This window comes from Salinivibrio sp. VYel1, assembly GCF_009377945.1.
Taxonomy (GTDB): domain Bacteria; phylum Pseudomonadota; class Gammaproteobacteria; order Enterobacterales; family Vibrionaceae; genus Salinivibrio; species Salinivibrio siamensis.
The window spans coordinates 57,672-173,014 of sequence record NZ_RSAM01000004.1 but is presented as its reverse complement, the minus strand read 5'-3'; the positions used below and the strand labels follow the sequence as shown (position 1 = coordinate 173,014).

The window sequence follows — 115,343 nt, the reverse complement described above, 5'->3', positions numbered from 1 at the left end:
ACCAAGATTTTCAAGTGATTGACGTGGTCGCACGGCGAGGAAGCTTTTCCGCGGCGGCCGACGAGTTGCACAAAGTGCCGAGTGCGGTGAGCTACACGGTGCGCCAGATTGAAGACAAACTGGCGGTTACCCTGTTTGAGCGGCTTCATCGTCAGGTTCGGTTGACGGCGGCGGGGGAGTTTTTTGTCTCTCAATCGCGTGAGATGATTAAGAACATGGAAACTATTCGCCAGCAAACACAACGTGTGGCCAATGGTTGGACACAAAGTGTCGCCTTAGCGCTGGATAACGTCGTGCGCGAAGATAGCGTCAATACGCTGGTGCGGGATTTCTACGATGCGTTTCCTGATGTCGAGTTGTTGCTAACCATGGAAGTATTTAACGGCGTATGGGATGCGTTGGCGGATGATAGAGCCGATATTGCGATTGGTGCCACGGCTGCCGTGCCAGTGAGCGGCGCGTTTCGCTATCGGGAAATGGGCACCCTGCGTTGGCGGTTTGTGGTGAGCCCCTCGCATCCACTCGTCCAGTGTGCCCAGCCACTGGCTAATGATCAGCTCGCGCCGTATTCGGCTATCTGTTTGGAAGACACTTCGCGCCGTTTACCGCGCCGTACCACTTGGCTATTGGATAATCAGCGCCGCCTCACGGTACCGAATTGGCACAGTGCCATGCAATGTTTTAAGGCAGGGTTAGGCATTGGTGTGATGCCTTCACACATGGCAGAAGATGCGATTGCGAGAGGAGAGCTGGTGGAGCTTGCGCTTGAAGAGCCGCTATTAAGCAGTCCGTGCTGCATTGCATGGCGCTCGGATAAAGAATCACCACCGGTGCGCTGGCTGCTCGATTACTTAGGCGATAAAGAGCAGCTGCAGCACCAGTGGCTATAAGCTAGGAGGAGGGCGTATCGAGCGTACGCAACGTTTGGTACCCCGCCCAGACTCGTGTTGCTGCCGTAATTAAACAGGCTGCGCCAAAGATGCCGGCAATCCACGCCATGTATGTTGGGAAAAGGCACATTAACACAAAACTCGCGATGGTCTCCGTTCCTTCGGTGATCCCGCCGATGTAATACATCGACTTATTGGCGTAAACCGGGTTATCAATCTGGTGTTTGCCGGCCATAATTGCAAACGCTAAAAAACTTGCGCCAGTCCCCATAAAGCAAAACAGCAAAAAACTGGCGGCGATGGCGTTATTGGCCGGATCGGCTAGCGCAAAGCCAAAAGGAATGGCCGCGTAGAAGATAAAATCGAGGGTAATATCTAAAAAGCCCCCCGCGTCCGTGAGCCCTTGCTCGCGGGCGAGCGCACCATCAAGGCCATCAAAAAGTCGGTTGATGATAATAAACACAAGCGCCAGCCAATACATTTGTAGCGCGAGAGCGGGCACGGCCAGCAAGCCAATCAAAAAGCCTGAGAGCGTGACGGTATCGGGTTTTACCCTCCATTTTGTGAGCTGCACCGCTGCCTGCTTCAATGGCCAGCGGATTATCGCGATGGCGTAACGATCAAGCATTCTGCATCTCCTCGTGCGGTGCGGGGTCAGTCGGGCGAGCCGGCCAATTTAAACAGCGGCTCTGATCCGCAATATCCTCGGCATCATGCGTCACAATCAACGCAGGAATGTTGCGCTGCGCGATTTGCTCAAACACAAAGGCCCGAAAATCCCGTCGCAGCGGCTTATCCAGCTTACTAAAGGGTTCATCAAGCAAGATGGTATCGGGCGCGGCGAGTAATGCACGCAACACACTGATTCGCGCACGCTGTCCGCCCGAAAGCTGGCTGGGGGCATAATCCGCAAACTCCGCTAAATTGACAGACCCTAATGTTGCGATGGCCTGATCACGTTTTTGCGCTTTGCTCATCGATGAAGGCAGGGCAAAGGCTAAGTTTTGCCAGACGTTGAGATGCGGAAAGAGCAAATCATCTTGAAACAGAATCCCAATACGGCGCTGTTCCGGCGGTAAGTGATCAAAGGGCTTACCATTTAACGTCAGCTGACCGCTGTAATGCATGGGCGGTTGGATGTGCCCCGCCAATACACTCAGCAAACTCGATTTTCCGCAGCCACTGGGCCCCATCACGGTGAGTATTTCTCCCGGAGCGACCGAAAATGACAGCTCACGCACCAAACATTGATCAGGCGCGTTTATGGTGAGTTGGTTGACACACAGTGTCATGGTGTTGAGCTCCTGAATAAGTTGGTGTTGATTTAGGTAAAAGGCGACGTTCAGCGATGCGGCTCAGCACAGTGGCTAAGGCGAAAACGACAAGTGGAAGCATCGCTTGCATCAGCCCATACAGGCCACTGATACGGCGATCAAGGCCGCTCGATAAGCTAACCGCCTCTGTGGTCAGGGTATTAATGCGTCCCGCGCCCAGCAATTGTGTGGGGAGGTATTGCGCTAAGCTAACGCTTGCCCCGACCGCCCACGCCAAGATAATGGCGGGCAAAAGGAGTGGCACTTTCACCCGCCACCATGCAAGCGTGGCGCTAAGACCGAGGCTTCTGGCGGTTTGCATAAGACGCATATCAAATTGCTGCCACGGTCCATCGAGTGCGAGGTACACATAAGGAAACGCGAAAAAAATGTGAGCCCAAAGGGTTGCCGGCACGTGCCACTGGCCGGGAAGGCTATACACCGCCACCTGAATACCGAACAAGATAGAGAGTTGAGGAACCAATAACGGAATGGCGATGATCGCTCTCGGCACTGAGCGTTGCTGATTGACTGACCGTTCCAGACATCCGATGGCAAATAGCAAGGCGACACTGGCGCTGACCACCGCCAGAACAATACTGTTCCCCGCCAATGACCACACATAGCTAAGCTCTTGCTCCCAAAACCGTAAGCTATATCGGCTGGGTAGCCAATCGGGAAATGACCAGCGCAGCGCGAATGACCACATCAGCAACACAGGCATAATTGCAAGGGGAGTGATAAACACCGGCCACCAGAGTGATTTGCCGGGTAACCATGCGTGGCGGCGCCCCGTGTATTGCCAGCGATTGAGACATTGGCAACCAAGCCACGCCAAAAAGCGAAATAGCAATAAAGCCAAGCCACACAGAGCAAACAACAGCAAGGCACCGGCTGAGGCTCTAGGCAATAGCGCTAAATCAGGGTCATTAAACCACTGCCATACCAATACCGCATAGGTGGGCGGCGTATTCGGCCCAAGGATCATCGCCACATCAACCACTGAAAGGCTATAGGCGATGACGGCAAAAATCGGGAAACGCATTTTGGCCAGCCAAAGCGGAAGAATGACTTTTAACCAAGTTGCGGTGCGGTTATACCCGAGGCTGGTTGATACCATCGTCAGTCTAGACACATCAATTTGACGCAGCACCGATAGACTCATCAATAGTAAAAACGGGGTTTCTTTTAGCGTCAGCGCCAAGGTGAGCCCAATAACATAAGGGTCTTGTACCAGCGCCCAAGTCACGGGTTGATCGCCGAGAAGGGGACTTAACAGGCGAAACAGCCAACCCGACGGGGATAGCAGCAAAACCAGACCAATCGCAAACGCGACGTGTGGTAATGCCAATAGCGCAGGCAAGCGTGCACTGATCTTTTGCCAAATAGGCGTGTGCCAAGTAGCCTGTAAAATCATAAAGCTAAGTGCCACCGCGAGCAGGCTACTGCCTAACCCCGAGATGAGCGTTAGCTGAATAGATTGTGATAGCCCCGGCCATGCCATGACAGCTTGCCAGCCGCTAAAGTTAGCCTCCGTCAGCCCTAGTGTGGGTAAGAATGCAAAGGCGGTCGCGAATAAGCCGCCCACCCCTGGCAACAAGGGTAGGCAGCACACCGTTAGGGTAATGGCAAACAGCAAACGTGCCATATCAACCTCTTTCTATTGGCCGTAGCGTTTCAGCCAAGCGCGCTCAAGCGCGGTTTGCCAGCTTGGGTGTGGCTCGGGTTGGGTGTTAAAGCGGCTGACTTCGGCGGTGTCAGGCAGCTTCACCACGGGTGGATCGCCCCATACTTGGGTATCGGCTTTGCGCAGCTGTGCCTTTTCGCTCATTAAGAAGTTGATGGCGACCATGGCGCCGGCTTTGGCATTAGCGTTGTATGGAATCGCCATAAAGTGAATGTTAGACAGGGCGCCTTGGTCAAAGGCAAACGCACGCGCTGATGGGGCAAGTTTTCCAGAGGCCACCGCCGCTTTTGCTGCATTGGGGTTAAACGCTATCGCGACGAGAAGCTCACCATCGTCCAACAATTGGATAGTTTCAGCACTACCCGATGGGAACTGCGCGCCTTCGCGCCAAGCGACTTGATGCAGTTGGTCGAGATAGCGCCACAATGGTGCGGTCACGGCGTCAAAATCCACCTCATCAACCGGCAAGTAAAGCGCCTCGCGGCTGTCCGTGAGCTCGAGTAACGCCGCTTTCAGAAAACTGGTGCCGTGGAACTCAGGGGGTTTGGGATAGCTGATACGGCCAGGGAATGCTTTAGCTAGATCTAGCAGCTCGGCAAATGATCGAGGCGGATTAGCCAAGGTTTTCTGATCATGGATAAACACCAGCTGTCCCACCCCCCAGGGTGCTTCGAGGCCGTCTGTAGGCTCAGTGAAGTCTTCTTCAACCGGTAAGCTTTTATCGACAATTTCCCAATTGGGAAGCGTGCTGACAAAAGGGCCGTACAGCAAATCATTTTCCTTCATCGATTTGAAGTTTTCGCCGTTAATCCAAACCATATCGACACTGCCGCCGCTATCCTTACCGGCGGTCTTTTCGGCAAGCAGGCGATTGACGGTTTCAGCGATATCCGCCACTTTGACATGTTTAAGTGTGACACCGTAATCGCGTTGTAACTCGCGGCTTGCCCAGCGCAGGTAAGCATTGATCTCTTGATTGCCGCCCCATGCGTTAAAGTAAACAGTTTGACCTTTGGCTTGTTGCTCAATTCTTTCCCAACTGTTGTTTTCCGCGCTTGCAGAGGCAGTAAAACTGGCAGTACTCGCAATTGCCAATGTTAACGCCGCTATCCAGTGTTTCATTGTCATCTTCCTTTTCAATTAGTGACGCATCCAACGATGATATTTTTCGACCCAGTTAAGCAGCTTCTCGGGTGCATGGGCTTGTTTCCACATCCCAGCGGTATACTTCACCGCTTCACTCATGGTCGGATACGGATGGACGGTGCCCAAAATTTTATTTAGTCCTAACCCATGCCGCATGGCGAGAGTAAATTCTGCGAGCAAGTCGCCCGCATGCTCGCCAACAATAGTCACACCCAGAATGGTATCTTTTCCTTTCGGTGTCAGCACCTTAATAAAACCGTGATCATTGCCATCAGCAATCGCGCGATCCAGATCATCAATGCCGTAATAGGTCACTTCCACTTCTTGCTGATTGGCTTTGGCTTCTTTTTCATTGATACCTACGCGCGCGACTTCTGGCGAGGTGTAAGTCGCCGCCGGCATCACTGAATAATCGGCTCGGAAGCGTTTGAATTGACCGAATAGTGCATTCACGGCGGCATACCACGCTTGGTGGGCACTGGCGTGGGTGAGCTGAAACGGCCCCGCTACGTCACCCACCGCATAAATATTGGGATAGGCGGTTTGCAGATACTCGTTGACTTGAATTGTGCCACGATCGGTTACGGGAATATCGAGCTTTTCGAGACCAAAGCCTTTGGTGTTGGCACTGCGCCCTAACGCGACCAGCACCGCATCAAATGCGACGGTTTTCTCACCGTCAGGGCCATCGAGTAAGGCGATTTGCTCATTATCACTGTGTTCAAATGCTTTGACTTTGTGCTGTGTTAAAACCGTGACACCGTCATGCTCTAACGCCTGCTCAACCAGTTTGGCGGCATCTTTATCCTCACGGCTGAGAAGTTGGTCAGCCATTTCTGCGAGCGTCACTTGGCTGCCTAAGCACGAAAAACTTTGCGCCAATTCCGCGCCAATGGGACCACCGCCTAAAACCAACAACCGTGATGGCAGCTCAGTCAGAGACCAAATCGTATCTGAGGTGTAATGCGTGACCTCTGCCAAACCAGGAATGGGGGGTAGCATGGGGCGTGCGCCTGTGGCAATCACGATGTTGCGAGTGGTCAGTCGCTCGCCGTTCACCTCAACTTCCCATGGCGAAACGATGTGCGCTTCGCCTTGCACACACTCCACGCCGAGTTTGGTGTAACGCTCGACCGAATCGTGAGGCTCAATGTGGGTAATCACTTGTTTAACCCGTGCCATCACGGCCGAAAAATCAACAGCTGGCGTTTGGGTATGAATGCCAAACGTTTTGGCCTTGCCAATTTCTCGCATGGTTTTTGCCGCGCGTATTAGCGCTTTTGAGGGAACACATCCGGTGTTTAGGCAGTCACCTCCCATCGAACCTTTTTCAACCAGTGTGACTTTTGCTTTTACCACTGCAGCGATATAACTCGATACCAAGCCGCCTGCACCGGCACCGATCACCACCATATTGCGGTCAAACTGTTGAGGTTTGTTCCAACCTTGATAGCGTTTACGACGCGTGATCCAAGCCATGACCCACTTTGCCAGTAGTGGGAAGACACCCAGTAATGCGAGTGAACCAAGCACTGAAGGTGACACTACATCGCCGAGTGCATCGATTTGGGCCAGTTGGGTCCCTGCATTCACGTATACGGCGGTACCCGGCAACATACCGAGCTGACTGACCCAATAGAAGTTGCGGGTTTTGAATGGGGTTAGCCCCATCACGAGGTTAATCAGAAAAAACGGGAAAATAGGGATCAGGCGGAGGGTCAACAAATAGAAGCTGCCGTCTTTCTCAATGCCACGATTAATGGTATCGAGCTTATTGCCAAATTTGGCTTGGACCCAGTCGCGTAACATAAAGCGACTCACCAAGAAGGCGAGGGTGGCGCCAATCGAGCTAGCAAATGAGACCAACACCAATGCCCACCAAAAGCCAAAGAGTGCCGCGCCCAATAGACTGGCTACCGCCGCTCCCGGCAACGACAGGGCGGTCATCACCACATAGCCGGCGAAAAACACCAAGCTCGCGGTGGTCGCGTTTTCGATAATGTAATCGTTCAATGCCGCTTGTTGCGCCTTGGCGTTTTCAAGTGTCAGCCACTGGCTGAGATCAAAACTAAACCAGAGGGTAATAAGTGCAGCAATCGCAAAGCCAAGTAAGATCTTTTTTATTGGCATACGGTATCTCGTCAGGTAGCAAATAGGGTCCAGTTATAACATTAGGTGCTGTAGATTAATTAACTGGCTGATTTTTCTGTTGCATTAAGAAACTGTGCTCTTAATCGTACCTAGAATCAGACCTGATCGATCGCAGGAGACTTTCACATGGAGTGTAAAAAAAGTGTGGTTGACGCTTTTTTGAGCGAAAAGAGAGAAGCGACACCGCCCTAAGGCGGTGTTGGACGCGAACATTGCTCACAGAAAAAGTAGAGTCAGAGTAGAGAGTGTTATTGTGAGGTGTTATTTCTCTAGATGTTGTAATAACTCTTGGCGGCGTTGGGGTGGGACAACTGACCAGTGTTTGCCAGTAATCGCGCCCTCTAGTGACCATAATAGCTCCAAGCTTAGGTCTTTATCATGCGCAGAGACGAGTGCTTTGTAGGCGTTGACTGCTCCCTGTTGATGAAGGGATTCAGGCGAGTCGATCCCTGCCTTTTTCAGCATTCTTTCGGTGGCGAGTCGAAGGTTTGGGAGATCTTTCAAGCGCGACGGACTGGTTTCGGTTTTTAGCGAACGATCGCGAATGGCAACATCGAGTGCACTTTTAGCTTCACTGATGAGTTTTTGTTGATTGTCCCACCAAGCATCAGGAATGGCAAAGTACTTGGTGACCACCGGGAAACCACGTTTCTTGTATACATAGGGAGCGAGGCCCTGTTGTTTGAGTAAAGCTTCGTTTTCTTTGCCGGCGCGTAGGTGAAGGGTGTTATTGACGACAAGGGCGAACATGGTGTCTTCACAAAATAAGCCAAATCCGCCGAACATGGATCGGGATTTGATATTGCCAAAATCGGCAAATAAACGCATCGCGTCTTTTAAAGCTGGTTTATCCATTAATAACAATCTCGATGAATGCAAATGCCTAAAAAATAGTACCGTAGTGTAACAAGGCAAACAGGCAGAATTATCAGCGAGTTATCAAAATCTCAACGATGATACATCGTAAGTTTTGACGCTATCTTCAGCTTTATAACAATGATGCTGGCAACCCCGCTACCGTAACTAACTGATTGAATTTTATCAGCGTCCATAGGCCGGTGGCTTTGCGTCCCATGCTTTCGCCATGGTTTGCCTTGTTCAAACAGGGATAAGCATATAATAATTAGACAGTGATGTCGCCCTCACCAACCACACAAAGTGTGATTTTGGTTCAAAAAGTTTGTAATTGACAAGTTAGAGTAAAGGTTCTTTTTGGCTCAAGAGAGGGGAAGAAGCCACCATGCCCAATGACATGGCAGCTTAAAAAGTTATTATAAAACACTAATTTATCGTTTTTACAGATTCCCGACTAATGAGCTCGAGATCCATTTCAAATACTTGCTGTTGCGTATCATTATCGTTAATGCGTGCAAGCAAGAGTTTAACAGCGGTTTTACCGAGTCGCCGCTTAGGTTGGTGGACGGTCGTCAGTGGTGGTGAGTAATACTCGGTCAGATCAATATTGTCATAACCAATCACAGAAATATCTTCAGGTACTTGCAACCCCGCTTGGTTAAAGGTGCTAATTGCGGCGAGCGCCATAATATCGTTGAAGCAAAACACGCCCGTGGGACGATGAGTCATATCAATGAACTGTTGCGCAGCGATTTTGGCCTGATCTGCCTCGAAATCAGCCTCTACGATCCAGTCAGGGTTCGCTGTTATATTGGCTTCATCCAGTGCACGGTAAAATCCTGCTAGTCGTTGTTTACAGGTATTTTTATCCATTTGACCGGAAATACAGCCTATTTGGGTATGGCCATTGTCAATAAAGTGTTTGGTTGCCAGGTATCCGCCTAACTCGGCATTGTCTTCGATGCGATCGGTGTTGATATGATGACTCCCCCAATCCATTACCACCATCGGGAGATCGCGTTTCTTCTCTAACAGCAGCATGAGATCTTCATTGAGATCCGAGCACACCACAATCAAACCATCGACACGTTTTTCTGACAACATGCGTAAATAGTCACGCTGTTTTTCTAGGTTACCCTCGGTATTACATAAGATCAGGGTATAACCTTGCTCATAGCAATAATCTTCTACACCGTGAACCAGTTCAGCGAAAAAAGGGTTGGTTGATTTGGTCACCAACATACCAAGCGTGCGCGTCGTGTTACACTTTAAACTACGCGCGACCGCACTTGGCGCATAATTAAGGTCTTCAACGGCTTGCCAAACCTTCTCGGTTGTTTTCTCTGCGACAAAGCGGGTCTTATTGATAACGTGTGAAACCGTGGTGGTTGAAACGCCTGCGAGACGCGCGACATCTTTAATCGTTGCCATCTTAATTCTTCTATATTGTGAAGCCTTGGGATCGTTACTCGCGACCTTACAGAAAAACGCCGCTGTAACGCAGCGGCGTTGTCTTTCACAATCCCGGCTCATCAGAGGGTTGCGAAGGTAACGAATCCGATTTCATCCATTCTCATAGTTAATCGGTTGCGGTCTCAGTTTACTTAGGTTGCTGCTCAGTCGCAATTGGTCTGATGAGCAAGCCATCACCAACAGGTGGTTTTGTGACCCAGCTATGCTCTTGCAGCGTGATCTCATTTTCTTCACAGTCGGCAAAATTGTCATTACGTCACTATCAGTGGGCAAGCATGCGTTGGGTGTGTCATTACTGTCAGTGGGTGTTGATAAATCTCAGTCATCTGGTGGTGCGTAAAGCATTGCCAAGGCGTTCCCGAGAGAACCATTTCGCCTTGTTTCATAAAATAAAGATAATCAGCGTAGCGACTGGCAAGGTTAAGGTCGTGCAGTACGATGATCACTGTCATTCCTTGATCAACCAGTGCTCTGCACCGCATTAGCGTTTGGTGCTGGTGACTAATATCAAGAGCAGACGTCGGCTCATCAAGCATCATCATGGCGCGAGTCGGTTCCGTGTGCGCCAATTGCATGGAAATACGCGCCATATGGACTCGCTGCTTTTCACCGCCTGACAGTGTGGGGTAGGGACGATGTGCAAGATGAGATACATGCCATTGATGTAGCTGCTCTTCGGCTAACGCTCGGATTTGTTTGCGGTTTGCTTTTAATGGTGTGCCGCCCATTTCGACGACGTCTTTAACCGTAAACGCAAAGGTTAACCCGCTGGTTTGCGGCAAAAAGGCAACCTGTCTCGCGAATGTATCACGAGGCCATGTCGCTCTTGACGCTGACCAAAACAATACGTCGCCTTGTTGGTGTTGCTCACTCATCAGCTGTTTGAGCAAGGTACTTTTACCCGCTCCGTTCGGACCGAGTAAGACATGTAACTGTCCACTTTGAAACGCGACATTGATGTCGCGAAGCAGTGGGCGTTGACCAAGGGTGTAATGAAGGTGTTGAACATGAAGCGCCGTACGAGACATTAGTGCACCATCGTTTGTCGTTGCTGAATAAGAAGCCAGATAAAAAAAGGTGCGCCCATCAAAGCGGTAATAATGCCTACGGGCAACTCCGCAGGTGCGACAATCACTCGAGCAATAATATCGGCAAGCGTGAGTAAAAGTGCCCCCAATACTGCAGATAAAGGGATGAGCATACGGTGGTCGGGCCCAACGATCAGGCGGCCAATATGCGGTACTACTAAGCCAATAAACCCAATCAATCCCGCAGCACTAACGGATACGCCCATCCCGGCAGCGGTTGCAATGATCAGCAAACGTTTTAGGCGGTGAATATCTATCCCTAAATACGCGGCTTCGTTTTCACCGAGCAATAAAGCATTCACCTGATGAGCACGACAACAAGCAAACACCGTGAGAGCGACAGCCGCCACCCCAGTTAAAACGATTTGCCCCCAACTGGCACCGGTCAGTGATCCCATAGACCACAATGCGATATCGCGTAGGGTTTGATTGTCTGCCACATAGTTGATCATTCCCAGCGCCGCGCCTGATAGCGCACTGATAGCAATACCGGCCAATAGCATGACGGTAACGGACGTGCCCATCGCGGTGGTGCCGATTCGGTATACAAATAACGTTGCGAAAAGTGCACCAAAAAAAGCAAATAGAGGCACTGATAAGTGAAACGCCATGTTTATACTGCCAAATGACAACAACAACAGCCCCAGTGCACCGCCTAGAGACGCCCCCCCTGAGACACCAATAATCCCAGGATCCGCGAGAGGATTACGAAATAGTCCTTGCATTAATGCACCGGAAACGGCGAGTAAAGCGCCCACAAATAAGCAAAGCAGCGTTCGGGGCAGTCTGACTTGCTGCACGATGGCTAATACATGAGGCTCAAGCTGGTCTTGCCAAGGCGTTAGACTTTGTAGACTGACGAGCCAACCTAACTGCCATTGACCGACTGCAATCGAGGTCACCGATACGGCAAGCAACAAAATGATCAGCGCGGGAAAGAGTCGCTGATAAGGATGCTGTATCTGTAATGGCATCACTGGCTAAGCTCTATTAACTGTGATTGCACACGAAGCGCCTCATCTAAGCTTTTCAGGCTCAAACCGCCAACCAACACACTGCCATCGATCGCGAGGATCTTGTTTTGCTGAAAAGCTTGGGTGTTTTCTAGCAAGGGGACGGCATTGGCAAGTCCTGTCAAGCCACCCAATTGGTCCAAAGAACGTTGCATCACCAAAATAAAATCGGGATTAAAACCGAGCAGCGCCTCGGGTGAGAGGGGTTTATAGCTGGTAACCGTATTGGCAGCCGGATTCGTCGCGCCGATAAGCTCAATGAGCGTATTGGGTGTCGTGCTCGCGCCGGCAATACTCGCGGGACGACCTTGGTGAACAAGTAAGAAAACCCCTTGCTGTGTCGACGCTGGGGCGCGACGTTTCAGTTGCGTGAGTTTTCCATCGACCGCACGAAGCAGAGGCGCCGCTTTACTTTGCTTGTCTGTGAGGTTGGCAACTTGGGTTATGCGCTGTTTCAGTGCCGCCACCGTCGGTGCACTGGGTAGCGCAACCACCTTAACCCCGGCATTGTTGAGCTTTGTTAATACAGGTTTGGGGCCCATTTCCTCAGAGCCTAACAAAAGCGTGGGTGACAAGGAGAGTACCCCCTCCACTGATAGCTGACGGTGATAACCGATATTGGGGACATCTTTATTATTAAGCTGGCTCGTGGCGTCAATCCCCACAATTTGTGTTTCTGCCCCCAGATCAATCAGTAGGTCAGTAACACTTGCCCCCGCACTCACTATGCGTGGCGATGCGTGAATTGAAAATGAAACGAGTGTCATCATGAGGGCAATCAGTCGAACAGCAGCGGTTGCCATGCTTTATCCTTATTTTTCAGTGTCAGTAGTGTCGAGTGGTTTATATGTTGGTTAGGTCGCCACACCGTGCGACATGAACTCAGACAATATATTACCCAATACAAACAAGATCAATTATCGTTTGCATTCCTGTTCTCGATCAATAGAATCACTTTCAAATGATGATAAGTCGCATTTGCAGTAAGGCATAGAGAACCGTTATGAAAACCAGAAAGGATATTTGGACAGTAAAGCATAGCCACCGTGTCGCCTTGGCAGTCGGGGCCGTGCTGAGTACGATGACTGTTGCGCCTCAGGCCGTCGCTGAGAGCGCGAGTGCCGCCAGCCAGTCTAAAGAGGCTAGCTCTGTAGAGACGCTCTCTGTCTACGGAAGCCGTATGGACACGCAAAAAGCGAATGCTGGCGTGGCGGTGAGTACAGTGTCATTGGAAGAGATAGAGAAACGCCAGGGAAGTAATGTCACGGATTTGATTCGTCATTTACCCAATGTCTCCGTACTCGGAGGAGGGCGTGATGCCGCTCAGTCTGTTAGCATTCGAGGCCTTAGCAGTGACAACGGCCGCGTCATCCAGCTTGTTGATGGTGCCCGTCAGAATTTCTCGGTCGGCCATCGTTCCAGCCTATTCATCGATCCTGAATTGCTCAGTTCAGTCGAAGTGGTCCGTGGCCCTTCCAGTACGCTGTGGGGGTCTGGTGCATTAGGCGGTGTATTCGCACAAAACACCAAATCAGCCAGTGACTTTCTCTCTGGCACAGAAACCTTGGGTGGCTATGTCAAACAAGGCTTCCACAGCAACGACAACGCCTCACGTACAAGCGGTGCGGTGTTTGGTCGCACGGAGACGGTTGATTGGCTAGTACAAAGCTACTATCACGATAGCGACGATAGCCAATTAGGCAATGGCAAGACCTTGTCGTATTCTGCGGATCGAGAAAAAGGCGGGTTTGCTAAACTGGTGTTTACGCCTTCTTTGGATCACCAGTGGTCATTCATCGCGCGTCAAGGTAAACGTGACGCCATGGTTCCCTCTAATCCGACGACAACCTCGTCGCCCCTCGTATATCGCCAAGTCGACGACCAAAGCCTGTCGCTCACGTACAACTATAACCCTAGCCAGTCATGGGTGGATTTAGACACTCGCTTGTATTGGAACGACACCGAGGTCAATGAGCATCGGGTTGATAAAGGTGAGTTTGATAATAATCAGATGCAAACGCTGGGTTTGTCTTTATCGAACCGCTCGACGCTTGAAGCACTCACATTAACCACCGGGCTGGATGCTTATCAAGACAACTTTGAGACAGTACGAGACGCGAGTGGCTCGATGTTTGGTCGCCCAGATGACCAAGACGCCGAAGCACAAAGTGTCGGCTTGTTTTCCCAAGTTGATGTGCCGCTGGGACAAGCATGGCAATGGCAAGCGGGTGTCCGTTTTGATGCTTATGATGCGAAAGATAAGCGACCCGAATCGACCATTGGTAACCATGATAATACGGCGTGGTCGCCTTCAACTGCATTGACTTGGAATGCGACTGAACAGTTAGCACTGACTGCCAGCTATCGCGAAGCATTTCGAGCCCCGAGTTTAGAAGAAATGTATGCCAGTGGTACTCACTACCCCGGAAATCAATTTGTGCCGAATCCCGACTTGAGACCGGAAGAAAGTGCTAACAAAGAGCTAAACATCACCTATACTTTTGCGCCAAGTACGTATGTAGATCAAGGTTATATTGATGCTCGAGTCTTTCGCAATGACGTCGATAATTTTATAAATCAATCGGTTAAAAGGACTAAGGGTACTACGGTGAAGGAGAACCTTCCCGAAGCTAAACTCGAAGGCATCGAGATTAGCTTGCATCACCAACTTGGTGGTTTTACCAATAATCTGAGCTACAGCCAAACCGAAGGCAAGAATAAGCATGATGGCAGCTATCTAGATAATATTCCCGCTCATAAATGGGTTGCGGAAACCGACTACGCGCTGGCGACGTTACCAGTGAGTGTTGGTGGTCGCGTCTCTCATTATGCCGATCAAGACGACACGAATAATGCCAACACCTACGACGGCTATACCCTGTGGGATCTGTATGCAAGTTATAGCCCGAATGGCGCCTGGGATGGGGTGAAGTTTGATCTCGCGATCGATAATTTAACCGATGAACAATACACCCAAGCGTGGGCGCAAACCGCGTCACCCGGGCGTGATATTAAGTTTAATGTTCGGTACCAGTTTTAACCCAAAGATAAAGGGCAGGTGAACGCCTGCCCACTCAGAGACGACACACCACAATAAGAATAGGCTGGAGTGATCAATGACAACCACTTTGAACGAGCAGGTAAACGCACTATTGGCAGATAATGCCTCTATATTGCCTGCTGATATAGCGAAAACCCTAGGCGTGAGTGAAGGCGAGGCAGTACGTGCCATGCCGGCTGAGTATCAAACGTGGGTGGACGGGCAGCATGCTGAAACCGTGCTCATGAAAGTGGCCGAATGGGGTGGCCCAGTCACAGCGATTGTGCATTCCGGTGGCTCAATTTTTGAAGTAAAAGCCCCGTTTCCCAAAGGAAAGATCGCTTATGGCTACTACAACTTAATGGGAAAGCCGGGTGAAATGCATGGCCACCTAAAATTAGAGCGCATGAGCGGCATTGCCTTCGTCAGCAAGCCTTTTCGCGGTAAAACAACCCACTATATCGGCTTTTTCACCGAACAGGGGGATTCAATCTTTAAGATTTACGTGGGAAGAGACGACAAACGTCAGCTTCTTGAACACCAGGTTGAAGCCTTTAATCAACTAAAAACGCAGTTAGCGACCTCAACACCAACAGACCCGGAGCAATAATCATGGATCAAGCGACAAAACAACAACGCCTACAAAACCGCCTTGGCCCAGAAATCGAAGCCTTTCGTGCTAACTGTCGGACTTTGCAGCTAGCAACCGTCGATGCCCAGGGAAAACCCAACGTGAGTTATGCGCCATTTGCACAGTTGGAAGACGGTTTTTATATTTTAATCAGTGAAATTGCTCGTCATGCTCGGAACCTACAACAAAACCCCCAGGTTTCGCTGATGATGATCGAAGACGAAAGCGGGGCAAAACAGATTTATGCGCGCCAGCGCCTTAGTTTTGATGCCAATGCTGAATTAGTGATGCGTGATACCACTGAGTGGCAAACGGGGATTTCGGCGCTGACCCACCGCTTTGGCGATATTATCGACAGCTTAAGCGGGTTAGCTGACTTCCATTTATTCCGTCTAAAGCCGGAAAATGGTCTGTATGTCAAAGGGTTTGGTCAGGCCTTTCAGGTTGGCAGTGATGATTTTGTCGATATGGTACACCTTGACCAAGGTCATCGAAAACTTGGCGACAGCCAAGATGTTCAATCGACCGATGAGATAGCGGTTAACGACTAACCGAGTTTGCTTTCCTCAAACGGCGATGTGTGAAGCATCGCCACTCTTGTGTCGCTTCAGTCCGGGTTTACTTAGTAACAACCCAGTGATGATTATGATAAAGTTGTCGGCATCATAGAGCGTATAACCTGATTAGCATGAATTATCTCCCGTTGTCTGAATATAAAAGAAAGTGGATCTTCACCCACCAGTCTTTGCCTATTCCCGAACAGGATCTCGCTGATATTAAACCCATGGCTGAGGCACGCGCGGCGCAGTTATGGCAAGAATTTATCAGTAAAGACAGCCCAACACCGGATCATTTTGGCAAGCAAGATTGGCCGACGCATCAAAGCGTTTGGACCCAGCGACTGGTTTGGCAACAAGCCTGGGACGACGATGATGATCTTCCCGTAGAGTTTCTCGCTAACTTTCCTTGGGAAGACAATATTACGGTCTATTTTTGCTACGACAAACATAATATTGTCGAAACCCAATGGGGCGTGTTTAAACGGTATTGGAAAAACTTTCTATTCTACGATGATAAGCCTATTTTGCTTGGGCGTCGTCGTAAGGAAGTCGCTATGTTTGAGCAATCAGGCGAAGTGGTGATTGGCAAACGTGACTGACCTCAAGTTATCAGCGGTAGTGCCGTTACCAATGGTAGCCATGCGCTAATGTGACAGCCGGGCGTGGTGACGGTGCGATGCGTCTTGATAAGTGACCAGCCATAGAGAGACGCGTTGTATTCGGTGCACAGTGTAGGAAGAAGTGATGATTAAGATAATGGCCGCAGTGTGCTTGTCGATGTTATTGGTCGGATGCTCACTGCCAAAAATGTCGGACTTATGGCGCAATTACAGCACCATTGGTCTCAATGAAGCACTGCGTGGCGCGCAACAAGATCTTGTCCATTGCCGCTATGACAAAACACTTGATACGGCTCAGCGCTACACCGTGATTGGTACGGCGCGAGAGAAGACACGTGCGTTTGAGCTAATGGGCATTGTCTACAGCGAACAAGAGAACAGTGCAGAGTTTGATCACACGCTGCAGCGGTTTTTGTTTTCAGAACCGGGGCGAACGATGACGGCATCTCAGGTACAGATGCAGTGGCGTCAAGCCCAAATTGATATCGAACATCAACGCGAGGCAGTACTGAGCCAAACACATTGCTTGCAATCAACGACGTCACCAAAAGCAGGGCCGCTGAAGTAGCCCGTTTACTGCGCAGGTCATCATTTTTTAGCGCAATAGGGCAGCCACCACCGTAACGGGGCTGCCTTTTTATTGCTCGAACCGCACCGACTTAGGCTTTGAGAATACTGTCAGCCAGTGTCATCAGGCGTGGGTAGGCAAACTCACTTTCTTTGGCGATTTCACCCTGCTCCGCCAACACTTCTTGCAAAATATCCGTGGTGGTGAGCGGATTGGCCAACACGACACGGAAAACCGTGGTGGTGCGTCGTTGCCATTGTTCTGGGGTGAGGCGCGTGCGTGAGACAAAGGTTCTGCCTGACTCGCGCTGGCGCTTTTGAATGAACTTGGTTAGGTCGTTAAGCAAATCATGCATCAACTCAATTTGCTCCTCACTTGCCACAGCCAGCGCGGTTTGTACTTTTGCGGGCACAAAGCGATAGGTGAGTAGGCACAACTCGGGTTCCGATATCAGCTCAAAATCTGGATCTGTGGTTATCATGTCGGCAAACGTCGCCGCTTTATCAATACTTTGATCGATCAATAACTCATAACCGCGGCGAGAAATGATGTTCATACAAGCAAACACCAACATTGCCATACCACTGCGAGAGCCTTCGAGTGTGTGACTCCCCAGATCTTTTGCTCCTTTACGCAGGATGTACTCCGCATGATGTTCGATCGACGCCACGAGTGACGGATCTTTAAATAACACCATACCAGCCCCCATGGGGACATAAAGCTGTTTGTGCGCATCAATCGTGACAGAATCGGCACGTTCAATCCCAGCCAGTTTGTGGCGCTGATTATTTGACATCAAGGTCGCGCCGCCCCACGCGGCATCAACGTGGAAGTGAATGCCCTCACGTTCCGCAATATCAGCCAGTGCATTGAGAGGATCAATGCTGCCTGTCTCTGTGGTGCCCGCCACCCCCACGATAGCTATCGGTTTAATATTGTCCCGGTTAAGTGTGGCAATGGTCTCTTCGAGTGCATCAATGCAAATACGATTTTGGCTATCTGCAGGAACCGAGATCAGTTGGTCGCGGCCAATGCCGAGTACATCAGCCGCCTTACCCAATGAATAGTGGCCTCGTTCTGACACCAAGATAGCGAGGTCGCGATAGCCATAGTGACGCATCGCGCCAAACAAGCCAGCCTTGTTGATGCCAGGAAACTCTCCGTCAGGTTTGAGCACGTTATTTCGCGCGACCCACAATGCGGTGATATTCGCCACCGTCCCACCTGAGCAGAAGGCCCCTAATGAATGGTTCGCGCTGTGCATCCAACTTTGATAGAAGGCGTCGTCTTGCTGATAAATCAGGTTGTGCAACATGCCAAGCACTTGCCGCTCAAGCGGTGTAAATGCCTTAGATGTTTCAATTTTGACCGTATTTTGGTTGAGGCCAATCATGATTTTAGAGAGCGGCATCAAAAAATAAGGCAGTGCAGAGGTCATGTGGCCGATAAATCGCGGTGAAGCGGTATGTACCGATTGAGCGACGAGCTTATCGAGCAGAAACTGCGTGTGATCAGAGACAAAAGTGGGGTTTTCAGGGATGGCCGGATCGCTAAAATCGCGCTCAATATCAGCGAGCGACCGTTCGGTGGCCGTAATATGGTTTTGTAAAAACCGGTTTAGATTCTGAGAGATCGCTTGCTCAATTTGGCTGAGCGTTGAATCTGGGGCTTCGGGGACAGTAAAAATCCGGTGCAAGGTTTCCGGTGTGGCGTCCGCGGCTTTATTGTGTGTTGCCATGACGTTCTTCTTATATCTGCTTGGCTGTCCAAATAGTGACTCTCTCAAGCGCATTGAGACTAGGGTCACGATCACTGACTGAAATTAGGCCTCAACATAGCAAAAAAAAGCCAGAGCATCAGGCTTTTTTTACTGAAGGATGACAGCTGAAACAGCGCACGCGATAGAGAGTCGATAAAAGAGCCAGCGATTGCTGGCTCTTACATGAGAGCGTGTTTACTGACACTGACGTTGGTTAATACTGTTCATTTGGTCATTATACTGATTGAGCGCCTTGTCAATCTCTTTTGGATGGCTTAGCAGATCAGCCAGTGCACTGCGAAGGGTATAGTTTCCGTCCATGGCTTCGCCTTGGCGAAAGTTAAACACTTTTTCAGCCAGCGTCGAGGGTGGCAATGAGCTTTGCGCGAGCGTCTTTACGTCTTCTTGGCTTAGTTTTAGCCAAGACTCCACCGGCGCTTCCAAATTGAGCTTGGCACTGTCATTTTCTAGATAATAATCAAAAGCTTGTGCATTGAGATTGAAGTGGTTTTTTCGGCCTTTCAAGAACCACGCGGCGACCTCATCAAGCGATGCGTCTTTTTTCACCGTCATATCGACCAGCGCTTGGTACCAATTGATCGATGCATCCACATAATCATGATATTTGGCCGAATAACAGTCTGCATTTTTGATAGGGGCAGCGTTTGACATTATTGGCAATAGTGCCGCGACCAGTGCAAGGGCATAGCGTTTCATAACATTATCCTAATCGTTATCGTGTTTGCGCTTTATGATTATACGCACTAACCGTGTGCGGGGCGCAAACAATGAGGTTTGGGCATCTTTGTGAATGATAAAACGCGGATATTGTAGAACGAGCCAGCGACAAAGTTAAATAACACATTGATATAAAAAGCCCTGTAGCAGAAAAGCTGTGACGCCACACTCAGTTAGCGCGTTGACATAGCTTGTGGGTTCGACAGTACCGACAGCCAGTGGTGGGTAAATTCGGCAAAACCAAACCCTCCCGGCGCATCCGTGATCCAAGTTGGTACGGTGGCCAATGTTGGAAGGTGAGAGGAGATATTCGCGACGCCGACGCTCAGAGGAAAGTAGGCAAACATTTCACTGTCGTTCGGTGAATCGCCAATAAATGCTGCGCGTTGCTGAGTTTGCTTTCCTGTGACACTGTAACGATCTAACCATTCTTGCGCCGCGTGTTTTTTACTGTGGTTACCTAACCAGGCGTTAATATGAATCGAACTGGCCGTTGCATTGACGCCCTGCCCATGAAGCTCGTCGAGTAATGCATTAATCTCGTCTGCGGATGCGCGTGGCGTATGCTGGCCAATATCAATCGCCACTTCACAGAGACGATAGGACTGATCGGCAGCAAGTGCGCGAGCTGGATAGCGCTGAAGTAAGCGGTTTACCCAGTCAAGTAGCGCAGCTTGCTGTTGATGGGCGGCGTGATTGATTTTCGTGAAGCGCTGACCGTTTTCTTGCCATAGGATCACGCCACCGTTTTCGCTTATCACCGTATCGACAGGCCAGGCGTTAATCATATGATCGCCCCAGCCAGCGCACGCGCCAGTAACAGGGACAACGTGAATGCCAGCTTCACGGAGATCGGCCATTGCCTTCAGTGTTTGCCAAGGGAGCTCACCTTTCCATGTCAAGGTGTCATCTACGTCGGTAAACAGCCATTGCACGTTACGCCAGCGTATGGCGTGGTCATGCATTGACGATATGGGCAAACACTGATTCGGCATAGGTATTGCGATCCTCACTAATTAAATAGCTGCCACATGGCGATGATTAACCTGACGCAGAGTGAGCGCCAGCCGTTTTCCCTGCTCATGGTCAAACACGTGGAGGTTCTCAGGGGCAATCGCCAAGGGTAGGTTATCTCCTTCTACGACCTTACTGTGCCCCTCTAAACGCAGTGTGATGAAGCTGTCAGTATCGCTTATATGGCCATAGACCAGCAAATCAGCTCCCAAAGACTCGGTTAAGGTAACTGACAGTGTGAAACAGGCCTGATCGGCCGGTACCACTTTTAAGTGCTCGGGACGTAATCCGACGGACACGGATTGTGTGTCAATGCCCTGACACTCAGCCAATAGGTGTTGACCTATCGAGAGGACGTCATTGTCGATACGACCTTCAACGATATTCATCGCTGGTGAGCCGATAAAAGTGGCCACAAACAAGCTAGCCGGGGCATCGTAGACGTCTAAAGGCGTACCAATTTGTTCAACGTTACCACCATTTAATACCACGAGGCGATCCGCCAGGGTCATTGCTTCAACTTGATCGTGGGTGACATACACAGCAGTGGTATTCAGCTTTCTCTGCAAACTTTTGATTTCCAGGCGCATTTGTACACGCAGTTTGGCATCAAGGTTGGATAACGGCTCATCGAAGAGAAACACCTTGGGACGACGCACAATGGCTCGCCCCATGGCTACGCGTTGTCGTTGTCCGCCGGATAATTGATTGGGCCGTCTGTCGAGTAGGTGCTCTAGCTCGAGCATGGTCGCGACCTCGGTGACAAGCTGTTGAATGGTCGCTTTTGGTGTCCCGCGATTTTTAAGGCCATAGGCCATGTTGTCGAATACACTCATGTGTGGGTAAAGCGCATAGTTTTGAAATACCATGGCAATATCGCGCTCGCCAGGCTCAAGATCATTCACTTTTTTATCGTCAATGACTAATTGTCCGCTGGAAATCGCCTCTAGGCCGGCAATCATGCGCAGTAAGGTTGATTTGCCACAACCACTGGGGCCCACCAATACAATCATTTCGCCATCTTTCACTGATAAGTCGACGCCGTGAATGGCTTTGAACCCATTAGGGTAGGTCTTTGCCATCTGTTCTAGGGTTACCGTTGCCATTTACTTCTCCGTTTCCACTAAGCCTTTTACAAAGAGTTTTTGCATGCCGAGCACCACGATCACCGGGGGTAGCATCGCCATTAGAGTTGTTGCCATTACGCGGTTCCATTGCACCTCACCATCACCAACAGAGAGCATGCGCTGAATACTCATCACAATGGTGTAGTACTCATCATCGGTGGTGATCAAAATCGGCCAAAGGTACTGGTTCCAACCATATATAAAGGTGATCACAAACAGTGCGGCGATATTGGTGCGCGAAAGAGGCAGCAGAATGTCTTTGAAAAACTTGAACGGGCCCGCGCCATCAATTCGCGCGGCTTCAAGCATTTCTCCTGGGACCGTCATAAAAAACTGACGGAATAGAAAGGTCGCCGTAGCGCTGGCGATGAGTGGAATGGTCAATCCCGACATCGAGTTGAGCATGTTCAAGTCGGCAATGACCTGGAATGTTGGCATGATGCGCACCTCCACCGGTAGCATTAGGGTCATGAAAATCACCCAAAATGCCAACATTCGACCGGGAAAGCGAAAATACACCACGGCATAGGCTGAAAGAATGGAAATCGCGAGCTTGCCAATGGCGATGCCCATTGCCATTAAAAATGAATTCCACAGCATGCCGGCCACGGAAATGTTTAACTCGCGTGATGTGCCTTCGGTTAATACCTCCTCGAACACAGATAATCCTTTGTCACCAAACCATAACGGCGTGACACCACTTACAAAGGCGCTGCTGTCATGGGTGGCGGCGGTCAACGCAAGCCACACAGGGAGCGCCACCGAGGCGACGCCTAAAATCAACACCAAATGCGAGAACACAGTAAGCCAAGGGCGACGTTCAACCATTAGTAAGCCACCTTCTTTTCAACATATTTAAACTGAATCACGGTTAATGCGCCCACGAGGATCATCAACACGACGGATTGCGCGGCGGACGATCCCATATTGAGGCCGACAAAACCGTCTGCATACACTTTATAAACCAGCGTTGTGGTGGACTGACCGGGCCCACCTTGCGTCATGGCATGAATCACCCCAAAGGTTTCGAAAAAGGCGTAGACCAAGTTCACAACCAACAGGAAAAAAGAGGTCGGAGAGAGCAGTGGAAAAATGATGGTCAAAAAGCGTTTTACTGGGCCTGCTCCGTCAATAGCTGCCGCTTCAACCAATGAACGTGGGATAGATTGCAGCCCGGCGAGGAAGAACAGAAAGTTGTAGCTAATCTGCTTCCATGTAGCGGCAATGATCACCATGGTCATGGCATCGCCAGAATGGATAAACGGATTCCAGTCTAAACCAATGGCTTTTAGCGCGTGGGCCAATACACCGACAGTGGGATTGAACATGAATAACCACAACACCCCTGCGACAGCGGGAGCGACCGCGTAGGGCCACACCAAGAGTGTTTTATAGCCTGTCGCCCCTTTAATGACACGGTCAGCCATCACCGCGAGCACAAGCGCCGATAGAAGCGCGATGCCTGCAACAGAAAAACTAAAGAATAAGGTGGTCAAAAAAGAGCGATAATAGCTGGTGTCTCCCAATAACTCGGTGAAGTTTTCGCCACCGACAAACTCGGTACTAAGACCGAAAGGGTCTTCCAACAAGGTGGATTGCCATACAGCCTGCGCCGCTGGCCAGATAAAAAAGATAAAGGTGATCAACAATTGAGGCGCGAGCAATAAAATGGGAAACGCACAATGATTAAATGTGGGTTTATTGGACATAGGCTTTCTCAAAAAGTGGAGCGGCAGTCTATACCGCTCCGTCATACAACATGGTTTTTACTGAATGGAACTAAACCGCTTATTGATTGGCTTTAGCAAACTTTGAAAGCAAGCCATTGGCGCGCTCAACTGCTTCATCCAGCGCTTCTTGAGCCGATTGATCGCCGGACCATACGGTCTCAAGCTCTTCGTTAATCACATCACGGATTTGAACGAAATTACCTAAGCGGATCCCTTTAGAGGCAGGCGTTGGCTCGACCTCGGTCATTTGTTTAATCGCGACGTCTGTGCCTGGGTTTTGAGCATAAAAGCCTTGCTTCTTGCTTAGCTCATAGGCTTCGTGGGTAATGGGCAAGTAACCGGTGAACTGGTGCCAGTCCGCTTGGATTTCAGGTTGAGACAAGAAGGAGAAGAACTGGGCGACGCCCTTATACTCTTCTGACTCGTGGCCTTGTAGAACCCAAAGCGTGGCCCCGCCGATGATGGTATTTCTTGGCTGCTCAACGGCTTTATCCCAGTAAGGCAGCTTGGCAACGCCAAACTCGAAATCTTTTACGCTTTCGCGCACACCGGCGTAAGACGCTGAAGAGTTCATGTACATGGCACATTCACCACTGTAAAACAGCGGCGCACTGTCAGAGCGGCGGCCTCCATATTCAAAAATGCCAGCCTGTTGCCAATCCGCCATTTTGGCAATGTGATCCACAAATGGAGACTGGTTAATTAGCATCTTGTTATCGACACTGCCAAAGCCATTGTCATTGGTGGCAATGGGCGCATTGTGGCGAGCACCGAGGTTTTCAATTTGTACCCAAGACTGCCAGCCAGTCGTGAAGCCGCACTGAGCGCCATTGGCAAGCAGTTTCTCAGACACTTGCTCAACTTCTTCCCAGGTTTTGGGAGGGTTAACGCCAGCTTTAGCAAACAGATCTTTGTTGTAATACAGCACGGGCGTTGAGCTATTAAATGGCATCGACAGCATATTCCCGTCTTCGTCTGAATAATAACCCGTCACAGAAGAGAGGTAGTCAGATTGGTCAAACGGGACATTCGCGTTTTCCATTAGCTCATAAACCGGGTATACCGCCCCTTTTGCTGACATCATTGTCGCGGTGCCTACTTCAAACACCTGGACGATATGAGGTTGCTTGTTGGCGCGGAATGCCGACACAGCGCCTGTCATGGTTTCGGTGTAGTTACCCTTGTAGACGGGTTTGACGGAATAGTCATCCTGACTGGCATTAAACTTCTCAGCAATTTCATTCACTTTTTCGCCAAGGTTTCCGCCCATTGCGTGCCACCATTCAATTTCGGTTGTCGCGTTGGCAGAAAAAGTGGCCAGCAACAGGGCCGAAGAAAGCGCGGTTAAGCGTTGGGTTTTCATGCGTCACTCCTTTTGAGGATGGGGTAATGTTCATTCGGCAACTTAATGAACAAAAATGAACATAATATGAACCCAAACGAAAAGGGAGATGACAATTGTATGACTTTTGACCGCGGTCGCATGGTATGTGAGGAAATTGTTAATTAGAGCGTGTTTTGATGATGAAAATCCTGCAAGCGCAAAGATTTACTCGTAAACACTCTGTCATATTTACACGAGACAATGCGGCTCGCGCTGTCCTACAATACCTAAATAACTGATTGAGATGAGACTGTTCAAATGAAAATCGCGCCACAGCAATTATGTGGGCATCGAGGTGTCGCTGCTCATGCTCCTGAGAACACGTTAACGTCTATTGCAAAGGTGCGAGAGATGGGGTTAAGTTGGGTCGAGGTCGATGTGCAACTGACCCAAGACGGTGTTCCCGTGGTGTTTCATGACCATAGCTTACAACGGTGCACCAATGGTGTAGGGGCGTTAAAAGACACCGCCTTGGCCGATTTACAGCAGCTCGATGCAGGCGGGCACTTTTCGCCAATGTTTGGCTATGAAAGGGTACCCACGCTCATGGCCGTTTTAGCCCAAGCGCACCGCGATGCGCTTTATATCAACCTTGAGATCAAAACTTACCCGGATAGCGATATACCTGCCTTGTGCCGCGCGATATTTGCTTGCTTGTCGGCAAGCCCTATCAGCACCGAGAAGGTATTAGTCTCATCTTTTTCTCTTGAGGCACTCGCGATTGTTCGTGATGAAATGCCTGAGTCAGCGCGGGCGATTTTATGGGAAACGATCCCTGATAATTGGCGTGAGTTCCGGGACTTAGCCACGTTTAGCATTCACTGCAACTATCGCCACCTCACCCAAGAGAAAGCCAAAGCCGTTAAAGATTCAGGTTTAGCGCTTAAGTGTTATACCCCTAATAAGCCTGTTGAGGTCGAAGCCTTGTGGGGTTGGGGCGTAGACATGATGATCACCGACGACCCAAGTAAATACTTAGCACACCCGTACTGACACGGAGTCAACCGAATCGTTAGGTGAGCGGTCGATAATGTCATACAACAAGGAGCTTATGTGTCACAAGAGGCAGAGTTAAATTGGCGCCAGCGCGAAATATTAGCGCAATTAGCAAAAACAGAGCACTTAGAAACGGATGATTTGGCCACACAGTTTTCGGTCACGACGCAGACTATTCGTCGTGATATTAATCAGCTCTGTGCGCTTGGCTTAGCTCGGCGTCACCATGGCGGCATTAATATGCCCTCTGCGCATGTCAATAGCGATTACCAACGTCGTTTGCAAAGGCACAGTGGCGTTAAAACGGCGATTGCACGCGCGGTGGCCGAGCACATTCCTGAGGGGGCGACCGTGATGCTCGGGATAGGGACCACGGTTTCTGCGATTGCTGAGCAGCTATTAACAAGACGCGACCTTCGCGTAATCACCAATAACGTTCAGATCGCGCATATTCTGGGGGCTAATCCCGACCTCGATATTTGGCTGGCAGGGGGGAAGCTGCGCGCCAATGACCAAGATATGGTTGGACACTCGGTGCTTCAGTTCCTGTCGCGTTTCCAACCGGATATCGCCATTATCGGCTGTGCGGCGGTCAATGAAGAGGGATGGGTGTGTGAGTTTTCCCCCGATGAAGCGGATATCAGTGACACCATGCTTAGTGCAGCGAGTGCACGGTGGTTGGTGGCAGATGGGTCAAAGTGGCAGCGCAGTGCGCCGGTGAAAGTGACAACGTTAAGTCAGTTTGATTATGTGTTCACCAACGATGTATTGAGCAACTACTCGACGCTGCCGGCAGATATTGCTTTTGTTCCTTGTGACTCGCGCGATCTCGGCCCCACGCAAGCGCCAACTGCCAACTGAGAAGGGTTGGCTAAGTTTGTGTGATGAAAAAGCCTGCATGACGACCGTCAAGCTTGCGCGGATAATATAGCGCGATACAGTGCCTCGGTGGCTTCACGCGGCGTTTGCTCAGGGTTGTAGAAGAACTCATTAATCACGTCGAACACCGCGCTTTGTACATAACGTGTGGTGGAAAGGCCGTGTGACATGCTGGGGCTTAAGGTGCCATTCTCTTGCGCGTAAGTAAACGCATCACGTGATTGTTGTGCGCACCGGTCTCCCTTGGGAAGGGGCACATCAAATCGGATAGGTAACGAGCCTTTGTAACGGTTAAAGTCACGCTGGAACTGTGGTGTGAGGAGGTAAGAGGCCATGTCTGTTTGGCTTTGTCGCTCACTTTGGCTATTGGGCTTGAAAAATACAAAGCTGTCGACATTGTAACTAAAGGCTTTTTTCGTCCCAGGGAAGGCGACACAGGTAAAGGCTTTGCCTTCTTGCTGGTTGGCGGCAAAAAACTCCCCTTTGGCCCAATCACCCATCACTTGCATCCCCGCCTGGTTATCAATGAGTAGACGAGTGGTATCGCTCCAGTTGCGTCCTTGACCCGAGTCATCCACATATTGGCGCATCTTCGCCAGCAGGGTAAAGGCTTTGACCACATCGTCACTAAGGAGTGCTTGGCGATCAAAGTCTAAAAAGGCACGTTGGTAATCTTGTGGCCCCAGTACTGATAGCGCCAGGCTGTCGAAAAGCGTCGCGACTTGCCATGGCTCTCCTCCCAACGCGAGTGGGATATAGCCTGCTTGCTGCAGTTTATCGGCGGCAGCAAAAAAGCTATCAAAGTCGGTAGGGATGTCGGCATTGACTGCTTTAAAGGCGCGTAAGTTGACCCACAGCCAATTTACGCGGTGAATATTGATGGGCGCTGCCACATAGTTACCTTGGTACTGCATGACATCACGTAGTGGGGCAGGGATTTTATCTTCCCAGTTTTCCGCTTCAGCAATCTCATTGAGGTTGCGTAAAAAGCCTAAACGGGCCCATTCGGTGATCTCCGGCCCTTTGATTTGTGCCGCAAGGGGCGGGTTACCACTGATGGCACGGATCCTCAAAGTGTTCATCGCGCTTATCCCTGCGCGGCCACCGACCGCGAAGTCTTGCCATTGATGGCCTTGTTGCTCAATGCCTTCTCGTAAGACAGAGGCGGCTTTGGCTTCACCTGCCGATGTCCACCAGTGTAAAACTTCAACATCACTCGCGGACACTGCAAGACTATAGGTGGCAAGCATGCCACCGATGATACATTGAGAGAGGTATCTATTTAAGCGTGTTAAACGTGCCATTACTCTTCTACCCGAGGAAAACTGATATCAACTTGTAGGCCGCCTTCACTGCGGTTACTGAGCACCATATCCCCGCCATGTGCGTGGATGATATCGCGCGCAATCCCTAAACCGAGCCCCGAACCATCGTTATCATCATGTAAGCGTACATAAGGGTCAAACACCGAGTCGAGATCTTGCTCAGGAATACCTGGCCCCTCGTCAATCAGGGTAATATCTAACGTGTGTTTTGCGTCCATTACATAAATCGTCACTTTATCGCCGTATTTCACACCATTATCAATTAAATTGGATAAGCAGCGTTTGAAGGCGAGTGGCTTACACGTAAACGGAGGTACTGCGTCGCTTTCAATACTGACTCGAATACGGTTTTGGTTGTGTGGTTCGACAATCATCGCCAAGAAATCAATGACATCAATAGCCGCCATGTTCTCATGAATATCGGTGTCTCTGACCGTTTGTACGGCACCTTTAACCATGATTTCAAGATCATCTAAATCTTTATTGAGCTTCGCGGCTTGCAGGTCGTCATCAATTAATTCGGCTCGTAAACGTAAGCGGGTGATAGGCGTTTTTAAATCATGCGACATGGAGCGGAATAAGGTTTCGCGCTCACGTAGGTGACGTTGTAGGCGACGCTGCATACGGTTAAACGCCCTTGTCACAATGGCGATTTCTGCCGCGCCTTCCTCCTTCAGGGGAGGTTGCTCAATGTCGGTGCTAAACAAGTTCGCTGCTTTGGCCAGACGTTTTAAGGGGCGTGCTTGCTGGCGAATCAAGGTGTAAGTAAAGAACAGTAATAGCGCAGTGATCACCACGATAAAGACCACTTGATCGGCGGTAATCAAGGTATCATCGAGCGTGACATAGGGCGCGGGTAACAATGCAGCGATATAGATCCACTCATCTTTTTTCAGCTCCATTTGTACCACCAAAATGGGGGGATTTAATGGCTCTAAACTTAACGTGTGATGTGCCCAAGATTTGGGCAAGTCTTGCAATAAAATGTCGTTGTTGAGCACGCGTAAGGTTTCAGGGCGCGAAAAGTCAACATCAATGGTATTCAATGACGGGAGCTGCTCGTGGAGAATGCCCGATACGGTAAGGGTCGCGACCTTTTTCGCCTGTGTCTCTTCAATAGGCGTGATTTGGATTTTTTCTTTGTTAAAGGAGACAAAAAACCGTGTCCCGCCCATGTTACGTAATTGATTAAGCGCCACATGCCGATAAGCAACGGGCAACGATTGAAAGAAGGTGGTGGTTGAGGCAAACATGTTAGCTAAACTCGCCGACGCCGCCTCTAGCCCCGCAAGCTGGGTACGTTTTGATTGGGTATACCAAATTGAGGTGGCAATGCCCTGCGCCAATACCACGGATAACAAGGTCAGCAGCAAGGTGCGTGATAGCAAAGAGCGAGGGATCAGCTTTTCTAGCCATTCATGATTCATATTGGATCTCAGCGACAAACATATAACCCGCACCACGCACAGTTTTAATCAAGTTCGCTTTGCCTGTGTCACGTAAGCGCTGGCGTAAGCGGCTGACTTGTACATCGATGCCACGTTCTTGTGCCTGTGCATCGCGGCCGCGCGTCGCTTGGCTAATCGCATTACGATCGAGCAACTGGTGTGGGTGATCGATAAACAGCATCAGCAGGGCATAATCAGACGCCGACAACTCTATCTCCATGCCAGTAACAACCTGGTGCAATTGCTGGGTGGCAGGCTCTAGACGCCACTGGCCAAACCGAATCGCTTTAGGTCGGGACAGCGTGGTCTCCTGCAATTGCTGGGTGCGACGTAATAATGCACGAATACGGGCGATCAATTGGCGTGGACTAAAGGGCTTGGCGATATAATCATCGGCGCCTAGCTCTAGCCCAACAATTTGATCCGTTTCGTCTGATACAGCGGTGAGCATGATGATAGGCACACTCGAATCTTTACGAATGCTTTTGCATAGCGTAAAGCCATCATCCCCTGGGAGCATCACGTCGAGTAAAATTAAATCCGGGTATTGGACAGCCAGCTTAGTTTGCATCTCATGACCGTTTTGCGCGGTCATCACTTCGTAACCGGCTTTGGTGAGATAAGCTTGGAGAAGCTCACGGATTTCGACATCGTCGTCGACCACTAAGATGCGTTTGGCTGAAGCCATATCGCCATTGTCCTCGTTGCTAAAGTCAGTTCCTCCATTATCGGTGCTTTATCGTTGAGATGCTACAAACAAAGCCGCACTTTGTGTAATTAATCAGCGACTTGTTGATAACCGTTTTGGTGATGATGTCAGAGCAGACAGCCAGGAGGGGAAAAGGTATAAAAAGGCAGATAGTTCATTGCTTGACGACGCGAGATCGTGAAAAAGACAAAGCCCTCCATATAAGAGGGCTTTGGTTGACATCACAGTGTTATGAACCGTGACGAGCTATTCGCTATTGCTGTGCATCGCTTTGCGAATACACAAGGCCGCGCCACCCCAAGTGACGGCAAAGCCGATAAGCATCATGATGATTGCGCCTGTTGTCATGCATCTGTCTCCATATCGCGAGCAGGGGTCGTGGTGCTATTAACGATAATACCAACCACCAGCATGGCAGCGACCAAGCCCCAACCCAGGGTCAGTAATTCGAATTGTGCGTAACCGCCGTAGCCTTCGTTGAAGGTGTCAATCAGGTTTTTCACCAAGATAACCGCCAGCATAATGGGGCTGATAAAGCGGATACAAATTTCCATCCACTGACCCACGCTGAATTCAGAGACACGGTTAACATACTGACGGATGTCTGACAGTTTAACTAGCCAGCCGACCAGCAACAGCTCAAGCAAACAGCTTGTGAGCAGTGCAACGTTGTTAACAAAGTAATCAACCAAGTCAAGCAGCAATAGACCGCCGTTGGTAGCGAACGCCATTGATACGACAAAGCCCACACCACATACGGCTGTCGCCGCTTTTTGGCGAGTCACATTGAGCTTATCCATAATTGACGACGTCACGGCTTCAATGATGGAAATGTGCGAACTCAAGCCAGCAACAACCAATGCAAGGAAGAACAATGGACCAAGAATATAAGGGATAGGGAGCAAATTAATTGCGGCAGGTAGCGTGACGAACGCTAGGCCAACGCCCCCGCTGACGACATCGGTGATCCCTTTGCTTTGTTCCGCCGCCATATAGCCAAGAATCGAGAAGATCAGCACGCCGGCAACAATTGAGAAGCCACAGTTGATCAATACCGTCATCAAAGCATTGTTGTTGACGTCGGACTTTTCTGGCAAGTAGCTAGAATAAGCAAGCATGATGGCGAAGCCCACCGACAGCGTGAAGAAGATCTGCCCATAAGCGGCGGACCACACACTGGCATCGGCCAATTTGCTAAAGTCAGGCGAGAACAGATAGTTCAAACCATCCAGTGCCCCTGGCAACATCACCACACGGCCAATGAGTAACAACACCATGATAAACAGCAAAGGCATCATGATTTTGCTGGCTTTTTCGATGCCGCCTTTCACGCCACGGAAAACCGCTGCATAGGTGATAGCCCAAGCAATGATCATTGGAATCGCGATGTGCCACTGCCAATCACCCAAGCTGGTGGGAGAGTTTTCCCCCAATTTTAGGTAATCGGAGAAGAAGAAGGCGTTGGTGTCTGTGCCCCAATCTTGGCCAAACGAAAAGCCAAAGTATGAAATGGCCCAGCCAATAACGGCGACGTAATAAATCCCGATGGTTGCCGCGATTAAAACTTGAAACCATCCCAGCCATTCAAATTTGGTATTGAGTTTAGAAAACACCACGGGCGATGAGCCGCGCAGTTTTTTCCCTAGCCCAAATTCCATAATCATAAATGGAATACCCGCGGTGAGCATGGCGAAAAGGTATGGAATAAAAAAGGCACCGCCACCGTTCTCATAGGCCATATAAGGGAAGCGCCAAATATTCCCTAGGCCGACTGCTGACCCCACGGCAGCCAGGATAAACCCAGCGCGTGAGCCCCATTGTTCTCTTTTCATATCTACTTACTCCTTTGCGAATCGCCTTTCTTTACGCCCATCCAAATATGCAGTGTTGTGAGGCTGCGTTTTTTGGCCGATATGAAAGAAATAGCACATTCCCGCAATATTGATTTTTAACTTCCTGTTGCCCGAATGTTGAATTTTTTATCTAAAGCGGGCAGTCATTGCACATTAAGCACAGCGTGAGGCTAAATCAATAGCCATAAAACCAACAAGTTAGCAAAAAAATGGGGGTTAACCTGCTATTGGTAGAGTGAGGTAGATATAAATCATGTTTTGTTAACTCTTTGTAGTGATAAAAACTATCATAATTATCAATAAGTGGTGATTAATGGTTATTTTTGTTCGCTCGTCAATTGATGAAAAAAACAACGCCAAGATGTGTTGAGCGCGTGCCACAGCGCCAGAAAACATGATCTCATTAGCAGAATTTTAGACAACAAAGACGCACACTAAATGTGGTTTATACTTGTTATAGCAGCGTTATCACCTAGGAGGACATCATGAATACGACACTCACTTATGCACTGGTCACGACAGCCTGCGCACTCGGCCTTATTTTTACGTTTGCCGTCGTGGCGGTAATGGCATAGACAACACTTGGTTCGGTGGCTTCCGGTTTGATGACGATGCCACGGCACGGTAGCGCTAGCACAGTGTCACACGACGCGTTAAACTGTGAGACTTAGCTAATTAAAAATAGTCAATAAAACATAAGCATAACGATAAATGTGATGGTAAGGGGCGAACGTGGTAGAAACCAATCAAGCCGTGCAGCCCACGGTGTTGACCGACAACGCGCTGACCGCTGGCGCACAGAGCGGGACTCACGCGCGGCCGCAGCGCATAGCCCTTGTGCTTCAAGGGGGCGGACAACGAGGTATTTTTACAGCAGGTGTGCTGGATGCGTTTTTAACCCACCGATTTGACCCCTTTGAGCTTTATTTTGGTACATCGGCGGGGGCGCTCAATATGAGTGCCTATGTCTGCCAACAGTACCAATATGGTTACCGCTTTATTACCCAACTCACCACGCAGGAGCGCTTCTTCCATTTAATGAAGTATGTTCGCCGGCAGCATTACATGGACTTGGATTGGGCGTTAGACACGGCGTTACCCGGTAAAGAAACGGCTCTGGATATGGAAGCGGCGCGGCACCATCTGCAAAACCGTTATGCTTATGCATGCGCGACTGACACAGATACGCTGCAACCAGCCTTCTTCTCACTGACAGAAGACACCTGGCCAGATGCCCTGAAAGCGACCTGTGCGATTCCGCTACTTTATCCGCATCCGGTGAACATCGGTGAGCACCGTTATGTGGACGGTGGGGTAACAGCGGCGATCCCGGCAAAAGAAGCGTTTGCGCGCGGGGCGGATATTATCGTCGTGGTTCGCACTGAGCCAGTGGTTGACCAAGATAAACGTGATGATGAAAACCGGCGCTTTCTTGAAACACTACGCGAACGCTTTGAGGCGAAGAGGCCGCAATTTAAGCTCTCCGACTATCTATCAAACTTTGAGTCCAAATATCGACTCGCGCGCTTTGAAACCTTCCAGAAAGAGCTCAGTAAGCAAATCGGTGAGCTGTCAGATCGCTATAAGTCCAGCCGCGAGCAATTGGTTAATCGTGTGCGCGACAGCATGAAAGAGAAAGCGATGCAAAATGGTGGTCGTTGGCTGTTTGGTGGCGACACGATTTATCGGCTCCAGTCTTTATCCGGCAAGCCGCTAAACACCGAAATGCTCAAGATGCTGACCACGCATTACCAAAGCTACCAAAGTGAACTGCAGTTTTTGGCGTCACCGCCTGCGCGTGCTCAGATAGTGCAAATTGCGCCGAGCGCTCCGTTGCAAAGTAGTGCCTTACTGAGTAAGCCGGCGGCATTAGAAGCCGACTATCAGCTGGGGGCCTCGCTGGGAAACCAATTCTTGCGTGAATACGGTGACTCGCTGGTCTCTTTGTCGACAGTGGATAACCCCGGCTTTGAGTCAACGTCGTTACAAATGCCGCATCAAGGGTAGCGCTGATGACAGAGTTTGAAAAAATGCAACGCGGCCTGCCTTATTGTCCTGCGGATGAAGAGCTGACTTTGTTTCGATATGCCGCGCGCCGACTTTGCCAACAGTTTAACCGGCTCGATCCTGAAGATGCGGCCAGTTTAGCGGTGGTAACCACCAAGCTATTCGCCCGTATTGGCGATAACGTTGAAATCGACGCGCCTTTCTTTTGTCATTATGGGATGAATATTCATCTTGGCAACAATGTTAGCGTCGGTCCAAATTGCACCATTTTAGACGGGGCGCATGTCAGTATTGGCGATAACGTGAGTATTGGCCCCAACGTTGGGATCTATACCACGCGTCATCGCGTATTACCGCTAGACATTGCCCGCGGTGAATGTGAGTCCTCTCAGGATGTCATCATAGGTAATAACGTTATCATCGAGGGAAATACCGTGATAAAAGGAGGCACGGCAATCGGTGAAGGGGTAGTGATTGAAGCCGGATCAGTGGTTGATACGGATATCGAACCTTTTTCTATTGTGGCTGGCAATCCGGCTGCGGTGGTACGGCGTTTGCAGTGATGAGGATAGAGACAAGGTGACAGATACCTCCCAATACGATTTTTTCGCATCCTCCCTATAAATGTTATAATATAACATTTTTGAATTGGCATACTGATGTGGGTGTAGTAATGTTATCGCCCTCAATCGGGTATCAGCAGTAAGAGATAGACGCAGAATGGTTAAAGTTAGGGCCCGAGTGCCGTTGAAAGTCGGGGTGGGAAGCCAGATCCCAGCAGAGATCCTTTCCTTCCATGGTTTAGAATCTGAGCAAGAGCACGTCGCGCTAATTTTCCAACAAGCCGATAAGAAAGCTGATCCGCCTTTAGTTCGTATGCATTCCGAGTGTTTAACCGGTGATGTCTTCCATTCCTCTCGATGCGATTGTGGTGAGCAACTTGAAGAAACCATCCAAAAGATGGGTGAAGATGGCGGTATTATTCTTTATTTGCGCCAAGAAGGGCGCGGGATAGGGCTGTATAACAAGCTGGATGCCTACAAGCTACAAAGCGAAGGGATGACGACGTATGAAGCGAACAACCATTTGGGATTTGCGGATGATTTGCGTGATTTTGCCGAAGCGGCGCAGATGCTAAAAGCGTTAGACGCTCACTGTATTCGCTTGATCACCAATAACCCCAAAAAGATTGAAGAGCTGCAAGCGGCAGGGATTACTCTCAAAGAAGTGATTGGCACCAAAGCCCACCTTAAAGACGGTAATCGTAACTATCTTAAGGCAAAGATTGAGCACGGCAAACATCGTCTCAATATTGAGCAAGATTAAACATTCGTCGATAAAAATGGGCTAAATTGCTCGCAGGGCAGTGACAATCACTGCCCATATTCGCTACATTATTGCCATTATATCAGTCATTGCTCAAGGACGAGTCATGCGTGTGCAAACATGGCATTATCTCTTTCCCCCATTGCCCCCTGTGGCGATGCTCATTGCGGTTGCGATTGGTTTATTACTGAGCCATTTCTTTCCTTTTTCGCTGGTGCTGGGTGCGCCGATTTGGGCTGCCTTGCCTCTGGGGTTAGCTGTGGGGTTATTAGCCGCAGCTAAATGGGCGTTCCATCGCCATCACACCACACTTGATCCGCTGCAAATGCCTTCAGCGTTGGTGACCACTGGGATCTATCGTTATACCCGCAACCCCATGTACCTGGCGTTGGTACTGATCATCGCTGCGGCTGGGCTGTATTTTAATGCGCTATGGTGCTGGGGGATGATTCCCGCTTTTATGGCCTACCTATCCGCCACATTTATTCCTGCTGAAGAAGCCCGTTTATCACGCCAATGGCCTGATGATTTTGACGCTTATGCAGCTCGTGTCCGACGCTGGCTTTAGGATTAGTTAAACTAATCTTTAATATAATAAAGAATCGGGATCGTTATTATCGACTCTGATTGCGACATGCTCTCTTAAAGCCTATCATTCGCCTGTCTATCATTAGGTGGCAGAGTGGGTTAGGCCTTTATCCTTAATCTCGCCACCTATTCCTTACTTATTTTCGCATAATTATTTTTAGGAGTGCTGGTATGTCCTCGGCAATGCCTATGGGCAAGCTATTGCTATTGATCGTTCTATTAGCGGCGGTTGGGCAAATGACCCAAACCATGTATGTACCATCCATCGGTGCAATGGCGGACGACTTCGCCGTATCGCCCGCTTGGTTGCAAGCGGTGATGGCTTGTTATCTTATTCCCTATGGGTTATCGCAGTTTGTTTATGGCCCTGTCTCCGATCGCATCGGCCGCAAGCCGGTTATCTTGTTTGGGTTAGCATTGTTTTTAGTCGGGACGGCTATCACCTTATTGGCGACCTCCTTTGCGATATTTTTACTGGGCAGTATGGTTCAAGGCGCGGGCATTGGCTGCGGCGGCGCCATGGCGCGCACCTTAACCCGAGATTGTTTTTCCGGGGCCAAACTGCACCGCGCCAATAGCCTAGTTAGTATGGGACTGATCTTTTCTCCCTTAGTGGCTCCGCTTCTAGGAGGAGGGTTAACCGAGGCCCTACATTGGCGTGCCAGCTACTTCTTTTTATTGTTACTCGGTGTCTTGGTTTATACAGTCATGGCTTGGCGGTTTAGCGAGACTTTGCCTGCCGATTTACGCCAACCTGGTCATTTTGGTGCGCGCTATCGTCATGTTATGCGATCACATCAATTTAAAGGGTATTTGCTGTGCCTAATTACCGTTTTTTCCGGTGTATCTTTATTCGAGGCGGCGGCAGGTGTGATCATGTCAGATGCGTTAGCGTTGTCTCCGAGTGTGATCAGTTTGCTGTTTGTTGTCCCTCTGCCGGCATACTTAGTCGGGTCAGGGTTGTCGAGCCGGCTTTCCGAAAGTATGGGGTATTATCCCACCCTGACATTGGGCAGTGTCTTAGCGTTGTTGGGGGCAGGCATCATAGGATTACCCGGTATGCTCGGTGATGTTTCACTCTATGCGTTAGTGGGTGGCGGCTGTGTCTATTTTGCTGGTGCAGGTATTCTCTTTCCGGCAGCCAGTACAGGAGCGATTAGTCCTTTTCCTTACCATGCTGGCACGGCGGGGGCAATTCTTGGCGGCGCGCAAAATCTATTGGCAGGGCTGGTAACACTCGTCGCCAGTAGTTTCGGTGTGGCTAGCCAATTATCATTAGGGGTAATCATGCTGACATTGGCGACGCTGGCAAGCTTGGGACTGGTCATCAGTTATCGCGCTCACGCCCATGATGACGCGGACTCAGTGACCGTACTGTAATCATTCAACCGGTATTATCCTATGAAGTCAGCGCCAGTTCGCATCCACAACGGCAGCACCTATCGCTGCCGTTATTCTGTGGGGCAGGGCTAGTGGATCTGTGTTGGGCTGCGCTTCCACAATAAATGACAGAATTTATTATCCGGATCTCGGCTGATGAGCATACGAACAAAGACTTCATCTAGCACCTCAGCGCCAGCTATACCCATTTGCACCTCGGCACACTGAGATAAGTCAACATCCGCTCCCACATGCTCTGGCCAATCATTGTTTACTTCAACCACCACAGCGCCCCCTTCTTCTTCAAAGCGTGACTCATAGAGCATTAAATCGTCGAACTCCAAGCTGTCTGGGGCCGTTTCGGCAAAAATCTCGAACGCGATCTCTAGCACGGTCTCCAAGCTGAGTTGATTCTCTTGCGTCATGGTAAGCTCTCGTTGTCTGTATGTATGCGCATTATACCATGCTGTAAGGGGTATCTCAGCCGCGCCGTATCGGTTGACCTGCACAAAGAGGTATCTAAAGCGTATCCGTGTTTGTCCTCTCAACCGACGGCTCTCATGGTCAAATAGACAACCTCTGGCTAAAATAAAAGCAGACCCACAGTTAGAGCGTTGATTTGTTTATGCAGATGACCAACAATAGCGCGCGTACTCAAACCTGTGTGAAAGTCGTGACTCAGTTGCAATCCAGAAACGCTTATTTACCGGAGCCCGACCGGCGTGCCCCGTTTCAATCTGAATTTATCCCCGTGATGATTAAAGCGGTGAAGCAACTACGTGGCTTGCTCGGCAAGCGGCTTCACAGCGTCTACGTGAGTGGAGATATTGTTTGGCGGCGAGCCGTGGTGAAAGACAGCGTGCTATCGCTGACGGTGGTGTGCCAACACGCCCTGACGCTTGATCAATCGAACGCATTAAACACCTTGCTATGGCGATTAAAAACCAGTCATAGCAAGGTGATCAGTGATTGCCATATCGATATCGTGACCGTGTCACATGTTAGAGATCTCTCACAAGTCTTTCACTGGGGATTCTTTTTTAAACACAGAGCCATTTGCCTCTATGGCCAAGACTTATCGGTCAGTTTTGGTTTGTTTGAAGCCAGCTGGGAAGTGGCGAAAGCGATGAATCCAGATATCTCTGACAAACTCGCGCGTGCCAAACAAAAAATCACCGCCGCCACCACATGGAACACTCAGCTAAATACCGCACAAGCGATTGCAGACACCCTGATACGCGGTGCATTTGGTTTGGTACTTCATAAAGAAGCGCAGTGGAGTGAATCACTCAACGAGTGTGCGGATGCTTTTATTAAACACTACCCGGATAAAAAAATGGCGATTGAGCGGCTTTTTATCCTGCTAGAGCGCAAACCGGTAAAAAAACGTGCTGTCATGACCCTCCTCAATGACTTTGGCGATTGGTTGATCAAAGAATATGCGCGCATTGACTTTAAAATTGGTTAACTAGCGTTTGGCAACGATGCTGGCGTTGGACGCTTGAACATTAAGCGTATTCTGTGAGCTAACCCGCCTCATTCCCTACAAGTGAGTAACAGAATCTGATCTTGGTCAATAAAACGGTGTAACAAACTTTTCACAAAAGATGGTTTGTTGAACTATAAAACCACCAGTAGGCATGTGTAATCTGCTTTTAGGGTGTATTTATTCAGTATTTATGACTAAATAGTTATTTACATCCTGTGTATGATTCGATAATCTGCATGCCAGTTAGTCACAGTGAGTGAATAATTAATCAGCAAAGGCGTTGATGCTCGCGGTGAGATAAATAAAAATTCAGGATTCAGACGTATGCAAAAAACTGACACTCTCTCTACGAAGTCACCTTCGATGAGAAATATTCTGATGTTCGCAATCCCATCATTATTGGGGTTGTTCCTTTTTATGACGCCAGTCAGTTTCGGTGACAGCGTCACCATCCCGATTGCGGTAATGGCGAGCAGTGTCTTGGACTTACTAGGTAACAGTGCAACAGCGGTCGTCACTGCCTTAGTGGTGTTGAGTGCCGTCGTTTCAGTGTTGGTTACGCTGACCAAGCCTGCCGTTATCATGCGAAATGGCTTTCTTAATGGTTTGTTTAATGTCTCTCCGGTGTGGCTTGTCACCCGTGTTTTCGGTGCCGCCTTCATCGTAATGGCGTTTTATGGTTTTGGCTCGCCAGTCATCATGGGTGAAACAACGGGGGCCTTTGTGCTCAATGAGCTATTGCCTACCTTGTTATCCGTGTTTATTTTCGCTGGTCTATTACTGCCGCTACTGACAAGTTTCGGCTTGCTCGAGCTGCTTGGTGCTATTTTCACCAAGGTAATGCGTCCGTTATTCGGTCTGCCGGGGCGCTCTGCGGTCGACTGTGCCGCCTCTTGGTTGGGCGATGGCAGCGTCGGTATCTTGATGACCAGTAAACAATATGAGCAAGGTTTTTATACCCAGCGTGAAGCGGCAGTGGTTGGCACGACGTTCTCTGCGGTTTCAATCAGCTTTAGTTTGGTGGTGATAGCGCAAGTCGACTTGATGCACATGTTTGCTTGGTTCTATCTCACCGTCTGTTTAGCTGGGATTGCGGCGGCGATCATCGTTCCTCGTCTTCCTCCTCTGAGCTGGAAAAAAGATGCGCTTATCGATAACTCTGAGCGTGAAACCAATGATGAAGTCCTACCGGCTGGCCACAATACGCTGAGCTATGGACTGCACTGTGCTCTGACACGTGCCGAGAAAATTCGCTCGGTAAGCAGTGTGCTAAAAGAAGGCGTACAAAACGCCGTCGATATGGTGTTAGGTGTGTTGCCAGTTGTGATGGCAATTGGTACGGCGGCGTTGATGGTCGCTGAGTACACCGATGTGTTTAGCATCCTAGGGGCGCCATTTGTGCCATTGCTTGAACTATTGCATATCCCTGATGCGGTGAAAGCCTCTGAGACCATGGTGATTGGTTTTGCAGACATGTTTATTCCTGCCATTTTAGCCGCAGAAATCGACAGTGAAATGACCCGTTTTGTGATTGCTACGGTATCGGTGACCCAGCTGATTTATATCTCGGAAGTGGGTGCCTTACTACTGGGAAGCAAAATCCCAGTCAAGCTGTGGGAGCTGTTCGTGATCTTTATTTTACGTACGCTAGTCACTCTGCCTGTTATCGCAGGGATTGCTCACCTGATTTTCTAATTAGGCGCTACGCATAAGCCGCTATGCGCGTACTCCTTACATCATCAACGCCTCACTTTTTGTGGGGCGTTTTTTTGTTAACGCGTCCTCGTTGTTGTGATGCAAGCCCTCGGTTGTATCAACCACCTATGGGCAGAAAGGGACATATATTGGTATGCTGAACGCAGCGGCTAATGGGAGGCGGGATGAAAATAGTCACTCTTCATGGGTTATACATGCACGGTGTTTTTTTGATTCCGCTGTGCGAGCGCTTAGAAAAACATGGGCACCAGGTGCTGAATGTTTCGTATAATACGCTCAACCCGGACCTAGAGGGTATCACCGCCAAAATCGATGCGTTTGTTGGCGACCAGCCAGCGATCTTGATTGGCCATTCGATGGGCGGACTCATTATTCGCCGTTACTTGGAACAGAGTACAAAGCGGTGTGATAGACCGCCTCTCGATGTTCGCGCGGTGATCACTTTGGGCACGCCGCATCAAGGCGCTAAGTTGGCACGTATCTTTGGCGATCTGGGGTGGGGCGGCTGGTTGTTTCAACGTAGCGAAGACATGCTTATCCCTGACAAGGTCAAACCCTGGCAAAACCTTCCGCCGTTACATAGCCTTGCCGGCGATTGCCCCTGGGGACCCGCGGCGCTGTTGTTAAAAAACCAAGTCTGCGATGGCACCGTGCTGGTCGAAGAAACCAAAATCGAGGGCATGACCAGTCACGATCTGTACTCTGTGACCCACATTGCATTATTGTTTTCAAGGCGGGTCAGTGAGCGTGTGATTCAGTTAGTCGCTCAGTATACGTCGGCGGCTGTGCCAGCCGCCGAGGGCTAAAGTGATGGTTTGATAAGGTCACTTTAGTTCGGATGATTCCTGTGTTCCCACCCAAGTATTAACAAACGTCCCATCGGGGTCATATTGCGCGGCTTGTTTGTCGAGGTTAAACCGGCGGCTGCCGCGCGGATCGGCACCAACGCCTGCTAAGTATTGCCAATTGCCATAATTAGCCGCTACATCAAAATCAATCAGTTGCTGCTCAAAGTATGCTGCGCCATAGCGCCAATCAACACCTAACTCATGGACTAGGCAGCTGGCCACCAATTGACGACTGCGATTCGAGAGCCATCCCGTTTGCTTAAGTTGGCGCATCGCCGCATTGACGATAGGAAAAGGCGTGGTGCCTTCACGCCACGCCATAAAGGCTTCGGCATAAAAGGTCGTGAGTGGCCGTTTGTTGGCAATGCCTTTAAAGGCAAAAAAACGGGTACCGTAGTGGTACAGCATCCATTGGAAATATTCGCGCCACAACAGCTCAAAGTATAGCCAATAGGTGGACTCGTTCTTCTCGACATTGCGCTCATAGCGATCGAGCTCTGCGGCGACCCAGCGCACGGACAAACTGCCGTTAGCGAGCCAAGCCGATAAGCGTGACGAGAAATCCCAACCATCAAGGCCGTTGCGCGTTTCTTTATAGCGCTGAATACGATGGGTATCCCATAAGTAATGATTCAGTTGCGCACGTCCGGCGATTTCACCGCCTTGATAAGGGGCTATTCGGCGATCAGATAGGGGCGCTGGGTCGGACTTAATCGCTGTGATGGGGGCTGGCAATGACTCAGGTACTGGCAACGGCAAGCGTGGTTTGATCCCGGGTTTTTCCACCGCTTTACGGAATTGTGTAAAGGTCGTCGGGATCTCAGGTAAGTCAAACGGCAGCTGATGCTGGGTAAACAAGGTGTGAGCATCCGAGACAACCACCCGCTGCGGAAAGCGCTCAACCAGCGTATCAACCTGGTGACGCTCGCGTGTCCCTGGGTGGTCGGTGACGCCAATAAGGTCAAACTCATGATCCATACACAGATTTGCCACCACCTCTAGCGGCTTGCCGGTGCGAATAATCAATTTTTGCCCCATCGCATCCAGGGCGCGATGCAGTTCGGTTAGGCTTTGCCACAAAAACGCTTCCCGTGGGGCACCGAGGTGCTTACTTTGAAAGTGATCCGCACGATACCAGCTGGGGTCAATCACAAACACGCAGGTCAGCTGATCGCAGCTCGAGGCTAAATTGGCGAGTGCAGGGTTATCATGTATTCGAAGGTCGTGGCGAAACCACATTAATCCGCGTTGCATACCTATCTCCTTTTTCCCTCCAATACGCTCACAGGCTGCGGGCGGATTGCTTGATTGGATCAACTGGGTGACTATTCGCCAACCACGAGCATGAATGCGGGCTCTCACACCCGCCTAAGTGCGCGCTGGGGGTGTGAATGAGTGTTATGGACGAAGACTAGATCTGTCGCTGGCGTTGCGCCCACATTCCAATAAAAACAAAGGTGGCGACCAAGCCGGCAAAAAGCCAATGATCTGGCCATCCGCGCATTTGTCGCGCCAGCCACGGAGAGACGGTAATGATAAAAGCGCCGTAACCAAAGGCATTGATCGCCACAAATACCAGAGTGCGAACGATAAAATGATGACCGGTCAATAAACGGCGTAGCGTCCGATTAATATCATTGCCAAATACCACCAACAGTGACGCCACAATGGCCACTGCAATATCACTGAGCCATGGCGTTAACCACGCACCCGCCTGAGAAAACCAAGAGATTAAAATATTCATAACGATTTACACTGTGTAGAATGCGGCTAGAGTACTGATTTCTGCTGGCGACTTCCAGCGCGGACTTAGCCCGCGGGAGCGCACGATGTAAGGAGAAGGCATGAAAATCGCATCGATCGGGTTAGGGGACATTGCGCAAAAAGCCTACTTGCCATTGATGGTCAATTGGCCAGGGCTCGAATGGGTATTGTGCAGCCGTGATGACGCTAAGCTGGCGACGCTCGCCACGCAATACCGAGTGAGTGAGACCGCGAGTGATATCCAACAATGCTTAGCATTAGGGGTGGATGGAGTGATGATTCACAGCGCCACCGACTCGCATGCGGCCTTGATTCGTACCTGCTTGCAAGCAGGTGTGCCGGTGTTTGTCGATAAACCTGTCGCCCCATCAGGCGCGGAGGTTGAAGCCTTATTCAACTTGGCAGAACAACAGCAAACCCCCTTGTTTGCAGGCTTTAACCGGCGTTATTTGCCTTTGCTCAACACTCATCTCAATGGCCAGCGCCCCGAAGACGAGCTGGGCACACCCCTTTTATCGCTGCGTTGGGAAAAACACCGTCATGCGCTGCCCGATGCACCGCGTCGTTTTATTTTTGATGATTTCATTCATCCACTCGACAGTATAAACGTTCATGGTGACATCAATATTGATGATTTGGACGTGTTTGCTCAATTTAGCGAAGGCTTGCTAGGCCGCTTAGACGTGCGTTGGCTCCGCGACAATAGCTTGTTTGAGGCCAGCATGAACCGCCAGTATGGGGTCACCAAAGAAACCATTGCTGCGGCTTATCGTAACGAGTGCTATTTCTTTGATGGCTTTACCCGCGGTGCGCGCATGCAAGACAACGTCAGCACACAGCTTACCTTGCCAGATTGGACGGGTATGCAAGCGAGCAAAGGTTTTGCGGCTATGCTCAGCCATTGGTTTGAGGTGGTTAGCGAAGGGCGGGTTGGTGCTGCTCTCACCGCTCGTAATGTGGCGAGCCACTGGGCCGCGGAAGATCTGGTCGCCTATTGTGAAGCGCTGCGCGATAGCCCCTAGTCCCACGCGCAGCACACGGTGACTGTTTACGCTTCGACCGGATTACCCGTGTGTGAGTGGGTTAAATAAGGCAATAACAACTGGCGGACACTAAAACTCACGTTTAACTTGGCCGCCAGCAAATACAACCCTGCTATTTTACGATGTAAAAACAGTGCATCCGCCGGTGGTGTGTGCCAATAGCCTTGTTCCATACTCAGCGCCATCCCACGGTTACGTAAACGCGTTGCCAAATCGGCGTCGCCAAAGTTAAATGGCGCATCCGTCGCAATCGGTTCACAAGCCGTGTTCACAAGCTCCAGCACACTGGCTTTTTGCTCTGGCAAGATGTGCTCGGCAAAAAAGCCAATTTGGGTTAGTGCCACCTCAATCCCTGCGTTGTCTTTTTCAATCGCCGCTAAAAATAGCTTGCGATAGCCATCGGTAAACGTCGGGGCATACTGACGGGTGGCGCCAAAATCGAGCAACACGACGCGTCCGGTATCGGGCTGATACAAATAGTTGGCAAAGTTAGGATCGGTTTGGACCTCGCCAAACACAAAGACTTCCTCAAACAGCAACTGGAATAAACGACTGATCACGCGGTGGCGAATCGTCTCTGAAGCCTTGTTGAGTTGCTCAATCGGCTCTCCTGCCATATAGCTCATGGTAAGAATGCGATCTGAGGTAAGCGCTGAGTGAACCCTTGGCACCACCAAACCGTTGGCATTTTTCAAATGGTCGCCAAACCGAGTCAATGCTTGTGCCTCTTTGCCGTAATCGGCTTCATCATGCAGTTGTTGCTTGGCTTCATCGAGTAAGGCTTGGTAATTCGCTTCTTTGGGGATCAGGCCACTTAAGCGCAGTAGGGTGATCACATTATCCACATCGCTATCAATGCTGTCTTTGATGCGCGGGTATTGCACCTTTACCGCTACTTTTTCACCGGCATCGGTATAGGCCTCGTGCACTTGGCCTATCGACGCTGACGCGATGGGCGAAAAACGAAAATGGGTGAACTCAGCCTGCCAATTGTCGCCCAGCTCTTCATTGAGCACTGCTTTGAGCTGCGCCGGTGGCATGGGAGTGGCATTATTACGCAAACGGGCGAGAAGCTCGCTGAGCTCTGGCGGAATCAAATCCCCCGCATCCATTGACAACAATTGACCGACCTTCATCGCCGCTCCACGTAAGTCCGCCAGTTTGTCCGCCACGTGGGCAATATTGGCCGGCGACATCACCAAATCCTTACGACTCGGCCGATTGCCCTGGGCAAACTGTTTGGTACCTTCCCACGCCACATTCGACGCCACACGCCCCGCCAACGAAGCCAGTGCGCCAAAGCGAGAAAACTTACCATGCGGCACTTTACGATTTTTCATAGCCACCTCCTGAATACCAACTAAGAATACGCGACGAACAGCGGAATGGTTTGGTGGGACGAGTTGCTCGCGCTCACAAAGACGCGAGTTAACGAGCCAAATCCACACCACGATATGGCAAAGACCTTTCCATTTACATGACATTCCAACCCGGGTCACAGCCTCGGGGGTTAAATCGCGTTTAGATCAAATAAAACAGCGGTTTATATTTTTGGTTGTCTAGTTAAGTAGTAGTATTTGCTTACAAAATTAGTCTGCAGGGTAATTGCCAATGAAGCTGATGTTTAAAACGAAAATACTGCTACTTGCCATCGTGCCACTGATCGCCTCAATGCTGATTATGAGTGCGGTCACGGCCTATAACGAACAGGCGTTAATAGAAGAAAACATTGCCACGTTTCGGGAGAAGTTGGTCAACGAGCGTAAAAAACAACTCAAAGAAGTGACTCAGGTAGCGGAGAACATCGTTAAGCGTTTTAACCCAGGCACCAATGAGGCTCGCTTGGCTGAGGTGAAAACGGCGCTTACTGATGTGCAGTTTGGCGAGACGGGTTACTTTTTTATTTACAACAAACAGGGGATCAATGTGTTTCACCCTGTTAAACCAGCCCTTGAAGGAAAAAACCTGATTGATTTTACCGATCCGAAAGGCAATAAGGTGATTCAAGGGTTACTCGAGGCGGCACAACGTGGCGATGGCTACTTTAATTTTATGTTTGATAAGCCGGGTACCGATGCGCTGATTGATAAAATCGGCTATGCGGTAATGGTGAATAATGGTCAATGGCTATTAGGCACTGGCGCCTACACCGATGACATTGAGCAAGAGGTTGCTGCCTATCGCACCGACGCAGAGCAAACCCTGGATGCACAAATTTTTCGTTTAACCCTGTTGGGGATAAGCACAGTGATTATCACGGTGTTGCTGGTGAGCTGGTTTGCGCAGCGTATTGGTGAGCCGGTGAAAAACATGCTTGATAAGCTTAATGATATTGCTAGCGGTGAGGGCGATCTCACTCAGCGTTTGCACGTACATGGCTATGATGAAATCGCCCAACTCGGTCATGCCTTTAATCGCTTTGTAGAGAAGCTGCAGCACACCATTCAGCGCGTCGCGCAAGTCACGGCGCAAGTAAACAGCACCGCCTGTGATATGGCTCAGCAAACATCCGCAGTGGCTGAAAAACTACAAACCCATGATAACGAGACCGAGCAAGTGGTCACCGCGGTGACAGAGATGAGCTCTGCTGCGCAAGAAGTGGCACAAAACACGACACAGGTGGCTGATGCCGCCACCTCTGCCACCCAAGATGCGCAAAATGCTCAGGCGCAAGTGCGTGAATCAGAGGCATCGGTTGAGAAGTTGGTAGCGAAAATGAGCGAGTCGAGCGGGCAGGTGGATCAACTTAAAGCTCAGTCGGATAAAATTACCTCGGTACTGTCCGTGATTGGTGAAATTGCGGAGCAAACCAATCTATTGGCGCTGAACGCGGCGATTGAAGCCGCTCGCGCGGGTGAGCAGGGGAGAGGCTTTGCGGTGGTGGCCGATGAAGTGCGCACCTTGGCCAGTCGCACTCAAACCAGTACCCATGAGATCCGTGACATGCTTGATGGTCTACACGTGCATGTGGATAGTGCCGTGAAAACCATTGCCGACAGCGATCAAGAGTGCCAAAGCATGGCAACGATTTCAGCGCAAATTGGCGAGCGAATCACCTCGGTGAGTGCGGCGTTTTCGCAAGTGAACGATATGACCTCGCAAATTGCCAGTGCGGCGTCAGAGCAAACCACGGTCACGGAAGATATTCATCGTAATCTGGTATCGATTCGCGACATTGTCGCTAGCTTGTTGACCTCAAGTGAGGCATCGTCACACGCGGCGGAAGAGCTGAGCTCGCTTGGTCAAGATCTTGATACCTTGGTCGGGCAATTTAAAGTCGCCTAAGCCAATAGCATGATCACTATTCTCGGCACACGGGATAAAAAGTCATAAAGGACGCTTACCGCAAGCGTCCTTTCGCTTTACAATAGCTATTTTAGCGGTATTATGCTCACGCAAACGTTTGCCTAGAACATATTGTGCGCTATTGAGAGGGTTTCATGCTGCCTGATGTCGAGATTTGTCGTAACACCACACTCGCCCCCATATCTACTATTGCCAAGCAAGTTGGCCTCCTTGACTCAGAGTTTAAAACGCAAGGTAGCTATAAAGCCAAAATCTCTCTCGATTGCTTAAAGCGTCTTGCGCCCAACCCAACCGGAAAGTTAGTACTGGTCACCGCCATTACTCCCACGCCCTTGGGTGAAGGCAAAACCGTCACCACCATTGGTCTGGCGCAAGGCTTGGCCAAGCTGAATCATTCTGTAACGGCGTGTATTCGTCAGCCTTCGATGGGGCCCGTATTTGGTGTGAAAGGTGGCGCAGCTGGCGGTGGTTATTCGCAAGTGGCTCCAATGGAGGAGCTCAACCTCCACCTGACGGGAGATATTCATGCGGTGACCGCGGCGCACAACTTGGCTGCTGCGGCTATTGATGCGCGAATCTATCACGAGCAACGCCTAGGCTATGACGATTTTGAGGCGCGTAGTGGCTTAAAAGCGTTAAAAATCGACCCAAGTCGCGTTGTATGGAAGCGGGTGATGGATCACAACGATCGCGCCTTGCGTATGGTAACTGTGGGTAAAAACGAGCCTGGCAAAACCATCAACGGCTACGAGCGTGAGGGCGGATTTGATATCTCGGCCGCCTCCGAACTAATGGCGATTTTGGCGTTGGCGAGCGATCTTCGCGATTTGCGTCAGCGCATCGGCCGCATAGTGTTGGCTTATAGCCATACTGGTGAGCCGATCACCACCGAGGATTTACAAGTAGCTGGCGCGATGGCGGTGAGTATGAAAGAAGCGATTGAACCCACTTTGATGCAAACCCTAGAAGGCGTGCCGACACTGATTCACGCCGGTCCATTTGCCAATATTGCCCATGGCAATTCGTCGATTATCGCCGATAACATTGCCCTTAAGCTGGGTGACTATACCGTCACCGAAGGCGGCTTTGGCTCGGACATGGGGTTTGAAAAAGCCTGCAACATCAAAGCGCAAGCATCGGGTAAAGCACCAGACTGTGCGGTGATTGTGGCGACATTGCGCGGCTTAAAAGCCAACTCGGGTCACTATAATTTACAGTCCGGTCAGCCTATGCCCGACGCGCTCTTTGCGGATGACAATGAGGCATTAGTAGCTGGGTTTGAAAACCTCAAATGGCATATCAATAACGTGACCCAATATGGTGTGCCGGCGGTGGTGGCAATTAATCGCTTTCCACAAGACAGTGATGCCGAGCTTGCGACACTCAAGGCGATGATTGAAGCGCTGCCCAACAAAGTAAGAGTAGCGATCAGTGAAGGCTTTGCCCAAGGTGGTGAGGGTACGCGTGAACTGGCGGAACAAGTGGTCGCGCAATGTGAAGCTGGCGCATCATTCTCGCCCTTGTATCATGCCCAGCAAAGCTTGGAAGAAAAGTTGATGGCGGTTGCGGAAGTTGGTTATGGCGCGGGAAGCGTGACGTTAAGTGAGACCGCGAAACAGCAACTGCAACAATTTAAAGCGCAAGGGTATGACGGCTTGGCAGTCTGTTTGGCGAAAACACCGCTGTCTATTTCAACCGATGGCGCAATAAAAGGCGCTCCCAAAGGCTTTGATGTACCGATCCGCGAGTTGAAATTATGCGCGGGTGCCGGATTTGTCTATGCCTTATGCGGCAACGTGATGACTATGCCCGGCCTACCGGAACAACCGGCGTTTATGAACCTCGACCTCGATGGTGAGGGCAGTATTGTTGGATTGAGTTGATGACTTAGTGCCCGACTAAAGTGCTAGGATTAGATGACTTTGCTCGTTTAAAGGCGAATTCAATGGATGATCAACAAATTACAGATAAAGCTATAAAGCAAGCGAAAGCAATGAAATAAATGATTGCCAGAAAGCTTGTTGATCATTTGCCCGAGGAGGAGGAAGCGGCTTCTGTATTTATGGCAGTGTCGCCAGGCGCAGGTAAAACGGAAACGGCTAGAGCGATGGTTCGTGCTTTTAAGAATGAGCACGACCTGACATTAGTGCACATAGAGAACGACGAGTTAAGAAAGGCATTTGAAGATTATCAAGGTTATAACTCGCCCTTGTTTCAGCGCCCAGCTACAATCTTGGTAGAAGCTATTCATGATCGCGCTTTGAAGCGAAGAGTCAGCTTTATTCTTGATTCAACGCTTTCCAGTTTCGATAAAGCGAAAGATAACATCGAGCGATCTTTGAAAAAAGGCCGCTTTGTTATGATTGTTTTTGTATATCAAGAGCCAGTGCAAGCTTGGCGTTTAGTGAAAGCGAGAGAAAGTGTTGAAGGTCGTCGTGTCCCCAGTGAAGTCTTCATTAATCAGTTCCTAGAATCGCAACGTGTGGTGAGTGAATTAAAGAAACTGTTTAGGGATCAGATTGATATCACTTTTATTGAGAAAAACGTCGATGGTGTCAACAAGAGACCACACTTTAACGTCGGTGACATTGACGCACTATTGCGCAAAAAGTACAATCGAAAGTCGCTTGAACGTATCGTCGGTATCACGAAAGGAGGGAGCCATGCAGAATAAGCGTAATAAGGTAAAATCTACCGCTTTCTCAGACTTCGTGCGTCACTCGTCGTCGAGAGAAAAGCGAAAGTTTTTCGATAAAATAGTGAGAGAAACGATTAAAGAGCAGCAAGACATGCTCACAAAGGCAGAGCAAATAGCTAAGTGTCAGTAATCGTTTATATTTCTCGTGAGAGCCGCTGTTGTCAGCGGCTTTTTTATTTTTGCTAGATGCGGCCACGCTTGTGATTATCTTCACGGTCGTGTGATGTGGTATCCTCTCTGGCTTCAATTCTCCCACCGACTGTGAGCCTGACTTGAAAAAAATCGCGGTTTTTGTCGACGTTCAAAATATCTACTACACCACACGGCAAGCCTACGGGCGTCAGTTTAACTATCGCCAGTTGTGGCAAACCCTCAATGATATGGGTGAGGTGGTAACTGCGTATGCCTATGCCATTCGCCGCGATGACGATCAGCAAATCAAATTTCAAGATGCCCTGCGTCACATTGGCTTTACCGTCAAGCTCAAACCCTATATTCAACGCGCTGATGGCAGCACCAAAGGGGATTGGGATGTGGGGATTGCCATTGATGTGATGGAATCCGCGCCCGAGGTTGATAACGTGGTGCTGTTATCAGGAGACGGAGATTTTGATTTGTTGATGAACAAAATCCGCGCGCGCTATCACACCGAAGCGGTGGTGCTTGGCGTGCCATCCTTAACGGCTAATTCTTTGGTGAACAGCGTCGATCGCTTTATCGCGATTGAAGACGATATGTTGTTGTAGGCACGGCGTTTAGTTTGCAGTTCTGGGACAGTTTCTGATTTTATTTTGATGTTGAAGTGAGTAAACGATGTACAAATTAATCGCCCTAGATATGGACGGCACCTTGTTAAACAGCGAGAAAGCAATATCTGCTGAGAATAAGCAAGCCATTGCCCGCGCGCGTGAGAAAGGCGCGACTGTGGTATTGGCGTCTGGTCGGCCGCTTGAGGGCATGCAGCCTAAGCTAGACGAACTGGGAATCGGGTCGGATAAAGACTTTGTGCTGTATTACAACGGTTCAATGGTAAAAAACCTAGGTACTGATGAAGTTATCTTGCAAAAAGGGCTTGACGGCAAAGCCGCCAAAGCGCTGGCTCAGCATGCCGAGGCACTGGGTGCTTATGTGCATGCATTTAGTACTGAGCACGGTTTGATTACACCAGCACAGAATCCGTATACCGAGATTGAGGGCAAGATCAACGGGCTGGATATTACCGTGATGGATTTCGAGACCCTAAGCGATGATCATCCGATTATCAAAGTGTTGATGGTGGCAGAGCCAAGCAAATTAAACGAAGTGATCAGTGCGTTACCATCCGCGCTACGCGAGGAATTTACGGTCGTGCAAAGTGCGCCTTTCTTCCTCGAGTTTTTAAACCCTGCTAGTAATAAAGGGGCGGGGGTAGCTGCCATTTCAGCGCATCTAGGCATTCAACCTGATGAAGTGATTTGCATGGGCGATGCTGAAAACGATCACGCAATGTTGGAATACGCAGGCCTTGGCATTGCGATGGCGAATGCGATGGAAGCAACCAAGCAAACCGCAGATTACATTACCGAGAGCAATGATGAGCACGGTGTGGCCAAAGCGATTGAAAAGTTTGTGTTTGCGGCCGATAGCGCCGTAGCCTAAAACGAACAAGCATGAACAAATGGGGTGGGTGTTTGTGCCTGCCTCGTTTTATTTCATGATACTGATGGCATCGTTTACTGACGTGGCGTGAGCCTATCTTGCTTTAAAGAACAGATAGCGGTCTTTGCGCAAAACAAAAAAGCCTGCTTTTAAGCAGGCTCTCTGGAAATGGTGCGTCCGGGCAGACTCGAACTGCCGACCCCCGCCATGTCAAGGCGGTACTCTAACCAACTGAGCTACGGACGCAAATTTCAAAATGTGGTGCGTCTGAGTGGACTCGAACCACCGACTTCCACCATGTCAAGGTGACACTCTAACCAACTGAGTTACAGACGCATAATTTAGTGTTTCAAGCAAAATGGTGCGTCCGAGTGGACTCGAACCACCGACCCCCGCCATGTCAAGGCGATACTCTAACCAGCTGAGCTACGGACGCACAGTGCTTGAAAGCGGGGTGAATAGTAGCGAGTTCATCTTTGTCACGCAAGCGCTTAAGCGCATATTTTTGCGCAGAAACGACTGTTTGGCGATTTGATCGTCAATATGGCGGTATTTTCAGTATTCATCTTGCTTATATCGCTAAGCGATTGCACTGACTTACTGATTTTTGGTGCTTTATTGCCCAAGCTTAACCTCACAGCGCTGGAACAATTGCTGCCAGACATCAGCATGATGCTTAATCGCCGCTTTATACGCCTGATACGCTTCTCCCTCCCAGTAGGCTTTTTTGTAATCGTTAAATGTATCAGGGGTGTTTAAGCTCCCGAGGCGCGAAAGCGCGGGGGCGAGATCACGATAAAGTCCGTCTACCCGAGCAAGGTATGGCTGCACATCACCCACATAAAACTTATAAAACACGGTCTGTAGGCGTTTTAAACGTGTGGTATCGAAATTACCGCCGCAACGCACTGTCTGTTGATGATTAGCGATCAGTTCACTGGTTTGGTTAAGCCACGCGGTGTGATAGCTCAAGCTCACAAACAAATCGCCTAAGATGGGTTGTTTCTCGATACTTTCTTGCCAAGTCGTAACAGGCTCTGTGGGCGCTTGGGTTGAGGGTATCAATTGGCTAAACTGCTCAATAGTGTTAACCGCATTACTGTGTGCCGGCAGTTCGATGGGAAGTGTAAAGGCGGGTAAGCTGAGTTGTTTGCGCCAGGCGTCACTATCAATCAACGTATTCCAGATCACTTTCTCCCGTTGCTGGCGTTTAAGTGTTAGTGCCTTTTTCAGCTCAGCTTGAATGCTCGGATCCTTCACTTGCGGCAGACACTGCGCCGCGGTATCGATGAATTTGAGCTCGTAGTCAAGTTGGCGAAAGCGATCCGCGACTTTACCCAAGGATGAGTTACGTTCTGCAATAAGGTTGAATAAGCCACACTGGCGAAGCTCATAGGCATCGAGTACCCCCATTCGCAGTTCATCAAGCGGCTGAACCAAATCGCGTTTACGTGGCAATGCTGGCAATTCGGGGGAAGTGAAATCGGGGGTGGGTGCATCCAATACATTGCCAAGTCGCTGGTAGTAGTCGGCCATCATATCCTTGGCCGGATCATCTGATTGGCAACCTGTTAGTGCTGCTAACGATATCACGAGTATTGCAGTTTGTATTCGGCGCATGATGTCGTTTTTATCCTTTGGCTTTCTAGACTCACTTCCTGATGTTACGCGAGCGATCTGACCCGCGATCGCTCTGCGTAATATTAGTTTATCCGTATTGCTGGGGCTATGTAAGACACTTACCGCTCTGCCATAGCCAGTTGGAACTCAGGAGATTGCTGGCGCATCCAGCGCAAGCGTAGGCCCAACAATACCGCGGCACTGGATAGACCGATAATAATGCCAACCCAAAAACCGTGCGCGCCCATGGCCGGTACCAGCCAGTCTGTCATGCCAAGCACATAGCCGAGCGGCAAGCCCAGCCCCCAGTAGGCGATCAGGGTGCGTTGGAAAATGGCGCGCATGTCTTTGTAGCCACGCAGAGCACCGGCAGCAACCACTTGAATCGCATCGGTGATCTGATAGACAGCTGCTAATAACATCAATGATGATGCCAGCGTGGCGACATCGGGATTATCAGAATACAGGGCGATAATTGGGTCGCGTAGCCACACGGTGAGTAAGGCGGTTACCACGGCGGTGCTGACACCCAGCCAAATACCGATTTTGGCGGAATTAGCCGCCCCTTCGGTGGTGCGTTTGCCCAATAGGTGGCCGACACGAATGCTGACCGCTACGCCAAGGCTCATCGGCAACATAAAGATCATGGTGGAGAAGTTGATCGCCACTTGGTGCGCGGCCACGGTGATTGGCCCAAGTGGGGCGATTAAAATAGCAATGGCCGCAAACAGCGTTACCTCGAAGAACAGCGAGGCCGCCACGGGGAAGCCGAGTTTAAATAAGCGGATTTGCTCTTTGATAATCGGCGTGTAAAGGGTGGCGAATAGGTGTAGACCACTGAGCTTTTTGCTGATCATCACATACGCGGCCATCAGCGCTGCCATCAGCCAGTACACTAGCGCGGTGGCAACGCCACATCCGACGCCGCCAAGTTCCGGCGCCCCTAGCTTACCGTAGACAAACATCCAGTTAAGCGGCACATTGGCCGCTAGGCCGATAAAGCCAATCACCATCGCTGGGACGGTCAACGACATCCCCTCGCACAGGTTGCGAATCGCCTGAAAAAGCAAGAAGGCTGGCACTGCCCAAATCACCGCATGCAAGTAACCAATGGTTTTAAGTGTGAGCGCCGCTTCGACATCCATCAAGTCAATAATAAAGCCGGCTTTATACAAGATGAGCCCAATCGGCACGCTTAATAGCAGTGCCATGTATACTCCTTGTTGAAATTGAAAGGGGATCTGATTTTCTTTGCCAGCCCCGTTGAGCTGGGCAATCACCGGGACCATCGCCATTAACAAGCCGATGCCAAATAAAATGGCGGGCATCCATATGCTTGAGGCAACCGCCACGGCAGCCATATCTGTGGCACTGTAGCCACCTGCCATTACGGTATCGACAAACCCCATTGAGGTTTGAGCTATTTGGGCAATAAAAACAGGCACACTGAGCCGAATAATGGCTCTTGCTTCATCATGGTATTGCTGCACGTCGGCCTCAATAATTTGTGATTGAACGGAAGGGGAATGGAATCGCGCGCAATTATACGTGCTAGGGGAAGAGAAAGGAAAGCGAAAGCACTATCAATTTCGCACCCACGGCGATGCAAAGTCTTTAGGACAGGCGCGTTGCGGCGGCATCGCGCTTAACGGTTAGAAAATTTGCTCATCATCCGCATCAATAAACAAATGAATGGTTCGATGAGATTCATCAATCTGCATATCGTAATGAATGGCATTGCAACAGTTTGGGCAGTCTTCATAAAACTCCTGGTTGCCACCACTTAAATCCAATGTGATATCAAAGCGATGACCACAGTGCGGGCAATTTACGATCCGATCAGTAATATCATCCATGGTTACACACCTCTTTTTGATTCTCTGTACTCAAAATCAGTATAGATGAGGATGCTAAGGGGATAAACGTAGGGGATAATATGATCGATAAACTGGGCTATGCGTCGCGACAAATGGCATATCACCTTGATGCCGGTGAATGCCATTTATATTGCTATCATGATGTCGACGGCTAGAGCGATTCGAGATTATCTGCGCTAAATGCACGAAGGCTCGCAAGCTTTTGGTCGGCTATCACAAAGCGAGGATCTTCCCACTCATGGGCTGCAGGCACGACGATGGTTTTCATCGAGGCCGCTTTGGCAGCAAGTAGGCCAGTAAATGAATCTTCAAAAGCTACACAGTGATCGGGCTCCACACCCAAGGCATTGGCGGCGTTAAGATAGACCTCCGGGTGAGGTTTGCCGTGTTTAAGTGCACCGGCTGACTCCACGATGGCAAATTGATCACTGAGTCCTAATGCATCCAAAGTAGGATGGATAAGCGTGAGCGGCGATGACGATGCTAAGCCCACTCTTAGTCCTGCTTGATGGCAAATTGCTAGCGCGTCTTTCACGCCTGGCATCATCGGCTTTTCGTCTTTCACTAACTCAACCACACGGTCGACGATTCGCGCCTGCACATCCGCATTGGAGGGACCTTGCCAGGGCTGAGTGCGTGCGTAGTATTTGACTATCTCGTCAATTCGAACGCCTGTGGTGTCACGCGTATCTTGTAAACTGATGGAAACACCGAGCTCGCTTAATACGTCAATTTGTGCACGTTGCCAAAACGGCTCTGAGTCAACCAACAGGCCGTCCATATCAAATATTGCGGCAGCTAACATCGCCAACCTCATTCTCAGTTTGTGTGCACCGCATCCTACACCGTGAGTGTGAGTTTTGTCAGCAATTGTTCTGCTTGTGTGAGGTATGGCCCGCCGAATAAGTTGACATGGTTGAGCACGTGATAAAGGTTGTAAATATCTTTTCGATTTTGATAACCCTCATCTAACGGCCACTCGGCTTGATAGCCGTTGTAAAAGCTTGATGGAAAACCGCCAAAGAGCTCTGTCATCGCAATATCTGCCTCACGGTCGCCCCAATAACAGGCAGGGTCAAACACCACCGGACCATTGACCGACAGGCCCATATTGCCAGACCAAAGATCCCCGTGCAGTAACGAAGGTTTGGGCGTGTGGCCGACAAGTTGGGCTTTAACATTCTCGATAATGGTATCGATGTCGCCAAAATGCAGCGAGCGCTCAGCCGCCAATTGCAATTGCCAACCAATGCGTTGTTCGGCAAAAAAACGACACCATTTGCGGTGCCAACAGTTTCTCTGCTCCGTGGTGCCGATGAAATTATCGTCATCGAAGCCGTACTCTGCTTGCTCTCCCCAGCGATGATGACGCGCTAAGTGTTGCCCCAACAAATAAGCCTGCATGTCATCTATCGGTTTGATGGGCAGGTAGTTGAGCACCAAGACAGCACTGTCTTTCACGGGGCCAATAAAATACACCCGAGGAACATGAATATGGCCACTCATCGCGAGTTGACGCAACCCTTCCGCCTCGGCTTCAAAGGCGGGGAGTAGTGCACGCTCGTTTACCTTGACGAAAAAGCGCTGATCACCGCCATCGCTAATGCAATAGGCTTCATGGATATCGCCACCACTGATAGCGTGTTTTTCGGTGATCTCGAAATCAATCCCGAGTTGTTCGGATAGGTGTACAGACAGGGCATGCCACATAAGCGACTCCGTTACATCGAGGTAAAGAGGGAAGTAACAGCAACTGGTTATATATTAGCCTATTATGTCGCCCAATATCTGTGGATATGACGACAGTTTAGATAAAAAACGGCTCATAAAGAGCCGTTTAACTGTCAAGTTTGGAACGCGTTACCGATGTTAGGAGACAGATGTCAAACTTGGCAAGATACCGTTTGGCATTAAGCGGTTATAGGTCCCGGTTTTGAGCAGTGCGTTGGCCTTTTCAATATCAGGGGCAAAGTAGCGGTCTTTATCATAAAACGGCACCACGCCACGCAATTCTGCTTTGGCTTGCTCCAGTCGTTCCGAGGTTTTATCGGGCGCGCGAAAGTCAATGCCTTGACTGGCCGATAGCAGTTCGACGGCTAAGATGCCGCGTGTATTGCTGCTCATATCATGCAAGCGACGAGCGGCAAAGGTCGCCATGGAGACATGATCCTCTTGGTTTGCTGAGGTGGGTAGGCTGTCAATTGACGCTGGGTGAGCCAGGGTTTTGTTTTCACTTGCCAACGCGGCAGCAGTGACCTGTGCGATCATAAACCCAGAGTTAACGCCACCGTTGTTAACCAAAAACGCCGGGAGTTTGCTGAGGTTGCTATCGATGAGCAGTGCCATGCGGCGTTCCGATAAGCTGCCAATTTCTGCAATCGCCAATGCCAGGTTATCCGCGGCCATGGCAACGGGCTCGGCGTGGAAATTCCCCCCAGATATGATGTCGCCATCGTCTGGAAACACCAGTGGGTTATCGGATACCGCATTAGCTTCCGTAATGAGCACGTCGGCGGCTTGGCGAATTTGCTGCAAGCAAGCGCCCATCACCTGTGGTTGGCAGCGCAGCGAGTAAGGGTCTTGCACTTTTTCACAGTTTTGGTGGCTATCGCCAATTTCACTGGATTCATTCAACAGATGGCGATAGGCGGCAGCGGCATCCATTTGGGTTTGGTGGCCGCGTACGGCGTGAATGCGTGGATCGAAGGGGCGTCGGCTGCCGAGGGCTGCTTCCACTGATAATGCACCACAAACCGTGGCGGCGGCGTACAGATCTTCGGCCTCGAACAGACCTTCGAGGGCAAAGGCCGTAGACGCCTGCGTACCATTAAGTAGCGCCAGCCCTTCTTTTGGCCCCAGCGTGATAGGAGACAGCCCAGCGATTTTTAACGCGGCTTCACCGGAGATCACTTCGCCTTTATAACGCGCTTGGCCTTCCCCCAGTAATACCGTGCTCATATGCGCCAGTGGGGCAAGGTCGCCTGAAGCGCCCACGGAGCCTTTTTTGGGAATACAGGGATACACCTCGCGGTTGACCAACTCTGCCAGCGCTTTGACAACCTCAAAGCGGATCCCTGAATAGCCGCGCGCCAAGCTCGCAATTTTGAGCACCATCATCAAGCGCACGGTGGCATCGTCCATAAATTCACCAATGCCCGCCGCGTGAGACAGTACAATCGAGCGCTGGAGCGTTTCGAGATCGTCAAGCTCAATGCGGGTATTGGCTAATAAGCCAAAGCCAGTATTGATTCCATACACCACCCGTCCTTGTTCAAGGATATCGGTGACGGTGTCGGTGCTGGTTTTCATGGTGGCTTCAATGCCGTCAGCAAACGCCAGTTGAACGGGCTCTCGGCTAACTTGTCGCAGTTGATCCAGGGTGAGCTCACCAGGTTGTAGCGTTAATGTGTACATCTTGCTCTCCTTAGCGCAGCGGTTGGTTAGGTAAGTCCAACAGCGGCAGATCGAGTTGTTCTTCTTTGGCACAATCAATGGCAATGTCATAGCCGGCATCGGCGTGGCGCATGACGCCGGTCGCGGGATCGTTACGCAGCACGCGTGCCACACGTTGGTGTGCATCGTCGGTACCGTCACACACTATGACAACGCCAGAGTGTTGTGAAAAGCCCATACCAACACCGCCACCGTGGTGCAAAGATACCCAGGTGGCCCCTGATGCTGTGTTTAGCATCGCGTTGAGCAATGGCCAATCTGACACCGCATCTGAGCCATCAAGCATGCCTTCGGTTTCACGGTTCGGGCTCGCCACTGAGCCTGAGTCTAAGTGGTCACGGCCAATCACAACGGGCGCTTTGAGTTCGCCATTTTTCACCATTTCGTTAAAGGCAAGGGCCAAGCGGGCACGGTCTTTGACACCCACCCAACAAATACGTGCCGGTAAGCCTTGGAATTGAATGCGCTCTTTGGCCATATCAAGCCAGTTGTGCAGGTGTGGGTCGTCCGGGATCAGCTCTTTGACTTTTTGGTCGGTTTTATAGATATCTTCCGGATCGCCCGACAGGGCCGCCCAGCGGAACGGACCAATTCCTTGGCAGAATAACGGACGAATGTAGGCAGGGACAAATCCTGGGAAATCAAAGGCATTGTTAACCCCCATTTCGAGTGCCATTTGGCGAATGTTATTGCCGTAATCCAAGGTCGCCGCGCCGCGCGTTTGCAAATCAAGCATCGCTTTTACTTGTACGGCCATTGACGCTTTCGCCGCTTTCACGACCTCTGCTTCGCTTTCTTTGCGCTGAGCAGCGGCTTGTTCCATGGTCCAGCCCTGCGGTAGGTAACCGTTAAGGGGATCGTGGGCTGAGGTTTGGTCGGTGACCACATCAGGGGTGATATTGCGCTTCACCAGCTCTGGGAAAATATCAGCCGCATTGGCCAGTAACCCAATGGAAACGGGCTTACCAGCTTGATTGGCTTGCTCAATCATCTCCAGGGCTTCGTCAAGCGAGGTGGCTTTACGATCGACATAGCCGGTGCGCAAGCGATAATCGATGCGGCTTTCATCACACTCAACCGCAATCATTGAAAAGCCAGCCATGGTGGCTGCTAGCGGCTGTGCGCCACCCATGCCACCCAGACCACCGGTCAAGATCCAACGTCCCTTGGCTTCACCATCGAAATGCTTCTTAGCGACGGCAACAAAGGTTTCGTAAGTGCCTTGAACAATGCCCTGTGAGCCGATATAAATCCAGCTCCCCGCGGTCATTTGGCCATACATCATTAACCCTTGCTTATCGAGCTCATTGAAATGTTCCCAGTTTGCCCAATGCGGCACCAAGTTTGAGTTGGCAATAAGCACACGGGGCGCATCTTTGTGGGTCGGGAATACCCCGACAGGCTTACCGGATTGCACCAACAAGGTTTGGTCGTCATCAAGACGTTTAAGCACCTCGACAATTTTATCGAAACATTGCCAATTACGGGCGGCCCGACCAATACCTCCGTAAACAACTAAGCCATTAGGGTGTTCGGCCACGTCTGGATGTAGGTTATTCATTAGCATGCGAAGGGGGGCTTCGGTTAGCCAGCTTTTAGTATTTAGCTCTGGCCCGGTTGGGGCTTTAACCGTGCGTGAATCAAAACGTGGATCCGTCATGGTTACTCTCCTTGTTGGTGAATATGGTGCGATGCCGCGTGTAGCATGGTCCAAGCCATGCGAGCCGCTAATCGACTGGTTTGCTGGTCGCGATCGTAGTGAGGATTAACTTCAGTGATGTCGCACACGGGAACACGAACGCGCTGCCGGTCGGCTTCACTAAAAATGGATTGAATCAGTGGTTCAATAACTTGCACTGGGACGCCGATTGTTGCTGGTGCGCTCACACCTGGCGCGGCACTGGCGGGAAAAACATCCATATCGAGCGTGAGGTATAAGTAATCACATCCTTGGATGAATTCGCTTAATTTCGCTTTGAGTGCCGGTAGCGCAGCCACCTGCATGTCGGTATCTTCTTCTACCCAGCATCCAAGTTGTGCGGCTTTATCAAAGAGTGCCTGGGTGTTGCTGGTTCGGCTTACGCCTAGGCAGGCATAGTGAAATGGCCAGCCTTTTTGCTGACAAAGCTGGGCGATCTGCGCAAAGGGTGTCCCTGAGCTACCGGCTTCGCTGATCCCTTGTGGTGTGCGCAAGTCAAAGTGCGCATCAAAATTAATGATACCGATTGTTGGTGCGTGTGTTGGTGACGTGTGGCGAGAAACATAACTGGATAAGCCTTGAAAGCTTGCCCACGCCGTTTCGTGCCCGCCCCCCAGCACCAAAACATTATGCTGTAATAGTGTTTGGTGAATGTGTTGACTTAGCCCTTGCTGTGCAAGGATGAGGTCGGTGTCATCACAGACAATGTTGCCGCCATCATAGAGGGCAGGGGCGTTGTGCCAAGCTAAATTCGCCAATGCCTGCCGGATTGTATCCGGTGCCAGAGCTGCCCCCTGACGACCTTTGTTACGAGCGACACCTTCATCACAAGCAAAGCCGTAGATCACCACGCCGCCTTGTTCACACGACGGCGTGTACGAGGTAACCGTTTGGTGCAAGCGCAGTCCGCGCTCGCCGTCCTCTGGGTCAACGCGCCCTTGCCACACACTCATGTCTGCAGGTAGATGTTTCATCCTCGTACCCCTTGATTGTCGTACCATGTTCCGCCAACGATGCGCCCGGCAAGTGGCGCGGTGCCCACCATGTAGCTAAGCTCAGCCGGTGAGTCGCAGTGCCAAACAGCACAGTCCGCGTCAAAGCCAGGTGCTATTTGGCCTTTTTGGCTCAACCCCATCGCTTGCGCGGCATGGCGGGTTACGCCGTAAAGGTTCTCTTTGGGCGTCAAGCTAAAAAAGGTGGAGGCCATATTCATCATCAGGGTTAAAGACGCAAACGGTGATGTGCCCGGATTAAAATCGGTGGCGATCGCCATTGGCACATGATGATCACGAAGTGCTTGAATAGGTGGTTTCTGGGTTTCTCTCAAAAAGTAAAACGCGCCAGGAAGCAAGGTCGCAACCGTGCTGAACGCGGCCAAAAGCTGAGCATCAGCTTCTGACAAGTATTCAATATGATCAACGGACAAGGCGCCTGCCTTTGCGGCTGCCACACTGCCGCCAAGGTCACTGAGCTGCTCGGTGTGGGCTTTAATGTTTAAGCCATAGGCATTGGCCGCGGCATACACCTTTTCTGCTTGGTCGACGCTAAAGGCTATTTTTTCACAAAAGACGTCTACGGCGTCAGCCAGTTGCTGTTCTGCCGCGGCGGGGATCACCGAGTGACAAACATAATCAATATAATGGTCGGCATCGTGTTGATACTCAGGCGGTAATGCATGCGCCGCTAACAAAGTCGTTGAGATATTGATAGGCAAGTGCTGTTCAATGGCTCTTGCTACACGCAACATTTTGAGCTCGTCTTCGAGGGTAAGCCCATAGCCTGATTTGATTTCGATTGTTGTGACACCGTCACGCATTAACGCCTCTGCCCGAGGGAGAGCAAGCGCCAGTAATGTCTCTTCGCTGGCCGCACGGGTGGCATTCACGGTCGATAAAATCCCCCCACCTTGTTTTGCAATGGTTTGATAGGGCACACCGTTGAGGCGCTGCTCGAATTCATCGGCGCGGTTACCTGCAAACACGAGGTGGGTATGACTGTCGATCAGTCCCGGGGTGACGAGACACCCTTTTAACGACTGCGTAGGCCAATCGAGCTGCTTGGCTTGCTGTCCTACCGCAACAATTTTGCCGTTCTCGACGGCGATCGCTGTATTGGGTTGGCACTGGTAGCCAGTACTGTCACGAATATCGCTCGCCATACTGACCACATTTGCGTCGGTAAATACCTTCTTCATGGCGAATCCCTTGCTGCTTCATAAATGTCTATACAAATGTATAGACAAATAAGGGCGCGAGCACAAGAGGGATTGTAAAGGTTTTGTGATCGGCTCGATCGTTTTGGCGAGATTAGAGAGATTAATGGCGCGGAAAGCGAACCGTTAGTCGTAAGCGCCGTTTTCAAAATCCGCGATCAGTTCATCGTAGCGTCCGGATTGATGCAATTGTTGTAAATCTTGATTTAGCGCTGAGAGGTATTCATCCAACAAGCATCGCCTAACGAGACGCTAGGCTATCTGTCTGTACGTGATGTTAGCTTATAACGTGAACCAGGATGGTAGAGTAATGCGGCGCTGACCAGCGTTTGCTGACTCCAGGTGCGGCGGTGGAGTAAAAGGCAGGGCTCATCAGACTTCATCGCCAATGCCTCTTTGACTGCTGCTGATGGATTAATCGCTTCGACACTATGCTCAATGGTGTTAACTGGGCATACTGAAGACAAGTACTCATTGGGGGTGGTCTGGTTGAAGTCTTGTTCCAGATAGGCAGGCGCAAGCGCCGGGTTCACCCAGCGCTGCTCGAGCTGGAGCGGTATCTCATCACCGTAGTGGACAATTTCGCTGTAGTAGACGTCGGTGCCTAACATCACACCCAAGCGCATTGCCACATCAACGGGCGCAGAGAGGCGTTTCAATGCATGGATGACGCTGTGATAGTGCTGACCGCGTGCAGTGACTTCATCGGCAATATTGCGAATGTCCATCAACGGTGATTCCGCTTTGGGTTCAGTGACAAACGTGCCTAGCCGCGGCGTGCGTTCGAGTAGCCCATCAGTCACCAAGTCACGAACCGCCTTATTGACCGTCATCCGGCTAACGTTGAATAGATCACACAGCTCGTATTCAGTGGGGATACGCGTACCAACCGGCCAAACCCGTGTCTCAATTTTTTCTTCAATGTAGGCTTTGATTTGTTGATAACGAGGCGCGTTGGCCATACGGTTTCCTTGTCAAAATTGTGTATACAAATCAGGATTGATGAAGTCTCGCGTAAAATCAAGTGAATGATAGAAAACTTGATTGTTTATCACGCTGATTCTCGCGCAGAAATTATTGTTGGGATGACTTGCATCACAAATGCGGGATCTTCATAATCGTCATTCTACTCGCACTGTGCGGTTACTTACTAATCGCCAAAATACACTTCATGTGCCACTTGGTGTGTGGCACCACTGAGAAGGATTGTTATCAATGCCTCTAATTACTCTCCCTGACGGCAGTCAGCGTGCTTTTGACCATCCGGTTTCTACTTACGATGTCGCCAACGATATTGGTCCAGGCCTTGCTAAAGCTTGCATTGCCGGCCGTGTAAATGGTGAACGTGTTGACGCGTGTGATCTTATCGAGCAAGACGCCCAACTGGAAATCATCACTGCGAAAGACGAAGACGGGTTAGAAATCATTCGCCACTCATGTGCGCATCTTTTAGGTCATGCGATTAAGCAGCTTTTCCCTGACACTAAGATGGCGATTGGCCCAACCATCGACAACGGTTTCTATTACGACATAGACATGGATCGCTCGCTCACTCAGGATGACCTGGACGCCATTGAAAAGCGTATGAAAGAGTTGGCGAAAACTAAATATCAAGTCGTGAAGAAAAACGTGAGCTGGCAAGAGGCGCGCGACACGTTTGAAGCGCGTGGTGAGTCATACAAGATAGAAATCTTGGATGAGAATGTATCACGTGACGACCGTCCGGGCTTGTACCACCACGAAGAATACATTGATATGTGTCGTGGCCCACACGTGCCAAACATGAGCTTTTGTCAGAACTTCAAAGTCCTGAATGTGGCTGGCGCCTACTGGCGTGGGAATAGCGACAACAAAATGCTACAGCGTATCTACGGCACAGCATTTGCGGATAAAAAACAACTTAAAGCACACCTGGTGCGCTTGGAAGAGGCTGCCAAACGTGACCATCGCAAACTGGGTAAGCAACTTGACCTGTATCATATGCAGCAAGAAGCGCCGGGTATGGTCTTCTGGCATCACAACGGCTGGACGATTTTCCGTGAACTTGAGCAGTTTATCCGCGACAAGCTGACTGAGTATGATTATCAGGAGGTCAAAGGGCCGCTTATCATGGACCGCGTGCTTTGGGAGCGCTCGGGCCACTGGGATAAGTATGCGGACTACATGTTCACCACTAACTCAGAGAACCGTGAATACGCACTCAAGCCAATGAACTGCCCCGGTCATGTCCAGATCTTTAACCAAGGCCTTAAGTCGTATCGTGACCTGCCGTTACGTATGGCTGAGTTCGGCAGTTGTCACCGTAACGAACCATCAGGCGCATTGCATGGTCTGATGCGTGTTCGTGGCTTTACCCAAGATGACGCGCACATTTTCTGTACCCCAGAACAGGTGCAGCAAGAAGTCAGTGCGTGTATCGAGATGGTCTATGAGACCTATCAGACCTTTGGCTTTAACAACATTGAAGTCAAGCTGTCGACACGCCCTGAAACACGTGTTGGCTCCGATGAAATGTGGGACAAAGCCGAGCAAGCCTTAAATGAAGCGTTAACGGCAATGGACATTCCGTTTGAAATTCAAGAAGGTGAGGGCGCATTCTACGGACCTAAGATTGAATTTACCTTGCATGATTGTCTCGATCGTGCATGGCAATGTGGTACAGTGCAGCTTGACTTTGCGTTGCCCGAGCGCCTAAGCGCGACCTATGTAGGGGAAGATAATGAGCGGCACACACCGGTCATGATCCACCGTGCTATCTTGGGCTCACTAGAACGTTTCATCGGTATTCTTATCGAAGAATACGCGGGACACTTCCCCGCGTGGTTATCACCACAACAAGCCGTTGTGATGAATATCACGGATAAACAAGCAGATTACGCGCAAGAGATTGCGAAAAAACTGCAAAAAGCTGGATTTAGAGCCTCTGCGGACTTGAGAAACGAGAAGATTGGCTTTAAAATCCGCGAACACACTTTGAAGCGTGTTCCGTATATGTTGGTTTGTGGTGACCAGGAAATGGAAGCTGGCGAAGTCGCAATACGGACCCGTAAAGGTAAAGATTTGGGTAAAATGAAGATTGATGACTTCTTAGCGCAGTTGCAGCAAGAAGTGCAAGATCGAACACTCAATATTGTGGAGGAATAAGGTATTAAAGGCGCAAGAAAAGCCCCGGCAAAGAAAAACGCTCATCGTCTAAACAACGAAATTCGTGGTGTTAAGGAAGTACGTCTGACTGACGCCGACGGTGAACAAGTGGGTATTGTCCCATTTGATGAAGCACTCGCCAAAGCAGAAGAGGCGACTCTTGACTTGGTAGAGATCAGTCCGAACGCTGAGCCGCCGGTTTGTCGTATCATGGATTACGGCAAATTCCTTTACGAGAAGAGTAAAGCTGCGAAAGAGCAGAAGAAAAAACAAAAGACTATTCAGGTTAAGGAAGTCAAATTCCGTCCTGGCACAGATGTAGGCGACTACCAGGTAAAACTACGCAACCTGGTTCGCTTCATTGAAGAGGGCAATAAGGTCAAGGTCACTATCCGATTCCGCGGTCGCGAAATGGCGCACCAAAGCATCGGTGTTGACGTGCTGAACCGCTTGAAAGAAGACACTGCTGAAATTGCTTCAGTAGAAAGCTTCCCTTCACGCATCGAAGGCCGTCAGATGATCATGGTTCTGGCCCCAAAGAAGAAGTAATTCTGGCTTCCAAGTAACATGCGGCTGCGCCCGTTGGGTGCAGCCGCTTTGTTCGCCAAATTGCTATGTTATTAATACAATGCGGAGTTATTCATCATGTCTAAGATGAAATCCAACAAAGGTGCTGCTAAGCGTTTCAAAAAAACAGCTGGTGGCTTCAAGTACAAGCGTGCAACCAAGCGTCATATCCTGACTAAACGTACTACTAAGAACAAGCGTCAGCTTCGTCCAAATGCGGTTCTTCCTGCGTGCGAAAACGCGCAAGTAGCTCGCATGCTGCCATACGCATAAGTTTTTAGTTTTATTATTTAGTTTAGGAGAGAGACAATGGCTCGCGTAAAACGTGGTGTACAAGCTCGTGCACGTCACAAGAGTGTAATGAAGCAAGCGAAAGGTTACTATGGTGCGCGTTCACGCGTATACCGCGTAGCTTTTCAGGCGGTAACGAAAGCTGGTCAATATGCTTACCGTGACCGTCGCAACAAGAAACGCCAATTCCGTCAACTGTGGATCGCACGTATCAACGCTGCGGCTCGCCAAAACGGTATGTCATACAGCCGTCTGATTAACGGTCTTAAAAAGGCATCTATCGAAATCGATCGTAAGATCCTTGCCGATATCGCGGTATATGACAAAGCAGCATTCTCTGTGCTGGTAGAAAAAGCGAAAGCTTCACTGTAATTTTTACAGTAAAGAATTGCTGAGAAGGGAGAGCTTCGGCTCTCCTTTTTTATTATTTATCCCTGCCTAAGTAATTTAACTCTGAGCATACAAAAGTGTGCACTGCTAATGCCTACCCATTACTCGTATCATGATATAGTGTCTGAAAATACCATTAGGGGCATAACGATGAACCAATACGTCTTCTTTTGTCAGCCTAACCACTGTGACCAGTTTACTTACTTGGTCAAGGAAGCCCCCAGTTACCTTGTTGAAAAAGACACATTGTTAGAGCAGGGAATGATCATTGAAGGGGATGTGATTGTTGCTGATTGTGCGGAGACCGCGATTGAAAAATTTCGCCACATTAATCTCAATGCGATTGAAGATTACATTCAGCACGATCCTACCGTTGGCTTTACGACTTTTATTATGGAAATGTATCATTCGCTGCGTCGTCGTCTTGGAGTTAAATGATGATTGTCGATATCTATCAAGTTGATGCCTTTAGCGCGTCATTGTTTCAGGGAAATCCGGCAGGGGTGTGTATCTCGGCGTCCATGTTGGATGAAGCAACCATGTTGGCCATTGCCGAGGAAATGGCGGTCTCTGAAACCGCATTTCTTGCCTTAGATACCATGTCCTTACGCTGGTTTACACCGAAAGTTGAAGTCGCACTCTGCGGTCATGGCACACTCGCTACAGCTCATATTTTAGCTGAGCGTGGTGACGTCAAAATAGGTGACAATGTCACGTTTTATACGCAGTCTGGGCCTCTTGATGTGACGATTCAACGCGAGGGTATAGCCATGGCCTTTCCTGTTCCTGAGCTGACAGAAATAACGCCAAATCCATCGCGGCTAGAAGGTTTAGGTTTACGTGGCTCTGATATCCGCACGAGTTATTCTTTTGGCGAAAAAGAGCTATTGGTGGTTGATTCTGAAGACGATGTAAAAGCGCTGTCTCCTGATTTTGCCGCGTTAAATACGCACCCTGGACGTGGCGTGGTGGTGACTGCGGCAAGCTCTGATAATACGGTCGATATTGTCTCTCGCTACTTCGCCCCTTGGGTGGGGGTGAATGAAGATCCTGTGACGGGTTCGGCGCATTGCGCGTTGGCAGTGTATTGGTCACAAGCGTTGAGTAAAAAGCAGCTTATCGGTTATCAAGCATCCGCACGCGGTGGGTATATCAAGGTGACGCTTAGCGAAGACCATGTGTTGCTACAAGGCCAAGCAGTAACCGTATTCAGCGGAAAGCTGGATTTAAGTAAGACCTAGCAATAATCAGCGCAACTAAAAAAGAGGCCAAACGGCCTCTTTTTCAGTGGTGAAGTGGGCGTGTTAAGCCACTTGCACTTGTTGTTGTTCGATTTCTTCACTTGGTGTGGCGCCGGACTCAGCGCCATGCATCCAACGAATCAGCGTGCCGGATAGCGCGAGTAAGATCACACCGGAAATCGCAGCGGTTGCCGCGATACCGCCGAAGATGGCCATAGCGCCATAATCACCCACATGCGAACCTATGATACCCGCCACATAGTTGGCAATCGCGTTAAAGCCAAACCATGCACCCATCATCAATGAGGCCAAGCGTAGCGGCGCGAGCTTAGTGACCAAGGATAAACCGATCGGCGAGAGACAAAGTTCGCCTAACGTGTGGAAGAAGAACGCGCCCACCAGCCAAAACATCGACGTTTTCACTGTGGTATCGCCACCTTGCTCTAACACCGCGCCAATCATGCACACAAACCCTAGTGCCAACATAAATAGCGCCATGGCGAACTTCACGGGCGAACTGGGCTCTTTAGGGCCTAGGCGTACCCACAGTGAGGCTGCGATGGGTGCACAGACAATGATGAAGAAAGGATTAAGTGATTGGAACCAAGCCGCCGGTATCTCAAACCCACCAACCATACGGTCCGTATACTCTTGGGTGTAAATATTCATCAAGCCACCGGCTTGTTCAAAGCCAGCCCAGAAAATAATGACAAACAAACCCATTAATAAGATGACTTTAAGGCGATCGATTTCTTGCTTCGTCAATGGTGCGTTGGTCTTGGAGTGATTGGCGTCTCGCGCTTGCTGTGCGGCTGGGACTCGACCTATTTCACCTAACCAAGAGTTGGCCATGGTTAGCTGGATCAGCAGGCTGATCACCATACCTACACCGGCGGCGAAAAAGCCATATTGCCAGCCGTAAGCGCTGGTCACAGAGCCAGAGACGAAGCCTGCTAACAATGAGCCAATGTTGATGCCCATATAAAAGATGGTAAACGCACCATCACGACGATGATCGCCTTCATCATAAAGGTCACCAACCATCGTCGAAATGTTGGGTTTTAGCAGGCCACAACCTGTGATGAGCAACGCGAGACCGGCGTATAACGTATGAACAATGTCCAAACCGTATTGTTGAGCAGGAAAAGCTAAGGTGAATTGTCCAATCGCCATCAGTGCACCACCAACGACGACAGCGCGACGTTGGCCAATGAAGTTATCGGCAATCCACCCACCAATCAGCGGCGTGATATAGACGAGGCCAGTGTAGTAGCCATAAAGTTCGAGTGCGTCTTTGGTTGACCAGCCTAAACCACCGTTGATGGTTTGATCGGTTAAATAAAGGACGAGGATGGCACGCATGGCGTAGTAGGAAAAGCGCTCCCAAAGCTCAGTGCCAAAAAGTAAGAACAGTCCCCGAGGGTGACCAAGTATTGTTTTTTGGTTTTCCATAACTATCTAATTATTCGTTGAATGATTGTTGGGTCTGCATGGGGCTAGCCGGGTGCAGGGTGTTGGCGTTAACGCCTTGGTAAAATGGCCTCCTGTATTTTGTAACAAAATATGTAAAACTAGCGTAATGGTTTTTTACCAAAATTAAAAACTATTATTCAAGCCAAAATAGCGTGGATAATAACAGTCTGTCTATTACATGTGGGACATATGACCGGAAGGTGCCTGTCACCTATAGTGACGTGACAGGCGTTTGCGTCTTTGCGTGGGATCAAAGGAGAGGGGATTATGTGATAAAGGTCACTCTAGCCGTGTTCAGCGATCAGGCGATGGCTTGACGTAACCACAGGGCAATATCTTCGTACATCACTTGATGACTTTGGTCTGCGTCGGCCCAGCTCATCACAAAGTGGTAAAGTTTTTCCGGGTGGTAGGCTTGTCCGATCAATTGATTGGCTAGGGTTTCTAGCGGGCCTGGCGTTAAACTATCAGTGAATAACTGGCAATCGATGATTTCTCCATGTTTCACATCCAAGTGCAGCTCAACGCCTCCCCATTCAAAACGCTCATCAAAGGTATGCATGAACTGCGGGCTGTTACCGAAATTCCACGCCCAACTGCACTGTTTTTCATAAATCGCGTCAAACCCCTCGACATCGGGCTTGGCGTCGGGAGAAATATACTCAATCTCAGTGGTATGGCCATAATGGTGGAAAAAGGCGGTTTTAATCGCGTCACACACGCGTTGGTGATCAACGTCTGGGACAAAGTCAGCGATATTGGCCACGCGGGCACGTACAGATGAAATCCCCTTGGCTTGTAGCTTTTTAGGATCAGGGTTGAGGTAGTCACTCAGTCGCGACAAGTTGGCATTAATCAAGAGCGTACCATGGTGAAAGCCACGATCTTTGGCCTCTTTGTAGGCTGAGCCCGATACTTTTCTTGGGCCGTCGGGTGTATCCATGGTGAGGTCATTTCGGCCACTGGCTGACGCACTGATCCCGAGCGTTTTCAGGGCATCGAGTACAATTTGCGTTGATACTGACTTATCATAACCTGGTTTACCCGCCATAAAGGTAAAATTGGTGTTGCCCAAATCGTGAAACACCGCGCCACCGCCGCTTTGTCTCCTCGCCAACACCACGGCATCTTGTTCCATTTTGCGCGTATTACACTCGCGCCATGGGTTCTGTCCGCGTCCAATGACCACTGTATTGTCATTACGCCAGAGGAACAGGACGTTCTGCTGCGAGGACATGGTTCGAAATATGGTGTCCTCCACGGCGAGGTTGAACCAAGGGTGGGTCGACGTCGAAACAAACACACGTAAGGGACGACTGGTGTCTTGCATACTGGCTCCAAGTGTTCGGGAAACAAGTTATTAGGGAAACGCGGTCGGAGGCCAAGTAGAGAGTGGCCACACAAGCTTGTTTGGCAATATAGGCGCTAGAATACCAAACAATGCTTAGCGAGTTATTCGATCAACGCCCATATGCTCGATTTTTACTGGATTGAAGCGCTGAATGACCAATCTACCACCAAAATGACGCCCCTTGTGACCGGATGGCAAGGAAAAATAGCGTAAATGCTGTTTAGCGTTTGGCATTAGTCGTGGCATTAATTAGTATGTAAGGTCAATTTATTACCTGTTCTCTCAGTCAATTGGCATTGAGGCGTATTATTGAGGCGACTCTGTCAGTTTGCTTAGACAATGGGTGAAACCATGATGTCAGCAGGTATTGTCACGCACCTACCTGATTTGGACTGCCCAACGGGTCGACGAGGAAACAATGCAACAATTAGAAGAAATTCTTGCGAATGCAACCAGTGCGGTGGCCGATGCCGCCTCTGTGGCTGCATTGGATGAAGTCCGGGTTAAATTCCTAGGAAAGAAAGGCGAGCTAACCGCACAATTACAGGCGTTGGGCAAACTGCCACCGGAAGAGCGCCGCGAAGCGGGTCAAAAGATTAACCAAGCGAAGCAAACCGTACAACAAGCGATTGCTGAGCGTAAAAATGCGCTTGAGCGCGCCGAGTTGGAAGCGAAGCTTGCCGCAGAAACCATTGATGTAAGCTTGCCGGGCCGTCGTATTGAAAACGGTGGTATTCACCCCGTGACGCGTACCATTGAACGTATTGAGCAATTTTTCGGTGAATTGGGCTTCTCTGTCGCTTCTGGGCCAGAGGTTGAAGACGGTTTTCATAACTTTGATGCGCTGAATATCGCCCCAGATCATCCTGCACGTACCGATCACGATACTTTCTTCTTTAACCCTGATTTGATGTTGCGTACGCATACCTCTGGCGTACAAATTCGTACCATGGAAGCGGGTAAACCCCCATTCCGTATTATTGCCCCCGGTCGCGTTTATCGTAATGACTACGACCAAACGCATACCCCGATGTTCCACCAAGTGGAAGGGTTATTGGTCGATAAAGACATCACCTTCGCTGATCTCAAAGGGATCCTCAACGACTTCCTACGTAACTTTTTCGAGGAAGATCTGGAAGTGCGTTTCCGCCCCTCTTACTTCCCGTTCACAGAGCCCTCTGCTGAAGTTGATGTACGCCGCAAAGGCGGAAAATGGCTCGAGATCTTAGGCTGCGGCATGGTTCACCCGAATGTACTACGTGCGGTGAATATCGATCCAGAGGAATATCAAGGCTTTGCCTTTGGTATTGGCGTAGAGCGCCTAACCATGCTGCGTTATGGCGTGAATGATCTCCGTGCGTTCTTTGAGAACGATTTGCGCTTTTTGAAACAATTTAAGTAATCAGTGGGGCAAGGTAATAATGAAATTCAGTGAATCTTGGTTGAGAGAGTGGGTAAACCCAGCAAACGACACCGACGCGCTTGCCCATCAGATCACCATGGCCGGCCTAGAAGTCGATGAAATTGCACCCGTTGCTGGCGACTTTAGTGGTGTGGTTGTGGGCGAAGTGGTTGAGTGTGGCCAGCATCCAGATGCAGACAAGCTGCGTGTCACCAAAATAAATGTCGGCGAAGATGAATTGCTTGATATCGTTTGTGGTGCACCAAACTGTCGTCAAGGCCTGAAAGTCGCGGTCGCAATGGTTGGTGCGGTATTGCCAGGTGACTTCAAAATCAAAAAAGCGAAGCTGCGTGGTCAACCGTCTTTCGGCATGCTGTGCTCATTTACTGAGCTAGGGATTGATGTCGAATCTGACGGCATTATCGAGCTGCCTGCCGATGCACCGATTGGTGCTGATATTCGTGACTACCTCGCGCTAAACGATGTAACCATCGATGTCGACTTAACCCCGAACCGTGCTGATTGCTTGAGCCTGCGTGGTTTGGCGCGTGAAGTCGGCGTATTGAACCGCGCTGATGTCACCGAGCCGACCATCACTCCGGTCGCTGCCAGCATTGAAGATAAGGTATCCGTGCGTATTGATGCGCCACAAGCGTGCCCACGTTATTTAGGGCGTGTGGTAAAAAATGTGGATCTTAATGCCCAGACCCCGCTGTGGATGCAAGAGAAATTGCGCCGCAGTGGCATTCGCGCTATCGACCCTGTGGTGGATGTCACTAACTATGTGATGCTTGAGCAAGGTCAGCCGATGCATGCCTTTGATCTTGGCAAGCTTGAGGGTGGCATTGTGGTGCGTATGGCAAAAGAGGGCGAAACGCTCACATTGCTCGATGGCAACGAAGCAACACTCAATGCGCAAACCTTGGTCATTGCCGATGAGAACAAAGCCTTGGCGATGGCCGGAATTTTTGGCGGGCAAGACTCTGGCGTCACCACAGACACGCAAGATATCTTACTCGAATCGGCGTTTTTTGCCCCTGATGTGATCCGCGGCCGTGCACGTAGCTATGGGCTACATACAGATTCCTCTCACCGTTTTGAGCGTGGCGTCGACCCAGCTTTACAAGCAGCGGCGATGGAGCGGGCGACTGAACTGCTATTAGCGATTTGTGGTGGTGAAGCGGGAGAGATTGTTACCGCTGAGTCGGCAGAAACACTCCCCACTCGTGACACCGTTACTCTCCGTCGAGAGAAGTTAGATGGCCTATTGGGTCATTCTATCGATAACAGTGATGTACAAGCCATTTTGTCTCGCCTTGGTTGTGCGGTAACGGAAACCGAGAAAGGGTGGCAAGCCACGGCACCTAGCTGGCGTTTTGATATTGCCATTGAGCAGGATTTGATTGAGGAAGTCGGGCGTATTTACGGTTACGACAACATTCCAACCCGTGCGCCTAAAGCGGCACTGACGATGCGCGAATACAAAGAAGCAGCGATGCCACTGAAACGTGTCCGCGATTTGTTGGTTGACCGTGGCTTCCACGAGGCGATTACCTACAGCTTTGTTGAACCGAAACAGCAAGCGCTGATTGTTCCGGATGTTGAGCCGCTGATCCTGCCAAGCCCAATTTCTGCAGATATGTCAGCCATGCGCCTGAGCTTGCTTCCTGGGCTTTTAAACACGGTTGCCTATAACCAAAAGCGTCAGCAGCCTCGTGTGCGTTTGTTTGAATTTGGTTTACGCTTTACCCCGGAAGGCGAGGTCGGTGGTGCCGTTCGTCAATCGAGCATTCGCCAAGAAAGCATGCTTGCGGGGGTAATTGCAGGCCCTGGCAGTGAAGAGCATTGGGATCTGGCGAGCGCGACCGTTGACTTTTTTGATTTGAAAGGCGACCTAGAAGCGGTACTGGAACTCACAGGCAAGTTGAAAGACTTCCGTTTCGTGTCAGCCTCTCATCCTGCCATGCACCCAGGTCAAACTGCCGCGATCGCGTTTGACGGCAAAGTGGTGGGTCACATTGGTACCCTGCACCCTGAGCTTGAGCGTGAGTTTGGCTTAAATGGCCGAACGGTGGTGTTTGAGCTAGAGTGGCAGGCCATTGACGAACGCTTTATTCCCGAAGCGGCAGGACTGTCTAAATTTCCTGCTAACCGCCGGGATATCGCGGTGATTGCTGATCAATCGCTTGCTTCTGGCGATGTGGTGGACGCGTGTTTGCAAAGCGGCAACCCCTTGCTTAAGGACGCACAGCTTTTCGACCTTTACACCGGCAAAGGTGTGGAAGAGGGCAAGAAGAGCTTGGCGATCGCACTGACCTTGCAATCTGATGCGCGCACGCTTGAGGAAGCCGATATCAGTGAAGCCGTGTCTGGTGTTGTCAGCTATTTATCAGAGAAATTAGGCGTTACCTTGCGTGACTAACCTAACGTCATCCCAAAAAGCAGCGGAAACGCTGCTTTTTTTATGCCTAAATGGCCTAACACCTATCCATTTGAAAAACTAAATAAATTCACTATATTTGATGAGAAAGTGTTCAGATATTGATAAAAAAGCCTAATATTAAGCAGCTTAGCCGTCTATTGACTATGCTGGTTGAGAAAACCCTTGTAACATCTTGGTTTGAAAGGTCAATTTTTTGGACAATGTTCTTGCTTTTTTAATGTAAAAAAGTTGGCGCAAATCAGCCAGTTGGCATACACTTGTTTTGAGCTGGCCTTCAAATATCCCTAAAATACAAGGGCTAAAGGCGTATGGGCCAAGTGTAGAATGGTGGTGTCGATACTGCGGTATTGCATATGTGTTCAACAATTCTTGAGGGAAAAACCTATGGCGCTCACTAAGGCCGATTTGGCTGAGAACCTGTTTGAAAATATCGGGATTAGCAAACGGGACGCCAAGGAGACAGTCGAAGCGTTTTTCGAAGAGGTTCGGAAGGCGCTCGAAAGTGGCGAACAGGTCAAGTTATCAGGGTTTGGTAACTTCGACTTGCGAGACAAGAATGAACGTCCCGGTCGAAATCCTAAAACAGGGGAAGATATTCCGATCACGGCGCGCCGCGTCGTGACATTTAGACCGGGCCAAAAACTCAAAGCGCGAGTTGAAAACGCAGACGTTGAAGAATAACGCTGTGTGACCCCGACAGTGGTGACGACACCACACTAGAAAGCCGTGTGCCGATGCGCCACGGCTTTTTAATTTGTCTATACATGATCACATTGTGAGGGGAAAATCCTGGGTTTATTGGTTATCTCGCTGTAACGTTTTGTTGTCTAGTTGTAATAAAAGGAAGCATTATGCTGACAGCACGCCCAGGTGCCTTTATTGATGCCGCATTGACTGCACCTCATGCTTTTACCCCAGACTCATGGCGAGTAGGCTCGCTTACCTTCAATCACAGTGCCCCCGGTATTATTTCGATACAGCCCGATGTCGCCAAGGTTTCGCGTTGCGTCGTATTGTCTTCAGGTATTCACGGTGACGAAACCGCGCCCATTGAGCTCATTGACAGTCTTCTTGCCGATATAATGTCAGAGACATTTACCCCCAATGTGCCGCTATTACTGATTATTGGCCATGCCGAAGCGATTAAAGCGCACACTCGTTTTATTGAAGATAACCTCAACCGCTTATTCGGAGGCTGGAATGAGGAAAAAAACGAAGAGCACTACCTAGCCAATCAGTTGCAACAAGCGGTAAGCGATTTCTTTTCTGCTCAACCGGACAGTATGACTCGTTGGCATCTTGACTTACACAGTGCCATTCGCGAGTCCTATCATTATATGTTTGGCGTGATCCCAACGACGCCAACCCAAAAGGATGTACGCCCATTGGCCGCATTACTCAATGACGCCAAAATGGATGCCACTGTCTTGTCTCAATCACCATCACCGACCTTTAGTTGGTATAGTGCCAACCACCATGATGCGCTGGCTGCAACCTTAGAAATGGGCCGTGTGGCGCCGTTATTTGAAAATGATATGCGAGAGTACGAGCCACTTGATCGCACCTTAAGAGGCTTGTTAAAAGCCGCTACGTTGCCGACTGAATTAGCGCCGATGCGCTTTTATCGTGTGACCCGAACCTTGACCAAGCACACGGAGCAATTTGCCCTCACGTTCCCTTCATCAGCTAAAAACTTCACACCGTTCGAGAAGGGGGCATTATTGGCCACCGACAAGGGACAAGAAATCTATGCCGAGCATGAGGGGGAAGTGGTGATCTTTCCCAATGCCAATGTCCACCTAGGTCATCGGGCTGGATTACTCGCCACGCCCTTTGACCCTAATGTCAATCAGCCACTCTTTGTGCACGCACCACAAAAAGCCTCGGCGTAGCGCTTTTCAAGCTGGCAATCAGTCGGTAAAGTGCGTCACAGTATTGGTTTAATGGATGACGCATGCGAGTGTCAGAACTCACCGCCCGCCAACAGAGCCGTTGGCGGCGCGCGTTACTTACTTTCTCGGCTTTACTGCTGTTGGTGTGTGGGCTTGCGCTGAGTGTGGGCGAGATATGGATCAATCCGTTCGCGCCTGACTCAATATTAGAGCAGCAGTTACTCTTACAGCTTCGCCTCCCTCGTGTACTGGTCAGTGTGATGATAGGGGCCTCACTGGCAATGGCCGGGGCAAGCCTACAAGTGCTATTGGGTAACCCACTCGCGGAGCCCGGTGTCTTAGGCATTTCCGGTGGCGCAAGCATTGCTGTGGTCTTACTGTTATTACTCGCACCAGCTTGGGCGTCGAGTGGCAGTATGGCGGTCACTGCCATGCTGGGCGCGAGCTTGTTTACCTTTATATTAGTGATATTAGCCCGTCGCGCTCTAGCGACGGCACGCATTTTATTGGTCGGTGTTGCTCTGAGCATTTTGGCGGGGGCAGGCGTTACCTTGGCCTTTTATTTCAGTACTGACTTTAATTTGCGCCAGTTAATGGTCTGGTTAATGGGATCACTGTCCGGCATGCGATTGGAGCATGTGGGTATACTGACAATGACCTTACCTTGCATTGCGGTATTGTGGCGATACGGACATAAGCTTGACCAGCTTATGCTAGGAGAGTCTCAGGCGCAGCAGTTAGGGCTAGATACACATCAACTACGTTGGCAATTGATCGCCTTAATTAGCGTTTTGGTCGGGGTATCTGTGGCTGTTGCGGGTGTTATTGGCTTTATTGGCCTCATTGTTCCTCATTACTTACGCCTGTGGCTTGGTAGCCGGAACCGTACCTTGTTGCCCATGTCTGCGTTGGCAGGGGCGCTATTATTGGTCAGCGCCGACACCGTTGGTCGACTTATCCTTCCCTCAGCGGAACTTCCGGTGGGGGTGGTCACCAGTGTGCTTGGTGCCCCATTATTTATATGGATGTTGGTGAGGGCGGGATGATCGTTCACGCTAAAGATTTGAGCTTATCGCCACGTTTACTACCGATGTCCTTATCGGTTGATGCCGGGCAAGTGGTACACCTTATCGGTCCCAACGGAAGTGGCAAAAGCACCTTACTGGAACTCTTGTCGGGCTTGGAAGTGCCGCAATCGGGGAGTGTTTGGCTGCAAGGCCAACCCGTATCAGGACAAACCCGATACGATTTGGCGCAAGTGCGGGGATACCTAATGCAACAACAGCGCCCTGCGTTTGTCATGGCGGTATTTGAATACCTCAATCTCGTGCTCGATAGTGTGCAATTGGCAACCGGTGAGATTCGAGACAAGACGGTCGCGGACGTGGTGTCTCGTTTGGCCATCAGCGACAAGCTCCACCGAAGAATAGACAGCTTATCGGGCGGAGAGTGGCAACGGGTGCGATTGGCGGGCGTCATGTTGCAAGTTTCAAAGGCGTTAAATCCACATGCGCGTTTGCTTTTGCTTGACGAGCCTTCAACCGGACTTGATGTCGCGCAACAGGAAGTGATTTACCAAGAAATGACCGCCTTGGCGCGAGAGCAGGAAATCGCAGTTATCATGGCTAATCACGACTTAAACCGCACCCTAGAGCACGCGGATACGGTTGTGGTGCTTAAACAAGGTCGTGTTGTGTCACTAGGCCCACCGAAAGCGGTATTGACGGATCAGCTGCTCTCAGATGTTTTTGCCACGCCACTGGAACAGGTATCAACCGCCAATGGCCCAGTGATCATGCGCGCGTCCTCGGCATGAGTTTGAACGTTTTGACCTAACTTTCGCTGTCGTCGTTCTCAATCACGTTAAGCTTGGCGCGAATAAACTCGGCATGATCGACATAAAGCAGCTCGGCGGTTTTACGGATCACCGCTTCCTCGAGCGGATCAATGTTCTCATCGGCATATGCGACCGACCACATCGCCTCGATTAACGCTATCCGGGCTTGTGGGTCAAGGTCGCGTAATTTATCCGTATATTCATACAGCGAGGTCGCATGCTCGCTGTGTTGTCTCGCCTCCTCAAGTAATTGCTCGGCTTGTGTCACGTCGAGTGATAGCAACTGGCAAATACGGTTGCGTTTGGTTGTTCTTTCTCGCTCATCAATATCGTGATCGGCCATCGCCACTTCACTTAATAGCCCCGCCATCGCTTGGTGAAGGGATAGCCCGGATTGCTTACCGTGTTGGCCGGTTTCAGCGGCGAGGGCGGATTCGAGTTTTTTAAAAAGCTGTTTTAGCATGGCTGCTCTCCCAAACTGCGGGGTTTGTTGGCCGTCATTATGCGTTTATACGCGACGAACGGCCAATGCGTTTACTTTACGCTGCCACGTTGGTGGTGAGCGCGTGGCTGGCGCGACTTTGATTCTTTTTACTTTGTGATAGGATGCGACACCAATCAACCTTATTTATCGGCTGTGACACTGATAAACGCCTTAAAAGATTAAGCAGTAAGCAGGAATCGCCTTGAGTTCACGTCATCACAACACGCCAGAGACACTGTTTGCAGCACTAAACGATTGTATGCTGCAAGACCGTTTTCGTTTTAAAAAGCGCATCCATGGCGCGCAAAAAATCAAAAAAGACGACGCCAAACAGGCGGTGTACGATCAAATCGCCGCGGAAATGGCGCAGAGTATGCAGCGTGTGCTCGCCCGTCGTGCCAATGCGCCAACCGTTCGCTATCCAGAAGCATTGCCAGTCAGCCAAAAGAAAGATGACATTGCCGAGGCAATCGCGAATAACCAAGTGGTGATCATCGCGGGGGAAACGGGCTCAGGTAAAACCACTCAGCTGCCCAAAATTTGTATGGAACTTGGGCTAGGTGTCGCCGGTACGATAGGTCACACTCAGCCACGTCGCTTGGCTGCGCGCTCGGTCGCCTCACGGATTGCTGAAGAGCTTGACGTCGAGTTAGGCAGCAGCGTGGGCTATAAAGTGCGCTTCAACGACAAAGTCTCAGAGTCGACGCAAGTCAAACTGATGACGGACGGGATCTTGCTGGCCGAAATTCAGCACGATCGGTATCTGAATCAGTACGACTGCATCATTATCGATGAAGCCCACGAGCGCAGCCTAAACATCGATTTTATTCTTGGCTATTTGCGCGAGTTATTGCCTAAGCGCCCCGATCTCAAAGTTATCATTACCTCGGCAACCATCGATCCTGAGCGTTTTTCTAAGCACTTCAATAATGCCCCCATGATTGAGGTGTCTGGCCGGACTTATCCGGTGGAAGTGCGCTACCGCCCATTGGTGGAAGAGGACGATAGCGATCGTGACCAGCTGGAAGCGATCAGCGATGCGGTCGATGAACTGTGTCAGGAAGGGCCGGGTGATATCCTGATTTTTATGAACGGTGAGCGTGAAATTCGCGACACCGCCGATCATCTTCAGCGTCGTCAACTGCGCGATACCGAGATTTTGCCCTTGTACGCAAGGCTTTCTGCTGGCGAGCAAAATCGTGTATTCCAATCTCACTCGGGGCGCCGGATTGTATTGGCCACCAACGTCGCCGAGACCTCGCTAACCGTGCCGGGCATTAAGTATGTGATTGATCCCGGCACGGCACGGATTTCTCGCTATAGCTACCGGACTAAGGTGCAGCGACTGCCGATTGAGCCGATTTCACAGGCCAGTGCCAACCAGCGTAAAGGGCGCTGTGGCCGTGTGTCGGAAGGCATTTGTGTGCGTTTATATAGCGAAGAGGACTTTTTAGGCCGTCCTGAATTTACCGATCCAGAAATTCTGCGGACAAATCTGGCCTCAGTGATCCTGCAAATGACGGCAATAGGGCTCGGTGATATTCAAGCCTTCCCGTTCGTTCAGCCGCCTGATAGCCGTCATATCAAAGATGGTGTCCGTTTGCTCGAAGAGCTGGGGGCGATTAAGCCCGGCCAAGCCACCGATAAACGTAAGCTGACCGCCATCGGTAAAACCTTGGCCAAACTGCCGATTGACCCGCGTTTGGCACGCATGGTGATTGAGGCGCCCAAGCATGGTGCCTTACATGAGGTGATTGTGATTGCCGCGGCCTTGGCTATTCAAGACCCACGTGAGCGTCCGGCTGATAAGCAGCAACAAGCGGATGAGAAGCATCGTCGTTTTGCAGATAAAGAATCGGACTTTTTAGCCTATGTAAACCTTTGGGATTACGTTAAAGACCAGCAAAAAGCGCTGTCGAATAACCAGTTCCGTAAACAGTGCAAAAAAGACTATCTCAATTACCTGCGCGTGCGAGAGTGGCAAGACGTTCACTACCAGATCACCCAAGTGATGAAAGAGCAGAATGCGCAATTCAACCAAGAGCCCGCCAGTTATCAGGCCATTCACATGGCACTGCTCGCTGGGCTATTAAGTCACATCGGTCTGAAAGACCAAGAAAAGAATGAATACCAAGGCGCGCGGAATGCACGATTCCATATTTTCCCAGGCTCTGGGCTTTTCAAAAAGCAGCCTAAATGGGTGATGGTTGCCGAGCTGGTTGAAACCTCGAAACTCTGGGGGCGAATTGTCGCGCGAATCCAACCCGAATGGGTAGAGCCACTGGCGCAGCATTTGATTAAGCGCAGCTACAGTGAACCACATTGGTCACGCAAGCAAGCGGCTGTCATGGCCAGCGAAAAGGTCACGCTATACGGGATCCCGATTGTCGCCAGCCGTAAAGTCAATTATGGCGCCATCGACCCGGTGCTTAGCCGTGAGCTGTTTATTCGTTCGGCATTGGTTGAAGGGGATTGGCAAACCAAACATGCCTTTTTCCGCCAAAATCAAAAGCTGCTGGCGGAAGTGGAAGAGCTTGAGCTGAAATCTCGCCGGCGCGACATTTTGGCAGACGACGATACCTTGTTCGACTTTTACGATCAGCGCCTCGATCATAGCGTCGTCAGCGGGCGTCACTTTGATACGTGGTGGAAAAAGGCACGTCAAGACAATCCCGACCTGCTTAACTTTGAAAAAGCCATGCTACTGCAAGGGGACGCCAGCCATGTCACGGAGCTGGATTACCCCAATTTTTGGCATCAAGGCAACTTGAAACTCAAGTTGAGCTACCAATTCGAGCCAGGCCAAGACCACGATGGGGTGACGGTGCATATCCCGTTGCCGATCCTCAATCAGGTGTCAGAAGAAGGTTTTGACTGGCACGTTCCCGGGCTACGTCACGAGCTGATTGTCGCGCTGATTAAATCGCTACCTAAGCCGTTACGTCGTAACTTTGTACCCGCACCAAACTATGCTGAGGCAATCTTACAGCGCGTGACGCCGATGGAGGCACCTTTGCTCGATAGCATGGAGAAAGCCTTGAAGCAGATGTCCGGTGTCACCATTGAGCGTGACAGCTGGAACTTCAGTCAACTTCCCGAGCATTTGCGTATTCAGTTCCGTGTCGTCGACGATAAGAATCGAACCTTGGCCGAAAGCGAAGACTTAAATGCGCTTAAAGTCTCTCTGAAAGACAAAGTACAAGCGACGTTATCGGATGTGGCGGATGATGATATCGAGCAGCAAGGGATTACCCAATGGAGTTTTGGGGCTTTGCCCCAGCGCTATCAGCAGAAAAAACACGGCTTTGAAGTCAAAGCCTATCCCGCATTAGTCGATGAAAAAGACAGTGTTGCCATTCGTCTGTTCGAAACCGAAGATCAACAACATAAAGCCATGCAAGCGGGGCAGCGTCGGCTTATCTTGCTCAATGTGCCATCACCGATTAAATATCTGCATGCACACTTGCCCAACAAGTCCAAATTGGGACTCTATTTCAATCCTTATGGTCGCGTGTTGGATTTGATTGATGATTGCATCGCTTGCGGGATCGATAAGCTTATCGAGCAACACGGTGGCTTAACCTGGGAGGCGCAGGCATTCGAATCGCTTAAAGAGACGGTGCGTGCTGAGCTAGGCGATACCGTGGTGGAGATAGCGCAACAGGTCGAGCAAATATTGACGCACGCGTTCAATATCAACAAAAAGCTCAAAGGCAAAGTCGATCTTTCCATGGCGTTTGCGATGTCGGATATCAAAGCCCAACTAGAAGGGCTTATCTACAAAGGCTTTGCCACCGAATCAGGTTGGCAGCGGCTGCCTGATATTCTTCGCTACATGAAAGCGATCGAGCGACGGTTGGAAAAGCTACCTGTGGATCCAACCCGCGATCGCAACCACATGCTCAAAATTGAATCTGTGATGAATGAGTACAAGGCGTTGCTGAACAAGCTGCCTAAAGGAAAGCCTGTGCCTGATGAGGTGAAAGCGATTCGTTGGATGATTGAAGAGCTACGTGTGAGCTACTTTGCGCAACAACTCGGCACGCCTTACCCTGTTTCGGATAAGCGGATTAAAAACGCCATTGCGGCGGTTTAAATGCGGCAAGCTTATGCCGCTACGGATTAGATGAAGACGGGTAAAACGTCGATGCGAGATAATTTATATAAATATCAATAAATAATCAAAACCGTGTCACATGGCACGGTTTTTGTTTTTGTCAATACGAACGACAGACAGCTCGGTGGTGCGTGTTGCCGTGGCAAGAAAGGAGCAAAAAATGAAACAAGCAGATGTGGCCCCTTGGTATCGGGTGGTTTTGTATGTATTGGTGCTAAGCATGCCAACCTCGGTTTGGGCCAGTTTTAAAGATGAGGTCAGTGGATTATATCAATCACTCAATCTCGCTGGGGAGGTGTCGTACCAAGCCTTTTCTGATGCGTATCGCCATTTTAAGCACAACCCAAGTAGCAAGCCGGTGATGACACTGATTGATTACGGAAAACCGTCGTCAGAAAAGCGGTTTTGGGTGATCAATGTGAAAAAACGCCAAATGCTATTTCGCTCTTATGTCTCTCATGGCAAAAATAGCGGCGCTTTATATGCAAAGCAGTTTTCTAACAGAATCAACTCGCTAAAAACATCATTGGGGGTCTATCGCGCGGCTGAAACCTACCATGGCAAACATGGCTATTCATTACGCCTCGATGGTTTGTCAAAGGGGTTAAATGACAATGCACGTGAAAGAGCGATTGTTATTCACGGTGCCGATTATGCCCATCCGAACGTGATCAAACAAAGTGGCCAACTCGGTCGAAGTTGGGGCTGCCCAGCGCTACCTAACTATTTATCGGCCCGCGTGATCGATGCGATAAAAAACGGCACTTTTATCTATGCGTTTGCCAGCCAAGCTTGATGATCAAAGGTGTCATAGCGGACGGGCTTTCACGAGTCATTTCACGGTGGACGATGCAACACCTGCGCATTGTTCACCGTGAACACGCGTTCTCTACCAAGAAAAAATAAAGGCATGTTGATACGCCTTCTATCGCGCTAGCGTATGCTCCTTACCACTAAGGAGGAATGCCATGGCACGCCTAAATCCTTTTACTCTATGCTTACTCTCCGCCTTTACCCTGTTTCCTACCAGTGATGCTGATGCTGCACCGTCGGCGCCAGCGTTGATGCATGGTATTGACGGACAGATTGCCGAACAAGACTATCGCGGTTATTGGGCCAGTGAAAAACTCGATGGGATCCGTGCTTACTGGACAGGATCTCGATTATTGACGCGGCAAGGCAATCCTATTCACGCCCCTGAAGCGTTTATCCAATCGCTTCCCCAGACACCCTTAGATGGCGAGTTATGGGCAGGACGAGGAGAGTTTCAAGCCGTACTACGCACTGTGCTTGATGATACGCCGGATGAAGATGCGTGGCAGCGTATTCGCTTTTATGCGTTTGATATGCCCGATCATCCAGGCCAATTCTCAACACGCTATACAGCGTTAAAACAGATCGTATCTAAGACAGCATCGCCGCACTTAGCGTATGTCCCACAGAAGCCTGTGACGAGCAATGAAGCACTTAAGGATAGGTTGGCTACCATCGATGAAGCAGGCGGTGAGGGCTTGATGCTGCATCACCCTGATAGTGTGTATGTGGGTCAGCGGGTAGAAAGCGTCGTTAAGTTGAAAACCTACCAAGAAAAAGACGTGACTGTGGTAGGGATGAATCCTGGCAAAGGGCGGTTACAAGGTTTGATGGGCTCTCTGGTGGTACGCCTGGCTGACGGCACCGAGTTTAGCGTGGGATCTGGCTTTAGTGATGCGCAGCGGGCTGATCCGCCACAGGTTGGTAGTACTATCTTGGTGCGCCATAACGGTGTCACCCAAAAAGGCATTCCACGTTTTGCGCGTTTTATTCGCGAGAAGCCGTCCCTGTAATGAAACCTCCGCCAACGGAGAGTGATACCTCACCGTTGGCGGTGTTGCCGCTCCCCGTTAACGATTAGCGCTCACGAATGCGCCTGAGTGATGGAAGAGGAGGAAGCACCTGTTTGTTGGCGCAATTGATGGTCCAGGCACTGGCAATCAACGCTGTATTTTTGTTTCCCCGTTTTACCGATCCCTGGGTTAAAACTATTGGTAGGATCTAACTGGTGATAGAAGTTAGCTAAGTCCGGCTCCGCCGCATAGAGGTGACCTACGTTATGCTCGGCAGGATACTTGGCGCCTCGTTCATTGAGTAGCGCCAGCATTTTCGCCTTAATCGCACTCACATCCGCACCTTTTCTCACCACATAGTCTTGATGGAAGACGTGGCAGAAAAAGTGCCCGTAATAAAGCTTGGCGACCATCTCTTGTTCTATCTCGATGGGCAGGTGCTCTTCCCACTCGGTCTCGTTGCGCTTAAGCGCAATATCTAACGCCAGAATGTCTTCCACATCACGGCTGTGCATGGTGTGGTAGCGAATCGCCGCACCGGCTGCCGCAAAGCGGTGAAGCATGGCTTTTTTCGCTTCATCCTCACTACAGGCAAAGTAATCACTGTCTGCGTGTTCGGTGAAAAAGCGGCTCAGAAACGCCGAGGCTTCTTCTATTCCCTCATCTGAGGCTTTGAATATTAGATGGTGCTCAAACCTATCGCGAAACGCGAGCATACGTTTGGGCAAGTGCTGTGGAAAAAGCTGACTGGCGTATTGCATCACTTTATCGGGTAATGCTTTAGGCAGTAGGGGAACACTGTCTAGCCAGGCGGTTATTTTTGCTTTCAAGGCAAACATTTTCGGGATTGCATCTGTTCCCAGTCGACCAATCGCTAAAAACACATCTTTTCCGTAACGCTCGGCGATATCAAAGGCGTCACGATGCATATACTCAGCCACCTCTGGCAAGTGAGAGAGTTCGCTCAGAACACGGCGGCGCAGAGTATTAAGCACATCTGGGTTGTTGGTGCCAATGTAAAAAACTTGCTCTCGCTCAGGGATCGGGTAAGTATCAAGGCGCACGGCAAATACGGCAAGTTTCCCCGCACAGCCGCTCACTTCATGTAAGCGGTGTTTGTCGGCGTTATAGCGCGCGGGGCTGTCAGCATCGACATCACGCAAGATCTGCTCGTAGTCATCAGCAGACGCCTTGCGCTCGTCGTAGGTAATATCATCGGCGGTGTAATCACCATGCTCAACGCGCGAGAGAATAGCTTCTGGGTCATCACCTAGGGCAATGCCCAAATGATTAACCAGCGTCAGTTCACCATGTTGGTTCAACTGTGCGAACAAAGAATACTCGGTATAAGCTGGGCCGCGTTTGATCAATGCACCACCGGAATTATTGGCCACACCACCGACAATCGATGCGCCAATGCACGACGAACCGATGACCGAATGCGGCGCGCGCTTAAGAGGCCTGAGCGTCTGCTCTAACTGGTGCAATGTTGTTCCGGGAAAACTCAGTACCTGCTTACCGTTATCGAGAAGCTGTAATCCGTCTAGGCGTGTAGTGTTGATAATTACCACATCACGGTCGTAGTCGCTGCCTTTAGGAGTTGAGCCTTCGGTTAAGCCCGTATTCGCGGCTTGCATGATCATCACCACATCCGCGTCGACACATGCTTGGAGCACTCGCCATTGCATCACCAAAGAGGTTGGAAAAATAACCGCCAGAGCAGGGCCGCCTCCCGAGCGAAAGCCAGTACGATAATGCTGGGTCTGGCTTGTCTCAGTGAGTACGTTGTTTTCGCCCACGATGTCGGTCAAGGTCGAAATAAATGCTTGTTGCTGTGATGACGACAAACGTGATGGGGTATTCATAAGCGTTCCTTTCCTTTACGTTACGACAAAGGCTGGGGTCAGCCTAGCTGGCCCGCTTGTGGAGAGAAAGGCCGAGAGGAGGCTCGGCCAATAACATGTAAGATTACGCCCCGGAGAGGACATCGGCAAATTGCAATACATTGATTAACACCAAGCCAATAACCGCCGCGGCAATCAGATAATAAATGGTGGGTAAGACGGTTTTCCGCAGGGTCACGCCCTCACGGCCGAGTAAGCCTACCGTCGCGGATGCTGCGACCACATTATGGATGGCGATCATGTTGCCAGCTGCGGCACCAACGGCTTGCAGGGCAATTACCACCACGGTCGATGCGCCTAACGTTTGTGCCACTTCAAACTGAAACTGGCTAAACATCATATTGGACACCGTATTGGAGCCTGCAATAAAAGCGCCCAACGCCCCAATGGTGGCGCTTAACGCTGGGAAGCCATTCCCCACTAAATCGGCCGCAAAGCGTGCGGTCATGACTGGCATACTCACCAAGTCAGCACCATTAACGCCTGAGTTAATAAAAATCCGTACCATGGGAATGGTAAACACCAAGACAAATCCTGCGCCAATCAGTGTCTTACTCGATTCTCGCGCAGCCGTTACCAGCGGTGACAATTGACGCGCTTGCAGCAGCACGGCTAATAAAGCCACGAACGCAAGGATACCGCCCGGTAGATAAAGTGGCTGAATGGCGGCGTTAACCCCTGTTTCACCAAACAAAGAGGAGAAACCGAGGCTGACATCGGTCAGTGCCGTCTTGACCGTCGGGCTAACGCGGCTGATCACCAAGAAAACCGCCAACAAAATATAAGGGGTCCAGGCCATGGCCATGCTCATCGGCTTTTCTTGAACCTTAAGATCCATCTTCAGCGAGCCCAGCCAATGGATTGGCCACGTTGACTCGTCATCAAAGTCCCACTGTTTTTTCGGCACTAAAAAGCCTTTACGTGCCGCGGTGGTCACAAGCACAATCCCTGCTAGACCTCCGAGTAATGAAGGGAATTCAGGTCCTAACAACCAGCCGGTGAGGGCATAAGGAACGGTGAATGCTAACCCGGCGAAAATCGCAAACGGCGCCACCTCTAAGCCTTCTTTCCAGCTCTTGTTCTTACCGAAAAATCGGGTCAACATCATTGCCATTAGCAAAGGCATCAGTGTGCCAATCACCGCGTGAATAAATGACACTTGCGTGGTAATAGACTGCAGGTAGGTTGCCCAATCACTGCCATTGGCGGTGAGTGTTTGTCCAATTGCATGGCTGTCTAACCCTTTGTTTACGCCCACGATAATAGGTGTGCCCACTGCGCCGAAGGAGACAGGCGTAGATTGAATCATCATCCCCACCACAACCGCGGCGAGAGCAGGGAAGCCGATGGCGACCAATAACGGCGCCGCAATGGCAGCGGGAGTGCCGAAGCCTGATGCCCCTTCAATGAACGAGCCAAAGCACCATGCAATGATGATGGCCTGAATACGCCTATCATCGGAGATGGTGGTAAAGCCGTTGCGAATTACGGTAATCGCGCCAGTGTGCTTTAAGGTGTTGAGCAAAAGGATGGCACCAAACACGATCCAAAGTACGGCTGCTGTAATGATTAAACCTTGTGCGATGGAGGCCGATACGCGTGCCGCACTCATCTGCCACTGGAAGAGTGCGATTAAGACTGTCATGATAAAGGCAACGGGCATCGCCTTCTTGGCTGGCCAATTTAAGCCGACCAGTAAGATAGCCGCGACCACGATGGGTGAGAACGCGACGAGGGCGTATAGGGTATCTGTCATAAGGGTTCCTTATTAGGTGTCTCTTCCGTTGAATCACGTTGAATAAACAAGTCACCAATGTGTTGTTATTTTGCTGACAGCTCGGTGACTCGATGTTAACCGTATGTGACATTACGCGTTTGCATTTTTCTGATATATGGAAATAATGAAAATAATTACTTCCATAATTGACATAATATGCCGAAAACAGATGATCTTGTCCTCTTTGCTCAAGTCGCCGAATTAGGCTCTTTTAGCAAGGTAGCGGAAATAAATTCCCTGACAAATTCCGTAGTTAGCAAGCGGATTAAAAAGCTCGAAGAGGGGTTGGGAGTGCAGCTTTTGTATCGCACCACGCGTAAGCTGACACTGACTGATGCCGGACGTACCTTGTATCAAGGTGCAAAAAATGTGAAGCAGGCCGCTGATGAAGCCTTTGATGCGGTCGCAGGGTTTGGGGAGGCGATAACGGGCCAAATAAAAATTTCAGTGCCGACCATTTCTGGGGAACTGTTGTTGGCCGAAGCGGTGGCGGCGTTTTGTGGGCAATACCCTGGTCTCAATATCGATATGTCGTTGGACAATCGCTTTGTTGATTTAATTGATGAGGGGTTTGATCTGGTTATCCGAACCGGCTACCTCGAGGACTCTAGCTTAATTGCTCGCCATATTATCGACTCACAATGGGTGGTATGTGCGGCGCCCAGCTATATTGCGCGTCATGGGCGGCCACAACATCCTATCGAGTTAAAACAGCATAATTGTTTGCAATATGCCTACCAAACCACGGGAGCCAGTGACTGGGAGTTTAAAGGCGAGCATAAAAACCAAGTGATTAAAGTGGCCGGCAACTTTTCGACCGATAACCCCATCGCCCTACGACAAGGTGCGCTAAGTGGCCATGGCATCGCGTATGTACCGCGTTGTTTGGTGTATGACGATTTGATGCAGGGCGTATTGGTTGATCTTTTTCCTGACCAAGTGGGCAAAAAACTCGGGATTTATGCGGTGTATCCATTCACTCGCCAGCCACCTAAAAAAGTACGTTTGCTGATAGAGCACATCCGCAATAAATACCTTGCGATTCAGCATTGCTTTTAGAAAGCATCACGTGGTTCATATACTGCGCCCACTTGGTGATAGAGACGCCATTGTTATTTAAGCATTCTGGCCATTTCACGCCCTGAGCCAATGACATCGTCGATATTAGCGACCACGGTTTTAGGCAAACCGAGAATGTTGTACTCGAGCTGCTGGTCGAGCCAATCAAGCTTAGAGTCGGTGGTAACAAACTCGCCCCAAGCGGCGTCAATTTTGTTGGCTAAGCGAAGTATGCCCGCCAATGGCGAAAACTGCTCATCGTGTACGGGCGAAAACTGATAACGAATTGCATCGCTTAAGCGCTGGGGAAAGTTCCAAGTTTGTGCGAGCTCTCCACCTAACTCGGCGCTGGTGATCCCCAAAATAAGCTGCTGGGCTTCTTGCTTGGGCTTACCCGCCTCCATGTGCAGATTGATACGGTCCAGCTTGTCGTAAGCGGTGGTCATGATCAGCAGCTCACCGAGATTATGGAGCATGCCGGCGGTAAATGCTTCGTTACCGTCCATTCTTAATGCGTTTGCTAAGGCTTTACTCAAGGTTGCAATTTCGAAAGTGTGTTGCCAAAACGCATCCATATCCACTTCGTCATCGACGTCAAAGGCACTCATCAGTGCACTAGACACCACCAGAGTTCTCACAGGGCCTAGACCTAGCCGGATAACGGCCTCGTTGACAGAGCCCACGTTTCGGGCGCGGCCAAAATAGGCTGAATTAGACAAGCGAAGCACTCGCGCGGAAATGACCTGGTCGTAGGCGATTTTTTCGGCGATTTGATTAAGCTCAGCGTCATGGCTGTTGACCAACTCAATCAACTCTTGCACGACTTTGGGGATTTTCGGGAGACGATCGATAAGCTCGACCAAGCTATTGGATTCCATAACAACTTCCTTCAGCGTTGGCTCTGATTTAACTATAGATCAGAGCCAAAGTCTTCAGGGAGGAAAATTACTCCGTGGCGGGCGCAGCGCAGTAGGCCTGTTTTCTGGCATTAAAACGCTCTACTAGGTTTTGAATGGCCTCCTCGCAGTAGGGGCGCAAACCACTGGCAACCATCGTTTTACATCCGTGTCCCACACGCCGCCCATCGACAATAAAATCAAAAGCAAGATCGACTTTTCCGCGTTTGCCACTCACTTGCATCACCGAATCCGATAAAGCGACATCGGCAGAGTTGATTGAAAGATCATCAAACGCCAAGCTCATTTTCTCGTATATGACGAGTGGACGTTCAGTGTTAATCATCATTTGTTGCTCCCGCATTAGCGGCACCATGATATGCGGGAAGTTCTTACCGGAAAACTGCACGTAGTGCTCGGCGATCTCTGTTGCTAATGCTTTATCGTGACGTGTCTGTCCATGGCGTGTCATGGTGAGATAAAGCTTTTGATTATCGTCGACGACGGTAACGCCATCGTCTGTTTCGATAATCGACAAGGGCGTGTTGGCACTGATCATGCCATTGAACTGAATCTCGATTTGCTCGCTGATCCCTGTTTTGGCCAATAAGATAGAAAGCAGCAAATCCCCGGGCACACAGAACCGTGAAGCGTCTGTGTCATGAATCGGGTTAAAGTCGCCGGCGATACGTTTAGCAAAGTCACTTGCTTGCTGGCGAGTAAAAATCAGTTTGCCATCTTGCTCAGTGTAATAATGTTCTAATTTCATAATGGATAACAGATGCGAGAAATAAGCCGGCATTGTAACCCAAGCGAAGCGCGGCATTGGTCTAGCCAGTCGTTGCATTATCTTTTTGTGATTAGAGTCAACGACTAAGGTCTAAACCCTTACTACTTCAATGGTAAGCGTGAGAGTGTTATAAAATAAATAAACAGGTCACTTGCATAGGAACGGCGTATGGCATTCCCTTATCGACACATCGTAGTTTTGACAGGCGCGGGAATATCTGCAGAGTCAGGGATTAGAACCTTTCGAGATCAAGATGGCCTTTGGGAGGAGCATCATATTGAAGACGTTGCAACGCCTGAGGGCTTTGAGAGAAACCCGACCCTTGTTCAGCAGTTTTATAATGATCGTCGGCGCCAGTTACAAGGAGAGATCATCCCCAATCCGGCTCATGAGGCACTGGCACGCCTAGAGCAGGAAACCGAGGCCAGTGTGCTCGTTGTGACCCAAAACATTGATAATCTTCACGAGCGCGCCGGCACGCACAATATCATTCATATGCATGGTGAGCTGTTAAAGGCGCGTTGTAGCCACTCGCAGCAAACCATCGATTGGACGGGTGATATTCAGGTGTCCGATCACTGCCATTGTTGCCAGATGCCTGCACCGTTGAGGCCACACGTGGTGTGGTTCGGAGAGATGCCACTGGGAATGGGGCAAATTCATGATGCACTCAATCAAGCGGATTTGTTTGTTTCTATTGGCACCTCTGGGGCGGTGTATCCAGCGGCGGGGTTTGTGCACGAAGCGGCAATGCATGGGGCGCACACTATTGAAATAAACTTGGAGCCCAGCGCTGTGGAAAGTGAATTTAATGAGCGGCGTTACGGGAAGGCGAGCACGCTCGTGCCGAAGCTGGTGGAGGAAATTCTGGCACTGGAGCAGTAACGCAAGAGGATACAGATAGAAAAAAGGGCTGCTGGTGGTATAGCAGCCCTAGCGCAAGGGTTACTTTAACCTGTCTTTCGCGAGCCATTGCGAGCACATGACCAACACTAACGACACCAATAACATGATAGTGGCAAGTGCATTCACTTCGGGTGATACGCCCACTTTAACCATCGAATAAATCTTTAAGGGCAAAATTTCATAGCTTGGCCCGGTAACAAATGAGCTAACGATAACGTCGTCCAGCGAGAGGGTAAAACTCAGTAGCCAACCTGCACCGACCGCAGGAGCCGCCAGTGGCAAAATAATCTTGGTGAGGATCACCCATTCGCTCGCGCCTAAATCACGCGCGGCTTCAAGCATTTTAACGTCAAAGCCATTTAAGCGACTGTATACCGTGACGACCACGAATGGTAGGCAGAAAGTAATATGAGAGAGCAGTAGGGTTAAAAATCCCAGTTGCGCGCCCATCAACACAAATAGCGCCAATAACGAAATAGCCATCACAATGTCCGGGGACATCATCACCACAAAGAGCATGCCATTGACAAATTGTTTGCCACGAAAGCGGTAGCGAAAGAGGGCGACGGCAGTCAAGCTACCAATAATGGCGGCAGCACTAGCAGAAAAGACCGCAATGGTTAATGAGTTACCCGCCGCTTGCATCAGGCTATGATTATTGACCAGCTGCCCATACCACTCCCAAGTAAAGCCTTTCCAACTCATGCCAAATTTGCTGGCATTGAACGAGTTAACGAACAACACCAGAATTGGGATGTAAAGGAAGGCGTAAACCAAGGAGAGAAAACTATTCCTTAGCCACCGGATCATGATAAGGCCTCCTTGCGATTCATCCACTTACCCACACGCCAATAAGCAAACAGCAACAGTCCCATTAACACCGTCAGAGAGATACTGGCGGCTGAGCCAAATGGCCAATCACGAACGTTCAAAATCTGGCTCTTAATCACATTGCCGATCAGTAGGTTTTTCGCTCCCCCCAGCAAATCCGAGACGTAGAACATGCCTAGAGCGGGAAGAATGACCAGCAAACTGCCAGCAATAATACCGGGTGTGGTCAATGGCAGGATCACACGCATAAAACACTGGAATTTGTTGGCGCCTAAATCACGCGCCGCTTCAAGGTAGCTGCGATCGAGTTTCTCGATGCTCGAATACAAAGGCAGGATCATAAATGGCAGCAAAATATAGACAAGGCCAACCATCACCGCATACTCGGTGTACATGATGCGAACAGGGCGTTCTATTAAGCCAAGCCACATCATGCTTTCATTGAGTAGCCCACGGGTACCAAGAAATATTTTTAGCCCATACGTGCGGATCAAAGAATTGGTCCAAAACGGAACAATCACTAGAAACAGCATCAAAGGGCGTGTATTTTTAGGCATTTTGGCAATGATAAACGCAAATGGGTAACCAATGAGTAGGCAGATCAGGGTTGCCAAGGCCGCCATGTAGAAAGAGTGCCAGACTACTTTCGCATAAAGAGGATCGAGCAGTTTCGCATAATTGCTCAGCGTGAAGGTCATCTCGACAAGATCGGCGTCATCGCGCGTTAAAAAACTGGTCGCGATAATCATTAGGTTGGGTAAAAAAACAAAGATCAGCAACCAACCTACGACCAAACCCACGATGGCGGTTTGCAGATTAAGCTTTTTCATCGGCCAGCACCACCTCCCAGCTTTCTACCCAAGTCAGAGCCACTTTCTGATCGATGGAGTGATCGACGTCTGGGTCATCTTCATTGAAGAACTCACTCACCATCACGGTTTGCCCTGATGGCAGCTCGAGTACAGAGTCGAGGGTCATACCTTTGTAATTTCGCTCGCGTACGTAGCCCACAATACCATTGGGCTTGGCATTACCATGAATTTCTTCCAAGCGGATGTCTTCAGGGCGAAGCAATACCTTGATAGCGTCACCCGGATGCACATCGAGCTTGCAATAGACCTCACACTCACGTGATTCGACTCGGGCCCAAATACGTTTGTCATCGATGCGTTTAATCACATTGGCATCAAAGACATTGATTTCACCAATAAAGCGTGCCACGAACAAATTCTTAGGCTCTTCATATATCTCACGCGGTGAGCCGTCTTGCTCGATTTCGCCATCACGCATAACGATAATACGATCTGACATCGACAGGGCTTCTTCTTGGTCGTGGGTAACGAAGATAAACGTAATCCCCAGTTTGCGTTGCAGCTGTTTCAGCTCCATCTGCATTTGTTTACGCAGTTTGTAATCGAGTGCAGAGAGGGATTCATCCAGCAAGAGCACGCTCGGTTTATTGACCACGGCGCGTGCAATCGCGATACGTTGCTGCTGTCCGCCAGACAATTGATGAGGTTTACGAGAGGCATAATGGTCAAGCTGTACCATTCGCAGCGCTTCCATCACCCGAGGTTCAATATGGTGATGATTCACGCCCTGCATGCGCAGGCCAAATGCGACGTTTTCAAACACTGTCATATGTGGGAAAAGCGCATAGCTTTGAAAGACAGTGTTTACATTGCGTTTTTCTGCTGGGAGGGTCGTGACATCTTTGCCATCAATAACGACAGCACCACTATCGGCATCTTCCAGCCCCGCAATCAAACGCAGTACGGTTGTTTTGCCACAGCCTGAAGGGCCAAGGATCGTTAGGAATTCTCCGTTATTGACCGTTAGGTTGAAACGGGAGATGATTTCTTTGCCGTCGAAACTTTTGGTTAGTGACGCGAGCTCGACAACCGGTTTGTGAGATACATTTGCGTGCTTCAATGGTTCGTTCTCTCTCTACCTGGCAAATTGTCTTGTACATTCGTACCCATAAAACAGACGGCGCATAATAGACGCGTGCCAGTCGAAGTTAAAGCAGTTTTTCGCTCGTTTTGGCACTTTGGTGTCTGTTGTTCGATAAGGTGTCCAGCCTAAACCAGACCATTGTCAACGCAAAGCTGATCTGGTTATTTTTCCTTATTTGTCAGAATGATTTTTGGCTATGGGTTACAGTCAGATATACTGGGTGCATTAGTCATGATAGATAACGATTATGAGTCAACAAGAATACAACAATGCTTTACATATCGGTGGGTCGGTAGAAACGGCGCTAAACGGTCGCTACCGGCTCGATCCTTTTGAGATAATCAAAGAAGCCTTCTCTCAGACCTTCAAGCACTTTTGGTCGTTTTTGCCCGCCACCTTGTGCCTATTCGCGACTCAAATAGGTATATTAATGCTGATGCTGACGTTGTTGTTGGGGGCGCCGTCGCATTTATTTGAGGCATTGGTCGGTCAACGTGAGCTCACCACAGATATGATTTCATCCGTGTGGTTAGCGAATTTTACTTCCGAGGTTCTGATTGCGCCATTATATGCGGGGGCGAGCTTAATGGGCTTGAGTCACGCTATAGGCTTTCGCTCTAAACCACGCCATCTACTAAAAGGGCTCGTGTTTGCTTTACCTGTGACGGTCGTGATCTGCCTGTCGGCGACATTGCAAAGTGTGGCGAGCATGATTTTTCCATTACTGAGCCTTTATGTTGCGATGGCGTTTTCCATGTCGCCGTTATTGATTTGTGAAAAACGCCTCACGCCGGTTAAAGCTCTCACCGTATCCTTCCGGGCGGTAAACAAGAAATTGTTCCAAATGGCAACCATTTATGCCGTTGTCGGCGTGCTATTTCTCATTTCTTTTGCCACCGCTGGCTTTGCCTTGGTTTGGGCGTTACCCTTTCTCTTCAATGTTAAAGGTGTGATTTACCGAGAAATGTTTGGCGTTGGTGTCGAGGTGACAGTGTCACAAAATGAGAATGAAGAAAGAGCGTCGAATAGTACGACTCCGTCGTCATCTGACCAAGACACCTTTGACGCTTGATACGCTTTGAGCCTGCAACTGGAGTTCTGATGAAAAAACTAGCCAGTGTACTGGTTTTGCTGGGAATGGTGAGTGTCCCGGCCAGTGCCGATACATACCGTTTTAGCTATAGCAAGCTATTTACTCAGCTTAAACATAACGTGGAAGAAGGGCACCCTGATATTGGTGTGGCGTATTTTATGGTCTCGGCCGAGTCGGGAGAGGTTTGCCCGATTTCTCGCGCATGGATGAGCAAGGAAGAGCATTATGAAGCCTTTGATATTCCAGCCTCTCAAGCGCTGCCGCTTCCTCTCGATAACCAGCTCCGCAAAGTGAATCCGGATGTCTTTGTTGAAACGCCCGCCGATCGTAACTGCGATATTTCGTTCCAGGTATTGGTTGATCAGCCAGTAGGAAAGAAATTAACCAGCCAGCAGATCCAGGGCTGGTTGCCTCAGATGGATACGATGATGGAAAATTTAGGCGGGATGTTTGCTTCTTGGTTTATGCCGAAGACACAGGGAGTCGTCTTGCATTTTGCGCCCTCGGTGACTGGTGCGGTGACTAGCAGTGAGGGAACAAAATACCCAATCGATGCTCACCAAGCCATTATAGATGTCAATCATCTTGGCGATAGCGCCACGTTAACGCTGCCAGACGCTCCCATCAAGGTGTCGCCTTGGTTGCCGAAAAACGGATAAACGGAGAAAGACTTTAAGTCTGCACTGAGCTTCAAAGACATAATGCGCATGATGTAGAAGGCTGAAACGACAAAAAACGCCCACTGTTTAAAGTGGGCGTTTTTATTAGCAGGCCATTTAGGGCCAACGACAATTCTGTCATGCTTCAAATACTATGTGCCGACATTGACCACGTCGAGTGATAGGTTGGGGTCAACCTCGACAGGGCTCTCTGAAACGGGCGCCGGATCGGTAAAGTTTTCCTTATCGAATGCGGTATCACCATCCCCCTCAAACGCCATACCCGCTGCGACGGATTTAAAATCAAACAGCTCGGTATCGGCCATATGCGAGGGGACGATATTTTGCATTGCTCGGAACATCGTCTCAATGCGGCCTGGGTAGCGCTTGTCCCAATCTCGGAGCATATCTTTGATCACTTGGCGTTGTAGGTTGGGCTGTGAGCCACAAAGGTTACACGGAATGATCGGGAAGGCTTTTTGCTCTGAATAACGCTCAATGTCTTTTTCTCGGCAATAGGCCAGTGGACGGATCACCACATGTTCGCCGTTATCAGAGACGAGCTTCGGTGGCATGCCTTTCATCTTGCCGCCATAGAACATGTTCAAGAACAAGGTCTCTAGTATGTCATCTCGGTGATGGCCCAATGCAATTTTGGTGGCACCCAGCTCTTTCGCTGTGCGATATAAGATACCGCGGCGAAGTCGCGAGCATAGTGAACAGGTTGTCTTGCCCTCTGGCACTTTCTCTTTGACGATAGAGTAAGTGTCTTCTTCAACAATTTTGTACTCGACGCCCAAGCCCTCTAAATACTCTGGCAAAATGTGCTCAGGAAACCCAGGTTGCTTTTGATCTAAGTTGACCGCAATGAGTTGGAATGAAACTGGCGCGCTCTTTTGCAGGCTTTGCAACATATCAAGCAAGGTATAGCTATCTTTTCCGCCTGATAAGCAAACCATGATGCGATCGCCATCTTCGATCATATTAAAGTCGGCAATCGCTTGTCCGGTGTTGCGACGAATGCGCTTTTGCAGTTTATTAAATCCGTATTTTTGTGCTTTGCTCAGCTCTTCGGTGCTCATAAGTACTATCGCGTTGTCAGGCAAGGTAAACGCATTACACTGCCAGTGTGCATGAATGGCGGGTATGATACGGATTTTGACCACAAATGCCAGTCACCCGCAGGCAGTGAATGCCACTGCCTGCTGTATGATGGAATGAAAAAGGTTAATCGTTAGCGCGAGGGTCGAGTGGGCTAATGTAACCATCAGGTTTGATGGCAAGTAAGTCACAGTCGAGTTGATCAATCATATGCTCTGCGGTATTCCCGATGAACACCGCGGATAAGCCAGTGCGCCCTGTGGTCCCGAGAATGACAAGCTCTGCATCCAACTCCCGGGCAATGTTAGGGATAACATCTTCCGGCAATCCTTCTTGGACATGCGTGCGTGTTTCTTCGATGTGATGGCGCTGACGCAGGGCTTTCATTGCGGTGAGGTGATGGCCTCGTACCGCATCGGTATACGATGTTGGATCAAAGTCAGGCAGCTCGATAGTAATATTCACCGGCGTAGCAGGGTAGGCGTTAGCCAGGTGCAACTCAGCCCCTAGCATGGCACTCATGATATTCCCTTCATCGACCAATTTGTCGTTGAGCTCAGCGTGAGTTTCGGTTTCAGATGCCACATGAACAGAGGCGACTATCTTGCCTTTATCTGGCCAACCATGATCTTTAACTAATAACACTGAACTTGGGCATTTGCGTAACAAGTGCCAATCGGTGGGCGTAAAGATGACAGAGCCTAGTGTGTCGTGCTGGTGTGTCGCTTTAACCACCAAATCGTGGTGGTGGCTCAGCACGCGTTCGACAATCGCTTCGTAAGGGCGGTTATGCCATACCACGACTTTTTCGATCTCACATTCTTGAGCTTGGTGCGTTTGAATAACCTCATTCATCCATTCTTCACGCTGGTGCATCACACCTTGGCGCATTGCTTGCCGCTCATCTGATGAGAGCATAGATGTCATTTCGTATGAAAAGTCATAAATGGCAAGAAAGAGGGTGAGCTTAACCTTTGCATCACTTCGCTGGCTAAGCGTGACCGCACGTGAAAGTGCAGGTTGTTGTTCTTGGGAAGGATCAATGACGACGAGCAGGTTCGTGTACCTAGACATATCTGCCTCCTTTGCACAGATGCATCGGTTAATTTCACTTTAACCTACTTAGTCCGTTCACGCGAAAGAAATTGTTCACCATTGAGCAAAAAAGAGAAATGGCGCATAAAGCGCCATTTATTAACAACTTATTTACTTTTATTCGCTAAACGAAGCACTCTTCATCCGCAAGACGTGCAAGCTCTTCTAAGTCTAGAACCGTGATGTATTTACCTTTGACGGCCAATATTTCTGACTTTTGGAAGCGGCCTAATAAGCGACTGATAGTTTCAACGGTGAGACCCAGGTAGTTACCAATATCACCTCGTGTCATGGTAAGGCGGAACTCTCGAGGAGAGAATCCACGCTGAGCAAAGCGCTTCGAGAGGCTATAAAGGAAAGCGGCCAGACGTTCTTCAGCTGTTTTCTTCGATAACAGCAAAATCATATCCTGATCACCTTTTATCTCATTGCTCATTAGTCGCATGATTTGTTGGCGAAGCTTGGGCATTTTCCCAGAGAGGTCATCAAGTGTGTCGTAGGGGATCTCACAAATCATTGACGTTTCTAGCGCTTGAGCAAAGCTGGGGTGCTCACTATCGTTAATAGCGTCAAAGCCTACCAAATCGCCGGCGAGATGGAAGGCAGTTATCTGCTCATCACCTTGTTCTGTGATTGTGTAGGTCTTAACCGTACCTGAACGAATCGCATACAACGCTCGTAGATTATCACCGGCTTTGAACAGTTCTTGGCCTTTCTGAATAGGTTTTTTTCGCTCAATGATGCTATCCAGTTGATCCAACTCTTGCTCATTTAACGTAAAGGGAATACACAGTTGGCTAATACTGCAATCTTGACAATGAATTGCGCAGCCGCCTGACTGAACCCGCCGAGTGATGATCTTATTCGACACCATACACCTGCCTAAAATTGATAAACGTCAATATACATATTACACCATGATTGTGTGCCAGGTCGACCTTATATCAGGAGTTTGAGGGCGGAGTAAGCCGTATAAAAACCATAAAGCGCCAACATTGTGGCACATATCAAACGCAGTGCGTGGTTGTTAAGAATTGGCTTTATCCGCTCGGCAAGGGCACCAACGGTTAACATCGCCGGTAGCGTCCCTAATCCAAACCCAAGCATCACAAGGCCGCCCCCGGATGCGCTGCCAGAAACGGCGGCCCAACTCAGCGCGGAGTAAACCAGCCCACAGGGGAGCCAGCCCCACACAAGGCCAAAAGGATAGGCATATAATGGCGAACGCAGTGGCATCAGCTTGGACGTTAGCGGAGAAATAAATCGCCAGAGTTTGCTACCCAGCCGTTCAATATAGCTAAGGCCATTCCATACTTGAGCCATATAGGCAGCCAATAGCAACATCATAATGGCCGCAAACAGCCGCAATACCGCAAGATGCTGTGTTAAATCAGACAAAGCAAGCAATGAAGCCACGGTACCACCGATCATTGCGCCGGCAAGGGTATACGAGCTGATACGCCCCAAGTTATACAAGACAAGATACGGCCACTTGGCTTTTTGTGGCGGAATGCCAAGCGACATAGCCGCTGCGACCCCACCACACATCCCTAGGCAGTGGCCCGCCCCCAACAAGCCAATGACGAGGGCACCAATAAAATCAATGTTTGTCATCTTGCGTCGACGTGTGAGGTTCGGTTGGTTGGCTTGATTGTGATCCGGCGTCTTTCTCCGGTTCTTCTTCATCAAAAAGGATCGAAGAGCCCTGTCGTTCTAGATCCTCGAATTGATCGGATTTGACGGCCCAGATAAACACGACGGCCGCCACGCAAACCAGCATAATGGCGATGGGGATCAAAATATACAAACTAGCCATAACGCTAATCCTCTTTTTTGTTAAGTAGGCGCAGCGAGTTAGACACGACAATGATTGAGCTTGCTGACATACCTACCACCGCTATGTAAGGGGCGACATAGCCCATAACCGCCAAAGGGAGAATGGTGATGTTGTAGCCTAAAGCCCAAATTAAGTTTTCGCGGATAATACGGCGAGTTTGCTGGGCAAGCTGCCTGGCGGTCAGTAGTTTTTCCAAATCGTCACTCAGCAACACCATATCGGCGGACGATTTAGCGATATCAGTGCCTCCTCCCATCGCAACCGACAAGTGGGCACCGGCTAAAACGGGGGCATCATTGACGCCATCACCCACCATCAGGGTCACGGTATCATCATCAAGGCTTTGAAGGTACGCCAATTTTCCTTGAGGAGATACCCCTGAAATCACAGAATCAATGCCGAGCTGGTTAGCGACCTGTTCAACATTTCGCGATTGATCACCGGTTAGCATGGTGGTTTGGATCCCTGCTTGTTTAAATGCGGCTATCAAGCGTGCGCTACTGGGACGAATCGGATCGGTCAGTGAAAACGCGGCCTCCACTTGCCCCTCGCAACTGAGCACGACGGGATAGGAATCATAGTGAGTTTTAGGCGAGGATAGAGCAAACGCCGCCTTGCCAATACGCCAATGCTGGCCATTGATCTCGCCGCTTACCCCTTGACCAATATGGTTGTCCGCCGCTTTGACTGTCAGAGACTCAGTCGCTTTTGATTGGAACGCGTTGGCGATAGGATGATTGGCAAACTCTTCTAAGCTGGCCGCAATGTTCAAGGCCGATTGTTCGCTAATGTCAGCAGCAAACACGTGGACTGAATCAATTTTCACCTCACCCTCGGTCAGTGTACCTGTTTTATCAACCACCAATCGATTCACCTTGGTTAAGGTTTCTAAGACGTGACCTCGGCGTAACATGATGCCGAGCTGGCCAAAGGTCGATGTTGAGCAAGTCAGGGCCGTGGGGGTGGCGAGTGATAATGCGCAAGGGCAGGTCGCAACAAGCACGGATAGCATGATCCAAAAGGCATCGTCAGGTTGAACAAAATGCCAATAGAGCCAAGTCGATGCGGAAATAATTAAGATGGCGGCGACAAAGTAACGCGCGATATGGTCTGCCAACACTGCCACCTTGGGTTTTGCCATTTGAGCTTCATCTTGCAAACGCACAATATGAGCCACGAGAGATTCTTTGTGATTACTCGTTACACAAATATCGACATTCCCTTCCACATTCATGGTGCCGGCATAAACGGCATCACCCACTCGCTTAGTCTGAGGTAGTGACTCGCCTGTCAGCATGGCTTCATCGACAGAGGTTGTGCCAGACAATATTTGCCCATCGGCAGGGAAGGGCTCACCGGGCAATACGCGAATGTTGTCGTCTATTTTAAGACTGTTAGCTGGCACGGCTTCACCGTTAAGACGGCGCGCCATTTTGGGAACCAGTTTTAACAAGTTGGCGCTGGCTGCTGCTGCCGTGCGGCGTGCGCGCATTTCCAGAAAACGCCCGAGCAATAAGAAGAAGGTAAACATTGCCACCGATTCAAAAAAGACTTCGCCCTTTCCAGTGACAGTCGCGTACAGGCTTGAGAAGTAGGCAAATAACAGGGCAATAGAAACGGGGACATCCATTCCCAGTGTGCGTGCCTTAAGGTTCCGCCAAGCATTGGTGTAAAAGGGCAACGCAGAGTAAAGCAAGACAGGCGTCGCGAAGATTAAACTTATCCAACGGAAGTAATTCCGAAAGGTTTCATCCATATCGCCAAACACTTCGAAGTACATCGCCACGGCTAACATCATGACCTGCATAGTGGCCAAGCCAGCAATCCCCAATCGGTATAAGTACTGCTTCATGTTGCGATGGTATTGTTGCTCTTGTCTGTCAGCCTCAAAAGGTGCCGCTTTATAACCTAGGTGATGAATGCGTGTGAGTATTGTACTCAGGGAAGTTTCACTCTCATCCCAACGCACTTGGGCGCGGTTAGTAGTGGTGTTGACCTGAATATGTGTGACGCCTGTTGTGCGTTGTAACTGCTTTTCAATCAGCCACGCACAAGCAGCGCAGGAGACACCGTCAAGTGACAACGTCACCTCTTTTTGGTCTGCCACATTGCGGACAAACTCTTGTTGTACATCTTGATTATCGTATAGCGTCAGTGATTTGAGCTCTTCGGGGACGAGGTCGGCCTTATCGGCGTTCTCTGTACGATACTGATAATAAGAACTCAAACCACTGTCTACGATCGTGGTTGCCACGGCTTGGCAGCCAGGGCAACACATAAGGCGGGGTTTATCGAAAATCACTACTTGGTAGGTGTCTCCTGTTAGTACAGGATCACCACAGTGATAACAAGGCGTGGTCATGGTTACTGCTTACCGGTTAACGTCAGGGGAGTTGAGACAGGGAAATTGATACGACCGTGCACTTTCCATTGTTTATCGAATGAAGTGATTTCGATAAACCAGGGTCCGGATATTGGCTCAGCAAGATCGATATGATAAATCCCCGCTTGGTTTGGGTTTACCATGACGTTCACATCTTTTCGCTCGAGCGTACGGTGCTGAATATGCACCTTGAGCGCAGGAAATGACGCGAGATCGCCCTTATCTAGTGCTATCGCGATTGCCTGGTTGTTTGACGACAATTGCGCTGAAACACCCAGCTGGGCCGCGACTTTCAGTTTGGATAGATCAACATTGATCGCCTTGCCTTTCTTGTAATAGTCCTCTGCCACCAGAGACACAGAATTCATCGAAAAGACGGTCACAGTTAACAAACTCGCGACGACAACAGAAGCGGGAAGGGCAATCAGGAACCAAGGCCAAAACTGCTTGTACCAGGGTGTTACCATCAGAAGCTCCTCGGTTTGAGCATTTACATTTAAGAAGCCCCTGCAAGCAGGGGCTGTATCACACCTAAGTGCTTATTCTACCTCAGGATTACTCAAGCGCCATACATAGGCAGAGAGTATCTGGATTTTTTCTTCGCCAAGGTGAGCTTCCCACGCGGGCATCACGCCTTGACGGCCACCACGAATGGTTTGCTCAACGGCGCGGCGAGAGCCACCATATAGCCAGATATTGTCAGTTAAATCCGGCGCACCAAAGGCAGGGTTACCTTTGCCGTCCGTGCCGTGACATGCGGCACATACAACAAAGCGAGATTTACCCTTAGCAGCCATTTGCGGATCGACTTTACGACCTGACAAACTCAGTGCATAAGCGGCGACTTCTTTAACGCCTTCTTCACCCATGGTATCTAACCAAGCCGGCATGTTGCCTTTTCGGCCATGGAGAAGGGTGGCTTTAATGGTTTCAGGCTCACCACCATACAACCACGCATCGTCCGTAAGGTTCGGGAAACCAGCCTGACCGCGCGCATCCGAGCCATGGCAGGCCGCGCAGTTTTGGCTAAACAAACGTTGACCCACTTTCAAGGCTTCTTCATTACGCGCGATTTGGGTAATCGGACGCAATGATTTGCCATCTTCTTGGTAAGCCAGTTTGCGGAATGCTTCACCAAACACCTTGTCAGCTGCCTCGAGCTCCATCGCATATTGGTTAATATGCTGCGCTTCTTGCGCTTTTGCCATTAACTCACGCGACTCCTCGACACTGCTTACGTCTTGGTACGAACTTTTCCAACCTAATACGCCAGCAAAGTTACCCAGCCCCGGATAGAGGATGAGGTACCCCAAACCAAACACCAAGGTCGCCCAAAACATGTACGACCACCACTTAGGCAGTGGGTTGTTGAGTTCACGAATACCATCATACTCGTGACCCATGTCATCGCCTTCTGCGACGCCCATTTTATCTTTGGTTGTCCAAATGATAAGAGCAGCACAGCCAGCAATCGTGCCGAGTACGATGACTGTTACGAAGATACTCCAAAACGTACTCATTAGCGATTATCTCCTGTCTTGTTATTGGACTTATCCTGATTGTTCTCCTCATCGTCGAAAATCAGGTTAGCCGCTTCATCAAAGTGCTTTTTGCGACGTTTGCTATAAGCCCAAACAACGATCCCAATGAAGCTCACAAATAGGACAACTGTCCAGATACTATGAAAGGTGCCGATATCCATAGGCCCTCCTTATTACTTCATTGCGTGACCTAGTGACTGAAGATAAGCAATCAACGCTTCTATCTCCGTTTTACCTTCAACCGCCGCCTTGGCATTCTCGATGTCCTCATCGGTGTATGGCACACCAAATTGGTCACGGAATACTTTCAGCTTCGCGGCCGTTGTTTCCCCATCCAGCTTGTTCTCTGCTAACCAAGGGAAACCAGGCATGTTCGATTCAGGTACTACGTCACGTGGATTAATTAAGTGAACGCGGTGCCATTCGTCAGAGTAACGATCCCCAACTCGGGCGAGGTCAGGACCGGTACGTTTAGAGCCCCATAAGAAGGGGTGCTCCCAAACACTTTCCCCTGCGACGGCATAGTGGCCGTAACGCTCGGTTTCAGCACGGAATGGACGAACCATTTGACTGTGACACACGTTACACCCTTCACGGATGTAGATGTCACGTCCTTCCATTTCTAACGCTGTATACGGACGAAGGTTATCTACCGGTTCAGTGGTTTGCTTTTGGTAAATCAATGGCGTTATCTCCACCAATGCACCAAAGCTGATTGCAACGATGATCAAAATCGCTAGCAAACCTGTGTTTTTTTCTACTATCTCGTGGCGATTTGAACTCATTTAATCGTCCTCCTTACACCGCAGGCTCAAGCGACTTCAAGCTAGCTTCAGGCGCACGAATCGTTTTATATGCGTTGTAAGCCATCAAGAACATGCCTGATAGGAAAATCGCACCGCCGATAAAGCGGACGAAGTAGAACGGATAGGAGGCTTCCAATGACTCCACAAAGCTGTATGTCAACGTACCGTCAGTGTTGACGGCGCGCCACATCAGGCCCTGCATCACACCAGAAATCCACATAGCAACGATGTAAAGCACGGTACCAATCGTGGCAAGCCAGAAGTGTACGTTCACCAAAGACACTGAGTACATACGCTCTTGACCAAACAGTTTAGGAATCAAGTGGTAGATAGAGCCGATAGAGACCATTGCGACCCAACCGAGTGCACCAGAATGAACGTGACCGATTGTCCAATCGGTATAATGCGACAAGGCGTTAACTGTCTTGATCGACATCATTGGGCCTTCAAACGTAGACATGCCATAGAATGACAAAGACACGATAAGGAAGCGCAAAATGGGATCATAGCGAAGTTTATGCCACGCACCTGACAACGTCATAATACCGTTAATCATCCCGCCCCACGAAGGTGCAAACAAGATTAACGACATCACCATCCCCAGTGACTGTGTCCAATCGGGCAGGGCCGTGTAATGAAGGTGGTGAGGACCCGCCCAGATATAGAGCGAAATCAATGCCCAGAAGTGGACGATGGAGAGTCGATACGAGTAAACAGGGCGACCCGCTTGTTTGGGAACGAAGTAGTACATCATACCCAAAAAGCCTGCTGTCAGCAGGAAGCCAACCGCGTTGTGTCCGTACCACCACTGCACCATCGCATCAACTGCGCCAGCATAGATGGAGTAAGACTTCATCGGTGAAACAGGGATTGCCATGCTGTTGACGATGTGCAACACCGCGATGGTCAGAATAAAGGCACCGAAGAACCAGTTGGCCACATATATATGTGACGTTTTACGCTTGATAAGCGTGCCAAAGAATACGATAGCGTATGCGACCCATACCACCGCGATGGCGATATCAATTGGCCACTCTAGTTCAGCGTACTCTTTAGAGGTGGTGTATCCCATTGGCAGCGAGATGGCTGCAGAAAGGATGATGGCTTGCCAACCCCAGAAGGTGAACTCTGCTAACTTCCCTCCGAACAACCGTGTTTGACAAGTTCGCTGCGCAACATAATAAGAGGTTGCAAACAACGCACTGGTACCGAAAGCGAAAATCACTGCGTTGGTATGCAGTGGACGCAGACGGCTATACGTCAAATACGGAATATCAAAGTTCAGTGCAGGCCACACTAATTGAGCGGCAATAAGTACACCTACAGCCATGCCCACAATACCCCACAAAATCGTTGTTAGGGTAAATAAGCGGACAACGCGGTAGTTGTAGTCTTGTTCAAGCTGCTTAACTTGGCTCATATTGCATGCTTCCACTTTTAGTTAACTACACTCACGTTTGATACGGACGAAGCCTCCGCTTCGCCTGTTAACATACCATTTTTAAGAAAACGCCCCGTTGCGTATGGTTTTTAACCACTTTACACACTCCGTTGCTATTTCTTTGTAAAAATGGCATTTTCGACCAGAATCATACTGTAGATACTGGTTAAAAAACAGGGTCTAACCCACACACTTAGTGCGGCTTACCTACCTTTCTTATAAAACTTTGACCTCTGTAACACGGAGAAAGCGACTCATGGCAGCAGAAAAACTCACTCGAGGACGACTCGCGCAAATCATCGTTATGCTTACACTTTTGGTGGTTGCTTTCTTCTGGAGGACGCTGGTCTATACACCTGGATTGACCATTATAGACTGTGAAGGGGAACGTGGATTTTGTGGCACGTCACAATCTCAGCAGCTCATAGAGTTCGCCTGGAGTGAAGAACAAGATAATGTAATTTTTTCAGTGGTTTCAGACAAAAAACCACATTCGGCTTATTGGGGAGAAGAAGGAAGTAAGCAGATCGAAATTAGCGATCAGCTAGATAGAAATGGGGATAAGATCACGCTAACTTGGCAATGGAAAACACAAGATTTACCTCGCAATCCGATGAGGTTTAACCTTGTCTTTGATCGATATCAATTTAAATTTAATTACCCCAAAAGCGAGTGATAAACTGCGGTTTAAATCTTATTTATTCTATTTTACGCTCATTATAAAAGGAAACGCTTATTTATGAGTGTTTCTTTTTGTTACTCGTCATATATTCATCTTAAAATCTTGATTATTAATGCTATTTGACTCATCACTTAAAAGAAAGCATACCAATGGAGATAAAACTTCGCTCTTTTTACGCGACGGTAATGTTTCCACATCAGTGTTAATATTGTGATCCGACCAGAAACTTATACTGTTAATCCGTTGCAGGCGATTTGTAGCCAGCTTGTCATTTAGTAGGGGGGCGCTGCTCAGATGGCTGCTCGTATGAATAACGACACAACGAGCCCCCATCTGACAAAATGCATCCAGCCCACCAACCCCTAATGATTGTATATAGGCATGCCCCTGCTCAGACACGATAACAGCACCGACAAAAGGAGAGAGTTGCGCGGTGCACTGATCAAGCGTGGCTTGGAGGGTACCGGGCGTGAATACAGGTGCTTCTTTAAACCTGACTCTGGGATCATGAGCGACGATATCGAGCGCTGCCGTTTGATTGTGATCAATAATAATTGGCGTATAGCCTTTCGCGGCCAATTGGTAGGCGATAGTGGCACCCAAGGCGCAGGCTCCACCGAATAACGCAACGGGTCGACAATCCATGTTGAGCACTCTAGCGATATAAATAGGGAAATAGGATACGTGATTTAAACCACTATTTCAGCCGACTAGCGCAATGATTTGATCGCCTGATGCAGGTATCATTAAAATCGTGATAAATCGCGAGCACAATAACGAACATTAAGATGAAAATAGCCACGGCATGCACACAAAGTCCAGACGCAGTAGACGCCGCGCAAACACTGGCGCGCACTTTATTGGGCCGTCTAAAGGCACCTAAGCTTTTAATGCTCTACTGCACGGAACAATACGATGTTGATGCACTTCAGCGAGCAATGGTTGCGCTTTTCCCTAGCGTGCCATTGATAGGGTGCACGACCTGCTGCGGTGTCATGACGCAAGCCGGTTATATCGAAGGGCCGACAGCCGCCGTCTGGGCTTGTAGTGATGAAAAGGGGAGTTACGGCACATCCCTCGTGCCACACCAAGCCCATCGTCCTATACGCGATTCAGCGCGCATTGCGCTTAATCAAGCGATAGAAGAGAGCGGCCGTTGTGGCGAGCTCCCCAAACTCATCGCTTTACACAGTACTCCGGGTGATGAGGAAACGACGTTAGCCGCCATTCGAGAAGAGTTAGGCGTATCGGTCCCAGTGATAGGTGGCTCCGCTGCGGCCGACACCGTCGGCGGACGATGGGCCATTTTCGATAATGAGCAAACCGCGCAATCTGGCATCGCAATCAGTGTTTTTTATCCAACCGCACGGGTGAGTTATTCATTCCACTCTGGTTATGCGGCCACCACCAAGAAGGCCGTCGTCACAGAGGTACGTGGTCGCACCTTAGTGAGCTTGGACCATAAACCCCCATCGGCGGTATATAAAGACTGGTACGAAGAAGAAACCGGGCAAACGCTAGATTTAGGCGACTCGCTGTTCGCACGATCAACCTTGTATCCGCTCGGGACACAAACGGGCAAGATACACGGCTTACCTTATTACACTTTGTCACACCCCATGTTTGTTAACCAAGAAGGGCACATGGAACTCTTCTCCCAAATAGCCGTAGGGCAAACCGCGCACTTTATGACAGGCACCAGTGAAGGGTTGATTGCCCGTGCAAGTCGAGTCGTGGAATCGGCAAACGATCATGCGCTGCGAACGCCTCAACCTCTCGGTGGACTGGCGATTTATTGTGCGGGGTGTATGCTTCATGTCAAAGATCGCCTTGACCAAGTCGCCGACAATATCAACACGGCCTTATACACTGCGCCGTTTGTCTGCCCGTTTACCTTTGGTGAACAAGGCTTGTTTAAAGGTGGGGAACTGTCCCATGGTAATTTAATGATCTCGGCTGTGTTATTTCATAAGGATTAATCATGACGTCGAAACGCGTATCGGCCTCTGAACGTTCAGACTCTGAATCTTTACAAGAAACCTTATTTGAACTCAGTCGTGTTGAAGCAAGAGAAAAGCGTTTAAGGGAAGAAAACGACGCGATTTTGTCGGCAATCTCAGCCATGACGGAAGCGACGTCAAAAACTGATATTTTTGCTTCCTTACTTGATGTGATCCGCCGGTATGTCAGCTTTGATAGCGCCGTGGCGCTAAGCCGTAACCGAGAAACAGAAGATGCGTTTCGCTGTCTCGTATCGACTGAACGCTTACTGGAAACAGTCACTTGGCAAACAGGCGATGTGTTCCGCCGCTGTGTAAGTGGTGAAACGGTTGCTATCTATAAACCTGGCATGGTGAAAGAGATGCATTGCTTAACGCATCAATACGCCAGTTATTTACAAGGTACTGCGCTGATTAGCGGATTAACGGTAAATGACAGCGAAGTCATGCTTATTTTGCTGTCACACCGCCGCGATGCATTTAATAACGAAGCCCAGCAAGTCATCGACCGATTTCGCCCCTTGATTGAACGCACCATTATGGATATCGACTACCGTCACCGTCTACATGCATTAGTGGGGAGTCGCACTCAGGAACTAAATGCTAGCCGGCAACGCTTTCAAGACTTTGCCCAAACAGCCAGTGACTGGTTTTGGGAGCTCGACAACCAATTTCAACTGACTTACCTGTCATCACCCAATACTGATACCGACATCGATGCTGAAGCCCTGCTGGCAAAGCTCAAATCAGACGCCGAATTAAAAACGAAATTAGAAGAGTACATATACACAGAAGAAGCCTTTAGCGATATTGAATGGCATATAGAATCTCGTCACCATGACTACTGGGTAAGCCTCTCAGGCCGTCCTTGCTATAATAAGCGCGGTGAGCTCGCCGGTTATCGAGGGACGGCTAAAGATATCACTGCGACCAAGCGTCGTGTTGTCGAATTGCAACAGGCTCGTCAGCAAGCTGAGTTAGCCAATAATGCCAAATCGCAGTTTCTTGCCGTTATGAGCCACGAAATCCGCACGCCGCTCAATGCTGTTTTAGGATTGATCGATGCATTGCAACACTCTTCATTAACGCAAGAACAAAAGCAGTGGGTAGGGCAAATGGATAAATCTGCTCAGCTATTGCTAACATTGATCAGCGATGTTCTCGATCTATCTAAAATTGAGTCCAACCGTTTTTCGCTATCTCCCTCATTGATGAAGCCCAGCGATAGCGTATCGAATGTCTATCAACAATTGATTGAGCGGGCCGATAAAAAGCGCATTAACCTCTCTGTTAGTGTCTCTTCTTCTGTGCCCAACACCTTGTTTATGGATGAGAACCGCTTTACGCAGATACTCCTTAACTTGGTGGCCAATGCCTTAAAATTCACGGAACGCGGCGGGGTGACAGTGTCACTTGACGCTCATGATGATGTACTCGAGTTATGGGTGAAAGATTCAGGAATCGGCATCGACGAAAAACAGATTGGTCGAATCTTTGAGCCTTTTACTCAAGCGGATGGCAGCATTACTCGCCGCTTCGGCGGTACTGGCCTTGGATTATCCATTTGTAAAAAGCTGGTAGAGATGATGGGAGGCAGTATTCATGTGGAAAGTGAGCCTTACCAGGGAACTGACTTCTGCGTTCGTTTGCCGATTGTCGAAACACCTCAAGATGCACAAAAACACCAAGCACAACCAAACGTCTCGGCCGACGCCGTGCAGGCTATGTCGATATTGGTCGCCGAAGATAGCCGTGCTAATCAAATGGTGGTTAGGTTAATGCTGGAAAAACAGGGTCATACCGTCGTATTAGCATCCAATGGTGAAGAAGCACTGGCACAGGTTAAACAAACAGAATTTGATCTTGTGCTGATGGATATGTCGATGCCTGTCATGGACGGCATCGCTGCCACCAAAGCGCTGCGTGCTTCAGGGTTTAAACGACCGATCATTGCGCTGACCGCCAATGCAATGGATGAGGATAAACAGCGCTGTGTCCGTGCCGGCATGGATGACTTTGTTACCAAGCCCATTAGGGCGGCAAGCCTTAACGCCGTACTGCATGCTCATCAGCCATTAGATCTTTCCACTAATTACCGCTGACTTGAATCGACTTAGGCCAAGCAACTCTTGGGGTAATGACGATTCAAGGAAGTAGTAATTAGCTATTTTATGGTAAATAGCTAATTACGTTTAATGACAAAAAAGGAAGAGTGCTAGGCGAGCAGAAACAGTATCCAACATCAGACCTCAAACTTGAATTTAACATAATCTATATAATGCGCACTGATGGGTACGAGTCAATATAGGAGCGATATCGCTTTTCTCGCTTATCATATCGCTCCTTGTCCAGCATGGCTTGTAATCTGATGCTATTTGAATGACTGATGTGGGAATACGTTTTTGATGCGTTGCTGAATGCGGTTATCAATGCTGCGCGACATCACCACCTTCGCGGGTTTAAAGCGGTTGCTATACACTTTCACTGTGCCCGTGAACGGATGACGCTTCGCAATGTCTTGGCAGTCATGTAAGAAACCTTTCGGCACTTTCCCTTTGTGACGCACTAGCTGGCCATCTTTAAACGCAATCACGATCAGTGGCCGGTCAATCAACATAAATGCGAGAAAGATGGCAAAAGAGATAAGTAAAAAATAGCCCATACTGCGATGCTCGCTTATCGGTCAAACGGTTCTACATACCCAGCAAGTTACTCAGATCTTGCTTTAAGGTGTCTACCTGCTTATTAGCACTCTCTGAGCGATTAGCCTCAGAAAGTAAATATTCAATGGTATCTGACAAGGTCGCGTCAAGCTCGTGTGCTTTTTGCGAGAGCTTCTCCCACACACGATAATCCAAATCGATAGATTTTTTCCGCGTTTGCTCTTGCTCGGCGTTAAAGTGACGCTTCCGCTTGGCACGAATCGCTTGTTTTAGTTTCTTCTCCAATGAAGGTGACATGTGCTTTTCAATCCATTGATGTACACGCGTTGGTTCATGCTCCAGCGCTAACAAGGCGTCAACGGCCGTCTGAGCCTCATCGCTATCAATGTATTTTGTGACAGCGTCACCGTCTTTCCACTTTTTCACTAGGTAGGCCCATTTCCAGCCTGCCTCAAGGTTCTCGAGTTGTTGATATTTCATATGCCAAGCTTCAGTCACGCCATGTGGTGACAGCGTAACACTAACTCGCTGTCTGTTCAATTATCGCACACCTCAAAGATACCGCGTACGCCAGTGGACGATCCTATGGCCGCACTATCCTATTACCACAGTGTGTTATCCTTTATACTCTGTCCATTCTAATCTTAGTCAGTAATCATAGACATGCATGAAGTTGATTGGCGTGATGCCAAACCACATTATTCTCAGTTTTCTCTCGACATTGCACAATTCGCGCATTTAGAGGCGGCCTCACTGTTATCACTGCAATCGCGCTTAAAAAAGGCACTGACTTGGTTAATGTCACCTTCGTGTCCAACGGCTTGTCTTACCGTGATGTCAGCTGACTTGCCTCAATATCTTAATGCCTATCAAGCAGAATTAGTTGCACAGTACCCAGAGATGCCGGTTGTGATCGGTGACGCATTTACCGAATCAACACTGTTTGGCTTTGCTTATGATGCGAATAAAAATGTGACAGCGTCACAAAAGAAGTACGGTTTACTGCATCAAGCTCACGATGGCGTATTGATTTTAAAAGTGGCGGATGTACTGCAGCAGCCACGCGTCTGGGTGCGCCTCAAGCAGTTTTTATCATCAGGCAAACTCGCCTGGCAAACCGCCCGTGCCGATCAAGTAACGGATTTGCCCGATGAGGCACTGAACGTACGTTTGGTGTTAGTCGGCGACAGACAGTGGCTGGCCGACTTTGAAACCAATGAGCCTGATCTCTACGAAGGTCTGTCAGCTTATGCCGAATATGAGCAAGATATTGCGCTCGACTCGGCCACCATTGTGCCCTACTTTGCTTGGCTTAAAGGCTTGGTCACCGCTCAAACGCACTTACCCATGACAGAATCAGGCTTAGTGCGTTTATTACAAGCAGGGGCACGAGAAAGCGAAGATCAATGGCGGATGCCCTTGTGTCCAGTTTGGTATCAGCAACTACTGGCTGAGTCTGTCATAACGGCGTCGGATGCGCTCGACAAAGCCGCCATTGATGCCGCTATCTGTCAGCGTTACCAACGTGCTGCCTATCTCCCCGAGCGTGCGATTGAAGATATCCACAAAGGACAGGTTTTTATTGATACCCGTGGCGAGCATATCGGCCAAATCAACGGTTTAACTGTGATCGAAGTGCCTGGCCATCCGATGAGTTACGGTGAGCCAGCGAGAATTTCTTGTGTTGTTCACTCCGGTGATGGCGATATTGCTGATGTGGAGCGCAAAGCCGAGCTTGCAGGTAACATTCACGCCAAAGGCATGATGATTATGCAAGCCTTTGTGAGCGTGGCGCTAAATCTTGATGACCCTTTACCCTATTCGGCTTCCATTGTATTCGAACAATCGTATAGTGAAGTGGATGGTGACAGTGCATCCTTGGCCGAGTTGTGTGCCTTTGTGAGCGCGCTATCTCAACAACCGATTAATCAAGCCATTGCCATCACTGGTGCAGTTGACCAATTTGGTCGCGTACAAGCGGTAGGCGGGATTAATGAAAAAATTGAAGGCTATTATCAAGTTTGCGCGCATCGAGGATTAACGGGTCAACAAGGTGTCGTGTTACCTAAAACGAACCTCTCATCCTTGTGTCTACGGAACGACGTTGTTGAAGCGATTAAAGCCGGTCAATTTCATATTTGGGCGGTGGATGATGTCGAACAAGCCTTGCCGCTTGTGACAGGTCTCCCATTCTCCGGAGACGATGAGGAGACATTGCTAAGAAAAATATCTAATCGAATAAATCATTTTCATACTGATGAAAAACAAAGCTGCAACAGTTTGTTTAAACGCTTAAAAAACTGGTTTGGCCAGTACTGATCCGAGTTGTTTGGCGTACACGTGTACGCTAACCTGCTCGCAATTGAATAAGGAGCAGTTTAGATATAATGAAACGCCAAAATTCCTATAACCGCGACGATTTACTCGCATCTAGCCAAGGTGAGCTCTTTGGCCCGGGACGTCCACAGCTTCCGGCACCAAACATGCTGATGATGGACCGTATCACCAACATTACCGATCAAGGCGGTGACTTTGATAAAGGCGTGATTGTCGCTGAGTTGGATATCAACCCAGATTTATGGTTTTTCGACTGCCATTTCCCAGGTGATCCAGTGATGCCAGGTTGCCTTGGCTTAGATGCTATGTGGCAGCTAGTTGGCTTTTTCCTCGGCTGGGTTGGCGGCGAAGGCAAAGGCCGTGCCCTGGGTGTTGGTGAAGTGAAGTTTACCGGACAAGTATTGCCAACGGCTAAGCGTGTTCGTTATGAAATTCACATGAAACGCGTGATTAACCGTAAACTCGTT

106 protein-coding genes, 3 tRNA genes and 1 riboswitch (2 of these 110 cut by a window edge) are annotated in these 115,343 nt (G+C 49.8%); of the genes, 46 read left to right on the top strand and 63 right to left on the bottom strand.

Annotated features, from left to right (window positions below; genetic code table 11):
* On the top strand, window positions 1–890 hold the 3' portion of the coding sequence (gene punR, locus EHW58_RS05775) for a DNA-binding transcriptional activator PunR (protein WP_152795271.1). Its footprint begins 10 nt before the window's first position; the window shows 890 of its 900 coding nt (coding positions 11–900); its start codon lies off the left edge, out of view; it ends in the stop codon at window positions 888–890.
* A 1-nt stretch (window position 891) separates the two neighbouring features.
* Here the strand turns inward: punR and EHW58_RS05770 are convergent, their stop codons facing one another.
* The 10 genes from EHW58_RS05770 to EHW58_RS05725 all read right to left on the bottom strand — a co-directional run bounded on the left by EHW58_RS05770 (window position 892) and on the right by EHW58_RS05725 (window position 12,419).
* Window positions 892–1,518, bottom strand: coding sequence for a CDP-alcohol phosphatidyltransferase family protein (locus tag EHW58_RS05770; RefSeq protein WP_152795269.1), 627 nt, complete (start codon window positions 1,516–1,518; stop codon window positions 892–894).
* Window positions 1,511–2,182, bottom strand: coding sequence for an ATP-binding cassette domain-containing protein (locus EHW58_RS05765; protein WP_152795266.1), 672 nt, complete (start codon window positions 2,180–2,182; stop codon window positions 1,511–1,513). The genes EHW58_RS05770 and EHW58_RS05765 overlap by 8 nt, the downstream gene beginning before the upstream one ends.
* Window positions 2,142–3,851 (bottom strand): ABC transporter permease, encoded by a 1,710-nt coding sequence (locus EHW58_RS05760; RefSeq protein WP_227486465.1) that lies wholly within the window; start codon window positions 3,849–3,851, stop codon window positions 2,142–2,144. The genes EHW58_RS05765 and EHW58_RS05760 overlap by 41 nt, the downstream gene beginning before the upstream one ends.
* Before the next feature lie 12 nt (window positions 3,852–3,863).
* Complete coding sequence (locus EHW58_RS05755) at window positions 3,864–5,018, bottom strand: ABC transporter substrate-binding protein (protein WP_152795264.1); 1,155 nt, start codon at window positions 5,016–5,018, stop codon at window positions 3,864–3,866.
* 12 nt (window positions 5,019–5,030) lie between these two features.
* Window positions 5,031–7,166: a dihydrolipoyl dehydrogenase gene (lpdA, locus tag EHW58_RS05750; protein WP_152795262.1), complete on the bottom strand. Its 2,136-nt coding sequence runs from the start codon at window positions 7,164–7,166 to the stop codon at window positions 5,031–5,033.
* A 282-nt stretch (window positions 7,167–7,448) separates the two neighbouring features.
* Complete coding sequence (locus tag EHW58_RS05745) at window positions 7,449–8,042, bottom strand: TfoX/Sxy family DNA transformation protein (RefSeq protein ID WP_152795261.1); 594 nt, start codon at window positions 8,040–8,042, stop codon at window positions 7,449–7,451.
* A 146-nt stretch (window positions 8,043–8,188) separates the two neighbouring features.
* A riboswitch (cyclic di-GMP riboswitch) is annotated at window positions 8,189–8,291 on the bottom strand.
* A 177-nt stretch (window positions 8,292–8,468) separates the two neighbouring features.
* Window positions 8,469–9,473 carry a substrate-binding domain-containing protein gene (locus tag EHW58_RS05740; protein ID WP_152795259.1) on the bottom strand — a complete coding sequence of 335 codons (1,005 nt, stop codon included), beginning with the start codon at window positions 9,471–9,473 and terminating at the stop codon, window positions 8,469–8,471.
* 293 nt (window positions 9,474–9,766) lie between these two features.
* On the bottom strand, window positions 9,767–10,543 hold the full coding sequence (locus EHW58_RS05735) for a heme ABC transporter ATP-binding protein (RefSeq protein WP_152795257.1): 777 nt from the start codon (window positions 10,541–10,543) through the stop codon (window positions 9,767–9,769).
* On the bottom strand, window positions 10,543–11,577 hold the full coding sequence (locus EHW58_RS05730) for an iron ABC transporter permease (protein ID WP_077666310.1): 1,035 nt from the start codon (window positions 11,575–11,577) through the stop codon (window positions 10,543–10,545). Before EHW58_RS05730 ends, EHW58_RS05735 begins: the two co-directional genes overlap by 1 nt.
* Complete coding sequence (locus EHW58_RS05725; RefSeq protein WP_152795255.1) at window positions 11,577–12,419, bottom strand: hemin ABC transporter substrate-binding protein; 843 nt, start codon at window positions 12,417–12,419, stop codon at window positions 11,577–11,579. Before EHW58_RS05725 ends, EHW58_RS05730 begins: the two co-directional genes overlap by 1 nt.
* A 200-nt stretch (window positions 12,420–12,619) precedes the next feature.
* Between EHW58_RS05725 and EHW58_RS05720 the strand changes: the two genes are divergently transcribed.
* The 5 genes from EHW58_RS05720 to EHW58_RS05700 all read left to right on the top strand — a co-directional run bounded on the left by EHW58_RS05720 (window position 12,620) and on the right by EHW58_RS05700 (window position 17,035).
* Window positions 12,620–14,656: a TonB-dependent hemoglobin/transferrin/lactoferrin family receptor gene (locus EHW58_RS05720; RefSeq protein WP_152795253.1), complete on the top strand. Its 2,037-nt coding sequence runs from the start codon at window positions 12,620–12,622 to the stop codon at window positions 14,654–14,656.
* A 76-nt stretch (window positions 14,657–14,732) separates the two neighbouring features.
* Window positions 14,733–15,266: a heme utilization cystosolic carrier protein HutX gene (gene hutX / locus EHW58_RS05715; RefSeq protein ID WP_152795251.1), complete on the top strand. Its 534-nt coding sequence runs from the start codon at window positions 14,733–14,735 to the stop codon at window positions 15,264–15,266.
* 2 nt (window positions 15,267–15,268) lie between these two features.
* Complete coding sequence (gene hutZ / locus EHW58_RS05710) at window positions 15,269–15,838, top strand: heme utilization protein HutZ (RefSeq protein WP_046073302.1); 570 nt, start codon at window positions 15,269–15,271, stop codon at window positions 15,836–15,838.
* Window positions 15,839–15,975: 137 nt separating this feature from the next.
* A complete protein-coding gene (locus EHW58_RS05705; protein WP_046073301.1) occupies window positions 15,976–16,446 on the top strand; it encodes a DUF2947 domain-containing protein in 471 nt (156 codons plus the stop codon).
* A gap of 145 nt (window positions 16,447–16,591) precedes the next feature.
* Window positions 16,592–17,035: a hypothetical protein gene (locus tag EHW58_RS05700; protein WP_046073300.1), complete on the top strand. Its 444-nt coding sequence runs from the start codon at window positions 16,592–16,594 to the stop codon at window positions 17,033–17,035.
* 91 nt (window positions 17,036–17,126) lie between these two features.
* Here EHW58_RS05700 and panP read toward each other — a convergent pair whose 3' ends face one another.
* The 7 genes from panP to ugpB all read right to left on the bottom strand — a co-directional run bounded on the left by panP (window position 17,127) and on the right by ugpB (window position 24,766).
* Window positions 17,127–18,773: a pyridoxal-dependent aspartate 1-decarboxylase PanP gene (panP, locus tag EHW58_RS05695; RefSeq protein ID WP_152795249.1), complete on the bottom strand. Its 1,647-nt coding sequence runs from the start codon at window positions 18,771–18,773 to the stop codon at window positions 17,127–17,129.
* 216 nt (window positions 18,774–18,989) lie between these two features.
* Complete coding sequence (locus tag EHW58_RS05690) at window positions 18,990–19,511, bottom strand: hypothetical protein (protein WP_152795247.1); 522 nt, start codon at window positions 19,509–19,511, stop codon at window positions 18,990–18,992.
* A 194-nt stretch (window positions 19,512–19,705) separates the two neighbouring features.
* Window positions 19,706–20,527, bottom strand: a complete 822-nt coding sequence (locus tag EHW58_RS05685) for an HAD family hydrolase (protein ID WP_152795245.1) — start codon at window positions 20,525–20,527, stop codon at window positions 19,706–19,708.
* A gap of 21 nt (window positions 20,528–20,548) precedes the next feature.
* A complete protein-coding gene (locus EHW58_RS05680; RefSeq protein ID WP_152795243.1) occupies window positions 20,549–21,652 on the bottom strand; it encodes a sn-glycerol-3-phosphate import ATP-binding protein UgpC in 1,104 nt (367 codons plus the stop codon).
* Complete coding sequence (ugpE, locus tag EHW58_RS05675) at window positions 21,653–22,501, bottom strand: sn-glycerol-3-phosphate ABC transporter permease UgpE (protein WP_046073296.1); 849 nt, start codon at window positions 22,499–22,501, stop codon at window positions 21,653–21,655. It abuts the gene before it with no gap.
* Window positions 22,501–23,382 (bottom strand): sn-glycerol-3-phosphate ABC transporter permease UgpA, encoded by an 882-nt coding sequence (ugpA, locus tag EHW58_RS05670; RefSeq protein WP_046073295.1) that lies wholly within the window; start codon window positions 23,380–23,382, stop codon window positions 22,501–22,503. The genes ugpE and ugpA overlap by 1 nt, the downstream gene beginning before the upstream one ends.
* A 79-nt stretch (window positions 23,383–23,461) precedes the next feature.
* Window positions 23,462–24,766 carry a sn-glycerol-3-phosphate ABC transporter substrate-binding protein UgpB gene (gene ugpB, locus EHW58_RS05665; protein WP_152795241.1) on the bottom strand — a complete coding sequence of 435 codons (1,305 nt, stop codon included), beginning with the start codon at window positions 24,764–24,766 and terminating at the stop codon, window positions 23,462–23,464.
* A gap of 279 nt (window positions 24,767–25,045) precedes the next feature.
* Between ugpB and EHW58_RS05660 the strand changes: the two genes are divergently transcribed.
* Window positions 25,046–25,780: a glycerophosphodiester phosphodiesterase family protein gene (locus tag EHW58_RS05660; protein WP_152795239.1), complete on the top strand. Its 735-nt coding sequence runs from the start codon at window positions 25,046–25,048 to the stop codon at window positions 25,778–25,780.
* Between the two features lie 60 nt (window positions 25,781–25,840).
* Window positions 25,841–26,644, top strand: coding sequence for a DeoR/GlpR family DNA-binding transcription regulator (locus tag EHW58_RS05655; protein ID WP_172969939.1), 804 nt, complete (start codon window positions 25,841–25,843; stop codon window positions 26,642–26,644).
* Window positions 26,645–26,691: 47 nt separating this feature from the next.
* Here the strand turns inward: EHW58_RS05655 and EHW58_RS05650 are convergent, their stop codons facing one another.
* The 5 genes from EHW58_RS05650 to EHW58_RS05630 form a co-directional block, all read right to left on the bottom strand.
* Complete coding sequence (locus EHW58_RS05650) at window positions 26,692–27,966, bottom strand: ABC transporter substrate-binding protein (RefSeq protein ID WP_227486464.1); 1,275 nt, start codon at window positions 27,964–27,966, stop codon at window positions 26,692–26,694.
* Complete coding sequence (locus EHW58_RS05645) at window positions 27,966–29,414, bottom strand: ATP-binding protein (RefSeq protein ID WP_152795237.1); 1,449 nt, start codon at window positions 29,412–29,414, stop codon at window positions 27,966–27,968. The genes EHW58_RS05650 and EHW58_RS05645 overlap by 1 nt, the downstream gene beginning before the upstream one ends.
* Window positions 29,404–30,123 (bottom strand): response regulator, encoded by a 720-nt coding sequence (locus EHW58_RS05640; RefSeq protein WP_046073289.1) that lies wholly within the window; start codon window positions 30,121–30,123, stop codon window positions 29,404–29,406. The genes EHW58_RS05645 and EHW58_RS05640 overlap by 11 nt, the downstream gene beginning before the upstream one ends.
* A 267-nt stretch (window positions 30,124–30,390) precedes the next feature.
* Window positions 30,391–30,492, bottom strand: a complete 102-nt coding sequence (locus EHW58_RS05635; RefSeq protein ID WP_100297978.1) for a MetS family NSS transporter small subunit — start codon at window positions 30,490–30,492, stop codon at window positions 30,391–30,393.
* Complete coding sequence (locus EHW58_RS05630) at window positions 30,489–31,976, bottom strand: sodium-dependent transporter (protein WP_046073288.1); 1,488 nt, start codon at window positions 31,974–31,976, stop codon at window positions 30,489–30,491. The genes EHW58_RS05635 and EHW58_RS05630 overlap by 4 nt, the downstream gene beginning before the upstream one ends.
* A 753-nt stretch (window positions 31,977–32,729) precedes the next feature.
* Here EHW58_RS05630 and EHW58_RS05625 point away from each other — a divergent pair.
* The 5 genes from EHW58_RS05625 to emrD all read left to right on the top strand — a co-directional run bounded on the left by EHW58_RS05625 (window position 32,730) and on the right by emrD (window position 37,298).
* Window positions 32,730–34,004, top strand: coding sequence for a patatin family protein (locus EHW58_RS05625; RefSeq protein ID WP_370517131.1), 1,275 nt, complete (start codon window positions 32,730–32,732; stop codon window positions 34,002–34,004).
* Window positions 34,005–34,009: 5 nt separating this feature from the next.
* Entirely contained in the window at window positions 34,010–34,567 is a 558-nt protein-coding gene (locus EHW58_RS05620) for a sugar O-acetyltransferase (protein ID WP_152795235.1), read from the top strand.
* 157 nt (window positions 34,568–34,724) lie between these two features.
* Window positions 34,725–35,330, top strand: coding sequence for a GTP cyclohydrolase II (gene ribA / locus EHW58_RS05615; protein WP_152795233.1), 606 nt, complete (start codon window positions 34,725–34,727; stop codon window positions 35,328–35,330).
* A 106-nt stretch (window positions 35,331–35,436) separates the two neighbouring features.
* Window positions 35,437–35,898 (top strand): isoprenylcysteine carboxylmethyltransferase family protein, encoded by a 462-nt coding sequence (locus tag EHW58_RS05610; protein ID WP_077522154.1) that lies wholly within the window; start codon window positions 35,437–35,439, stop codon window positions 35,896–35,898.
* 191 nt (window positions 35,899–36,089) lie between these two features.
* On the top strand, window positions 36,090–37,298 hold the full coding sequence (gene emrD / locus EHW58_RS05605) for a multidrug efflux MFS transporter EmrD (RefSeq protein WP_152795231.1): 1,209 nt from the start codon (window positions 36,090–36,092) through the stop codon (window positions 37,296–37,298).
* An 89-nt stretch (window positions 37,299–37,387) separates the two neighbouring features.
* Here the strand turns inward: emrD and EHW58_RS05600 are convergent, their stop codons facing one another.
* The gene (locus EHW58_RS05600) at window positions 37,388–37,723 is read right to left on the bottom strand and encodes a DUF440 family protein (protein ID WP_152795229.1); all 336 of its coding nucleotides are present in this window, start codon (window positions 37,721–37,723) and stop codon (window positions 37,388–37,390) included.
* Window positions 37,724–37,929: 206 nt separating this feature from the next.
* Here EHW58_RS05600 and EHW58_RS05595 point away from each other — a divergent pair, with 206 nt between their 5' ends.
* The 3 genes from EHW58_RS05595 (at window position 37,930) to EHW58_RS05585 (ending at window position 41,309) form a co-directional block, all read left to right on the top strand.
* Window positions 37,930–38,766, top strand: a complete 837-nt coding sequence (locus EHW58_RS05595; protein WP_131825336.1) for a hypothetical protein — start codon at window positions 37,930–37,932, stop codon at window positions 38,764–38,766.
* 345 nt (window positions 38,767–39,111) lie between these two features.
* On the top strand, window positions 39,112–40,482 hold the full coding sequence (locus EHW58_RS05590) for a YjiH family protein (protein WP_227486463.1): 1,371 nt from the start codon (window positions 39,112–39,114) through the stop codon (window positions 40,480–40,482).
* A gap of 185 nt (window positions 40,483–40,667) precedes the next feature.
* Window positions 40,668–41,309: a triacylglycerol lipase gene (locus tag EHW58_RS05585; protein ID WP_172969940.1), complete on the top strand. Its 642-nt coding sequence runs from the start codon at window positions 40,668–40,670 to the stop codon at window positions 41,307–41,309.
* 18 nt (window positions 41,310–41,327) lie between these two features.
* On the opposite strand, the gene EHW58_RS05580 is transcribed toward EHW58_RS05585, so the two are convergent.
* Both EHW58_RS05580 and EHW58_RS05575 read right to left on the bottom strand, forming a co-directional pair.
* Window positions 41,328–42,605 (bottom strand): DASH family cryptochrome, encoded by a 1,278-nt coding sequence (locus EHW58_RS05580; RefSeq protein WP_152795225.1) that lies wholly within the window; start codon window positions 42,603–42,605, stop codon window positions 41,328–41,330.
* Between the two features lie 157 nt (window positions 42,606–42,762).
* Window positions 42,763–43,095, bottom strand: coding sequence for a DUF3392 domain-containing protein (locus EHW58_RS05575; protein WP_046073279.1), 333 nt, complete (start codon window positions 43,093–43,095; stop codon window positions 42,763–42,765).
* Between the two features lie 100 nt (window positions 43,096–43,195).
* On the opposite strand from EHW58_RS05575, the gene EHW58_RS05570 reads away from it, so the two are divergent.
* A complete protein-coding gene (locus tag EHW58_RS05570) occupies window positions 43,196–44,137 on the top strand; it encodes a Gfo/Idh/MocA family protein (protein ID WP_152795223.1) in 942 nt (313 codons plus the stop codon).
* Between the two features lie 26 nt (window positions 44,138–44,163).
* Here the strand turns inward: EHW58_RS05570 and EHW58_RS05565 are convergent, their stop codons facing one another.
* The gene (locus tag EHW58_RS05565; protein ID WP_370517829.1) at window positions 44,164–45,504 is read right to left on the bottom strand and encodes an ABC1 kinase family protein; all 1,341 of its coding nucleotides are present in this window, start codon (window positions 45,502–45,504) and stop codon (window positions 44,164–44,166) included.
* 274 nt (window positions 45,505–45,778) lie between these two features.
* Here EHW58_RS05565 and EHW58_RS05560 point away from each other — a divergent pair, with 274 nt between their 5' ends.
* The 5 genes from EHW58_RS05560 to EHW58_RS05540 all read left to right on the top strand — a co-directional run bounded on the left by EHW58_RS05560 (window position 45,779) and on the right by EHW58_RS05540 (window position 51,800).
* Complete coding sequence (locus tag EHW58_RS05560; RefSeq protein WP_216644433.1) at window positions 45,779–47,443, top strand: methyl-accepting chemotaxis protein; 1,665 nt, start codon at window positions 45,779–45,781, stop codon at window positions 47,441–47,443.
* Window positions 47,444–47,598: 155 nt separating this feature from the next.
* Complete coding sequence (locus EHW58_RS05555; protein WP_152795216.1) at window positions 47,599–49,347, top strand: formate--tetrahydrofolate ligase; 1,749 nt, start codon at window positions 47,599–47,601, stop codon at window positions 49,345–49,347.
* A 119-nt stretch (window positions 49,348–49,466) separates the two neighbouring features.
* Window positions 49,467–50,138, top strand: coding sequence for a zeta toxin family protein (locus EHW58_RS05550; RefSeq protein WP_216644434.1), 672 nt, complete (start codon window positions 49,467–49,469; stop codon window positions 50,136–50,138).
* Between the two features lie 296 nt (window positions 50,139–50,434).
* Window positions 50,435–50,908, top strand: coding sequence for an NYN domain-containing protein (locus tag EHW58_RS05545; protein WP_152795214.1), 474 nt, complete (start codon window positions 50,435–50,437; stop codon window positions 50,906–50,908).
* A 67-nt stretch (window positions 50,909–50,975) separates the two neighbouring features.
* Window positions 50,976–51,800 carry a Cof-type HAD-IIB family hydrolase gene (locus tag EHW58_RS05540; RefSeq protein ID WP_152795212.1) on the top strand — a complete coding sequence of 275 codons (825 nt, stop codon included), beginning with the start codon at window positions 50,976–50,978 and terminating at the stop codon, window positions 51,798–51,800.
* Window positions 51,801–51,969: 169 nt separating this feature from the next.
* Here the strand turns inward: EHW58_RS05540 and EHW58_RS05535 are convergent.
* The 13 genes from EHW58_RS05535 to hutC all read right to left on the bottom strand — a co-directional run bounded on the left by EHW58_RS05535 (window position 51,970) and on the right by hutC (window position 63,623).
* Window positions 51,970–52,046 (bottom strand) — tRNA-Val (locus EHW58_RS05535).
* A gap of 13 nt (window positions 52,047–52,059) precedes the next feature.
* Window positions 52,060–52,136 (bottom strand) — tRNA-Val (locus EHW58_RS05530).
* A 23-nt stretch (window positions 52,137–52,159) separates the two neighbouring features.
* Window positions 52,160–52,236, bottom strand: a tRNA-Val gene (locus EHW58_RS05525).
* A gap of 179 nt (window positions 52,237–52,415) precedes the next feature.
* Window positions 52,416–53,420 (bottom strand): DUF3080 domain-containing protein, encoded by a 1,005-nt coding sequence (locus EHW58_RS05520; RefSeq protein ID WP_152795210.1) that lies wholly within the window; start codon window positions 53,418–53,420, stop codon window positions 52,416–52,418.
* Between the two features lie 119 nt (window positions 53,421–53,539).
* On the bottom strand, window positions 53,540–54,910 hold the full coding sequence (locus EHW58_RS05515) for an MATE family efflux transporter (RefSeq protein WP_172969942.1): 1,371 nt from the start codon (window positions 54,908–54,910) through the stop codon (window positions 53,540–53,542).
* 162 nt (window positions 54,911–55,072) lie between these two features.
* Window positions 55,073–55,276: a CPXCG motif-containing cysteine-rich protein gene (locus EHW58_RS05510; protein WP_152795208.1), complete on the bottom strand. Its 204-nt coding sequence runs from the start codon at window positions 55,274–55,276 to the stop codon at window positions 55,073–55,075.
* A 172-nt stretch (window positions 55,277–55,448) separates the two neighbouring features.
* Window positions 55,449–56,102, bottom strand: a complete 654-nt coding sequence (gene hxpB, locus EHW58_RS05505) for a hexitol phosphatase HxpB (protein ID WP_152795206.1) — start codon at window positions 56,100–56,102, stop codon at window positions 55,449–55,451.
* A 35-nt stretch (window positions 56,103–56,137) separates the two neighbouring features.
* Window positions 56,138–57,007, bottom strand: a complete 870-nt coding sequence (locus tag EHW58_RS05500) for a fructosamine kinase family protein (RefSeq protein WP_152795204.1) — start codon at window positions 57,005–57,007, stop codon at window positions 56,138–56,140.
* 159 nt (window positions 57,008–57,166) lie between these two features.
* The gene (hutH, locus tag EHW58_RS05495; RefSeq protein WP_152795202.1) at window positions 57,167–58,711 is read right to left on the bottom strand and encodes a histidine ammonia-lyase; all 1,545 of its coding nucleotides are present in this window, start codon (window positions 58,709–58,711) and stop codon (window positions 57,167–57,169) included.
* A 10-nt stretch (window positions 58,712–58,721) separates the two neighbouring features.
* Window positions 58,722–60,410 (bottom strand): urocanate hydratase, encoded by a 1,689-nt coding sequence (hutU, locus tag EHW58_RS05490; RefSeq protein WP_152795200.1) that lies wholly within the window; start codon window positions 60,408–60,410, stop codon window positions 58,722–58,724.
* A gap of 2 nt (window positions 60,411–60,412) precedes the next feature.
* Entirely contained in the window at window positions 60,413–61,423 is a 1,011-nt protein-coding gene (hutG, locus tag EHW58_RS05485) for a formimidoylglutamase (protein WP_152795198.1), read from the bottom strand.
* A complete protein-coding gene (hutI, locus tag EHW58_RS05480) occupies window positions 61,420–62,643 on the bottom strand; it encodes an imidazolonepropionase (protein WP_152795196.1) in 1,224 nt (407 codons plus the stop codon). Before hutI ends, hutG begins: the two co-directional genes overlap by 4 nt.
* Window positions 62,644–62,918: 275 nt before the next feature.
* Window positions 62,919–63,623: a histidine utilization repressor gene (gene hutC / locus EHW58_RS05475; RefSeq protein WP_046073262.1), complete on the bottom strand. Its 705-nt coding sequence runs from the start codon at window positions 63,621–63,623 to the stop codon at window positions 62,919–62,921.
* A gap of 253 nt (window positions 63,624–63,876) precedes the next feature.
* Between hutC and thrS the strand changes: the two genes are divergently transcribed.
* From thrS to EHW58_RS05445, 6 genes are all read left to right on the top strand, one after another.
* Window positions 63,877–65,805, top strand: coding sequence for a threonine--tRNA ligase (gene thrS / locus EHW58_RS05470; RefSeq protein ID WP_152795194.1), 1,929 nt, complete (start codon window positions 63,877–63,879; stop codon window positions 65,803–65,805).
* A 3-nt stretch (window positions 65,806–65,808) separates the two neighbouring features.
* Window positions 65,809–66,354, top strand: coding sequence for a translation initiation factor IF-3 (infC, locus tag EHW58_RS05465; RefSeq protein WP_077459463.1), 546 nt, complete (start codon window positions 65,809–65,811; stop codon window positions 66,352–66,354).
* A gap of 96 nt (window positions 66,355–66,450) precedes the next feature.
* A complete protein-coding gene (gene rpmI, locus EHW58_RS05460; protein WP_025673304.1) occupies window positions 66,451–66,645 on the top strand; it encodes a 50S ribosomal protein L35 in 195 nt (64 codons plus the stop codon).
* Between the two features lie 36 nt (window positions 66,646–66,681).
* Window positions 66,682–67,035: a 50S ribosomal protein L20 gene (rplT, locus tag EHW58_RS05455; protein ID WP_025673305.1), complete on the top strand. Its 354-nt coding sequence runs from the start codon at window positions 66,682–66,684 to the stop codon at window positions 67,033–67,035.
* 168 nt (window positions 67,036–67,203) lie between these two features.
* Window positions 67,204–67,491, top strand: a complete 288-nt coding sequence (locus EHW58_RS05450; RefSeq protein WP_152795193.1) for a hypothetical protein — start codon at window positions 67,204–67,206, stop codon at window positions 67,489–67,491.
* Complete coding sequence (locus EHW58_RS05445; RefSeq protein WP_152795359.1) at window positions 67,491–68,294, top strand: PhzF family phenazine biosynthesis protein; 804 nt, start codon at window positions 67,491–67,493, stop codon at window positions 68,292–68,294. Before EHW58_RS05450 ends, EHW58_RS05445 begins: the two co-directional genes overlap by 1 nt.
* Window positions 68,295–68,357: 63 nt before the next feature.
* On the opposite strand, the gene EHW58_RS05440 is transcribed toward EHW58_RS05445, so the two are convergent.
* Together EHW58_RS05440 and EHW58_RS05435 are read right to left on the bottom strand one after the other, a co-directional pair.
* Complete coding sequence (locus tag EHW58_RS05440; RefSeq protein ID WP_046073257.1) at window positions 68,358–69,746, bottom strand: peptide MFS transporter; 1,389 nt, start codon at window positions 69,744–69,746, stop codon at window positions 68,358–68,360.
* A 322-nt stretch (window positions 69,747–70,068) separates the two neighbouring features.
* Window positions 70,069–71,097, bottom strand: coding sequence for a lipoate--protein ligase (locus EHW58_RS05435; protein WP_152795191.1), 1,029 nt, complete (start codon window positions 71,095–71,097; stop codon window positions 70,069–70,071).
* 439 nt (window positions 71,098–71,536) lie between these two features.
* Here EHW58_RS05435 and pheS point away from each other — a divergent pair, with 439 nt between their 5' ends.
* The 6 genes from pheS to btuD all read left to right on the top strand — a co-directional run bounded on the left by pheS (window position 71,537) and on the right by btuD (window position 78,671).
* Window positions 71,537–72,520, top strand: coding sequence for a phenylalanine--tRNA ligase subunit alpha (pheS, locus tag EHW58_RS05430; protein ID WP_046073255.1), 984 nt, complete (start codon window positions 71,537–71,539; stop codon window positions 72,518–72,520).
* A 19-nt stretch (window positions 72,521–72,539) separates the two neighbouring features.
* The gene (gene pheT / locus EHW58_RS05425; protein WP_152795189.1) at window positions 72,540–74,942 is read left to right on the top strand and encodes a phenylalanine--tRNA ligase subunit beta; all 2,403 of its coding nucleotides are present in this window, start codon (window positions 72,540–72,542) and stop codon (window positions 74,940–74,942) included.
* A gap of 405 nt (window positions 74,943–75,347) precedes the next feature.
* The gene (gene ihfA, locus EHW58_RS05420) at window positions 75,348–75,644 is read left to right on the top strand and encodes an integration host factor subunit alpha (protein ID WP_046073253.1); all 297 of its coding nucleotides are present in this window, start codon (window positions 75,348–75,350) and stop codon (window positions 75,642–75,644) included.
* A gap of 170 nt (window positions 75,645–75,814) precedes the next feature.
* Window positions 75,815–76,855 carry a succinylglutamate desuccinylase gene (locus tag EHW58_RS05415; protein ID WP_152795188.1) on the top strand — a complete coding sequence of 347 codons (1,041 nt, stop codon included), beginning with the start codon at window positions 75,815–75,817 and terminating at the stop codon, window positions 76,853–76,855.
* 62 nt (window positions 76,856–76,917) lie between these two features.
* Entirely contained in the window at window positions 76,918–77,901 is a 984-nt protein-coding gene (gene btuC, locus EHW58_RS05410; protein WP_046073251.1) for a vitamin B12 ABC transporter permease BtuC, read from the top strand.
* Window positions 77,898–78,671: a vitamin B12 ABC transporter ATP-binding protein BtuD gene (gene btuD / locus EHW58_RS05405; protein ID WP_052707987.1), complete on the top strand. Its 774-nt coding sequence runs from the start codon at window positions 77,898–77,900 to the stop codon at window positions 78,669–78,671. Before btuC ends, btuD begins: the two co-directional genes overlap by 4 nt.
* 16 nt (window positions 78,672–78,687) lie before the next feature.
* Here the strand turns inward: btuD and EHW58_RS05400 are convergent, their stop codons facing one another.
* Window positions 78,688–79,155 carry a TerB family tellurite resistance protein gene (locus tag EHW58_RS05400; protein WP_077577825.1) on the bottom strand — a complete coding sequence of 156 codons (468 nt, stop codon included), beginning with the start codon at window positions 79,153–79,155 and terminating at the stop codon, window positions 78,688–78,690.
* Between the two features lie 280 nt (window positions 79,156–79,435).
* Here EHW58_RS05400 and hrpA point away from each other — a divergent pair, with 280 nt between their 5' ends.
* The 3 genes from hrpA to EHW58_RS05385 all read left to right on the top strand — a co-directional run bounded on the left by hrpA (window position 79,436) and on the right by EHW58_RS05385 (window position 85,119).
* Window positions 79,436–83,272, top strand: coding sequence for an ATP-dependent RNA helicase HrpA (gene hrpA / locus EHW58_RS05395; protein WP_255424631.1), 3,837 nt, complete (start codon window positions 79,436–79,438; stop codon window positions 83,270–83,272).
* Between the two features lie 181 nt (window positions 83,273–83,453).
* Window positions 83,454–84,089 (top strand): murein L,D-transpeptidase catalytic domain family protein, encoded by a 636-nt coding sequence (locus EHW58_RS05390; protein ID WP_152795184.1) that lies wholly within the window; start codon window positions 83,454–83,456, stop codon window positions 84,087–84,089.
* 172 nt (window positions 84,090–84,261) lie between these two features.
* Window positions 84,262–85,119 (top strand): DNA ligase, encoded by an 858-nt coding sequence (locus EHW58_RS05385; protein WP_152795182.1) that lies wholly within the window; start codon window positions 84,262–84,264, stop codon window positions 85,117–85,119.
* 71 nt (window positions 85,120–85,190) lie between these two features.
* On the opposite strand, the gene dld is transcribed toward EHW58_RS05385, so the two are convergent.
* Window positions 85,191–86,984, bottom strand: coding sequence for a D-lactate dehydrogenase (gene dld / locus EHW58_RS05380; protein ID WP_152795180.1), 1,794 nt, complete (start codon window positions 86,982–86,984; stop codon window positions 85,191–85,193).
* A 103-nt stretch (window positions 86,985–87,087) separates the two neighbouring features.
* Window positions 87,088–88,779 carry an L-lactate permease gene (locus EHW58_RS05375; protein ID WP_152795178.1) on the bottom strand — a complete coding sequence of 564 codons (1,692 nt, stop codon included), beginning with the start codon at window positions 88,777–88,779 and terminating at the stop codon, window positions 87,088–87,090.
* Window positions 88,780–88,956: 177 nt separating this feature from the next.
* Between EHW58_RS05375 and EHW58_RS05370 the strand changes: the two genes are divergently transcribed.
* Entirely contained in the window at window positions 88,957–89,859 is a 903-nt protein-coding gene (locus EHW58_RS05370; protein WP_046073247.1) for a LysR family transcriptional regulator, read from the top strand.
* Window positions 89,860–89,912: 53 nt separating this feature from the next.
* Here the strand turns inward: EHW58_RS05370 and EHW58_RS05365 are convergent, their stop codons facing one another.
* Window positions 89,913–90,737 (bottom strand): HDOD domain-containing protein, encoded by an 825-nt coding sequence (locus tag EHW58_RS05365; RefSeq protein WP_046073246.1) that lies wholly within the window; start codon window positions 90,735–90,737, stop codon window positions 89,913–89,915.
* A gap of 67 nt (window positions 90,738–90,804) precedes the next feature.
* Window positions 90,805–91,524, bottom strand: coding sequence for a DUF3581 family protein (locus tag EHW58_RS05360; RefSeq protein WP_152795176.1), 720 nt, complete (start codon window positions 91,522–91,524; stop codon window positions 90,805–90,807).
* A 189-nt stretch (window positions 91,525–91,713) separates the two neighbouring features.
* Between EHW58_RS05360 and cobB the strand changes: the two genes are divergently transcribed.
* Entirely contained in the window at window positions 91,714–92,430 is a 717-nt protein-coding gene (gene cobB, locus EHW58_RS05355; RefSeq protein ID WP_046073245.1) for a Sir2 family NAD+-dependent deacetylase, read from the top strand.
* Window positions 92,431–92,490: 60 nt separating this feature from the next.
* On the opposite strand, the gene potC is transcribed toward cobB, so the two are convergent.
* The 3 genes from potC to potA are packed head-to-tail and all read right to left on the bottom strand — an operon-like array spanning window position 92,491 to window position 95,214.
* Window positions 92,491–93,261, bottom strand: a complete 771-nt coding sequence (gene potC, locus EHW58_RS05350) for a spermidine/putrescine ABC transporter permease PotC (RefSeq protein WP_152795174.1) — start codon at window positions 93,259–93,261, stop codon at window positions 92,491–92,493.
* Window positions 93,258–94,112 (bottom strand): spermidine/putrescine ABC transporter permease PotB, encoded by an 855-nt coding sequence (gene potB, locus EHW58_RS05345; protein ID WP_046073243.1) that lies wholly within the window; start codon window positions 94,110–94,112, stop codon window positions 93,258–93,260. Before potB ends, potC begins: the two co-directional genes overlap by 4 nt.
* Window positions 94,099–95,214, bottom strand: coding sequence for a spermidine/putrescine ABC transporter ATP-binding protein PotA (potA, locus tag EHW58_RS05340; RefSeq protein WP_046073242.1), 1,116 nt, complete (start codon window positions 95,212–95,214; stop codon window positions 94,099–94,101). The genes potB and potA overlap by 14 nt, the downstream gene beginning before the upstream one ends.
* A gap of 271 nt (window positions 95,215–95,485) precedes the next feature.
* Here potA and EHW58_RS05335 point away from each other — a divergent pair, with 271 nt between their 5' ends.
* Window positions 95,486–96,310 carry a membrane protein gene (locus EHW58_RS05335; protein ID WP_046073241.1) on the top strand — a complete coding sequence of 275 codons (825 nt, stop codon included), beginning with the start codon at window positions 95,486–95,488 and terminating at the stop codon, window positions 96,308–96,310.
* A 29-nt stretch (window positions 96,311–96,339) separates the two neighbouring features.
* Window positions 96,340–96,990: a DUF2987 domain-containing protein gene (locus tag EHW58_RS05330; protein WP_077577815.1), complete on the top strand. Its 651-nt coding sequence runs from the start codon at window positions 96,340–96,342 to the stop codon at window positions 96,988–96,990.
* Window positions 96,991–97,142: 152 nt separating this feature from the next.
* On the opposite strand, the gene ttcA is transcribed toward EHW58_RS05330, so the two are convergent.
* From ttcA to ccoN, 11 genes are all read right to left on the bottom strand, one after another.
* Complete coding sequence (gene ttcA / locus EHW58_RS05325) at window positions 97,143–98,072, bottom strand: tRNA 2-thiocytidine(32) synthetase TtcA (protein WP_046073239.1); 930 nt, start codon at window positions 98,070–98,072, stop codon at window positions 97,143–97,145.
* Between the two features lie 145 nt (window positions 98,073–98,217).
* Entirely contained in the window at window positions 98,218–99,165 is a 948-nt protein-coding gene (gene uspE, locus EHW58_RS05320; RefSeq protein ID WP_046073238.1) for a universal stress protein UspE, read from the bottom strand.
* A gap of 145 nt (window positions 99,166–99,310) precedes the next feature.
* Window positions 99,311–100,060, bottom strand: a complete 750-nt coding sequence (locus tag EHW58_RS05315; RefSeq protein WP_046073237.1) for an FNR family transcription factor — start codon at window positions 100,058–100,060, stop codon at window positions 99,311–99,313.
* A 65-nt stretch (window positions 100,061–100,125) separates the two neighbouring features.
* Window positions 100,126–100,800: a sulfite exporter TauE/SafE family protein gene (locus EHW58_RS05310; RefSeq protein WP_152795172.1), complete on the bottom strand. Its 675-nt coding sequence runs from the start codon at window positions 100,798–100,800 to the stop codon at window positions 100,126–100,128.
* Window positions 100,787–101,002: a cbb3-type cytochrome oxidase assembly protein CcoS gene (gene ccoS / locus EHW58_RS05305; protein WP_152795170.1), complete on the bottom strand. Its 216-nt coding sequence runs from the start codon at window positions 101,000–101,002 to the stop codon at window positions 100,787–100,789. Before ccoS ends, EHW58_RS05310 begins: the two co-directional genes overlap by 14 nt.
* Window positions 101,003–101,006: 4 nt before the next feature.
* Entirely contained in the window at window positions 101,007–103,385 is a 2,379-nt protein-coding gene (locus EHW58_RS05300; RefSeq protein ID WP_152795168.1) for a heavy metal translocating P-type ATPase, read from the bottom strand.
* Between the two features lie 2 nt (window positions 103,386–103,387).
* Window positions 103,388–103,873, bottom strand: a complete 486-nt coding sequence (locus EHW58_RS05295; protein WP_046073233.1) for a FixH family protein — start codon at window positions 103,871–103,873, stop codon at window positions 103,388–103,390.
* Between the two features lie 72 nt (window positions 103,874–103,945).
* Window positions 103,946–104,926, bottom strand: a complete 981-nt coding sequence (gene ccoP / locus EHW58_RS05290; RefSeq protein ID WP_046073232.1) for a cytochrome-c oxidase, cbb3-type subunit III — start codon at window positions 104,924–104,926, stop codon at window positions 103,946–103,948.
* Entirely contained in the window at window positions 104,926–105,108 is a 183-nt protein-coding gene (locus EHW58_RS05285) for a CcoQ/FixQ family Cbb3-type cytochrome c oxidase assembly chaperone (protein WP_046073231.1), read from the bottom strand. The genes ccoP and EHW58_RS05285 overlap by 1 nt, the downstream gene beginning before the upstream one ends.
* A 12-nt stretch (window positions 105,109–105,120) precedes the next feature.
* Window positions 105,121–105,732 carry a cytochrome-c oxidase, cbb3-type subunit II gene (ccoO, locus tag EHW58_RS05280; protein ID WP_046073230.1) on the bottom strand — a complete coding sequence of 204 codons (612 nt, stop codon included), beginning with the start codon at window positions 105,730–105,732 and terminating at the stop codon, window positions 105,121–105,123.
* A gap of 13 nt (window positions 105,733–105,745) precedes the next feature.
* The gene (gene ccoN, locus EHW58_RS05275) at window positions 105,746–107,173 is read right to left on the bottom strand and encodes a cytochrome-c oxidase, cbb3-type subunit I (protein WP_046073229.1); all 1,428 of its coding nucleotides are present in this window, start codon (window positions 107,171–107,173) and stop codon (window positions 105,746–105,748) included.
* 277 nt (window positions 107,174–107,450) lie between these two features.
* Here ccoN and EHW58_RS05270 point away from each other — a divergent pair, with 277 nt between their 5' ends.
* Window positions 107,451–107,870 (top strand): hypothetical protein, encoded by a 420-nt coding sequence (locus EHW58_RS05270; RefSeq protein ID WP_152795166.1) that lies wholly within the window; start codon window positions 107,451–107,453, stop codon window positions 107,868–107,870.
* A gap of 87 nt (window positions 107,871–107,957) precedes the next feature.
* Here the strand turns inward: EHW58_RS05270 and EHW58_RS05265 are convergent, their stop codons facing one another.
* Complete coding sequence (locus EHW58_RS05265; RefSeq protein WP_152795164.1) at window positions 107,958–108,521, bottom strand: hypothetical protein; 564 nt, start codon at window positions 108,519–108,521, stop codon at window positions 107,958–107,960.
* Between the two features lie 143 nt (window positions 108,522–108,664).
* Between EHW58_RS05265 and EHW58_RS05260 the strand changes: the two genes are divergently transcribed.
* Together EHW58_RS05260 and EHW58_RS05255 are read left to right on the top strand one after the other, a co-directional pair.
* Window positions 108,665–109,855 carry an FIST signal transduction protein gene (locus tag EHW58_RS05260; RefSeq protein ID WP_152795162.1) on the top strand — a complete coding sequence of 397 codons (1,191 nt, stop codon included), beginning with the start codon at window positions 108,665–108,667 and terminating at the stop codon, window positions 109,853–109,855.
* A 2-nt stretch (window positions 109,856–109,857) separates the two neighbouring features.
* Window positions 109,858–111,978, top strand: a complete 2,121-nt coding sequence (locus EHW58_RS05255; protein ID WP_077577811.1) for an ATP-binding protein — start codon at window positions 109,858–109,860, stop codon at window positions 111,976–111,978.
* A 269-nt stretch (window positions 111,979–112,247) separates the two neighbouring features.
* On the opposite strand, the gene EHW58_RS05250 is transcribed toward EHW58_RS05255, so the two are convergent.
* Both EHW58_RS05250 and matP read right to left on the bottom strand, forming a co-directional pair.
* Window positions 112,248–112,538, bottom strand: coding sequence for a DUF3634 family protein (locus EHW58_RS05250; protein WP_046073224.1), 291 nt, complete (start codon window positions 112,536–112,538; stop codon window positions 112,248–112,250).
* A gap of 31 nt (window positions 112,539–112,569) precedes the next feature.
* Complete coding sequence (matP, locus tag EHW58_RS05245; protein ID WP_046073223.1) at window positions 112,570–113,019, bottom strand: macrodomain Ter protein MatP; 450 nt, start codon at window positions 113,017–113,019, stop codon at window positions 112,570–112,572.
* A gap of 183 nt (window positions 113,020–113,202) precedes the next feature.
* Between matP and EHW58_RS05240 the strand changes: the two genes are divergently transcribed.
* Window positions 113,203–114,858, top strand: a complete 1,656-nt coding sequence (locus EHW58_RS05240) for a Lon protease family protein (protein WP_152795160.1) — start codon at window positions 113,203–113,205, stop codon at window positions 114,856–114,858.
* A gap of 68 nt (window positions 114,859–114,926) precedes the next feature.
* Window positions 114,927–115,343 carry the 5' portion of a bifunctional 3-hydroxydecanoyl-ACP dehydratase/trans-2-decenoyl-ACP isomerase gene (fabA, locus tag EHW58_RS05235; protein WP_046073221.1) on the top strand. It continues 99 nt past the right edge of the window, so the window shows 417 of its 516 coding nt (coding positions 1–417); it begins with the start codon at window positions 114,927–114,929; its stop codon lies off the right edge, out of view.

What these genes read in the sequence shown, in the direction of transcription:
- EHW58_RS05770 (WP_152795269.1), bottom strand. Translation starts at nt 1,518, where the DNA reads ATGCTTGATCGTTACGCCATCGCGATAATCCGCTGGCCATTGAAGCAG.
- EHW58_RS05765 (WP_152795266.1), bottom strand. Translation starts at nt 2,182, where the DNA reads ATGACACTGTGTGTCAACCAACTCACCATAAACGCGCCTGATCAATGT.
- EHW58_RS05760 (WP_227486465.1), bottom strand. Translation starts at nt 3,851, where the DNA reads ATGGCACGTTTGCTGTTTGCCATTACCCTAACGGTGTGCTGCCTACCC.
- EHW58_RS05755 (WP_152795264.1), bottom strand. Translation starts at nt 5,018, where the DNA reads ATGACAATGAAACACTGGATAGCGGCGTTAACATTGGCAATTGCGAGT.
- lpdA (WP_152795262.1), bottom strand. Translation starts at nt 7,166, where the DNA reads ATGCCAATAAAAAAGATCTTACTTGGCTTTGCGATTGCTGCACTTATT.
- EHW58_RS05745 (WP_152795261.1), bottom strand. Translation starts at nt 8,042, where the DNA reads ATGGATAAACCAGCTTTAAAAGACGCGATGCGTTTATTTGCCGATTTT.
- EHW58_RS05740 (WP_152795259.1), bottom strand. Translation starts at nt 9,473, where the DNA reads ATGGCAACGATTAAAGATGTCGCGCGTCTCGCAGGCGTTTCAACCACC.
- EHW58_RS05735 (WP_152795257.1), bottom strand. Translation starts at nt 10,543, where the DNA reads ATGTCTCGTACGGCGCTTCATGTTCAACACCTTCATTACACCCTTGGT.
- EHW58_RS05730 (WP_077666310.1), bottom strand. Translation starts at nt 11,577, where the DNA reads ATGCCATTACAGATACAGCATCCTTATCAGCGACTCTTTCCCGCGCTG.
- EHW58_RS05725 (WP_152795255.1), bottom strand. Translation starts at nt 12,419, where the DNA reads ATGGCAACCGCTGCTGTTCGACTGATTGCCCTCATGATGACACTCGTT.
- EHW58_RS05720 (WP_152795253.1), top strand. Translation starts at nt 12,620, where the DNA reads ATGAAAACCAGAAAGGATATTTGGACAGTAAAGCATAGCCACCGTGTC.
- hutX (WP_152795251.1), top strand. Translation starts at nt 14,733, where the DNA reads ATGACAACCACTTTGAACGAGCAGGTAAACGCACTATTGGCAGATAAT.
- hutZ (WP_046073302.1), top strand. Translation starts at nt 15,269, where the DNA reads ATGGATCAAGCGACAAAACAACAACGCCTACAAAACCGCCTTGGCCCA.
- EHW58_RS05705 (WP_046073301.1), top strand. Translation starts at nt 15,976, where the DNA reads ATGAATTATCTCCCGTTGTCTGAATATAAAAGAAAGTGGATCTTCACC.
- EHW58_RS05700 (WP_046073300.1), top strand. Translation starts at nt 16,592, where the DNA reads ATGATTAAGATAATGGCCGCAGTGTGCTTGTCGATGTTATTGGTCGGA.
- panP (WP_152795249.1), bottom strand. Translation starts at nt 18,773, where the DNA reads ATGGCAACACACAATAAAGCCGCGGACGCCACACCGGAAACCTTGCAC.
- EHW58_RS05690 (WP_152795247.1), bottom strand. Translation starts at nt 19,511, where the DNA reads ATGAAACGCTATGCCCTTGCACTGGTCGCGGCACTATTGCCAATAATG.
- EHW58_RS05685 (WP_152795245.1), bottom strand. Translation starts at nt 20,527, where the DNA reads ATGCCGAATCAGTGTTTGCCCATATCGTCAATGCATGACCACGCCATA.
- EHW58_RS05680 (WP_152795243.1), bottom strand. Translation starts at nt 21,652, where the DNA reads ATGGCAACGGTAACCCTAGAACAGATGGCAAAGACCTACCCTAATGGG.
- ugpE (WP_046073296.1), bottom strand. Translation starts at nt 22,501, where the DNA reads ATGGTTGAACGTCGCCCTTGGCTTACTGTGTTCTCGCATTTGGTGTTG.
- ugpA (WP_046073295.1), bottom strand. Translation starts at nt 23,382, where the DNA reads ATGTCCAATAAACCCACATTTAATCATTGTGCGTTTCCCATTTTATTG.
- ugpB (WP_152795241.1), bottom strand. Translation starts at nt 24,766, where the DNA reads ATGAAAACCCAACGCTTAACCGCGCTTTCTTCGGCCCTGTTGCTGGCC.
- EHW58_RS05660 (WP_152795239.1), top strand. Translation starts at nt 25,046, where the DNA reads ATGAAAATCGCGCCACAGCAATTATGTGGGCATCGAGGTGTCGCTGCT.
- EHW58_RS05650 (WP_227486464.1), bottom strand. Translation starts at nt 27,966, where the DNA reads ATGGCACGTTTAACACGCTTAAATAGATACCTCTCTCAATGTATCATC.
- EHW58_RS05645 (WP_152795237.1), bottom strand. Translation starts at nt 29,414, where the DNA reads ATGAATCATGAATGGCTAGAAAAGCTGATCCCTCGCTCTTTGCTATCA.
- EHW58_RS05640 (WP_046073289.1), bottom strand. Translation starts at nt 30,123, where the DNA reads ATGGCTTCAGCCAAACGCATCTTAGTGGTCGACGACGATGTCGAAATC.
- EHW58_RS05635 (WP_100297978.1), bottom strand. Translation starts at nt 30,492, where the DNA reads ATGACAACAGGCGCAATCATCATGATGCTTATCGGCTTTGCCGTCACT.
- EHW58_RS05630 (WP_046073288.1), bottom strand. Translation starts at nt 31,976, where the DNA reads ATGAAAAGAGAACAATGGGGCTCACGCGCTGGGTTTATCCTGGCTGCC.
- EHW58_RS05620 (WP_152795235.1), top strand. Translation starts at nt 34,010, where the DNA reads ATGACAGAGTTTGAAAAAATGCAACGCGGCCTGCCTTATTGTCCTGCG.
- ribA (WP_152795233.1), top strand. Translation starts at nt 34,725, where the DNA reads ATGGTTAAAGTTAGGGCCCGAGTGCCGTTGAAAGTCGGGGTGGGAAGC.
- EHW58_RS05610 (WP_077522154.1), top strand. Translation starts at nt 35,437, where the DNA reads ATGCGTGTGCAAACATGGCATTATCTCTTTCCCCCATTGCCCCCTGTG.
- emrD (WP_152795231.1), top strand. Translation starts at nt 36,090, where the DNA reads ATGTCCTCGGCAATGCCTATGGGCAAGCTATTGCTATTGATCGTTCTA.
- EHW58_RS05600 (WP_152795229.1), bottom strand. Translation starts at nt 37,723, where the DNA reads ATGACGCAAGAGAATCAACTCAGCTTGGAGACCGTGCTAGAGATCGCG.
- EHW58_RS05595 (WP_131825336.1), top strand. Translation starts at nt 37,930, where the DNA reads ATGACCAACAATAGCGCGCGTACTCAAACCTGTGTGAAAGTCGTGACT.
- EHW58_RS05590 (WP_227486463.1), top strand. Translation starts at nt 39,112, where the DNA reads ATGCAAAAAACTGACACTCTCTCTACGAAGTCACCTTCGATGAGAAAT.
- EHW58_RS05585 (WP_172969940.1), top strand. Translation starts at nt 40,668, where the DNA reads ATGAAAATAGTCACTCTTCATGGGTTATACATGCACGGTGTTTTTTTG.
- EHW58_RS05580 (WP_152795225.1), bottom strand. Translation starts at nt 42,605, where the DNA reads ATGCAACGCGGATTAATGTGGTTTCGCCACGACCTTCGAATACATGAT.
- EHW58_RS05575 (WP_046073279.1), bottom strand. Translation starts at nt 43,095, where the DNA reads ATGAATATTTTAATCTCTTGGTTTTCTCAGGCGGGTGCGTGGTTAACG.
- EHW58_RS05570 (WP_152795223.1), top strand. Translation starts at nt 43,196, where the DNA reads ATGAAAATCGCATCGATCGGGTTAGGGGACATTGCGCAAAAAGCCTAC.
- EHW58_RS05560 (WP_216644433.1), top strand. Translation starts at nt 45,779, where the DNA reads ATGTTTAAAACGAAAATACTGCTACTTGCCATCGTGCCACTGATCGCC.
- EHW58_RS05555 (WP_152795216.1), top strand. Translation starts at nt 47,599, where the DNA reads ATGCTGCCTGATGTCGAGATTTGTCGTAACACCACACTCGCCCCCATA.
- EHW58_RS05550 (WP_216644434.1), top strand. Translation starts at nt 49,467, where the DNA reads ATGATTGCCAGAAAGCTTGTTGATCATTTGCCCGAGGAGGAGGAAGCG.
- EHW58_RS05540 (WP_152795212.1), top strand. Translation starts at nt 50,976, where the DNA reads ATGTACAAATTAATCGCCCTAGATATGGACGGCACCTTGTTAAACAGC.
- EHW58_RS05520 (WP_152795210.1), bottom strand. Translation starts at nt 53,420, where the DNA reads ATGCGCCGAATACAAACTGCAATACTCGTGATATCGTTAGCAGCACTA.
- EHW58_RS05510 (WP_152795208.1), bottom strand. Translation starts at nt 55,276, where the DNA reads ATGGATGATATTACTGATCGGATCGTAAATTGCCCGCACTGTGGTCAT.
- hxpB (WP_152795206.1), bottom strand. Translation starts at nt 56,102, where the DNA reads ATGTTAGCTGCCGCAATATTTGATATGGACGGCCTGTTGGTTGACTCA.
- EHW58_RS05500 (WP_152795204.1), bottom strand. Translation starts at nt 57,007, where the DNA reads ATGTGGCATGCCCTGTCTGTACACCTATCCGAACAACTCGGGATTGAT.
- hutH (WP_152795202.1), bottom strand. Translation starts at nt 58,711, where the DNA reads ATGTACACATTAACGCTACAACCTGGTGAGCTCACCCTGGATCAACTG.
- hutU (WP_152795200.1), bottom strand. Translation starts at nt 60,410, where the DNA reads ATGACGGATCCACGTTTTGATTCACGCACGGTTAAAGCCCCAACCGGG.
- hutG (WP_152795198.1), bottom strand. Translation starts at nt 61,423, where the DNA reads ATGAAACATCTACCTGCAGACATGAGTGTGTGGCAAGGGCGCGTTGAC.
- hutI (WP_152795196.1), bottom strand. Translation starts at nt 62,643, where the DNA reads ATGAAGAAGGTATTTACCGACGCAAATGTGGTCAGTATGGCGAGCGAT.
- hutC (WP_046073262.1), bottom strand. Translation starts at nt 63,623, where the DNA reads ATGGCCAACGCGCCTCGTTATCAACAAATCAAAGCCTACATTGAAGAA.
- thrS (WP_152795194.1), top strand. Translation starts at nt 63,877, where the DNA reads ATGCCTCTAATTACTCTCCCTGACGGCAGTCAGCGTGCTTTTGACCAT.
- rpmI (WP_025673304.1), top strand. Translation starts at nt 66,451, where the DNA reads ATGTCTAAGATGAAATCCAACAAAGGTGCTGCTAAGCGTTTCAAAAAA.
- rplT (WP_025673305.1), top strand. Translation starts at nt 66,682, where the DNA reads ATGGCTCGCGTAAAACGTGGTGTACAAGCTCGTGCACGTCACAAGAGT.
- EHW58_RS05450 (WP_152795193.1), top strand. Translation starts at nt 67,204, where the DNA reads ATGAACCAATACGTCTTCTTTTGTCAGCCTAACCACTGTGACCAGTTT.
- EHW58_RS05445 (WP_152795359.1), top strand. Translation starts at nt 67,491, where the DNA reads ATGATTGTCGATATCTATCAAGTTGATGCCTTTAGCGCGTCATTGTTT.
- EHW58_RS05440 (WP_046073257.1), bottom strand. Translation starts at nt 69,746, where the DNA reads ATGGAAAACCAAAAAACAATACTTGGTCACCCTCGGGGACTGTTCTTA.
- EHW58_RS05435 (WP_152795191.1), bottom strand. Translation starts at nt 71,097, where the DNA reads ATGCAAGACACCAGTCGTCCCTTACGTGTGTTTGTTTCGACGTCGACC.
- pheS (WP_046073255.1), top strand. Translation starts at nt 71,537, where the DNA reads ATGCAACAATTAGAAGAAATTCTTGCGAATGCAACCAGTGCGGTGGCC.
- pheT (WP_152795189.1), top strand. Translation starts at nt 72,540, where the DNA reads ATGAAATTCAGTGAATCTTGGTTGAGAGAGTGGGTAAACCCAGCAAAC.
- ihfA (WP_046073253.1), top strand. Translation starts at nt 75,348, where the DNA reads ATGGCGCTCACTAAGGCCGATTTGGCTGAGAACCTGTTTGAAAATATC.
- EHW58_RS05415 (WP_152795188.1), top strand. Translation starts at nt 75,815, where the DNA reads ATGCTGACAGCACGCCCAGGTGCCTTTATTGATGCCGCATTGACTGCA.
- btuC (WP_046073251.1), top strand. Translation starts at nt 76,918, where the DNA reads ATGCGAGTGTCAGAACTCACCGCCCGCCAACAGAGCCGTTGGCGGCGC.
- btuD (WP_052707987.1), top strand. Translation starts at nt 77,898, where the DNA reads ATGATCGTTCACGCTAAAGATTTGAGCTTATCGCCACGTTTACTACCG.
- EHW58_RS05400 (WP_077577825.1), bottom strand. Translation starts at nt 79,155, where the DNA reads ATGCTAAAACAGCTTTTTAAAAAACTCGAATCCGCCCTCGCCGCTGAA.
- hrpA (WP_255424631.1), top strand. Translation starts at nt 79,436, where the DNA reads ATGCTGCAAGACCGTTTTCGTTTTAAAAAGCGCATCCATGGCGCGCAA.
- EHW58_RS05390 (WP_152795184.1), top strand. Translation starts at nt 83,454, where the DNA reads ATGAAACAAGCAGATGTGGCCCCTTGGTATCGGGTGGTTTTGTATGTA.
- EHW58_RS05385 (WP_152795182.1), top strand. Translation starts at nt 84,262, where the DNA reads ATGGCACGCCTAAATCCTTTTACTCTATGCTTACTCTCCGCCTTTACC.
- dld (WP_152795180.1), bottom strand. Translation starts at nt 86,984, where the DNA reads ATGAATACCCCATCACGTTTGTCGTCATCACAGCAACAAGCATTTATT.
- EHW58_RS05375 (WP_152795178.1), bottom strand. Translation starts at nt 88,779, where the DNA reads ATGACAGATACCCTATACGCCCTCGTCGCGTTCTCACCCATCGTGGTC.
- EHW58_RS05370 (WP_046073247.1), top strand. Translation starts at nt 88,957, where the DNA reads ATGCCGAAAACAGATGATCTTGTCCTCTTTGCTCAAGTCGCCGAATTA.
- EHW58_RS05365 (WP_046073246.1), bottom strand. Translation starts at nt 90,737, where the DNA reads ATGGAATCCAATAGCTTGGTCGAGCTTATCGATCGTCTCCCGAAAATC.
- EHW58_RS05360 (WP_152795176.1), bottom strand. Translation starts at nt 91,524, where the DNA reads ATGAAATTAGAACATTATTACACTGAGCAAGATGGCAAACTGATTTTT.
- cobB (WP_046073245.1), top strand. Translation starts at nt 91,714, where the DNA reads ATGGCATTCCCTTATCGACACATCGTAGTTTTGACAGGCGCGGGAATA.
- potC (WP_152795174.1), bottom strand. Translation starts at nt 93,261, where the DNA reads ATGATCCGGTGGCTAAGGAATAGTTTTCTCTCCTTGGTTTACGCCTTC.
- potB (WP_046073243.1), bottom strand. Translation starts at nt 94,112, where the DNA reads ATGAAAAAGCTTAATCTGCAAACCGCCATCGTGGGTTTGGTCGTAGGT.
- EHW58_RS05335 (WP_046073241.1), top strand. Translation starts at nt 95,486, where the DNA reads ATGAGTCAACAAGAATACAACAATGCTTTACATATCGGTGGGTCGGTA.
- EHW58_RS05330 (WP_077577815.1), top strand. Translation starts at nt 96,340, where the DNA reads ATGAAAAAACTAGCCAGTGTACTGGTTTTGCTGGGAATGGTGAGTGTC.
- ttcA (WP_046073239.1), bottom strand. Translation starts at nt 98,072, where the DNA reads ATGAGCACCGAAGAGCTGAGCAAAGCACAAAAATACGGATTTAATAAA.
- uspE (WP_046073238.1), bottom strand. Translation starts at nt 99,165, where the DNA reads ATGTCTAGGTACACGAACCTGCTCGTCGTCATTGATCCTTCCCAAGAA.
- EHW58_RS05315 (WP_046073237.1), bottom strand. Translation starts at nt 100,060, where the DNA reads ATGGTGTCGAATAAGATCATCACTCGGCGGGTTCAGTCAGGCGGCTGC.
- EHW58_RS05310 (WP_152795172.1), bottom strand. Translation starts at nt 100,800, where the DNA reads ATGACAAACATTGATTTTATTGGTGCCCTCGTCATTGGCTTGTTGGGG.
- ccoS (WP_152795170.1), bottom strand. Translation starts at nt 101,002, where the DNA reads ATGGCTAGTTTGTATATTTTGATCCCCATCGCCATTATGCTGGTTTGC.
- EHW58_RS05300 (WP_152795168.1), bottom strand. Translation starts at nt 103,385, where the DNA reads ATGACCACGCCTTGTTATCACTGTGGTGATCCTGTACTAACAGGAGAC.
- EHW58_RS05295 (WP_046073233.1), bottom strand. Translation starts at nt 103,873, where the DNA reads ATGGTAACACCCTGGTACAAGCAGTTTTGGCCTTGGTTCCTGATTGCC.
- ccoP (WP_046073232.1), bottom strand. Translation starts at nt 104,926, where the DNA reads ATGAGTACGTTTTGGAGTATCTTCGTAACAGTCATCGTACTCGGCACG.
- EHW58_RS05285 (WP_046073231.1), bottom strand. Translation starts at nt 105,108, where the DNA reads ATGGATATCGGCACCTTTCATAGTATCTGGACAGTTGTCCTATTTGTG.
- ccoO (WP_046073230.1), bottom strand. Translation starts at nt 105,732, where the DNA reads ATGAGTTCAAATCGCCACGAGATAGTAGAAAAAAACACAGGTTTGCTA.
- ccoN (WP_046073229.1), bottom strand. Translation starts at nt 107,173, where the DNA reads ATGAGCCAAGTTAAGCAGCTTGAACAAGACTACAACTACCGCGTTGTC.
- EHW58_RS05270 (WP_152795166.1), top strand. Translation starts at nt 107,451, where the DNA reads ATGGCAGCAGAAAAACTCACTCGAGGACGACTCGCGCAAATCATCGTT.
- EHW58_RS05265 (WP_152795164.1), bottom strand. Translation starts at nt 108,521, where the DNA reads ATGGATTGTCGACCCGTTGCGTTATTCGGTGGAGCCTGCGCCTTGGGT.
- EHW58_RS05260 (WP_152795162.1), top strand. Translation starts at nt 108,665, where the DNA reads ATGAAAATAGCCACGGCATGCACACAAAGTCCAGACGCAGTAGACGCC.
- EHW58_RS05255 (WP_077577811.1), top strand. Translation starts at nt 109,858, where the DNA reads ATGACGTCGAAACGCGTATCGGCCTCTGAACGTTCAGACTCTGAATCT.
- EHW58_RS05250 (WP_046073224.1), bottom strand. Translation starts at nt 112,538, where the DNA reads ATGGGCTATTTTTTACTTATCTCTTTTGCCATCTTTCTCGCATTTATG.
- matP (WP_046073223.1), bottom strand. Translation starts at nt 113,019, where the DNA reads ATGAAATATCAACAACTCGAGAACCTTGAGGCAGGCTGGAAATGGGCC.
- EHW58_RS05240 (WP_152795160.1), top strand. Translation starts at nt 113,203, where the DNA reads ATGCATGAAGTTGATTGGCGTGATGCCAAACCACATTATTCTCAGTTT.